The organism is Providencia sp. CIM-Carb-044, assembly GCF_033901115.1.
Taxonomy (GTDB): Bacteria; Pseudomonadota; Gammaproteobacteria; order Enterobacterales; family Enterobacteriaceae; genus Providencia; species Providencia hangzhouensis.
Genome location: NZ_JAXADV010000003.1, coordinates 565,153 through 676,993 on the forward strand (window position 1 = coordinate 565,153; position 111,841 = coordinate 676,993).

Consider the following 111,841-nt stretch of genomic DNA (forward strand, 5'->3'; position numbering starts at 1 on the left):
GCCAACACAGTCACAACTTGAAATATGACGAGAAGAGCCTTACACCACAATTCCCTAACTAATTAACATTCAAATAAGCAATTCACCAACTAATTAATTCTCTAAATAGTTCGAGTTGTGGCAAGGCGGCAAATGAGGAAATCCCTAGGAGCATACACAAGTATGTGACTAGGGTTGACGAATGAAGCCAACACAGTCACAACTTGAAATATGACGAGAAGAGCCTTACACCACAATTCCCTAACTAATTAACATTCAAATAAGCAATTCACCAACTAATTAATTCTCTAAATAGTTCGAGTTGTGGCAAGGCGGCAAATGAGGAAATCCCTAGGAGCATACACAAGTATGTGACTAGGGTTGACGAATGAAGCCAACACAGTCACAACTTGAAATATGACGAGAATTTAGGGATTATTGCCAAACATATCCTTAACCCAATCCGGCGCATCATCTTGTTGCTCGCCATTATTACCATTTAAGTCCCAGACCGGGGCTTGCTCTTCTGACGCTTGGCATAACCCTTCTGGGTTATCTGTCCAAATCGGCAACATTCTACCGCCGCCGAAGTTTGAGCAACTTAATTGGCCGTCAGCAGTGACTTGCATATCAACAATGCCCTCTGGTGCACGGTTGATAAGTGCTAATGGCGCTTGGTTATCTAAGTAGCGTTGGTACACTTTCAGTGCGCCTGTCGCCCCTGTTAATTGTGTTGGACCGTTATTATCACGGCCAACCCACACAATCGCCACTTCTTTGCCATCAATACCTGCATACCAGCTATCGCGTAGATCGTTAGTTGTCCCTGTTTTACCGGCTAAATTATACTTGGCGTATTTGGTCAATAAGACTCTGCCCGTACCTTGTTTAACCACTTGCTGCATACCATACAATGTGAGGTATGCCGCTTGGGAAGGTACTGCTCGCTCTGCTGATGGGTAGCTTTGGTAAATTTCATTGCCATCTCCATCAATAACAGAACGCAATGCAGATAATTTCGCACGATTACCGTCACCACCAATGGTTTGATAAACTTGAGCAACTTCCGCTGGTGTTAGGTTAACTGCACCTAATAACATCGCAGGAACTTTTTCCATGGCAGCCGCAGGAGCTCCTAAGCGTACAAAAGTATTAAACACTTGGTCTAAACCAACCTCTAGCCCTAAGTTTACCGTTGGGATATTTTGTGATTTTGCCAAAGCGTCAACTAACATCATACGGCCGTTGAAATTACGGCTGTAGTTTCTTGGGCTCCAGTTTTGATTCCCGACTTTTACTGTTAGTGGCTCATCTTTTAACCATGTATTTAAACGAAAACGGTCCGGTTCACTTAGTGCAGCGAGGTATACCGGAGGTTTTGCCAGAGAACCAATGCTGCGCCGTGCATTTAACGCACGGTTAAACCCTGAATATTGGGGCTGAGAACCACCAACCATAGCGCGTACTTCGCCATTAATGCGGTCAACTACCACCATTGCACCTTCTATGTCATCTAATTTACGAGATTTACGTAAATCAGCGACACCATTCTCAACTGCATTCTCAGCCGCAGTTTGAGCCACAGGGTCTAGAGTGGTAAAAATTTTCGCACCAGAGAGTTCTTTAACTTTATCGCCCAATTTTTCATTGAGTTCTAAACGGACCATTTGCATAAAGGCAGGTTGAGAAGCCACTAGCCCTTCTTTGTTTTTCACACCGAGAGGCCTTGCGCTCAGTACCTGATACATTTCTTGGTCAATCACACCGCGTGTTTCCAAGATTTTCAGTACGATATTACGGCGTTTAATCGCATTTTGTGGCTTAGTCCAAGGGTTATACGTTGATGCCCCTTGCACCATACCGACTAATAACGCCTGTTGATCAAAACTTAGTTCGTTGATTGGACGACCAAAGTAATACAAGCTCGCTAATGGGAAACCACGAATTTCATCATTACCATTTTGGCCTAAAAAGACTTCGTTTAAATACAGCTCTAAAATGCGCTCTTTGCTGTAGTTGTAGTCCAGTAAAACCGCCATGTACGCTTCATTGGCTTTACGTTTTAATGTCCGTTCATTGGTCAAAAAGAGATTTTTGACCAACTGCTGAGTTAAGGTACTTCCCCCTTGAACAGAGCGTCCTGCACTTAAGTTAGCAACAACAGCACGGCCAATAGAGTACAAACTGACCCCATCGTGCTCATAAAAGTTTCGATCTTCGGTTTCTAGTAAGATTTTAACTAAGGACTCAGGAAAATCAGATATCGGTAAAACTAACCGTTGCTCATTATTCGCCGACTGCATCATTGTGATCAGTTTCGGGTCCAAGCGGAAAAAGCCAAATGAGCGGCCATTTTCCATATTTTCAATTTTGCTCAACGCGTTATTATCAAACACCATACGCGCGAGTATTTGCCCTTCTTTTTGATCAGGGAAATTGAACGGTCGGCGTAAGATTTCGATACTATTACCGCGTACTACAAATTCGCCCGATGTCGTTATTTTACTCACCTTACGGTATTGCATACCTTCAAGCAGGCGAACCATTTCAGCCTGGCTGTAGTCCATGCCCGGTTCAAGATTAACCATCCGGCCGTATACTGCGGCGGGTAAGTCCCAAACCTTACCATCGAGACGTTCTTTAATTTGTTGGTTTAAATAAAAACCATATGCCGCGAGTAAAACAGCAAACACGATCATCAGTTTGACTAGCAGCCAAAACCAACGCCATTTACTTTTTACCTTCCGAGGCTTGTTCTTTTTTGAGCCTTTTTTAGCCATTTGCTCTTCTTCATCTTCATCATCGAGATATTGTTCATCAATATCATCATCTTCAAATAAGTCTTCATCGTCATAGTCATCGCGGTCTCTACGGCGGCGAGATGAAGACTGTTTTTTCCCAGCAGTTTTTTTATTACGTCTGCCGATCGGTTCAAAATCTTTACCTGACATGGTCACTCCATATCACATGACAAAATAACTTAATAACTCACTAGTTACGCCAATTTAGTGGTTAATTTTGGCTCATAACCTCAGAGATTTCACCAAAGAAAGCTCTTAATTACATTTCCTTACTCAGGTTAACGCATCGATAACCTGAATGAGGAAACCCGCTATTAGAGCACAAAAATAGGTTATTTCGCACCCATCATCGCTTTTTTTGTTTGTCTCGTTGGCGCAGTATTTGCAGGGTCATCCGGCCATAAATGCTTTGGATAACGCCCTTTCATCTCTTTTTGTATCTCTTTATAGCTGCCCTGCCAAAATACGCCAAGGTCTTGTGTAATCTGCAATGGCCGCATCGCAGGAGAAAGCAAAGAGAGCGTAATAGGAATTTTCCCTTGTGCTACTGTCGGGTTCGCTTTTTCCCCGTACATCTCTTGCATACGAATAGCTATCACTGGTGGCTTATCTAACGAATAGTGAATACTTACATCATGTAAAGATGGCGCTCGATAGGTCTTCGGAAACATACTTTCTAACCACTGTTGCTGCTGCCAATCTAATCGATTGATTAATAAAGAGGCTAAATCAATCTGCTGTAGTTTTTGCTTATTTGTTATGCCATCAAGATAAGGTTCAAGCCATTCACCTAACGAATCTAATAGCGCTATATCATCAAAATCAGGAAAAGCAATATCAGGAAAATGCCGCTTAGCTAGCATGCAGCGAATACACAATTGCAAAGCATCTTCTTGCCAATTTAACTGCTGCAAGCCATTTTGCTTCAACCAATAAACCAGCGCTTGGCAAATCTCAGCCTTATCAGGGTTGCTCAAACGTTCTGATTTCACTACTAATTGGCCACATTGCAAGCGTTTCCAAGCTAATAAGGTCCCTTTTTGTTCATCCCATTCGACCGTTTCTTGAGTGTTAAATAAAGATGGGCAATCTGCTTGTAATCTGTCAATTTCAATAGGGTAAGCCAAGGAAATACGCGCATCCGCCATATTTTCGGGTTGCCATAAAGACACCACCATTAACCACGACTCTCCCATTAGCCTATCCGATTCACCCAATATTGCCCCCAAACCACTCGCTAATTGATAGCGATGTTGGTTATCTCGAGATTTCGCAATGCGATCGGGATAACCCACAGCTAACAACGTTGGTAACCACTCACTAATTAGCGCATCTTGCTGGCCAATGGTACTCAACACTTTTTGTTCGCAAAGTACTGATGCTCTCTTGCACCACCCCTCAGTTGGCCTTTCTATATAATAACGAAGATCCGCATCTTGTTGACGAGGAGGTTCCTCGATAATCGCCACCAGCAACGCAGCTAATTGAATAACATGCTGATTTTGGGTTTGTTGTGCCTTACATAGCATTGCCGCTGTTCGCACTGAACTGCCTAACACCGCCATCTGCTGCCCAAAAGGCGTTAACTTACCAGCCACATCAATGGCACCTAATTGACTGAGTAAATTTTTTGCCGCAGATATCGCAGGTTTCGGGGGTAAAGTCAGCCAATTCAGCTGTGCCACGTCGTGACAGCCCCACTGTAATAAAGATAACCATAAGTTGCTTAGGTCACTTTGTGCAATTTCAGCCTCGCTAAATTGAGTTGCACGTTCAGCTTGCTCTTCACTAAATAAGTGCCAACAAACACCTGCTTCTAAACGGCCTGCTCGACCGGCTCGCTGCGCCATCGATGCTTGGCTGATTCGCTGTTTAATGAGCTTTGTCAGTCCTGTTCGTGGGTTGAACTGACCCACACGTTCAAGACCACTATCCATCACAAGGCGGATCCCTTCAATCGTTAAACTGGTTTCCGCAATATTGGTGGCTAATACGACCTTTCGCATTCCTTCTGGTGCCAGCTGTATCGCCTGTTGCTGAGCCTGTAGAGATAGTGCTCCGTATAAAGGACATAAAAGTATGTCCTCACTTACCATCGAAGCGAGTTCTACTCTTACTTTCTCGATTTCCCCCATACCTGGAAGAAATAATAATAAAGACCCGTGCTCTTGTTGCAATAACTGCCAAGCCGCTAGCGCCACTTCTTTATGGAAGAGTTTATTTGGGTTAATCGGATGATATTCACGTATTACGGGGAACGTACGCCCTTGTGAGGTGATAACTGGAGCATCAGGAAACAACTGATTCAGCCCTTGATTATCCAATGTCGCTGACATCAATAGAATACGTAAATCTTCACGTAAGGCTTGCTGTGAATCAATTAACAAAGCGAGACCTAAGTCTGCCTGTAAATTTCGTTCATGAAACTCATCTAAAATGACTAAGCCAACCCCTTCAAGCATTGGGTCATTTTGCAGTAAGCGGGTCAGTACGCCTTCTGTCACGACTTCAAGACGCGTGTGGCGACTAACTCTAGTTTCAGATCGCATGCGTAAACCAATGGTATGACCGATATCTTCACCAAGTTGCTGTGCGAGGCGAGCCGCTACTGAACGTGCCGCTAAGCGACGGGGTTCCAACATAATAACCCGCCCATCAATAACCCCACTTTTTAATATTTCTAACGGTAAAACCGTTGATTTACCTGCACCTGTAGGTGCATGAAGCAAAACTTGAGGTGAAGCGACTAACGCGGTAAGTATGTCCTCACAAACTTCGAATATCGGTAACACTGAGGTTATCACTCCATGTATTTAACTTTTACTGTCAGACATTGTAGCATTAGCCTCTTTTGCCAGTAAGCATATTACCGACAACGATAGCGGAGATCCCATGGAATTTGAACCCGCCTTACAACCAGCTACTTTAATTAAACGTTACAAGCGCTTTTTGGCTGATGTTACTTTACCGAGCGGCGAAGAAATTACAATTCACTGTGCGAATACAGGCGCTATGACAGGTTGTGCTACCCCTGGTGATACCATCTGGTATTCGACGTCCAATAATACAAAACGCAAATATCCGTATAGTTGGGAGTTAACCCAAACCACAAATGGCCACTTTATTTGCATTAATACCCTTCGTGCGAACCAATTAGTTGCACAAGCCTTAGCCGAAAAACACATTCCAGAATTATCCGAATACAGCGTAATAAAGCCTGAAGTTAAATATGGCACAGAAAATAGCCGAATCGATTTCTATCTCACGCAAAATGGATTACCAGATTGCTTTATCGAAGTAAAATCAGTAACTTTACTAGAAAATAATCAGGGGTTCTTTCCTGATGCAGTGACACTTAGAGGCCAAAAACATTTAAGAGAGCTCATGCATATTGCGAAAGAAGGAAAAAGAGCCATACTATTGTTTGTTGCTTTACACACAGGTATTCACGTAGCATCTGCAGCGGCACATATTGATAAACAATATGCGCTCTTATTGGAGGAAGCGAGACAAAGTGGTGTTGAAGTGCTTTGTTATCAAGCTGATATAACTGTTCAACAAATGGTGTTAAGTAAGCAGATTCACTTTAACTCTATTAAATAAAGTTTTTTTAACCGTTTTTTATACGAGGCCGCAGAGTTCTGGGCGCTAAAAAGGGAATAAACACGCTCGCCCTCACAGCATTACAAAACTCATTGCAGGAACGATTGCCAAGAGCGCAGTCTTCTGCTATTTATAGCGACCTTAATTTTTCCCCCTTGGGGTTTTTGTAAAATTTGCGTGTGTAGGAGAAGCATTATGCAAGAAGGGCAAAAACGTAAGACATCGTCCTTAAGCATTCTCGCCATTGCTGGGGTTGAACCCTATCATGAAAAAGCTGGCGAAGAGTACATGAACGAGGCCCAGTTGGCGCATTTTAAGCTCATTCTCGAAGCATGGCGCAATCAACTCAGAGATGAAGTGGACCGGACTGTTACTCATATGCAAGATGAGGCAGCTAACTTTCCAGACCCCGTTGATAGAGCCGCTCAGGAAGAAGAATTCAGCCTTGAATTACGTAACCGGGACCGTGAACGTAAACTGATTAAGAAAATCGAAAAAACGCTGAAAAAAGTTGAAGATGACGACTTTGGCTATTGTGAATCATGTGGTGTAGAAATTGGTATCCGCCGTTTGGAAGCCCGTCCTACCGCTGATTTATGTATCGACTGTAAAACATTAGCTGAAATTCGCGAAAAGCAAATGGCTGGCTAGTGTCTATATGGAGTCCTGAACGGCGCATATTACTGCGCCGTTACAAGGAAACGTTACATTCTGTTATGTTCCACTCAGAGCTTATTCCTTGCGTTAGCTATCACATAAAATCTATCCTTCCCGCATCTTTTTGCCAATTGGTTGGCGATAACGTCCTACCGTGCTCTTTTAAGTAAGATAAACATTTACTTTCACGTAATTTTTTACGGAGATAGATTAGGCTGTTATTTAACCCCATAGTTTGAAGTTGAATAATCCTCTAACAACAAAAAAGCGCTTAAAATAAGGCTTCTAAACCTATACTTCTATAGTGAGATCGCTTTTTGAGCTATTATTTTGCGTAAATTTTATTGGTAACGTTTATAATTAGAGATGACTTTTATTCGTTTAACCATTCTCAAAGAAACTTCTGTGAGCTATGATTAGCCGCTTATTTTTGTTTAATGAATATTGGTAATGACATCGAGGTGTACTATTTTTAACCGAGTAGCAAATTTCTGCCGTAATATTTTATCTCGCAATACAGACGCATCCCCTGAAGATGTAGAACAACATCGTGATACTTCGCGAGATATACAGGCAGCCGGTAAAAGGCCAGTCACTCATTCTGCTCATGCGCAAACCGCATCTAAAGAGCAGAACACCGCTCAACCCCATAAAACAGCCCCTATTAAAAAAACGGTTCGTCAATCTCAACGTGCCGATTCAACACCTGAGAAGCGCCCTACAATGACAACCGTAAACGACGAAAACATTACTGTTATCCCGCGTTCCGAACATCCTATTTCGCGTAGTGATATTAGTGACAATGCATTAAAAGTACTGTATCGCTTAAATAAAAGTGGCTTTGAAGCCTACTTAGTGGGGGGTGGTGTGCGTGATTTGCTTTTAGGCCAAAAGCCTAAAGACTTCGATATAACTACGAACGCAACACCTGAGCAGATCCGCAAATTATTTCGTAATTGCCGTCTAGTTGGTCGTCGTTTCCGTCTAGCCCATATTATGTTTGGCCCCGAAATTATTGAAGTTGCAACTTTCCGTGGCCACCATGACCAAAATGTGTCAGATGACAAAAACTTATCTGCACAAGCGCAAAACGGTATGTTGTTACGCGATAACATCTTTGGTTCTATTGAGGAAGATGCGATTCGTCGGGACTTCACCGTTAATAGCCTATATTACAATATTGAAGACTTCACATTACGTGACTACGTTAATGGTTTGAAAGACCTCAAAGCTGGCGTTATTCGTTTAATTGGTGACCCTGAAACGCGCTATCGTGAAGACCCAGTCAGAATGCTAAGAGCGGTACGTTTTGCCTGCAAATTAAATATGAGCATCGAGCCGAAAACCGCAGAACCAATTTACCAACTCGCTCATTTATTGAGAGAAATTCCATCTGCTCGGTTATTTGAAGAATCACTCAAATTACTCCAAGCAGGCCAAGGTTACGCGACTAATAAAATGCTCAAAAAATATGGTTTGTTTGAGCAACTTTTCCCTGTTGTCGCAAGCCGATTTACTGATAACAGTGATTCGCCAATGGAAAAAATCATTGAGCAAGTCCTCAAAAATACTGATTTCAGACTAAAAAATGATAAGCGTGTTAACCCTGCTTTTTTATTTGCTGTTATGTTATGGTATCCAGTTACTGAGCATGCTGAGAAGCTATCTCAAGAAGGCGGGTTGGCCTATTACGACGCCTTTGCGCTGGCAATGAATGATATATTAGATGAACAGTGCCGCTCGATTGCGATCCCAAAACGCATTACAACCACTATGCGTGATATTTGGTTATTGCAATTACGCTTACCTCGCCGCCAAGGTCGTCGCGCAAATAAACTCATGGAGCACCCAAAATTCCGTGCAGCGTTTGATTTATTAGAATTAAGAGCCAATGTTGAGCACCGCAACGAGTTACAAGAGTTAGCGTTATGGTGGACTGATTTTCAACAAGCGAATAATATCAAACAGCGTGAAATGATTTCGGAATTAGGTAGTGCCCCTACTCGCCGCCGCCATCGCCCACGTTCATCACAAGGTGGAACCGGCGCGCGCCGGCCGAATAAGTCATAATAGATAGAGAGAATACAATGGAACAAGTCTATATTGCTGTAGGAAGTAACCTTGGTGAGCCGCTGCTACAGGCACAGCAAGCTATTGCAGCATTAGATGCTATTCCTAATAGCCGCGTTGTTTCTACCTCTTCTGTTTATCGAACCAAACCATTAGGCCCACAGGACCAGCCAGATTTTTTGAATCTGGCTGTGCTACTAGAAACAAGCCTTGAGCCTGAAGTTCTTCTTAACCATACACAAAAAATCGAACTTGAGCTTGGCCGTGTACGCAAAGAGGAACGTTGGGGGCCACGAACGCTTGACCTCGATATCATGCTTTTTGGTAACCGTATCATCAATACTGAACGGTTAATCGTTCCACATTATGGGCTAAAAGAGCGTGAGTTTATGTTGTATCCGCTTAGCGAAATCGCCCCTTCCCTTGTTTTTCCTGATGGCGAAAAGCTTTCAGAAAGACTCACACAAGTCCCTCGAAATGGCCTAACGTTTTGGGATATTCCAGCCTAAAATGTTCAACCTCTTATGAGGTATGGTCGCAGGGAGATCATTTCCGGAGGTTATTATAATGAAACCAATTTCTCTGGCTGATTTATGTCAGTTTAAAAAAGACAAACACAAATTTGCAACCATGACAGCCTATGACTCAAGCTTTGCTCAATTATTTTATGAGCAAGGTATTCAGGTGATGCTCGTTGGAGACTCACTGGGAATGACGATCCAAGGTGAATCATCTACTTTACCTGTGACCGTCGAGCAAATTGCTTACCACACCCGATGCGTTCGCAAAGGTGCACCAAACGCCTTCATTATTGCAGATATGCCATTCATGAGTTACGCCACACCAGAACAAGCTTGTTCTAATGCAGCAATTTTGATGCAAGCGGGTGCAAACATGGTGAAAATTGAGGGTGGCAGCTGGTTATGTGATACCGTAAAAATGCTAGGAGAACGCTCTGTTCCTGTGTGTGGTCATCTAGGTTTAACACCTCAAGCAGTAAACGTTCTTGGCGGTTATAAAGTCCAAGGACGCGATGAGGTCACGGCAAATCAATTACTCAAAGATGCAATTGCATTAGAAAATGCAGGTATCCAATTATTGGTTCTCGAATGTGTTCCAACTGCCTTAGCAAGTCATGTTTCTGAAGAACTGCTATTACCGGTGATTGGTATTGGCGCAGGAAATGGAACTGATGGACAAATCCTTGTTATGCATGATGCACTGGGTATTACCGCACGAGCGCCTAAATTTGCTAAAAACTTTTTAGCTCAAGCAGGCAACCTTCATGATGCTATTCGTATGTATATCCAAGAAGTGGAAGATGGCATTTACCCAAGTGAAGCACATTCTTTTTCTTAATTGATGCCAGTAATTATAAGGAACACACGTATGCTTATCGTTGAAACGGCACTTATCTTACGCCGTGAAATTCGTCGTTGGAAACAAGAAGGTAAACGTATTGCACTTGTCCCAACGATGGGTAATTTACACGATGGTCACTTAACACTCATTGACCAAGCGAAAAAACAGGCTGATATTGTGATTGCCAGTGTATTCGTGAACCCAATGCAATTTGATAGGCAATCTGATTTAGCCAATTACCCACGAACTTTGCAAGAAGATTGCGAAAAATTAAAGCGTCGTGATATCAATTTAGTTTTTGCACCTTCCCCGCAAGAATTCTACCCAGAAGGGATGGAAAAACAGACTTTTGTTGAAGTTCCTGAGTTATCGACCATGTTAGAAGGCGCAAGCCGTCCCGGTCATTTTAGAGGTGTCGCAACGGTTATCACTAAGTTGTTCAACTTAGTTCAGCCAGATATTGCCTTGTTTGGTGAAAAAGATTACCAACAGTTGCAATTAATTCGCAAATTAGTTTCTGACTTATCATTTGATACTCAAATTGTTAGTGTCCCAACGGTTAGAGCTAAAAATGGCCTAGCACTGAGTTCACGTAACAATAATTTGTCAGCAGAAGAGCTAAAAATAGCGCCTAAGCTGTATCAAATTATGCAACAAGCGGGTGAAAAATTAGTGGCTGAACCTAGCGCATCTGAGGTTATTATTGAAGAGATGAATAATAGCTTACGTGAAGCCAGTTTTACTCCTGATGAGCTATTTATTCGCGATGCAGAGACGTTGTTACCACTTGGTGATTCCAGTAAACGTGCGGTTATTTTAATGGCGGCATGGTTAGGTCAAACGCGTCTTATTGACAATTTACAAGTTGACCTGCAACGCGATATTGCATAAAACAATAAGACTTATAACACTATCACAGCAACCATCTTGCTGCGTTGCTAAGCCTGTTGCGACTTATATACACGTAGTCAACAACGCTGCAGTTTTGAAGGCACTATGATTTTATTCAAAGTCATTCAGATTGCAGCTAGGCGGCAAGTAAGTGAGTCCCTAGGAGCATACATAAGTATGTGACTAGGGCGAACGTACGTAGTCAACAACGCTGCAATTTGAAGGACGAAGAAGAAATGTTAAGAAGAATGTTACAAGGTAAACTCCATCGCGTCACAGTCACACAGGCAGACCTACACTACGAAGGGTCATGTGCGATTGATCAGAACTTCATGGATGCTGCTGGGATCCTTGAATATGAAGCCATTGATATCTATAACGTCGATAATGGTGAGCGTTTTTCAACCTACGCGATTTCTGGTGAGCGCGGTTCAAAAATTATCTCAGTTAATGGTGCTGCTGCACGCCGTGCCGCGGTAGGCGATAAACTCATTATTTGTTCATATGTACAAATTGACGATGAAGATGCACGCACGCATAAACCGAAGGTTGCTTATTTTGATGAAAACAATGTCATGAGCAGGGTGGCTAAAGCAGTGCCTGTACAAGTCGCTTAATATAAGAAAGCACCATTCTATAGCGCTTGAGATTGTTGATAAAGCGGGATAAATACCTATTTTTCCCGCTTTGTTTTATCTGCCCAACGTTAATAAGTTGTTTTTTAGGGTTTTACTTTCAAAGCTTGCTCTAATTGCTGATGACATAATAGGTTTACCAGCAATCAGAGGGCAATTTAGCAATCCTTTTTACTTAAATTATTTTTTTGCGTTAATGTCGCAATTGCTTCACGGTAACAAAGTTCAAGTTTTTCTCTGCTATCCGCCGTAATATGAAGGTCTTGCAATCGGCCATTGTTAATACCGTAGACCCAGCCGTGGATCATGACTTTTTGACCGCGTTTCCACGCTGATTGCATAATGGTAGAGTGGCCTAAATTATAAACTTGTTCCACAACATTTAGTTCACATAAACGGTTAAGTCGCTCGCAAGGTTTTAATTCACCTAACATAGAGCTATGTCTGTACCAAATATCACGTATGTGTAATAACCAATTATTGATTAAGCCGAGTTCGGTATTATCAACAGCCGCTTCAATACCACCACAACCATAGTGACCACAAATAATGATGTGCTCAACTTGTAAGACATCAACGGCATATTGAATAACAGATAAACAATTAAGATCCGTGTGGATAACTAAATTAGCAACATTACGGTGAACAAAAAGGTCGCCAGGTGCTGCGTTAATTAGCTTTTCTGCAGGTACTCGACTGTCTGAGCAGCCTATCCATAAGAATCTTGGCTTTTGCGCTTTTGATAATTCTTTGAAGAATTCAGGATCTTGCTCTTTTACTGATGCTGACCATGCTTCATTGTTAGCAAACAGTTCTTCTATTTTTCTCATCATGACTTATAGCCTAATTGTGTTACTTTGCGATAAAATCTTATACAGCATTTATTGATTAATTAATAATTAGTTATACTAATTTTAATGCCCTTATGATGAACCTCTCCTTTAGACAAAACAACCCTAAATTAGTAACATATTGAATTATCTTAGATAAATTAATTATCTCTTTTCTGCATAACATAGGACAGAAAAAAGTGGCATCATTAGGATATATTGCCGCCAAACTATCTTAAGAATAAAGGTTTTTTTTACATATGACATATGCACTTGAATTATCGCAGTTAACCAAAACCTACCCCGGTGGTGTAAGAGCCTTGCGAGGAATCGACTTAAGCGTTGAAGATGGCGATTTTTATGCTTTGCTAGGACCAAATGGTGCAGGTAAATCAACTACAATCGGGATTATCAGCTCATTAGTGAATAAAACGAGTGGGAGTGTAAAAGTTTTTGGTTATGATTTAGAAAAGCAAGTTGTACAAGCAAAACAACAACTTGGTTTAGTGCCTCAAGAATTCAATTTCAACCCTTTTGAGACAGTACTACAAATCGTCCTTAACCAAGCGGGTTACTATGGAGTCACTCGTTCAGTTGCTGTAGAACGTGCCGAACAGTATCTGACTCAACTTGATTTATGGGAAAAACGCAATGAGCGTGCCCGCAATCTATCAGGTGGAATGAAACGCCGTTTAATGATTGCTCGTGCTTTAATGCACCAACCAAAATTATTAATACTCGATGAGCCAACAGCAGGAGTGGATATCGAGTTACGTCGTTCTATGTGGACATTTTTGAAGAATCTAAACGCTCAAGGGACGACAATCATTTTAACAACTCACTATTTAGAAGAAGCTGAAATGCTGTGTCGTAATATTGGTATTATTCAACATGGTGAGCTAGTTGAAAATACAAGTATGAAACAACTACTTAGCCAACTAGAATCAGAAACTTTTATTTTTGATCTAATGCCCAAAAGTCCTGTTCCTCAATTATTAGGGTATGAATCTCGTTTGATAGACACATCAACACTTGAAGTGGATGTAAAAAGAGAGCAAGGCCTAAATAGTGTTTTTAGCCAATTCAGCGAGCAAGGTGTACAAATTTTAAGTATGCGTAATAAAGCGAACCGTTTGGAAGAGTTATTTGTTAATTTAGTCAAAAAAGAAAGCCATGCGGCCGAGAAGGAGATTGTAAAATGATCTCATTGTACTGGGTAGCATTAAAAACTATTTGGATAAAAGAAGTCACTCGATTTGGTCGTATCTGGGTACAAACCTTATTACCACCAGTCATTACAATGTCACTATACTTTGTCATTTTTGGTAATTTAATTGGCTCAAGAATTGGTGATATGGGTGGTGTGGACTATATGCAATTTATAGTTCCGGGGTTAATCATGATGGCAGTTATCACTAACTCTTACTCTAATGTCTGCTCTTCATTTTTTGGTTCTAAATTTCAAAAGAATATTGAAGAGTTACTGGTTGCACCTGTTCCAACACACATAATTATTGCTGGTTTTGTTGGTGGAGGTGTTGCTCGTGGGATCCTAGTTGGTTTTTTAGTCACGTTAGTGTCACTATTTTTTATTCCACTACAAGTCCATTCATGGGTTATGGTTGTAGTAACCTTGTTGCTAACCGCTATTGTATTTTCACTTGCTGGGCTATTAAATGCAATTTTTGCTAAGACGTTTGATGATATCAGTATCGTTCCTACTTTTGTCCTAACACCGTTAACTTATTTAGGTGGTGTCTTTTATTCGCTATCCTTATTACCGCCAGTTTGGCAGGCTATATCTAAATTAAACCCTATCGTGTATATGATTAGTGGATTTAGATATGGATTCCTAGGTATTGCAGATGTATCAATCGCAATTACTCTTGGTGTACTGATGATTTTCTTGATAGTTTTTTATTTACTAACTTGGTATTTGATTGAACAAGGTAGAGGGTTACGCAGTTAATTTAGCCTAGATTATAAATAATAAAAAGGTCATATCTATCGTTGTCATTCAGCTAATTAGATATGGCCTTTTTATTTTTAAGTAAAATCACTTAATCAAGCAAAGAATATTCTCGATAAAAAATCAAAACTAAAGTAAATTTAATAAAAAATTATATATTAAAGAGAGTTTACTACCCCTTTAATTTAAACCATAAATAGTTTCTTGTTGAAAACATTAAAATTCATGGTCTTATCATTCATTTTATTTACCTGGAAAAGGTAAAAATAAAAAGGTGATTTTATAGCACTGCCAGATCATATCTTATGAGTTTTCACATTTCCCCTACAGCAAATAAGCTTTAAATACCTTAAATGCCAACTTTGGAAATTTTTAATACCACGCATCTCGTATAATAAGAATATTGGCCTGCATATATCCGTTAAATTATATTTCAAACGAAATACAATATTACAGTTACTTAAATAATATTTAAATTTAATTTTAATATGATTGTTATCGTTAACAGTTAAGAAAATGTCAGTTTATTGGATTATTCATCTATATTATTAACTTAAAAGTGTTATTTCAAAGTTAAACATCGCAATTTAAGTAAAATACTTAAAATTACTCGTTTAATGGATTTACTTTAAAAACACTAATATAATTTTGATGTGTGAAATATATGGGATAATAGTTATTAAAAAATAACTTAGTCATCTAACCTGAATATAATTAATAATTCTTTACTAGATAGATAAGAGGTTCCTATGATTTTTAAAAAGTCAGTATTAATGGCATCAATTATTATGGTTTCATTATCAAGTGTGGCACATGCTGCAATTGATAGCGGTAATGCTAAAGGCACCATAAATTTCAAAGGTCAATTTATTGATACGACTTGTACTATTGAAGTTAATAATACAAACAAAAATGAAGGTGTAGTGCAACTTGGCACTTGGATGACTAACACCTTCGATAAAGTCGGGGAATTAACTGATGCAGTTCCTTTAACAATAGGCTTGAGTGGCTGCCCTGCAACATTAGCACGTGCTCGCGTCACCTTCGGAGGAACCGCACACCCAGATAACAACCAATTATATGCTGTCAATGAGGCTGAAGGTGTTGGTATTGGTATTTCTGGTGATGTTAACGGAACAAATTTCTATACTCCAGACACAGAAGCTGATGGTATTGATTTAAAAGGTAATAGTGGCGAAAAAACATATTATGCGCGTTACGTTACAACCGCAAATGAAGTTACTGCTGGTAAAGCAAACGCTGACGTTACTGTCACTATTCAATATAACCAATAGTTCACTGAATTAAGGGAACATTCGTTCCCTCTTTTTATAGGGGAAAATTTTGAAAAAGCATCTCATTTCATTAGCGCTTTTATTTATGACGACTCTTAATGCAAACGCCAGTGTTATTTTAGGTGGCACTCGTGTTATTTATGAAGGCAATAAGAAAGAAGCTTCAATTTCAGTGAGAAATGATGACAAAACACCTTATCTTGTACAATCTTGGGTAAATAATTTTAATAATAATGATAAGCAAAAAGTACCGTTTACTGTAACTCCTCCACTTTTTCGCATTGAACCTGAATCAGCCAATGCTATTCGAATTGTTTTAACAGATTCTCAGTTACCCTCTGATAAAGAATCAGTTTATTGGCTAAATGTTAAATCAATTCCACCATCTGACCCAAATGCAACAAATAATTTAACGATTTCAATTAATAACAAGATTAAATTATTTTATCGCCCTGCAGATTTACCAACAGCAGAAGCATTAATTGCGTATGAAAAATTAACCTTTAAAAAACAAGGAAGCTATTTAAAAGCAAATAATCCAACGCCTTATTATGTTTCATTCGGGGAGTTGAAGGTTGGTAATAAAGAAATTGCAGAACCAGGCATGGTCCCTCCTCTGGGCGAAGCGTCATGGAATATTTCGGGAACTCAAGCAAACCAAGTTACTTGGAGTGCAATTAATGACCATGGAACGATAACGAAAGCGAAAACTCAGACATTAAAATAATCAGTTGGAAGAACATTCATTATGCGCTGCATTTCAAGAAAGCAACATCCATTAAATCGTCATTATGACGCGATAACCGATTTGCATAATGGGGTAACTTATTTTCGATTAAAAAAAATATGTCAGGTAGTAACTGCAATAATTTTGGCTGGAATAAGCATTAGTCATGTATCTGCGGAAGATTATTTTAGTCCTAGCTCACTCAGCGTCATTGATGGCCAAAATATTGCAGATCTACCTAATTTAGACCAGTTTGCTAACCCTGGAGGCCAGTTAGCGGGAGAATATCATGTCGATATTATCGTAAATGGTATTTTAATGGATTCTAAGGTTATCGAATTTGTTAAGGATGATAAATCAAGCCAATTAATTCCACGCATAACAAAAGAAGAATTAGCACTTTGGGGAGTTAAAGTTAATTCTATTCCAGCATTGGCTGCACTTTCTGCTGGGCAAAATATAGGCCCAATAGGCGAATATATACCCGAGGCAAAATCTACGCTTGAATTGAATCAACAGAAGCTGAATATCTCAATACCTCAAATTGCTATGAATAAACAAGCATTAGGTACTGTTCCCGCTAGTCAATGGGAAAATGGTGTTCCTGCTTTAATCTTAAATTATTATTATAGTGGTTCAAACAATTGGAGTCGTAATAACGCCAAAGATACAAACTCTCATTATTTCAACCTTCGTAGCACTGGAAATCTAGGCCCATGGCGTTTAAAAAACTATTCGACTTATACGGATAATAGTGGAGAACGCGAATGGAAAAACATTGAGACTAGCTTAGAAAGAGGGATTAATTTCTTAAAATCTCAATTAGTGATTGGTGACACAGCGACACCAAGTGAGATTTTTGATGGTTTTCAATTCCGTGGTATTCAATTACAAAGTGATGAATCCATGCTACCTAGTTCAATGAGAGGTTTTGCTCCCATTATTAGGGGAATAGCTCAAAGTAACGCAGAAGTTACGATTAAACAAAATAACTATGTTATTTATCAATCCTATGTCTCTCCAGGTGCATTTGAAATTGATGATTTATACCCAACAGGGACTAGCGGTGACTTAACCGTTATAATTAAGGAAGCGGATGGTACTGAACGCTCATTTACTGTTCCGTTCTCATCAATTGCTATTATGCAGCGAGAAGGGCAACTCAAGTATTCATTAACGGGGGGAAAATATAAATCTAATGCCTCCGGTGAAGTAGAACCTGATTTCCTGCAAAGTACTTTTATTTATGGGTTACCAAAAGGTATTACTGGGTATGTTGGAACTTTACTATCAAAAAATTACCAATCTTATGCGATAGGAATGGGAATTAATTTAGGTAGTTTGGGAGCACTATCGGCTGATGTTACACAAGCAAATAGCCAAAATTTATTAGGGAAAGAAGATACCGACAGTGGGCAGTCATATCGTTTTCAATACTCCAAAAACGTGACCTCGACTGGTACATCTGTAACTTTAGCTAACTATCGTTACTCAACGGAAGGTTTTTATTCATTCAGTGAAGCTAACAGTAATCAACCTAAAATATATCGCGATAATAAAAAAAATCGCTTTCAAATCTCACTAAATCAGTCACTAAATGAATTCGGTAATATTTATTTTTCTAGTTATCAGCAAGATTATTGGAACCGTTCGGGTAAAGAACGCTCATTAAATGCAGGTTATAACAAAAGCTTTGATGGGATCACTTATAACTTTAATTACAGTTATTCTGATAGTGCTTATCAACGTAAAGCTGATAATTACTTCTCTTTTTCAGTTTCTATTCCACTTAATAATACATCCGGCAATTACACATCGATAAATAGTAGTATTACAGCGGATAACAGCGGCAATGCAGACGCAATGATGGGAGTAAGTGGTACTCTTGGCGAAAAAAATAATATTAATTACGCTGTTCAGCAGTCATATGGAAATAAAGAAACTCGTGGTAGTGGAAATGCCTCGGCATCTTATCGAGGAAGTTACGGTGTTGCTAATGCGGCCTATGGCTATGATAGATATTCACAGCGAGCAAACTACGGTTTAACAGGGGCGGTTGTTGCTCATCCATATGGCATCACTTTAGCTCAGCCTATCTATGATTCTTTCGCGATTATTCAAGCTCCGGGTGCGGAAAATGTGCAAGTTTTAAATCGAGCTAATATTTCAACCGATTCTCGAGGTTACGCAATTGTGCCTTATCTCAATCCTTATACTAAAAATGAAATATCCCTCAACATTGACTCTTTACCTGAAAATGTTGAATTAAAAATCAATACAGTTAATGCGGTACCAACAAAAGGCGCCGCAATTTTGGCAAGCTACCAAACTCATGTCGGTTACCGATTATTATTTAATGTTACTCATAATGGAAAACCAGTGCCTTTCGGTGCAATGGCCCAATTCGCTCAAAGTGATGACCAAAATATGAGCTCAGGTATTGTCGGTGATAATGGTGATGTGTATCTCAGTGGGATGCCAGAGCAAGGGCGGCTACAAATTAAATGGGGTAAAAACCAAGAAGATCAGTGTGTTGCCGAATATAAATTAACCGCTGAACACTTGAAGCATCATTTACCCATATTGCCCGTCAACTGCCAATAAAATAGGTTTTGAATATGAATATAAAACAAATTATTGCTTTGGTTGGTATTACCTTGTTTTCATTTAACGCGCTCAGTGTCGGGCAGTTTCGTATCAATTTAGGAGATTTAGAAATTGATACGGCAGCTCATAAACTTCCCCGTGAAGCGATATTGGGTAATGGCTGGAAGCAATTTGAATCTACAGGGAATCAAGAATTATGTGTTGCTGAAGGGCCGGGAAACTTTAATTTTACTCCTCAAGTAAATAGCCAACCCGTAGGAATGGTGATTAATGATGGATCAGGGAGTTACCCCGTTTTTAGCACTGGCATTAATGGCGTGGGTTATGTCATGGCATTAAGGCAAAAAGGAACGAGCCAATGGTATCCATTAACAGGAAATAATAGCGAAATTAGTGCCATTGATGGCTCATCATCGCTACAACTTGAAACACGAATGATGTATGTCAAAACCGTTCAAGGAGATATTGAAGGAACGGATAAAGCTGTTACACATTTTAATCCAGTCAAAGTGCAATGCAGTGGTGATATGAATTGGGTCTCATCAGTAGGGGAAATATTGCCTGCATCAACATTGATTTCATGGGCACAACGCACTTGTGCAGTTTCATCAGTTCGACAATCGGTCGACCTCGGCGTCCATGACATCGCTAAAGTTCGCTCGTTAAATATAGGAGATACCTTTGGCCATGCTCAACAGTCGATTACGATTAACTGCCCTGCCATCATGTCTGTAGCCTACACCGTAGCTGATAACTTGCATCCAAGTAATATAAATACAGATATTATTTATTTAGAAAATGAAAGCGAAAACCCTGGGTTTGCGGTGCGAGTATACGAAGCGGGTCAATCTTCCCCATTGAAATTAGGAGGAGACCGTACCTTATCCAACAATTATGTCTATTCCTTGCTGGATAAAGCAAGTCTGAGCCCCATTGTCACAAAAACATTTGAATTCAGATATGTCAAAACATCAAATGAAGTGAAGGCAACTCATGGTAATGCACAGGTTACGGTTACCCTTGTGTATAAATAATCAAGGGTCATTATTTATGAAACATAATTTAAATCTATTTGTACTGTTTTTTATATCTCTAATGCCAATGAATGTGATGGCTGTGGATGCCTATATCAAGGTGAATTTCACAGGTTCGATTAAAGGTGAAACGTGTAGCATATCTTCTGCTGCGCAAGGTGTTGATTTAGGAATGTGGTTTTTAGAAGGTGATGGAAGCAACTTCCCTCGTAACTCAGTGACGGATTGGGTGGAATTTGATTTGGTTTTTAATTGTTCAACAGTAAATCGACAAGTGAGTGGCGCCTTAGAAGGAACTCCTGCTGCACTAGATAGAAAGCTATTTGAGTTGGATCAGACTGAAGGTTCAGCGAGTGGAATGGCAATTCAAGTTGAAGCTTATTCACCCGAGCGCAAACGTTGGGAAGCAAAAAATGCAAATGAAGTCAGCTCCTTAATTAGTGCGGCAGGGACAACTTCAGGAACTAATACAGTTCAATTGCGCGCACGCTATAAGCAATTAGCAAATAGCGCAACACCAGGTACGGCAAATGCCTCTATTACATTCGTTGTACGAAATAATTAAGGGGAAGCAATGAATAAAAAAATTCAATATACAATTCATTGCCTTGTAACAATGATTTTATTTTTTTCTGTTAAATCATTTGGTTACGATGCCATTTTTAATATTACAGGGCGAGTGTCTTCTAATACCTGCTCCGTCCAATCATCAAGAATACAAAATGTTCATCTTGGTGATTATACTATTGGTCAGTCCGGCTTTGGCAGTGGTGTCAACACGCAAAGCAAAGATGTGAGATGGCAGATTGATTTTGATTGCGATAAAGACACTAAAATTAATATTGCTCTTCAAGGACGTCAATATTCAGGTTCTAACACAGTTCTAGATATAGATAACTCTTCTGATAGAGCCAGAGGTGTTGGAATAAGAATAGAATACAGTAATGACCGAACGTTGTGGTATAGGATGGGAATAGGTGGCCGAGGCACTTTGGTTTCCCCGTCAAATGTTGACGGAAAACTATCGATATACTTTAACTCGTATTATATACAAATGGAAAAAACGATTCTTCCAGGTAAAGCCAATGCGACTATGGACGTAGAAGTGACTTACGAATAATAGAAAAACGCCCTACTGTGGCGCTCAGCACACTGCTAAACCTATTATGTGTGGTGACAACAAGAAGGACCGCTAAACGCGGCTCTTCTTTATAAGGTCACCAAATATTATTCTTCAAGTAACGTTACATGACCAATATAAGGCAGATGACGATATTGTTGAGCGTAGTCGATACCGTAACCCACCACAAATTTGTCTTCAATAGAATAACCAATCCACTCAACAGGAACCTGTACTTCGCGACGTGAAGGTTTATCCAGTAATGTACAAATAGCGACAGATTTAGGGCCACGTAATTCGAAAATTTCACGAACTTTATTTAACGTATTACCAGAGTCGATAATATCTTCAACGATTAATACGTGTTTATCACGGATATCTTCGTCCAAATCTTTGACAATTTTAACATCACGGCTCGATGTCATCGCATTGCCATAACTTGAAACAGTCATAAAATCGACTTCATGAGGAACATCAATCTTACGGCATAAATCAGCCATAAAAATAAATGAGCCTTTCAGCAAGCCAACAAGGACTAATTCACCATCAAGCTTTTGATAATGAGCACTAATTTTATCGGCTAATTCACTAATTCGTTGAGCAATCTCTTCTTCAGAGATCATCACTTCAAGGGTATGTTTCATCTTCTATTACGCATCTATGGGAATGGAAAGCACGTAATTTTAACATAGGCAGCACGCATATACTAATAAAGGAAAATACAGTGCTAAAATTTCACACTGCATTTTCTCTGAAAATAAATATTGCTGTTAACTGACAGTGAAGCCCAACATCATTCCTGTATCTTCATGCTCCAAAAGATGGCAATGGGCCATATAAGGGTGCTGTTGAGTTGCAGGGTGTTTAAACTCGACTAAAATTTCACTCACCTGCCCTTCCACTTTAACAATATCTTTCCACCCTTGGCGATGAGGCGCTACGGCTTGGCCGTTTTCTTTTAGGATACGAAAACGTGTGCCATGGACGTGGAATGGGTGCAACATCATATCGCCACGCCCTGAAACGACCCAAATTTCTTGCTGATTCATAGGGGCATTGAATGCGGGATGCGTCATTGAGAAAACTTGCCCATTAATAGTATTCGCATTATGAATATCCAAACCATCAGAACCTGTACCACAGTGGCCGCCACTTCCCATTTTGCCATTCATATTTCCATGATTCATATTTCCATGGTTCATATTACCTGCATTCATGTTACCGTGGTTCATATTCCCCATCATTGCACCATGACCGCCCATGTTACCCATGGCTTGGTCGCCATATTTTTCACGTAACATCATCATGCCTTGCATGTCCAAACGCATATCCATCATTAAGTGGAAACGACGGCGATTTAAGCCAGCAAGAGAAGGAATAGCAGACATTGCTGCAAGTGTTGATGGTAAGTCACCTTCTCCCTTCGTCAACGTTGTTTCAATACGCAGTACTGGCAAAGGCTGGTCAAATGGTGCGATCATCATACCCATTTGCCCGACAGGTAGAGTTACTAAATCGAATGCACGACCATCGGAGGCATCAATTAATACTTCAAAACGCTCTCCCATCAAGATAGGTAATTCTGTTACCGCAATCGGCTCGGCTAATAAACCACCATCACTCGCAACGACATACATTTTACGTCCATCACTGGTGGAAATATTTAAACTTCTAGCATTACAGCCATTCAATAGCCTTAAGCGCAGCCAACCTTTCGGGGCAACATGTTTAGGATAAACAGCACCATTCGTTAGCATGATGTCACCGAACCACCCCACAGCCGCACTCATCACATCAAGCTGGTAATCAATTTGCCCATCATCTTTTAAGCGTTTGTCTTGCAAAATGACAGGAATATCATCAACACCCCAATCGCTTGGTAAGCCGTGTTTTGTGCTGGCATCATCTTTAATTAATACAAGACCAGCTAACCCCATCGCCACTTGGTAGCCGGTTTTTCCATGAGTATGAGGATGGAACCAACATGTCGCTTCGCTTTGATTTACCGTAAAATTCACTTTACGGCTTGTATCTGGTTGGATTATCGCTTGAGGGCCGCCATCTTGCTCACCTGAAATCTCTAAACCGTGCCAATGAACCGTGGTATCTTCTGCCAGTTTGTTAATAATATTGATATTAACATTTTGTCCATTTTTCAAACTAATTGCAGGGCCTAATAAATTACCGTTATAACCCCATGTCGTCGTTTGCTTTCCTGGAACAAATTGCGAAACACCCTGCTGAATAACGACCTGAATGTTGCCTTGCGCATCAGGCTCCAATAAGGGTGGAATCGCTAATGTTGGATAATTTCCTGCTGCGACCGCGATGCGGCTCCAAATAGGCAGCGCACTTGCAGCATATGTGATAGCACTTAACTTAAGAAAATCGCGACGTAGCATTGATAACCTTCCTTTTATTTATCAAATCGATAATCATCAGTGGTGTAATTTATGACAAATTACACTTTCGAAGCAAAACATGGTTTAATGGAGGTATGATAAAGCTTCCCCTTACAGGAAGGTCAATAAAGCCACTCTAAAAATGTGGGTTTATTACATGGATTTAAGAAAAATATAGTTGACTAACAATTCTATTCTTATGCTAACGTAACTTGACATAGAAAACAGATAGAATAACGAATGCGCAAATTTATATTGATGTCATGCTTAATGACTCTGTTAGGGATAACCAATTCTGCCAGAGCCCTTTCCAACAACGAAGCTGAAGATCTTGCTGATCTCACGGCCGTTTTTATTTATCTAAAATATGATTGCGGGTATTCACAAATCCCAGATAGAGAAATTGAACGTGCCATTGTTTACTTTGCTAAAAGTAACAAATGGGACCTTAGCAACTATAATGCGGAAAAAATGACCGCTCTTAACAAAGAAAGTTATAGTGACCTAAAAGGGATACCACTCACCACTGAGTTTAAATGCCAGTCCCTTGCACGGGATTCTCTTGGCCTCTTTGCTTACGTCAAGTAAGCTGATAAGAAAGCCCATCAAGAAAACATGCCAAAATATCGCCTGCATGTTTTCTTTCTTTACTCTAAATTATTCTTTCTTTTCTGCCTTCTTTCTTGCCAAAACAAAGCTATCGATGGAATACTTTGAATAATTACCATCCTGATAATATGGTTTGACATAACAAAGCCTGCATCTAAATTCATGGTAATTGCTGCGAATGTCATCGCTTCCATACTTCCCGGGGCCCAAGCTAACAGTAACACCGAAATATCATAGCCTGTAATCCAAGATGCAAATACCGTGATAAGAAAAGTCAGCACGATATTAACCACCACGACTTGAGCTGAAGAGTATATATTTTTAATCAACGAGGAAAGTGGGAACACAATGAAATGGTTACCAATGTTCATCCCAATCAATACCATACTAAGTTCAGTCAACATCAGTGGAAAATTCAATGGGATATCAGCCCAACCTTGAATGAGTGTTGCCGCCGCTAATGACGTCAACATAAAAGGCGCAGGAACTTTTAAACGCTGTAAAATGGCCCCTGAAATCACCCCAACAGCAATAATAAGCAGTAGCCATCCCGTTGAAATTAATGTCAATTCTGGCAATTCTATTATCGGTTGTGGGTCACCATCACTGCCAACAACAATTCCTGCTAATAAGATAAGAATAATTAAGCGAATTGTATGGGAAATAACAATTTTCTGAGGCGGTGTATGGGTGTGGTCTGTTAATGCGAGGATTGCCGCCATAGCACCGGGTACAGAGCCAAGCATTGCCTCTTGTTTTGTCCAACCGACTTTCCGGTAAAACCAAAAAAAACTAAACGAAAATTGCACAGCCAAACAAACAACTAACATCAATAATAAAAGAAATAAATTGTCCGCTTCATTAAGAGATACTTGATTGAACATCAAGCCCACAGAGGTTCCCAACGTGACTTGAACAAAACTAATGGTGTGTTTAGGAATTGCGAAGGAAATACCAAAACGATGAAAAATGATAATGGCAATGATCGGGCCAAACATCAATGCAAGGGGAACTCCTAGGTAAGTAAGCCCGCCACCGATTAAAGCACAGATGGAAATCCCACCTATCATTTTTAATAATTTCTTCATATGGTATTAACCATTAAGTCTTTTTATATCCCTAATTTATATCATATTATTTAAGCCATATAGCTTTAGTTTTTATTTATTTATCACTCTAGTGATATCCACCAACATTTATCTATTTATTAGGTTTTGATCTTATTATTTTAACTTGGTCTGAAAAAATCTTTTTAACTTAGACTGACACGGTACAGTGATAAATTTATTTTTTTCTCTTTATGTTATCAGCATGAGCTTGGTTCATAACCGCTTTGGACATCCATTGTGCTAATTGTGTTACTTGAGCATCATCCATTTTCCAAATATCTTTTAGTACTAAAAATATTTCAGAACCATAAATAACAGAAAAGGCACGAATCACTTTATCAATAATTTCTTGCGGATATTCTGATTTCATTGGCGATGTGACCATTGCAAGAATTTCTTTACGATTACCCCGTTCTAGACGCTTATCTTTAATGCTTTGTGGAGCTGCTCGCCCCTGTGCCCACTGCTGTAATGATACTTGCAGCGCGGCTCGCAAAACACCTTCATGTTCAAACATACGTGGAAAAGCATAGGTTAATAGCTCGTCAATACGCTCTTCGGTTTGCTCACTTTGCGGGCGCCAAGTTAAAATAGGACCTAAACTTTCATTAACCGTTGCGGTAATTAAATCGGCTTGTGTCGGAAAATAACGATAAGCTGTCGCACGAGAAACTCCCGCCTCAAGTGCCAACTCCGAAACAGAAGGCATCGCCCCTTTTTCAAATAAATCTAAAGCCGTCTTAATCAACAATACATAGGTTCGTTTTCGTGTCCCTTTGTATTCTGAATGTGAATTAGTTTTAGACATTAATTTATCCTTAAAATACTGTCACTTACTATAAAATGAGTTAGAGCTCATGAAAACATATAAGTGTGAATAGGTAAATGCACTTGGTTGATGATTTAAAGAAATTATTCATAAAGGTGATTTAAAAGTAATAGCAAAAATCATAACAATCACAATTATATCTTTTAAATATCCAAATATACTCAAAATAGCTCAGGTCTATAAATAATAATTTATACTATTTTATCAATAGGATAAAAACATTATCAGTCAATAACGTCATAATAAACCAAAAATGAGACTGCAATCTCATTTTACAATCAACCGCAATGATACTATAGTCTCATTATGATGAAAAATTCAACGCTCGTTTTACTCTGAAAGGGTTTGTATATGAAAAAACATCCGGGTTTTATTTATATTGTAACGACGCTTGACACTAAAAGTGCTGAACTATTTTATGTTAGTGAATTAATCAAAAACGCCGGATTGGCGGTACGTACTGTTGACCTGACAACACAACCAACGCAATTAGAAAAAAACGCAGATATCAGCGCACACACTGTCGCAAGTTTTCATCCACTTGGTACTGAGGCCGTTTTCTGTGGTGACCGCGGTAAAGCCATTGAAGCTATGGCACACGCTTTCAGCCTTTATCTTGCTGCACAAACAGATGTTGCCGCTATTCTTGGTTTAGGTGGTTCGGGTGGAACCGCACTCATTACACCCGCCATGCAAGTATTGCCCGTAGGTATTCCAAAATTAATGGTTTCCACAATGGCATCAGGGGATATTTCTGGTTATATCGGCGCGAGTGATATTTCGATGATGTACTCCGTCACTGATGTATCAGGTTTGAATATCATTTCCCGCAAAGTATTAAAAAATGCTGCTAATCAAATAGCAGGAGCTGTTTGGTTTGACGACGAAGAACAACCGCATGACTTAAAACCAGCAATTGCACTAACCATGTTCGGAGTAACGACCCCATGCGTACAGCAGCTCACAACAGAGTTAGAGGCGCAATATGACTGTCTAGTCTTCCATGCGACTGGCAGTGGTGGCAAAGCCATGGAAAAACTGATTGATAGCCAGTTATTACATTCTGTTTTAGATATTACAACCACCGAAGTATGTGATTATTTATTTGGTGGGGTATTAGCGTGTGATGAAGACCGTTTTGGTGCCATTGAACGCACTCAAACCCCTTGCGTGATGTCTTGTGGAGCTCTCGATATGGTGAATTTCGGCCGCCCTTCGACTGTGCCCGAACACTACCAAAATCGCTTATTTTATCATCACAACGCTCAAGTCACTTTAATGAGAACGACCAAAGAAGAAAATCAGCAAATGGGTCGTTGGATTGCAGAAAAATTAAATCGTTGTAATGGTGAAGTGCGCTTTATCATCCCAACAGCAGGCTTTTCAGCATTAGATGTTGATGGTGCTCCATTTTGGGATCCTATCGCAGATCAAGCCTTCATTGATGCTTTAACAGCAAATTTAATAATAACAGAGAAAAGACAACTTATTTTGAGTCCTTATCATATTAACTCCACAGAGTTTTGTGACCAGGTTATTCAGCTTCACCAGGAAATTTTGAACAAATAATAGAGGTTAACTATGAAACATAACCGCGCAGATTTATTAAAAAAATTTAGAGACATGATTGCTCGGGGAGAACCAATCATCGGTGGTGGTGCAGGAACAGGGCTATCGGCTAAATGTGAAGAAGCAGGCGGTATCGATTTAATCGTTATCTATAACTCAGGCCGTTACCGCATGGCAGGTAGAGGTTCACTTGCAGGCTTATTAGCCTATGGCAATGCGAATGAAATCGTTATGGATATGGCAAAAGAGGTTTTACCCGTAGTAAAACATACTCCTGTCCTTGCGGGTGTGAATGGAACAGACCCATTCTGCCAATTCGATAAATTCCTCGATGACATCAAAGCAACAGGCTTCGCAGGAGTACAAAATTTCCCTACCGTCGGCTTAATTGATGGCAATTTCCGCGCCAATTTAGAAGAAACAGGAATGGGCTATGGGTTAGAAGTTGAGATGATCCGTCTCGCTCATGAGAAAGATTTGCTCACTACGCCTTACGTTTTTAGCGCTGAAGATGCCATTGCGATGACTCAAGCTGGTGCCGACATTATTGTGCCACATATGGGGCTAACGACTGGGGGTAATATTGGAGCAGAAACCGCCCTGACGCTCAAAGATTGCGTTCCACTAATCAATGAATGGGCAAAAGCGGCAAAATCAGTACGCGAAGATGTGATTGTTCTGTGCCACGGTGGCCCAATAGCCACCCCTGAAGATGCTGAATATATTTTAGCCAACTGCCCTGATTGCCATGGTTTCTATGGTGCCAGCTCAATGGAACGTTTACCAACAGAAGTGGCATTAACCGCCACCACACAAAAATTTAAATCAATTACACGTTAGTTTTTTTACTTTATATTTTGCCAACACCAGGCGCCTACTTCGGTAGGCGTTTTTTTATCTTTCTAGCCACGAAAGTTACTTCCCTTTTTCCTGGTAAATAGAATGCCCTTTGCATAAGAAATGTGTTAGACAAGCCATAAATATAGGCATACCAAAGTAGAGCACGCCAAAGGCAAAAGCCACATGGGGTTTCTCCGGGAATTCACCACCGCTAGAAATACTCGAATAATAGTCAATCGACCTTAAATATTCAGGCGTTAATCCGCCATAAGGCACGAGGAAAGATAAAATTAACACCGAGAAAATACAGAACATAAAATTGAGTGCCATTAATGCTGAATAGCCCATATTTTCTGAACGTTCTTGCTCTGTTCGGCTGGTTAAACCAAAAAGCATTCGATTGGCAACAGTGGCACTGTATAAATATAAAATTAATGGGGAATCACCTAATACTGACATATTGATGGCCAGTGCAAAAAGACCATAGAAAAGAGCAAATAACGTTAATACTCGCCAATCACGAAATACCGCCATAAAGACGCCCGAGTGAACTAAAATAAATTCAAAAATCAGGATCAACGTCAGGTTATAAATAATTTCTACCGTATAGTATTCAGGAAAAAACCATACAGATAGAATAAAACCAACATAAAACAATGAAAAACCGTAGTTTATTATTTTAGAAAAAGCACGAATAATACTGAAAGAATGCGGGTTCTCCTTCACACTTTTTACTGAAGATTGTTCTGGGAAAAAACCTTGGTTTTTATCTTTCCCATTCCTTGGTGGTTTTACCATTAGCTCACTCCATCTCACCAATATCACTTTATTAATAAGCTACTTGATCACACAAAAAATAAACAGTGGCTAAAGTCTGAATGGCAGGTTCAAAGCGAGGTAAAGTGTAAGAAATATCGACAAGATGGCATGAACGAATAAATGTCATGCCACAGATAGATTAAATTTAATTAAACCAGTTTGGCGATCAGCGTATCTAAATCACCTTGTAAGAAATTCACTGGTGGAATTTCAATCACTGTATATGCGCCTGCTGCTTGTTTCATCGTCGCTCGTGCGGCAGAAACCATAAATTGAGAAGTCAGTGCAGGGTTATTAATGCGCATTGAATATTCGAACAACTGGTTATGTGTTGCCCCTGAAACCCCTTTATGAGTCATGTGCACACCGTGCCCAACATCTTTTAATGCATCAATGCTATCCACCTGACGAATATGTGTTTCATCAGAAGAAAAGTAGCTGTCTGCTTTAATCGCTTGAGCCACCTCATCGAACTTAGCGCCTCCGTCTAATTCAACATAAACCATACGACGATGAACCCCTGTTCCTAATGGAATTGTGACAGAAAGGGCATCTTTTACGCCATTGATAGCTTTAGCGGCCACACTGTGTCCCATACTCATCCCTGGACCAAAATTCGTATAAGTTACCCCTTTTGGTGCCATTGCTAGCATCAATGTACGCATAATCGAATCCGAGCCAGGATCCCATCCGGCAGAAACAACCGCCACGCTATTATGCTGTTTCGCAACGTCATCTAAGCTGTGTTTTAGCGCCACAATATCTGAATGCACGTCAAAACTATCAACCGTATTAATACCGAGGCTCAAAACTTTAGCTGCTAATGGGCCGATAGCACGCGTTGGTGAACACAAGAGTGCAACATCCACTTTCCCAAGTTTTTCAATATCATCAACCACTTTATATCCAGAAAGCTCAGCAGGAATATCTTGCGTATTGCGACGAACTACCCCGACTAACTCAAAATCCTCAGCGGCCAGAACAGCTTCTAGTGCATAGCGACCAATGTTACCGTAGCCCACTATTGCTGCTTTAATTTTTGTCATTTTTGCTCCTATACAGTTCTGATGTTGCTCATTAAATTATTTATAGCGAAATTGAATTTAACAGAATAATTAAAAGTAAACAAAACATTAGCCTAATTAAATCAGACGCATTTTAACCCTATTTTCATTGTTGAAATCCATGTAGAATTAGCCCATCAGAAAGCTTTCCCTATCATTCATGAATATATAAAGGTTCTCAATGCATCAATCCGATGTGACTGAGCGGTCACTCTTTTCGCTCAGCTGGCCAATTTTTATCGATATTTTTCTTCATTTGGCCACATTATTAATTAATACCTACATGGTTAGTCACGTGTCTACAGCCTACCTTGCTGCTATGGGGGTGGGAAACCAAGTGTTTGACCTATTTATCACTATTTTTAACTTTATCAGTGTGGGGTGTAGCGTTGTTATAGCCCAATACCTAGGGGCAGGCCGCCGAGAAAAAGCCAGCCAAGCGATTCATATTTCAATCGCGTTTAACTTTATTCTTGGTTTTTCCAGCGCATTAGTTGCGTTATTTTTTGGCTATAGCATTCTAACTATTATGAATATGCCATCGCATTTAATGGCTGATGGTTATACTTATTTACGTATTCTAGGGATTTGTTTAATCCCTGAAGCGATTTCAATTATTTTAGCGGCATGCTTGCGGGTTTATGGTAAAGCGCAACCCGCAATGTGGGTCACATTAATCGCTAATGTGATTACAGTATTTGGTAATATCATTGTGCTTTATGGTTTCTTCGGCTTACCACAATACGGCCTTGAAGGCGTTGCTTGGTCAACAGTCGTTGGGCGTATTGTTGCCGTTATTTTACTTTTCTGCCTACTGTTTTATGGGCTGAGAATTAAATTTGTCCCAATGATGTTAATACACTGGTCACGGAAAATGTTGGGTAAGATTTTACATATTGGATTACCCTCTGCGGGGGAAAATCTTGTGTGGATCCTCCATTTTATGACCGCATCTGCGTTTATCGGCCTTATGGGGGAAACGTCTCTTGCGGCACAAACGCTCTATTTCCAATTGTCATTGTTTATCATGCTGTTCGGGATCTCTATCAGTATTGGTAATGAAATTATGGTTGGCCACCTTGTTGGAGCAAAACGCTTTGAAGATGCCTTTAGGCGCGGTGTAAAAAGCCTTAAAATGGGTTTTTACGTAACAATTGGTGTCGTTATTGCCTTTTGGTTATTCCGTGATCCTATCTTAAATAATATTACTGATGACCAAGGTATTATTAAGGTACTGCTGCCATTATTTTTACTTTCGGTGTTCTTAGAGCCCGGCAGAACAATTAATATCGTGATGGTAAATGCCTTGCGTGCCTCTGGCGATGCTCGCTTTCCTCTGTGTACCGCTATTATTTTTATGTGGGGCGTCGCTATCCCATTAGGCTACTTCTTAGGCATAAAAATGGAGATGGGCCTCTTAGGTATTTGGTTAGGTTTCTTTGCTGATGAATGGTTGCGCGGCTTAACCAATGCATGGCGCTGGCGTTCACGTAAGTGGCAAAGTAAGCGTCTTGATGTAGAAAGCTAATCTGTGCAGTTATCACTCAGTCCTGCCGAATATTATAGGCAGGACTTTTGTGACTAAGCTCAAAGTTAGAAATTTTTCATTTTTATAATTCAAATTAGAGATAATATTTCTCTCCACTCTCTTTAAATCCCCTAACTTAGTGAAGTTTTTCTCCAGACTGTTGTTTAAAATAATAAAATCAAAAAAGATTTTATTAAGGGGACTTGCCATGCATGCTCAATCACAACCACTACTTTGGCAATATTTTATCAACGCAGTAAAGCAAGAAGTAAAGCCTGCCTTAGGTTGTACTGAGCCAATTTCATTGGCATATGCTGCCGCCAAAGCGGCTTCATTTCTTGATGGCAAAGTGACCCGAGTCTGTGCTTTCGTTTCCCCTAACCTCATGAAAAATGGTATGGGCGTAACCGTACCCGGAACAGGAATGGTTGGTCTACCCATTGCTGCAGCCCTTGGTGCAGTTGGCGGTGATGCTGAAGCAGGTTTAGAAGTATTAAAATCAGCATCTGCGGATGCCATTGCATTAAGTAAAACCATGTTAGCACAAGGGGCTATTACCGTTGATATTAAGCACCCTTGCGACGATGTTATCTACTCCGAAGCCACGGTATATACCCAAACGGAATCCGCAACCGTCATCATTGCAGGGTCACATACGAATATTGTTAAAATTATTCATAACAATCACACCGTATTTGATGCCACAACGGCTCAACCTCACCATGAATCTCCAATTGACTGCGCAGCTGACGTCCCACTACCGCCAGTCACTGCTAAGTCTGTGTATCAATTTGCCACCGAAGCGCCTTTAGAGGATATTCGTTTTATTCTTGAAGCCGCGCATTTAAACGAAGCCTTATCTCAAGAAGGTTTACGCAATGTTTATGGCTTACATATCGGCAAAACATTACAAACCCAGCGAGACCGTGGTTTGCTTTCAAAAGACTTAATGTCAGAAATTATGATCCGTACCTCCGCGGCTTCTGATGCACGCATGGGAGGGGCTGTGTTGCCCGCAATGAGTAATTCAGGGTCAGGTAACCAAGGTATTGCAGCAACCATGCCCGTGGTTGTCACGGCTGATTATTTGCAATCTTCTGAAGAGCAACTGGCTCGAGCCTTAATGTTGTCACACTTAATGGCGATTTATATTCACAATCAGCTTCCTGCATTATCGGCACTATGTGCTGCGACAACAGCAGCTATGGGGGCTGCTGCAGGCATCGCTTGGTTACTAGAATCCCGCTATGAAGTCGTCGCAATGGCAATTTCCAGTATGATTGGTGATGTTAGTGGTATGATTTGTGATGGTGCATCAAACAGTTGTGCAATGAAAGTGTCAACCAGTGCGAGTGCCGCTTATAAAGCCGTGCTAATGGCATTAGATAATAGCTGTGTCAGAGGGTCGGATGGTATTGTTTCTGATGATGTCGACCAGTCCATTGCCAATTTATGTTCTTTAGCTGCGGGTTCTATGAGACATACTGACGTGCAGATTATTGAAATTATGGCCGCTAAAGCGCGTCCTTAACGCCGTAGCGTTGTTAGCTACATTCGCCAACCCTAGGCCACATACTTGTGTATGCTCCTAGGGGTTGGCTTTTTTTTTTGAATTGCTCTATTTTGAATTAACTTCTAGGGCTGCGAATTTTTCACGAATTATATCTTCTGGTAGATCAATACCAATAAACACTAATACACTGCGGCGTTGTTCATCAACTTCCCAGTCTCTATCCCAATCCGCACTATAAAGACGCTGAACACCTTGGAATAATAAGCGCTTTGGCTCATTCACAATGGAAAGGATCCCTTTATAGCGCAGTAAATTATCTGCAAAACCAAGTAATAATTCTTCCATTACCTGAGAAACCGCCATCAGTTCAACCGGGTAATTAAATTCGAGAACAATCGAGCCCACTTCATTTTGTTGTTTAGGGGCGAAACGGAATGTCGGTTGTTTAACATTCAATTGTGAATCCAATAAAAAACCGTCGATATCTAATAACATACTCAGGTCAATATCACCGTGAATGACGGGGTAAATCGGTGCCCTTGCATTAATTCGTTGTAAACGTTCAATTAAAGCTTCATTATTTGGCTCAATATCAGTTTTGGTCAATAAAATACGGTCTGCGTAGCCAATTTGCGCTTGAGCAATGGCGAAATCATTTAATTGTTTATCAGCGTGAACTGCATCCACTAATGTAATAATACCATCTAATACATAACGTTCGCATAGGACTTCATGGGAAAAAAAGGTTTGCGTGATCGGCCCGGGATCTGCCATGCCAGTGCATTCAATAACCAGACGGTCAAAGTCTAATTTTCCACTATCAAGGCCATCTAATAGGTCTAATAAGGCATTTTCTAATTCATTCGAACGGCTACAACAAATACACCCATTACTTAATGTAGTAATTTGTGTCGCACGATCACCAATTATTGCGTTATCAATGGGGACTTCACCGAACTCATTTTCAATCACTGCGATTTTATGACCATGCTCAGCATGAAGAATATGGCTAAGGAGAGTCGTTTTACCTGCGCCGAGAAAACCGGTTAAAATTGTTACGCTAATAGGTTTCATTATTGCCCTCACACTTCATTGATTAACAGCAGCGAAATCCGCCTTTACCACTACCACCATACCGTGCATCTTGTCTTTCGCGAAAAAATTCTTTATATGTCATCACAGGTTTATCTGGGTGATTATCACTCATATGCTGCACATATGTATCATAATCAGGAATACCAATTAACATACGTGCGGCTTGCCCGAGGTATTTTCCTGTTTTGCCGAGATTTCCAAACATCAGCCTCTCCAATACAAATGCCCTACATCATGAGCACATAATGTAGGGCGACCTTTCATTTATTGAACACCTTTCGATGTTCAAATCCGTTGAAGGGTGACTTAATGTGAAGATGAAACTTTCACGCCCTCTTCAGGTACAGGAACATAAGGTGTTTCTTTGTCTGTACGCTCTGGGTTTTTGTGTGCTTTCATCCCAACACGGATACCGTAGAAAATGATACCGTAAACAACCACTAAGAATAGAATACTCAGCCCAGCGTTGGTGTAGTTATTAATAATAATGTGATTCATATTAGTAATTTCCTGTGCAGTTAACTCTGCACCACCTGCCGCAATCTTATCTTTATAAGATTTAGCTAAATATAGGAACCCTTCCAGTTGTGGATTATCACTGAATAATTTCAGTCCTAATGCCCAAGTTGTACAGATTAATAGCCATACCGCAGGTAAGACAGTCACCATAATGTATTTACTGCGTTTCATCTTAATCAATACAACTGTACTTAAGACTAAAGCAACCGCAGCTAACATTTGGTTCGAGATACCGAACAGAGGCCATAGGCTCTTAACACCGCCCAGTGGGTCAACAACACCTTGATACAATAAGTAACCCCATAACCCAACACAGCCCGCTGTACCGATGATACCCGCAACCAGTGAATCGGTTTTCTTCAAGAACGGAACAAAGTTACCTAATAAATCTTGCAGCATAAAGCGGCCAGAACGGGTTCCTGCATCCAATGCGGTTAAGATAAACAGAGCTTCAAACAGAATACCAAAGTGATACCAGAAACCCATATTTGCCGCAGGCATGATTTCATGGAAAACATACGCAATACCTACCGCTAATGTCGGCGCACCACCTGCACGGTTTAACACCGAAGGCTCACCAATATCTTTCGCTGTTTGCATGATTTGCTCAGGTGAAATCACAAAGCCCCATGAACTCACTGTAGCGGCTGCATGAACAGACACATCTTTGAGCTGAGCCATGATAGCTGCGCCATCTGGACCACCCAGTTCATGTAAGTTAGGCATAGTAATACCCAACGCCGCAGGTGGTGTATTCATTGCAAAATACAAGCCTGGTTCGATAATAGAAGCCGCTACCAGTGCCATAATCGCAACAAATGATTCCATTAACATTGCACCATAACCGATGTAACGCGCATCTTTTTCGTTTGCTAATAACTTAGGTGTTGTCCCTGAAGAAATAAGCGCATGGAAACCGGATACCGCACCACAAGCAATGGTAATAAATAAGAATGGGAATAGAGTACCTTTCCAAACAGGACCGGAGCCATCAACAAATTGCGTAACGGCTGGCATTTTTAATTCAGGGTTTAGAATAACGATACCAATCGCTAAACCAACAATAACCCCAATTTTCAGGAAGGTCGCTAAATAGTCACGAGGCGCTAAAATTAACCATACAGGTAATAATGCTGAAACAAACGCATAACCGACTAACGCATAAGTAATCGTCGTGTCTTTGAATGTCAGTGCTGGGCCCCAGTATGGGTCATGAGCAATCACACCACCAAACCAAATGGAAGCAACTAACAGAACAATACCGATAACAGAAACTTCACCTACGCGTCCCGGCCGGATATATCGCATATATATCCCCATAAACAATGCGATAGGCACTGTCGAAACAACGGTAAAGACACCCCATGGGCTTTCTGCCAAGGCTTTCACCACAATCAATGCTAATACAGCAAGGATAATGATCATGATTAGGAAGCACCCAAAGAGCGCTAGCGTTCCCGGAATTGGGCCAAGCTCCTCTTTAACAATTTCCCCTAATGATGCACCATTACGGCGTGATGAAATAAATAACACCATGAAATCTTGCACCGCACCGGCTAACACAACCCCAGCTAGTAACCATAAGGTACCGGGTAAATAGCCTACTTGCGCCGCAAGAACGGGTCCGACTAATGGCCCAGCCCCTGCAATCGCGGCAAAGTGGTGACCAAATAGAACATTTTTATTTGTCGGAACATAGTTTAAACCATCATTATTAATGACGGCTGGGGTCGCACGTGTTTCGTCCAGCTTCATCACTTTCTTAGCAATATATAAGCTGTAATAACGATATGCGATGAGATACACCGCCACAGAAGCGACGACAATCCACAGCGCACTAATGTGCTCACCGCGTCTGAGTGCAACAACCCCTAAACAGACTGCACCGATTATCCCGAGGATCATCCACGGAATGTGCTTTAAAATACCATTTTTGTTCATAGAACACCCTTCTGAGGTAAAACGAACATGCCATTGATTTTGTATTAACCATCTTAAAAAACGATATCGCTGTGTTTTCGTTGCTTATCATTTATCGTTGATGGTTTTTTAATTGGCAGTGGTTGAACTGTATTGAATTAAAAAATTGAGCTCTGCCATGGTGTATATGGTATGAAATTACACTCAGCAAATGACTAAAGTTATGCTAAGTGGTGCCATATAGAATTAAGCGGTTTGTTTTTTACTTTAAATGGTTTTAAGGAAGGGAATATGAGGTCAAAAATGTGATCCACATAACGATTCTGATTTGTTTTCAATAAGTTAAAAAATGTAACTCATATGAATAAAATGAAGTTTATTGTAAACAAATTTCACTAATAACGTGAAATCTCAAAGTTAGGTTATCTAAAGCTTTATAATATCTATGTGCTATTGGCGTGTAATTGTTGTCCATTTACCACCAACCCACCAACTGTGTTCACCATCTGTTTGCGTTTCACATCCGATACCGACTTTCGCTTTCCCTGCTTCAAAGGGATACGCGCAATCATAAATTGCATCAACCACGATTTCCCCAGTAATTGCGTCTGCAAAACCAATTTTATTTTCTTTGCGAATTCGATATACCCCGTCTTGCGCTTCATCAGGCCAATTATCAAAATAGTAAAGTTGATAAATCTCTTGTCCTTTTTGGTCAAAAACAGCTAAGCCTTTATTCGATGATTTACCTAAGCAATACTTAAATGAAGATTGTTGCTCAAAACACTCGATTTTATCTTTTTCGTTCTCTACCCATAAACTGAATTGTTGTTCAAGATTTTGCGCTGTTGATAAAAAAGATATTAATCCTAATGACATTAAACCAACTACATAATGAATCATCATAACTTTCCTTATTCTACTTTTATGCCTACTAAGTGATAAGACGCTAAGCTCATCAACTTTGCTCTATTAAATACTCGCTTAATTAAAGATAGCGGATATCTATTTCAGTGAAACTAGGAATAAAGGTAAATAAAGTCTTATATGAAGATAATCTCAAAGTTAAAATTAAAGTATACAAGCGCTCACTCACTTAGAGTCATTGAGCGCAAAATTCATCAAGATCAACCAGAAACACACACTGTATTCGCGGTTTTCTTAGCCATATCTAATGCATTTTCAATAGAATCCGCAATCGCCAAAGCCACACCTAACCGACGAGTTCCTGCAATTTCAGGTTTACCAAATAACCGTAATTGGGTGTCAGACCCCAAAGCAGCACCAATATTTGAAAAAACCACATTTTGGCTTTGTAAATTAGGTAAAATAACCGCTGAAGCACTCGGCCCATATTGACGGATCACGCCAATTGGGAAACCAAGAAATGCACGAACATGTAATGCAAATTCAGATAAACTCTGCGAAATAAGCGTCACCATCCCCGTATCATGGGGACGAGGCGAAACCTCATTAAAAATGATATCGTCACCACATACGAATAATTCAACACCAAATATTCCATAACCTCCTAGAGAGGTTACAATTTTCTTGGCAATGTCTTGCGCTTTTTTCAACGCAGCCTCACTCATGTACTGCGGCTGCCAAGACTCACGGTAATCCCCTTTTTCTTGTCGGTGACCTATAGGCGCACAAAAGTGAATACCATCCACTGCACTGACTGTTAACAATGTAATTTCAAAATCAAAATTAACCATTTTTTCAACAATTACACGCCCCTGCCCTGCTCGCCCACCTTGCTGGGAATAATCCCAAGCCTGATCTAATTCTGCTCGAGAGCGGATCACACTTTGTCCCTTTCCTGATGAACTCATCACAGGCTTAACAATACAGGGAAACCCAATTTTTTCTGCCGCTGCAATAAAATCGGGTTTACTGTCTACAAATTGGTACTCTGATGTTGGCAATTTCAACTCTTCTGCCGCTAAACGACGGATCCCTTCTCTATCCATAGTAAGTACAATGGCTTTCGCAGATGGAACCACTTTTTGTCCTTGCTGTTCAAGCTCCATCAATACCTGTGTCGCAATCGCTTCAATTTCAGGCACGATAATATCGGGTTTTTCCAGAGAGACTATTTGCTTCAGCGCTTCGCCATCAAGCATGTTTATCGTATAACTGCGGTGTGCAATATGCATCGCTGGCGCATTATCATAGCGATCAACCGCAATAACTTCGATGCCCAATCGTTGACATTCAATCGCAACTTCTTTGCCTAACTCTCCAGCACCTAACAGCATGACTTTTGTTGCAGATTTACACAGCGCAGTACCTAATTGATTCATGATTGATGACCTTACCGACAAAAAGTTGATACCAATTATATACGCAATCGTTTGCTTTTACTATCAAGGAAAAAACACTATAAAAAAAATTTCATAATCGATTGATAATAATAATTATTATTTAATCTAATGGTGTTTTATCGCGCCCAGTAATAAAGGGGTCTTTGTGAGAAAATTTAATATACTGTTTGCGTAAAATAGCTAATACACAAAACATTAAACCAATCCAAATAAGTGAAAAACTAATACCTTTGACCCAATCAAAGAGCTCATTAAATAAAAATACGGCCAATAAAAATTGAATTGTTGGTTCTATATATTGCGCTAAACCAATCACCGTTAATGATGTCCGTTTAATCGCTGCGGTAAAAAAGAGCAAAGGAATTATCGTGACAGGCGCCGCTAACATATAAAGAACTTTAATTTGCCAATCTCCTTGCGTCACGGCACTTAGACCATGAGATGCTAACCACCAAGTGATCGCTATTGCAATAGGAAGCAACCAAAGTGCTTCTAGAAATAAAGACGTAATCACATCAAATCGAATAAATTTACGGATTAACCCATAGACTGCAAAAGCACTCCCCATTACTAACGCTAAAATAGGTAATTCACCATACTGCCAAATTTGGTAACCGACCCCCGCACAAATAAAAATAACAGCCATTTTTTCTGCAAAAACAAGCCGTTCGCGAAGGAACAAAACACCAAGTAAAATAGAAAATAATGGGTTAATAAAATAGCCAAGACTAGCAGCTAACACCTGCCCGTGGGTTAATGCATAAGTAAATGTTGTCCAAGATATCGCCATAACCGACGAACTAAATAAACACAGGATTATCGACTGTTTGTCAGACCATACCTCACGCCATAAAGATTTATTTTTGATAATTAAGCGAACAAGAAAAAGTATAGGTACAGACCAGATAAGACGTTCTGCAAGTAGCTCTAAAGGTTCCGCACCGGGAAGTAAACGATAAAATAATGGTGTTATTCCCCATAAGATATAGGAAAAAATAGCAAGAGCTACTCCCGAGCGAAGCAACATGATTTATCCACAATAAAATCTGATTAAATAATATTAGCTACTTATCATACGCCAAAATGCAAAAAATAAAACTTGCCACCACCATAATATAATTTGAATTATATCAAGTATTCTTAAACTAAAAGGTAACTATATCGCTACCTTTTAGTTGCTCAATACACATATATTCTTATCAAAAAACATCGCGTTGATGTAATGGCGGTTGCTGCTGCATAAATACAAATAATTCCTGTTGTGTCGGAGCCGCAGCGATAGCGCCTTTTTTAGTTGTCGCTAATGCACCACAAGCCGTAGCTTGCGAGATGACCTTCATCAATCCCTCTTTTTCGTTGACTAGCCCATATTGTGAGATGGCCGCCAATAACCCTGCCATAAATGCGTCACCTGCACCAGTAGTATCAATACTTTCAACTAAATAAGCACTTACGGCTATTTGAACTGAGGGGGTGAACACCTGACAACCTTTAGCACCTTGAGTCACAATTTTTAATTGAGCAGGGTAATTTTGCAATTTAGCTATGGCATTCTCAAAACGACTTTCTTGCGTTAACCACAGCAATTCATCATCCGAAAGTTTTAAAATATCTGCTTGTTTTGCAAAATTATCAACAATTTGGTGCATTTCGTCGGGATCTGACCACATTTGCGGACGAATGTTAATATCAAAGCTCAGTAACCCGTCAGCGAGCTTGAGTTGTTCGATAGCTGTCGATAGTGATGCTCTGCATTGATGGTGCACCAGAGCTAATGAGCAAAAATGCAAAATATCATTACCAAATTGCGGTAAATTATTTATCGTTAAAAATTGGTCGGCCGAAGGAGAAACTAAAAAAGAAAATTCACGTTCTCCATTTTCGTGTAACGAGACGAGAACAGTACTTGTTTTATACTTTTCATCAAACTCCATCGCACTAGTATCAACCCCTATATCAAATAGGGTTTTCTGCATAAAATGCCCAAAAGCTTCTTCGCCGACTCGCCCAATAAAACCACTGTTTTGCCCTAAGCGTGCAACACCCGCGGCAACATTCACAGGTGCTCCACCAGCACAAGCTTCATATTGCATGTTTTGAAGGGGGATTAAATCAATGACAGCATCCCCTAATGCCCAAACTTTCATTATGTCTCCTTTGCGAGTTTTATATTTTTAACCTTCATTCTTATTCATAGCTAGCACATTACCAACTCATAAAAATAAAACTAGTAAACGCAAACTGTTAACGTTAACATTGAGTATAAAGAAACCAGCAAATAAACGCACCTATTATTGAATTTCATGTGCTTATTTTGTTATTGCGATCGAAAAACATTCAGGAAGCCATAATGAAAAAACAACTTGAACTAGCCAACGAAGCCATCAAAACAGCAAGGAAAAATATGGACTTGCAGTTTTACCCACAATACCACCTTGCCCCTTATGCAGGCTGGATGAATGACCCTAATGGTTTGATCTATCATCAAGGCCAATACCATGCATTTTATCAACATCATCCATTTAGTGCGATTTGGGGCCCCATGCATTGGGGGCATGCAACAAGTACAGATATGGTACATTGGGAACATCAGGCAATTGCGTTAGCACCTAGTGAAGACTATGACCGAGATGGTTGTTTCTCAGGATCTGCAATTAGTTACGATAATAAATTATATCTGTTCTACACGGGCCACATCTGGTTAGCAAATCCAGGTGATGATAGTCAAATCATCCAATCACAATGTGTTGCAATCAGTGAAGATGGTATTCATTTCGAAAAGAAAGGTGTTGTGCTTTCTGCACCCGATGGTTATATGCACTTTCGAGATCCTAAAGTTTGGCGACAAGATGGAAAATGGTGGATGGTCGTCGGCGCAAGAGACTCCCAAGATCAAGGACAAATACTTTTATTTAAGAGTACAGACTTATTAAATTGGGATCAAAACTACCAAGTTCTGGCAAAAACTGACGACGATAATGTTTATATGTGGGAATGTCCTGATTTCTTTCCATTAGGCGAACAATTTGTTGCCCTCTTTTCACCTCAAGGAAAAAAGGCAAAAAATTATCAGTATCGAAATCTATTTCAAAATGGTTATTTGGTTGGTAATTGGTCTCCTAATTCATCTTATAAAATTTCACATGCATTTACAGAACTTGATTTCGGCCAAGACTTTTACGCACCTCAAACCTTTTTAGCTAAAGATGGCCGCCGTATCGCTATCGCTTGGATGGATATGTGGGAAAGCCATATGCCCACACAAAAACATGGGTGGTCAGGATGTTTTACTTTACCTAGAGAGCTAACACTGAATGAACAAGGTAAAATTGTCGCTAAACCTATAGAGGAATTGAAAACATTACGTCAGTCCGCAAGCCATTTTCCCGCAACAACACTAGCTAAAAACAGCACAATCATACTGAATGAGAATGCGACAAGTTGTGAAATAGAACTTATCTGGGACTTACAGCAAAGCCCTGCTGAAAAATTCGGCTTTTGGGTAGGATACGGCGTACAGTTTTACATTGATAACCAAAGTCAGCAATTAACCTTAATGCGTCATTACCCTGAATATACAATTAGTGATAGTCGTTGTGCGCCAATACCTGAAGGTCATCAACTTAAAATAAATGCTTTTATCGATCACTCTAGCTTGGAAGTATTTATTAATGATGGTGAACTCAACTTTAGTTGTCGAATCTACCCCCATCAAAGTGAGCGGGACTTAAGATTATTTGCAATAAATCAGCAAGCAAAGCTCGAAAAAGCGATTTATTGGGAGATCAAAAAATCCATTGAATAGCAAGCTACTAGATTTGCTTTTCTCTGCAAGGTTAAAAAGAATTACGTTCTAACAAGTCGCAAGCAACATATTCAACACTATTTTGCTGCCGTTCTTCTATGATGTGTAAAGCGGCTTGTTGGCCTAATTGATAGTGCGGTAACACAACCGTACTTAATGGAGGATAAAATAGTTCCCCGACACCTATCATATTATCATAGCCAAGTACTGCGATATCTTGTGGAATACGTAAGCCACGGCTAAGTAGTACTTGGTAAGCTAAAAATGCTATACGGTCATTTCCACAAATAATGACATCAAAATTCGGTTTTTTATTCTTAAAATGACTATTAATTAAAGCTATAACATCTAAATAATGCTCATCGCCTAACTCTAAATGGTGTTGCTGAAGTGATGCTAGCGGTAAGTCAGCACTTGCCCACGCAGACTCCACTGCTTCACGGCGCATTTTTCCAGCAAGTGTCTCTTGCGGAATATAAAGACAAAGAGGATTTCGATACCCTTTCTCTATTAAGCGTTTTACTGCATTAAATTGACCATTAAAATCATCTGGCACATAAGCAGGGAACTGCCCATTTTTATCTATGCAATTAGCAAGAACCAAACGATTATTATGTAATGTTTCTGGAATCGCTACTTCTCGAAGCCCCATCGTAGTATAAATAATACCATCAGGCCGCTGAGATAATAATTGTCGGACAGCTCTTTCACTATCTTCGCTAGATGTAATATTAACTACAAAGCTACTCCAGCCGAATTGTCTCGCGGTTTGTTCTATTGAAAGAATGATTTCTACAGAAAAAGGGGTAGTTGCTGTATCGAGGGCCAAAACACCAACTGTCGAAACCCTAGAGCTTTTCCCTCTGATCTTTCGCGCTGAAAAATCAGGGACATAATTGAGTGACTCAATAGCTTGTTGGACTTGTTTCAAGGTTTCAGGCTTTAGTAATTCAGGGCTATTAATTGCCCTTGATACAGTCATCAATGAAACATTTGCAAGTCGAGCTACGTCTTTTAAAGAAGCCATTAAGTATATTCACTCATCAAAACTAGGTAAGTATTAATTTTAACATGTTAGATATAAAAAGTACTTAATCTTCGTCAATTCACAAGTTAAGAGCTATCACCTCAAAAAACAACATAAGTGTACATCTAAGACTTTTTATGACTAATGATTTAAGATATTATTGATTAGCTTTAGCAATATTTCTGTCTATCACTTTATGATAAAAACACATTTAATAAGTAAAATCACCTAAAATGTTACACGTCATTAATCGAATATTACCCAATGACACAAACTTTAACTATTGTTTCTATTTTTATATTAAATTTAACTAGATGATGTTTTTAATATAAATTAAGGTCAGTATTACATTAATAAAAAAAACAACGATCAGTAGAAAATATTATTGTGGAATTTAAATTTCACTTTATTTATCTACGTATTTTATCAGATTAGTATGAATATCAAATCAGTTCAACAGGAGTATGGTGATGAATAACACCATTCACGTAATCGTAGAAAGTGATAATGTCTTTAAGAATAAACTGAAATTAATGATGGAATCTTTTGGTTTTATCTTTAGATTTTATAATAACGAAGAAGTGTTTATGAGTAATTATACTTATCCTAATGAGGGTAATGTAAAGGAATGTATTTTATTATTCTTAAACAATGATGAAAATCGTATTAATCGATTAAACAATATAAATAATTCATTTGGTATTGTTCCATTCATTGTACTTGCCGAAGAGCCTTCTATCAGTCTATGTCGAGAAAGCTTTAAAGCTGGAGCATTTGATTTTTTTTCCTTTTCCTTTCAAGGACATCGAAATATCAAATTCCATTAGTAACGCGATGGAATTATTTTTAAGTATGCATGAAAAGCATAAAAAATATACTCATCTCTCTGATAAATTTAATCGTCTTTCGGTTAGAGAAAGAGAAATTATGGATATGATATTAGAAGGTAATACCAGTAAAGAAACCGCAGAAAAACTGTCATTATCACCAAGAACTGTAGAGGTACATCGCTCTAATATTTATACAAAATTAGGAATAAAATCACTACCACAACTTATTCAAGAATACGAATATATTAATACCTATCCTAGATATATTTAATCTATATGCTATGTTTACCTTCTTATAGCGTTATTATTTCTGATGGCTTGATTCTAAGCCATCAGAAATTAACTATATGAAAAATACCTAAAGGTACTATAATTTAGATAAATATAGATTAATATTCTGTTAATTTTGAAATAATAACTTATTTTTATAAGTGATAAAAACAACACCACTCTGTTATGGATTAAAAACCTAAGTAAATTAATAATTCAGATGGTAATAATAACCACTAATAATCACAAAATAAAATTACATTTTTTTTAGTTATTAAAGTATTATTTACCCTCCCCATATCTCACTACTTTTTTAGTAAAACAATAACCTTTATCAACAAACTTTCTCTCTCATAAAACTAAAAAAATAAGGCTACAAACGACATACCTCCTTACCGTATCCAAGCATAATAAGCATCGTTTTCATTTTCTTTTCTCGATACATCAAGTAACGATACAAGTAGATAGATTACGCTTTATTTATCTATCGGCTGTCGTTCAAAATGTTGGTAAATATTTCGCGCTTCGCTGTTTTTATGCTTTGTAGCTGTTCAAAAAACACGCGAAAGCGCTATTTTTTACCATTCAGAGCATCATTCAGAGCATATAGAAGAGCTATTTGTAGTCCTTAATGTTAATTTCGTACTGCTTTAGCTTGCGCCATAATGTTGTCCGTCCCATATCAAGGACTTTATGCATTTTTTGAATTTTACCTTTGCAAGCTTGTGCAACTTCAATAATCAAAGCTTTCTCAACTGAATGAATATCTAAGTTAGCGAACCGTTGTTCGTCCTTATCTACCTTAAAAACACCTTGTTCGTAATAGCGAAATTTCAATTTTTCACTCACTTCCCTTGCTAAAGATTGCGTAAGTGCAAACAAAATATTGCAACTATTCTTAGTTGAAGATAAAACAACAACGAGTACAGGCTCACCAGTATGTGAATACACTGGTGCTAAGTAATAAAAAATTCCATGTAATTCAATTGGCTCTGCATACAACCTAAGCTGAGCCCCATAAGTTAAATTATCAGATAGTAAATTTGCTATCTCAAAGTTACCATCAAGCTCATGACTGAGCCAAAGCGTTTTCCCATCAGTGCTCAGTAGAGAACTGCGAATATTATTATCATGTAACGAGGCTAATCCGCTCTCAATGGTTGTATGAGCAAGCTCTACGATATATTCATAATTATCTGAATTATAAATACTTTCTTTTACAGGTGTTGTAGTTGGAAATATTAAATGAGTTGACATAGTTATCCTTATTCTTCGATAAGAGTTATCTGATTATGTCAATTTGCCATTTAATTATTATATTCTAGATCAAGTTATTAATTGATAGGTTTACAACCATTGATCCACATCAATTTTTCATAATTAAAAGTAGTAAATCAATGTGGTAAAAAAGAAAATGGCTAACTGAATCTATCTAAGTTAGCCATATACACTTCTAGAACGCTTTTATTAAATTAAGCAGTAACAATATTTCCCCACAGATCATATTCATCTGCATGCTCAACTAATACTTTCACTATATCCCCAACGCTAACCTCAAATTCACCATTGAGATAAACCATACCATCAATTTCTGGTGCATCAGCCATACTACGGCCAATAGCACCTTCATCATCAACTTCATCAATAATGACTAAAATTTCTTTACCAATTTTATCTTGTAATCGCTGTGTAGAAATTTGCTGTTGTACTTGCATAAAACGATGATAACGATCTTCTTTTATTTCCTCAGGAACTTGATCAGCTAGTTCATTCGCTTTCGCTCCCTCGACAGGGCTATATTTAAAGCAGCCGACTCGGTCCAACTTAGCTTCCAATAAGAAATCTAATAGCATTTGGAAATCTTCTTCTGTCTCACCGGGAAATCCAACAATAAATGTTGAACGTAAGGTGAGTTCAGGGCAAATTTCACGCCAACGTTTAATCCGCTCAAGTGTTCTTTCAACGGCACCGGGGCGTTTCATTAATTTTAAAATTTTCGGACTTGCATGCTGTAATGGAATATCTAAGTAAGGTAAAATTTTACCTTCTGCCATCAACGGGATAACATCATCAACATGTGGATAAGGGTAAACATAATGTAAACGCACCCATACGCCCATTGAAGCAAGTTGTTCGCATAACCCCACCATGCTAGTTTTTACAGGCTGACCATCCCAAAAACCCGTTTTATTTTTAACATCAACACCATATGCAGAAGTATCTTGGGAAATAACCAGTAACTCTTTGACTCCTGAAGCGACCAGACGCTTAGCTTCATTTAACACATCCCCGATTGGACGGCTATCTAAGTCCCCTCGCATTGAAGGAATAATGCAGAAAGTACAACGATGATTACACCCTTCGGAAATTTTTAAATACGCATAATGCTTTGGTGTCAATTTTACCCCTTGTTCAGGGACTAAACTCAAGAAAGGGTCATGTTCAGGCTTCGGAACATAGTGGTGAACATGATTAAGTACCTGCTCATAGCTATGTGGGCCAGTGATTTCTAAAACTTTTGGATGTACTTCACGAATTTGGTTTTCTTTCGCACCAAGGCATCCTGTCACAATCACTTTACCATTTTCATTCAGTGCTTCCCCAATCGCTTCTAATGATTCCTGCACTGCACTGTCGATAAATCCACAAGTATTCACAATGACTAAGTCAGCATTATCATAGCTTGGAACCACTTGATAACCATCAGTGCGTAATTCAGTTAAAATGCGTTCTGAATCAACTAGGTTTTTCGGGCAGCCGAGAGAAACGAAACCAATTTTTGGTACCGGATTAGTATTTTGCGACATAACTCACTTCTTTTATTGTGTTATAAATATTGTTTTAGAAAAATGGGCGAAATTTTACCTGAAGAATTGAGGGAATTGTATAAATTTTTATCGAAAATAATATGAATTTAAATCTAGAATAGATAGAAACAAATCTTGCTTTTAGTCGGTGATTTTCACAAATCATTTTGTAAAAACCACCTAAAAATGCCAATCAGCGATTAATTGAACGAGCAATACGTGAGTAAGTGTGCCTAACCCCTCGGATCACAATACTATAATTTAAAATATTCTCAGGTAATGCAATTCCGTTATACCCTGAATCACCAATATGATGTAAATCTGTCCCGGCCATTTTACACATTAATGCTATTTGCCGAATAGTTTGTAAATCTGCGCCTTCTTGAGAAGTCCCAATCGCTGTCATTGTCATCACACCTTGGGAATGGCAATAACCCACCATTTTTTGCACAAACTCTAACGAGATCCCGGGGACCGTTCCTGGAGCCGGAAGCAAAATGATATCTGCACCACTGTTAATAAAGGTACGAATATCATCTTCTGTTATGAGTTGCTCAGCCGAGGCATTCAAAACCCCTGCTGCGTGCATTTTCCCTGTAATAAGCACAATATCTTCGCCAACAACAGCTTTAAGCTCTTTAAGACTCTGGTTAATTTCCTGATTAGTGACTCCGTTTCCAGGGTTTCCCGTTAAAACAATAATGTCAGCACCCATTTCTTTTAACTTAAGGGCATTTTTTACTGTTGCTAGCCGCCCTTCTGACATTTTCCACTGCGCATCCTGTGTTGGATTATTAAATCCCTCAGGTACGGGCTCTAAATTAACGCCTATTGCTCTCCCCGTTAAACGCTTAAGTGTTCGAATGATTTCTTCGGGTTCAGTCCCTTCGGGCAGACCTTGCATAATCGGTTGATTGACATCAAAAACATTCAGCAACAGGATATCGGCACCTTGGCTTGCAGCTAATTCAGCATTCGTTACGGTCATTAATACAGGCTGAATTGTACCAATGGTTTCAGAAACCAATATTCGCCCTTCACTGGCTTTAATTGATTCTAATAGATTCTTTTTATTGAATTTTGCGATTTCTGAAGCTGAACAATCAAGATAACGTCGTTGCATGGCTATACCTTTAGTTTCAACAAAATTGATGAAAAACTCATTTGTCATGAATATCTACATTCAAAATATATCACGTAGATAATAATAAACTGCCTAATAGAGCACACTATTAGCAAGTTATTTTTTGAAGAATAATAACTTTTTCTAACACATAGATTTTTATATAAAAATAATCATTCTCAGCAACGCGTTGTCAACTTATCAGAAATTATCACTTGTTTTTTATTAATAGTAATGATTATCATTACTACTCTATATCACTTATGGTAAGGACAAAAATAATGAAACTCGCCTATAAAGCTGCTGTTTCAGGTCTCGCGTTGTTTTCAATCTCAGCATTAGCTCAAGAGTACCCTCTCGGTCACCCTGTGATCAAAAACGGAATGGAAATCCAAGGTGTTTATTTACAGCCCATTACAATGGATACCGAAGAAGGCCATCATGCGATGTCTCACTTAGCTGCAGATAAAGCAGATGTCCACTTAGAAGCAGATATTCACGCTGTTGAAGATAACCCAAATGGCTTTGCAGAAGGCGATTGGATCCCTTACCTGACCATTGAGTATTCAGTGACTAAACTCGGTGATAAACCACAAACTCAAACAGGCACATTTATGCCTATGGTGGCGAGTGATGGCCCTCATTATGGGGAAAACATTAAATTAGATGGCAATGGTAAATACCGCGTCACCTATAAAATTTACCCGCCATCACACAATAAAGAAGTTGCCTTTGGGCGCCATATTGATAAAGAAACAGGTGTAGCCCCTTGGTTCCAACCTTTCGAAGTCTCTTGGGACTTTGACTACGCAGGTGTTGGCCGTAAAGGTAGTTACTAATTTTTTTATTAAAATTAGATAAGGGCTTAACCAAGGGAGTTATCTTGCGTAAGCCCTTTTTTGTTTGTTGTTATTAAAGGATAAACCAAGCCAAAATGAAAACATTACTGAGTTTTTTACTGGTTATCACTTGTACAATAGTTCCCTTATCTTCATTTGCTGCAGAAAAATATACTGTCGAATTAGAAATGAAAAATGGTGATCTCATCCCGCGAGTTCTTGAAGTTCCTGCAAAAACGATTATCCGCATTAAAATTACCAACACAGGTACTGAACCCGCAGAGTTTGAAAGCATTCAATTAAGAAAAGAAAAAGTTTTAGCGCCGGGTGCAAGCTCAGTAGTGGTAATCGCACCACTGAAACCTGGTACGTACACTTTTTTTGATGACTTCCACCTTTCTCACCCCAAAGGCGAGATCATTGCGAAATAAAAGGATTTAGCATGGGACAAGTTCTGTTTGTTGTTTGGCGTGAAAGCTTTGAAGCGCTACTTGTCATTGGCATTATTTATGCGTGGATTAAACGTCACCCTGACGCACATAATGGTATGAAATACCTTTGGGCTGGTGTCGCTATCGGGGTTATAACCTCAATCTTATTGGCGCTTCTCATTTATGGTGTATTCAATGTCCTCGATGACACTGGGCAATCACTATTTATGATTTTTATGGAGTTACTCGCCTGTGTCCTGATTGTCCAAATGGTGTATTGGATGAACAAACATGGAAGTTCAATGAAATCCGAAATTGAATCAGGAATAAGACGTAATGCCGCCCACCATAACTGGTGGGGAGCCGCATTGATTATTGCTATTGCCATTGCCCGCGAAGGGAGTGAAATCGTCGTCTTCCTATCTAGCTTTATTATGTCGCTAACCACATCTAATGCCTCGACTTTCTTTATCGAGGTCGGTGGTGGAATTGCGATTGCAGGTCTTACACTTTATGTTTTCCTACTAACAAATCGCTTAATTTCGTGGTCTATCTTCTTTAAAGTTACAGGGATTATTTTATTATTCCTCGCATTATCTCTCTTACTTAAAGGTGTAGAAGAAAGTGCTAACTTATTGATTGAATATGATTTCGCTATCCCTGAGTTTTTAATTTACCCCGCTTGGGATACAACTGCATTTCTCGATGATTCTGGTATTGCTGGCAATTTTATCTCTTCTTTCTTTGCCTACCGTTCACAACCGATTTGGCTCAGCGTCATTACCTTTGTCCTTTATTGGGCTATTGTGATCCCATTGTTTGCTCGGAGCAAAAAAAATGTCTAGCTCACTGAGGCGGAATATCAAATGGATGTCTTTTAGCTTAATACTCAGTGTTGCCATTCCTACTTTGGTTCAAAGTAAAGCACTAAGATCCCCTGTGCAAACAGGGGACAACATCATTATTGCTAAAGGTGATATACCCACTCCAGAAAAATATCAACATGCAATCCAAACCTATTTAACCTTTGCCACTAATCAATTGGCAGAAATGGTCACACAATTGGAATTGTTGCAACAGAATTTACAGCAAGGGAAGCTGCAACAAGCTCAAACAGCATATATTCAAGCTCACCAGTACTATGAAACAGTGCGCCCGATTATTATTTTATTTGGTAATACGGATAGGACAATTAACCCAAGAGCCGATTATTTCCTCGATAAAGAAACAGATTACCGCTTTACGGGGTTTCATCTTGTTGAGTACCAGCTATTTATGCAAAAGGATGCCAAACTTGCGTTAGCGGCAAACCAAGAGCTATTACTCAAAGGGCGTGATTTGCATAAACGAGTAGCAACTGAAACCATCGAAATACCCAAGCTCGTGCAAGCCTCGGCTGATTTTATTGAAATGATCTTAGAAACGAAATTGGGGGGTAAAGAAAATATCTACAGTTTGTCTGATTTAACTGATATTGCCGCTAATTTAAAGGGATCACAAAAAATAATTGGGGTTCTTAAACCTTTTATCAAGCCAGAAACACTGGATAAAATACAGCAAAATGAACAGCTGATTAACCAAATAATGCAGACATATCAACTGTCAAATACCACATATCAACCCTATAGCCAATTACAATTAAAAGACAAAATGGCACTTTATTCATTACTCACTCAGCAAGCTGAAACCTTAGCCAAATTACGTGCTGAGCTTGATGTCGATGTTTACTATAAATATTAAGGCATATATTTATGCAAGCTAAACTTAGTAGTATATTGCAAACCAACGGAATGTCTCGGCGTAATGCCCTAAAAATGCTCGCAGTTAGTAGCGCAGTTTTAGCGGCTCCAACATTAAAAGCGCAAGGGAAAATTGCTAATTGCCAGCTCACCTATAACAAAGCAATCAATTATCTTGGGCTACACCAAGCCGGTGTTTTAACGCCTGAACCCAAAAATGCCACTTTTATTGCATTTAATACTACAGCGAATTCTGTCGAACAATTACAAACTGTTTTTACTTTACTGACTCAGCGTATTGCTCACTTAACTCAACCCCAAATAGAGCCGTCAATCAATAACGATAAGATGCCTCCGGCAGAATCAGGTATTCTTGGGACACAACAACAACCCGACTCACTAACTATCACCGTTGCTTTAGGAAATTCTCTTTTTGATAATCGGTTCGGCTTAAATAAAATTAAGCCTAAACATCTTAGTGAAATGACCAGTTTTCCTAACGATCGACTAGAACAAAAATGGTGTGGTGGTGATCTTCTTCTGCAAATATGTGCGAATAGCCAAGAAAGCGTTATCTATGCATTACGTGACATCCTACGTCATATTTCGCCATACAGTTTTCCTCTCTGGAAAATAGATGGTTTCTTACCTGCAAGAGATATTGATAACCACTCAACTCCTATCAACCTTTTTGGTTTTAAGGATGGAACAGGAAATGCGCCTGCCGATGACAATTCGTTAATGAACGAATTAATATGGATAACAAAAGGCAGCCAAGAACCGTCTTGGTGCGACGGAGGGACATACCAAGCAGTACGTCTCATTCGTTTTAATTTAGAGTTTTGGGATAGAACCCCCTTAGAAGATCAAGAAAATGATTTTGGCCGACATAAAGACTCGGGAGCACCAATCGGCATGAAAAATGAGCATGATGATCCTGAGTTTGAAAAAGATCCTCATGGTGACCGTATTTTATTTGATTCCCATATGCGCCGTGCAGAGCCTCGTAACCCTGAACGTTATACCGCAAAACTAAGGCGAAGAAGTTATAGCTATTCACTGGGGTTAACAGAAACAGGAACTCTCGATATGGGCTTAGTTTTTGTCTCTTTTCAACAAAATTTAAAGACAGGCTTTATTGACACTCAAAAACGGCTCAATGGTGAACCACTTGAACGTTATATCAAGCCTTTTGGTGGAGGGTACTATTTTGTATTACCTGGAGTCCAATCGGCACAAGACACACTTGCTGAAAAAATGTTTACAGCCTTAAAACAAACTAGCTAATTATATTTATAAAATGAAAGCCCTTATTACATTTGCCGTAAGGGCTTTATTCGAAGCGATATCATCTCTTTTTAATTGAACACATTATTATTTTTTACGTTCCTTCACATCCGCTTCGACTTCCTGTTTCCAGTCCTCTGATATTGGCGCAGACATTTGTTTAGCTTCCACCGCTTTATTTACAGCACGATAAGCTTTATCGTAACCTGTCCCATCTTGCACATAACCAGTGGCATTTGAACTTTTAATCCCAATATTTTCCGCTTCAGAAATGGCATCAATATTGGCTCCTAAGAAAATAAAATCCCATTTATCTTCTGTTTCAGCTGACTTAATCATAGCTTTAATTTTCGCCTGGGAATATTTACGGCTACTATTTTCTTGCCCATCTGTAATTATTACAAAAAGGACATTATTATTTTTAGTAACCTTTCTATTCTCTTGCATTTTTTCAATGCCTTCTCCTATTGCGTCTAACAATGCGGTATAGCCACCAACAGGATAATCATCAAGTGTTAGATTAGAAACTTTTGCAATGGGTTCTCTATTATGAAGTAAACTTGTTTTGTCATTAAATAAAATAGTTGTAATGTAGGTTTTTGCTTTTTTTCCTTTATTTTCAGTTAATACACTATTATATCCACCAATTGTATCAGTCTCGAAACCTGACATAGAGCCACTTTTATCAAGAATGAATACTAAATCTAAAACATCGGGTTCTTTTTTGGTATCAATAATAGTTGTACTGCTAGCGACAGAAGAAAATAAAAACAAAAATACAGCTGATATGACGGTGAAAACAGATTGTATGGATAAATTCATCGCCGAGTTCCTTGGTGAGGTTAATAAAAATATAACTACCCCAATCTCGCTTTTTCGCCAATTATTTCAAATAAGATTACTCTGTATAATTAATAAGCATTTTCTTAATTAATTTCAAAAAAATTATTACTCGAAATAGTTTTTTGAGTAAATATGTAAAGAGTAAATCTACTTAAATGATTACTATTTTAACCAAATACCATTTTCTCTTACTACATTAATTTCTTGAATGAAATGATTATATTTAATATTTTCCGCAACAGAATTTGATGAAGCACTTCGAGCCTGCTCCTGGACTAATTCTGTGATAGCCTGATGAAATTCTTGGTTTAATTCTTCATGGATATTCACATCATCGGTACTTTTTAACCGCGTAACTAACTGAATTAATTTTTCGGCCTTTGCCTGTACATCCTCATTATCAAAAGTAACAGTTGGGACTCCATACATAAATACCACATTGATAGAATCCGCAGCTTCATGATTAGCAGGATCCGGTAATAAATTTTGTCCGTATTCATTATCTAAATAGGCAATTAATTCATGTTTATCAAAGCACTTGGATTTAATATTTCCATCTAACTTATCATCATAAAGTGTGATTGAATCTGGAAAATTTTCACCAACCGGGTAGCTACACCTAAATATATTTCCATCAATAAGCGTTGCATTAGAACTGCGAACTGGCAGTTCAAGCTCGTGCCCATTAATCGTAATGGGGTAACTCGCAGGTTTAAACCTCTCTTCTTTGCCATCAACGGCATAAACTTCAGACAATGTGTAATAAACAAAATGATTTGGGTTAATAATACCGCCAGAGTTATTTTCAAAGACAAAAAAATCCGTCACGTTACCCTCATCGCTTTCTAACTGGTGTAACCCGCTAGAAAGTAAAACAACACCTTTATCTTCTGGTAAAACATCATAATCTTTACCATCTAGCTTAAACCTAATCGTGTTTGCGCTTGGGTTACTATAATAAAATTTACCTTTACCACTTAAAAGCTCCATATCATCACAAGCGGAAAGTAATATAACCGCGGCGATAAAACAGCTATATTTTAGTATAGTATTCATAAAGTTATTCCAAAGCTTTTTAAAATCAATTTATTAAATAAAAAGTGAGCGCTATCTGTAACGCTCTTTAAGATATTATTATCGATATTGAAACCATTATTCAGTTATTCAAATAAAATAACTTTACGATAAATGCGGTAGTAATCTGTCTTAGTTGATAAATCTCATACGTTGTTATCACGCAATACTTTTAACAATACCTGAAAAACCTCGTCCATTAGTGGCGTCGCTTGCTCGCTATTACGAATTAAAGCGACTGTGCGCGTTAACTCCGGTTGTTGTAATTGCAAAACTTTCAATTCCGGGTCTCGTAAATGTACAGTATAAAGCAGTGGTAAAATAGCAATCGCTAATTTTGAACGAACTAAGCCATATAAGGTTTCAATATAATCTACTTGATAACGAATATTTAATTTTAGTCGGTGACTTTCCACCGTAGCAGCAACTAAACGTTGAATATTACCTTTCGAAAATACGGCAATATCACGATTATTTAGCAATTTCCACGGCAAGTGAAATTCATTGGTAGACACGGTATCATCATGATGAATAACAGCAACAAAAGGGTCATCCTGCAAGGGAAAGATATTTAAATTTTGAGGCACTGAGCTATCTAACACACCAATGCCAAAATCAATTTCATGATTGATAAGTTTATCAATCAAAGCGTCATTCGTTTGGTCATAAAACTCAATATTAAGCCTCGGAAAATATTGAGTTAATAATTCAGGTACAGCAGGAAATAACAAAGAACTTACGGAAGGAACTAGCCCAATACGTAATGTTCCATCCCCACCTTCCACGATTATTTTTTGAATTTCACTAAATGCACGGTGAGAAACACTCAGTATTTGCTGTGCATGTGGCAAAATTGCTGCGCCTAGCTCCGTTAATGTTACGGATGAAGCGGTACGATTAATTAGTTTTCCTCCAATAACCGTTTCTATTTGCCGCAAAGCACTACTCAAAGCAGGTTGGCTCACCGCTAGACGATTTGCTGTCTCGGTAAAATGGCGCAGTTTTGCTAATGTCACAAAATACTGTAGTTGTTTGAGCGTAAGTGCTGGCAGTCTCTGCCAAGGTTCTATCATAATAATGTACTTTTATTTTTATTGGGTTAGCCAATATATCTGTTCATTATAACCATTTCTTATCGCATGATAAATTTTATCATCTTGGCAAACGTTTGCGTTGCTCATAAAGTAACAGTCATTAAATTGAAGGAATGGTATTTTTATGAGCATAACAGAACAAAACAGGCGTCATGTCATTCAATCCGCTAAAGGTGAAAAGCCTTTTGACCTTTTACTCGCTAATGCCAATATTGTCGATATGGTCACAGGTGAAGTTCGCCTTGCAGATATCGGGATCACCGGCAACCTAATTGCTAGCGTTCACCCTACTGGAACCCGTACTGATGCAAATGAAACCCATGATTTATCAGGCTATTTCATTTCACCCGGCTTAATAGACACTCACGTTCATTTAGAAAGCTCACACTTACCTCCTGTTCGCTATGCCGAGATAGTTCTAGCTCAAGGAACAACAGCTGTATTTTGGGACCCCCATGAACTCGCCAATGTGCTAGGCCTAGAAGGTGTACGTTATGCCATTGATTCTAGCCGAAATTTGCCGCTAGATATTATGGTTGCAGCCCCTTCATCTGTACCATCAACACCTGGCCTAGAAATGTCTGGTGCAGACTTTGCTGGGGATGAAATGTCAACCATGCTGAGTTGGCCGGAAGTTCGTGGTGTGGCTGAAGTTATGGATATGTTTGGCGTGCTCCATGGCAGTGATAGAATGGAAGAAATTCTAAATGCAGGAATTACATCAGGTAAACTTATAGAAGGCCATGCAAGAGGCTTAAATGGGGCTGATCTCCAAGCTTATCTGGCTGCCGGAGTCACATCTGATCACGAATTAACCTCGGCTGAAGATGCCCTTGAAAAACTGCGTGCGGGCCTTACATTACAAATTCGTGGCTCTCATCCTTATCTTCTTCCCGATATTGTTGCCGCATTAAAATCCTTACCACATTTATCATCGCAAATTACAGTATGTACGGATGATGTTCCGCCCGATATGTTAATTGAAAAAGGTGGCATTATTGCGTTACTTAACCTTTTAATTGAGCATGGAATGCCGGCAACGGACGTACTACGCTTTGCTACATTTAATGCTGCAATACGCTTGCAACGCCATGACCTTGGCCTGATTGCCGCAGGTAGAAAAGCAAATTTAGTTATCTTCGATTCATTGGAAGTTTTGAAAGCGAAAGCTGTGTATGTGTCTGGACGAAAAATTGCTGAAAATAATCAGCTTATCAATGCATTAAATGTGCCTAATGACATTTTACCTCCACGCGATACCATGCGACTTTCACCTATTACCCCAAATGATTGCACATTAAAAATTGATGAAATAAATAATGGTAGTGCGCGTTTACGTCATATTCGTGGGGCGCGCTTTACCCAATGGGGAGAAGTTGACGTACAAATCAAAAATAGCGTGGTACAACTGCCGAATAATTTCAGTCTTATTCGAGTTCAACACCGTCACGGCCGTCACGATGCTTTACCTCAAATAGCCTTACTTGAGGGCTGGGGTGAATTACGCGGAGCCATTGCGACAAGCTATTCACACGATTCACATAACCTCGTTGTTCTTGGACGTGACCCCGATGATATGGCTATCGCTGCTAATTTATTAATCGAGAGTGGTGGAGGTATGGCGTTAGTGCAAAATGGCCAAATTTTAGCCCATGTTGCGATGCCAATAGCGGGGATGTTATCTGATTTACCTGCGCCTGAATTAGCCGCTCAGTTTCGTCAATTACGTGAATTAAGCAGTGAAATTGCAGATTGGGAACCACCTTACCGCGTATTTAAAGCCATTGAGGGAACTTGTCTTGCCTGCAATGCAGGGCCACATTTAACCGATTTAGGATTAACTGACGGAACAACACGTCAAATCGTTGACGCTGTTATCCATACGGTTAAGCACGCTTAGAAAATTAAAAATATCAAAAATAATGATAGGAGAGCCTATTAATGGCTGACAGTTCAATAAATACGCCAACATCAGGGAGTTGGCTGGAAAAACGCTTTGCTTTACGTGAACGTGGGAGTTCAGTGAAAACAGAGTGTTTAGCCGGAGTTACTGGTTTTTTAGCCGCAGCTTACCTGCTAGTCGTGATCCCCGGTTTACTTGCCGCAGGAGGAATGGATAAAGGCGCAGCAACCACTGGAACAATTATTGTCTTCGTCATTGCCAGTTTATTAATGGCATTCTATGCGAATTTACCATTTATTGTTGGCCCCGGTATCGGAGGCTCTGTTCTTGTCGGCATTACTCTCGCAGGTAGTGAAGGCATTGACTGGCAAATAGGGCTCGGCATTGCTTGTTGGTCTGGAATTTTATTTTTCCTATTAACTAAATTTGGCTTGCGTGAGGTTGTTACACGCTCTGTTCCCCAATCAATTAAACTCGGATTAACTGCATCAATTGGTCTGTTCGTGGCCGTTTTAGGTTTTCGAAATGCAGGGTTAGTACTTGCTAACCCAAAAACAAATGCACTAATGCTTGGGGATTTCCTTTCTCCTGGTGCATTAGTTGCACTCGCAGGCTTTTTCGTTGCGATTGCACTACAAGCTCGCAAAATACCAGGCGGAATTTTATGGGCAATTTTATTTGCAACCCTCTTAGGCATTCCTTTTGGCGTCACAAAATTGCCTGAAAGCTTTATTGGTATTCCACATTCTGTGGCACCTGTACTAGGGCATGTAGACTTAATTGGCGCATTAAATATCGCTTTCCTACCTTTCTTATTTGTCTTTTTTGCTGCTGAGTTTTTCTCAACCATGGGAACAACTTTAGCCGTTGGCGGAGAGGCTGGCTTATTAGATAAAGAAGGTAATATGCCAAATATTAACCGCCCCTTTATCGTTGACTCAATTGCTGCTGCATTAGGCCCGTGGGTAGGTATTCCAGCGGCAACCGCACTCATTGAGTCCTCCGCTGCCGCAGAAGCTGGGGGTAAAACAGGTATGACCGCCCTTGCTGCTGCCTTTATGTTTTTACTAATGCTGTTATTTACGCCTATCGCATTAATGATCCCAGCCCAAGCCACAGCTCCAGCTCTAATTTTAATTGGACTAAATATGTTTAGTGGCTTACGAAAAGTGGACTTAGGCAATTTTACTGATGGCTTACCAGTATTAATGATGGTGATGATTACGTTAATCGCTAATAGTTTTGGTACTGGTATTGCAGGTGGGCTGTTATTTTATATTTTAATCAAAGCGGTTGCAGGCAAATGGAGAGAAATTCCAATAAGCTTGTGGATCCTTGCAGTGCCTCTTATTTATTATTTCTCAACATTAGTAAAACACTAATACCACGAGTGCCAGAAAAGCCGATACTTCCACTGTCGGCTTTTCTATTCTAATAAATTTAGTTCAAAACTGCATGAGCTTCTATTTCTATTAACCATTCTGGCAAGGAAAGCCCTGAAACAATAACCCAAGAAGATGCAGGTGGCATATTTGGAAATTTTTCTTTTAATGCTCGCGCAATATCAGCTTGTTCCTTATGGCTGTTAAAGCCCTCTTTGATATAAATACGTAGCATAGCCACATGAGATAAATCGCCACCGGCCTCATGCAATACATGTTCAATATTAATTAATGATTGCACGGTTTGTTCGTAAATTCCCCCAGCAACAGTTTCTTCCGCGGCATTCACACCAACCTGACCCGATAAAAATAATTGTCGGGTTCCCGTTGTTTCTACGGCTTGGCTAAAGCCATACTGCAAAGAATTAAAGACAGACTCTGGATTTATCGATTTTTTAGTCATTTTTGTTCCATCGTTAATAAAACAGTAAAGCAGTATAAGACTTTCACTTTTCAATTCATTAAATATCAGGCAAACGTTATTTGATTGGTATAATAAATCAGAAAAATGTTTTCACAGAATAACTAATGCTTGTTCTGCTTGGGGTGGGGTCATCATCAATATGATGCTCTATCATATTTAACTATGCTAATACTATTATAAATAGTAATTCAAATAATTAAATTTACATATAAATCAATAAGTTATAACATTAATAAAATCACACTATTATTTTAATTAATAATATTCGTATTCATTCTACTGAGATTAAAAGCAACTAATCATGTAGCATTCCCCCTCTTCTCCTACATTTGCTAAGCATCTTACATGCGGTACATCACACTTCTCATCATTCATATTGAATACGGCTTTATAACCGCGAGATAAAACCAGTGCAAATATTAATCACCACATAAATGATATCCAAATACATATCAAACAGAAAAAACCATAATTAACAAATAGTTAAATTGAAAATAAATAATTTACTACGGGATTTGATGACTCGACAAATGAAAAAATAAGAATGTCGCAGTTAACTAAAAGTTATAGATACCCAAACAAAACTCATTGTTAAACAAAAGTTACGCAAAGTAATTTAATTTATCGCTAATGTTAAATAACAACGGTGAAAGTTCTGGTAAACTATACTTGAGGTAAAATAATGATCCTAGATGCCAGCTACACTTTATTAGTCGCTTGTTTGGCGCTATTGATTGGTATGTTTGTTGTAAAATACACTCCTTTTCTACAAAAAAACCATATTCCTGAAGCCGTTGTTGGCGGTTTTATTGTTGCTATCATTCTATTAATTGTCGATAAAACAGCTGGATATTCATTTACTTTTGATGCTTCACTACAAAGCATTTTAATGATTACGTTCTTTTCATCAATTGGATTGAGCTCAGATTTTTCGCGTTTAATAAAAGGTGGTAAGCCGCTTATTTTACTAACTATCACAGTGACTATCTTAATTGCTATTCAAAATACCGTTGGTATGGGAATGGCTGTCATGCTTAATGAAAGTCCATTTATTGGCTTAATTGCAGGCTCAATCACACTTACGGGTGGCCACGGCAACGCAGGAGCTTGGGGACCAATACTGGCTGATAAGTATGGCGTGACTGGTGCTGTTGAATTAGCTATGGCATGTGCAACCCTAGGTTTAGTATTAGGTGGGTTAATTGGCGGCCCTGTTGCTCGTCATTTATTGAAAAAAGTTTCAATCCCTAAAAGCACTGAACTCGAAAAAGAAACGATCGTTGAAGCCTTCGAACAACCGAGTGTTAAACGAAAAATTAATGCTAATAATGTTATTGAAACCATCTCAATGCTGATTATCTGTATTGTTGTCGGTGGCTATATTAGTGAGTTTTTTAAAGATACTGTCATGCAATTACCAACCTTTGTTTGGTGCTTATTTGTCGGTATTATTATTCGTAACGTCTTAACCCATGTATTTAAGCATGAAGTTTTTGAACCAACTGTTGATGTTTTAGGTAGCGTTGCCTTGTCATTATTCTTAGCAATGGCGCTAATGTCCTTAAAATTCGGTCAACTCGCCAGTATGGCAGGCCCTGTTCTGATAATTATTGCTGTCCAAACGGTAGTTATGGTTCTATTTGCAACATTTGTTACCTTTAAAATGATGGGTAAAGACTATGACGCAGTTGTTATTAGTGCTGGGCACTGCGGGTTTGGAATGGGTGCGACACCAACCGCTATCGCTAACATGCAGACCGTCACTAAAGCATTCAGTCCTTCTCATAAAGCATTTTTAGTGGTGCCAATGGTAGGGGCATTTATTGTCGATATTTCAAATAGTATCTTAATTAAAATCTTTATCGAAATCGGCACGTATTTTACCTAGTACACAATCATAAAGGCCAGACTATAACCTATGTATATCATCTGGCCTTCTCTTTTTTATCACCATTGAATTTAAACCGCCTAATTACCTTTCATCATTTTCAGTACCAAATAAATAGTTGTTCAGATTAATTTGTATTAATTCGGTAGAATATGCGAATTAATACCAATAGTCGGTTTCGGTGAGTCAAAGCAAATAGTAGGTTTCTGAAAATGAAATTAAGGCATCTCGATATTTTTTATGCGGTCATGACATGTGGCTCTTTAACTCGTGCAGCGGAGGTTTTACATATCTCACAACCCGCGGCAAGTAAGGCCTTAAAACATGCAGAACAACAACTTGGCTTAGTCTTGTTCCAGCGAATAAGAGGAAAGTTAATTCCCACGGCTGAGGCAAACCTGCTATTTGAAGAAGCCAAAGAAGTTTATCAAAATCTAGATAAACTAAGAATTTTAGCGCAAAATTTATCACGTGATCCGCAAGGTAAACTAGCCATTGGTTGTCTACCTAGCTTAGGGCTAAACTTAGTACCTGAAGTGACCGCGCAATTTATTAAAAAACACCCCAATATCAAACTCACGATCGGTACACATCATACAACGGATATTCTGCAGTTATTAACCCAACAAGATCTCGACATTGGTATTGGCTTTAATCTTGAAATTGAAGGAGGCATTGCTGTTCTTCCCATTGCTGATATCCCATTAGTCTATGTGGATAGCAAATTACCATTGCACTCCCCTGTATCACTCACCGATATAGACCAAGAGCGTTGGATCCATCCTGGGTCTGACTCCTTATCTCAGCTATTACAAAAGCGCCATGAGTTTGCAGAATCAAATATTAGTGTTCATACCTACCATATGGCAGCAGAATTTGTTCAAGCGGGTTTAGGCTGTAGTATTACAGATATTTTTTCAGCCGAACATACGCTACCTGAGTCAATGATTTACCCACTAAAAGAAGGTTTACATCTTGCCGTATCTGTTTTTCATCGCGCAGACAAACCATTAACCAAAGCTGCACAAAATTATGTTAATACTTTGGCATCCACACTTGAAAAAAGAAATAAAGTAGTTAACCAAAAGTTATACTCTAGTAATGAAAACTCAATTGTTTAGTTAGCTTATTCACCGTTAAATAATAACATCTTGGTTATTATGGGTTACGGATTATTATGACTAAACATGTGGTGGTTATTGGAGCTGGTGTAATTGGTTTAAGCACCGCCTATGCATTAATTAAAGCAGGCCAAACCGTAACATTAGTTGAATCAGATACCGATGTTGGCATGCAGACCAGTTTTGCTAACGGTGGGCAACTCAGCTATCGCTATGTATCTCCTCTTGCAGACGCCGGTGTTCCTTTGCAAGGCCTACGTTGGATGGGGAAAAATAATTCTCCTTTAAATCTAAAAATAACGCCTTCAATACAACAATGGTCTTGGCTTGCACAATTTACATTAGCTTGTAACCGTAAAACGAATAAAATTAATGGTGCCCATCTTTTACGTTTATCACTTTTTAGCCAAGAAATAATGAATAAATGGCGTAACAATGGTGATATTTCTGATTTTGCTTGGGAAAAATCAGGGAAATTAATTATCCACCGTGATAATAAAAGTTTTCAAAAAGCCAGTGAAACGGTTGATAAACAATTTCAAAAAATATTAACACCCACTGAAATTGTTGAGCTAGAGCCTTCTTTAAAAGACATACAGTCTCAGCTGGTAGGTGCAATATATGCCCCTGATGATGAGAGTGCAGATTGCTATTTATTCTGTAAGAACCTACTGCAATATTTACTCACGCACCCTCAATTTAATCTTTGCTTACAACATAATGTTCAATCTTTCATTAAACAAGATGACTGCATTACAGGAGTAGCCACTCACCAGGGAACTATCCAAGCTGATGATTTTATTGTTTGTGCCGGCAATGGTAGCCGCGAATTGTTAAAACCACTAAATATTAATGTCCCAATTTTAGGGTTAAAAGGCTATAGCTTAAGCGTAGAATACCCGCAGGTAGAACATATTGTTCCGAAAATTAACGTGACTGATTACGGCAATAAAATTGTCTATGCCAAACTTAATGATCAATTACGCATTGCTGCGATGGTTGATATTGGTTATGACAAGCAAGGCTTGCGTGAAAATAGAATACAAGCACTCAAGAATATTATTAAAAATACCTTCCCTGAATTACCTAAAATTGACGATGCTGAAAGTTGGTTTGGGTTACGCCCTTCAACACCGAAAGGCCCACCGATACTAGGAAAAACTGCCTATAAAAATTTATGGCTTAATATTGGGCATGGCAGTTTAGGGTTTACACTTGCCGCAGGCAGCGCGGAAATACTGAGCCAATTAATAACTGAACAAAAACCCCCTATTTCTTTAACTGGATTAACGAGGTAATCATGTCCATAAAACGTAACAACCCAAAACCACGCTTAGCTGATAGCGTTGAATATTCAGGTTTAGTTTACTTATCAGGGCAAGTACCTAATGATCTAACAGGTGATATCACACAACAAACCAAAGACGTTTTTGCCAAGATTGATTCATTACTTGCTGCAAGCAACAGTGATAAAACACGTATTTTATCCGCCCAAGTTTGGATTAAAGATATCAAACGGGATTTTGCTGACTTTAATGCGGTATGGGAAAGTTGGATGCCTATAGAAAATAGCCCTGCCCGTGCAGCTGTTGAAGCCAATATGGCTCGGGAACAAGTACTAGTAGAAATTATGGTGATTGCCGCTCAGGCTTGACCCTATTTAACGGTATTCTAAATCTAAAAAACAGTGAGGTCTAAAAAGATCTACTGTTTTTTATTACTCTACTAATTTATATTAATTTATTAAATAATATATTTAATAACCCCCATCAATCTCATTATAAAATATAACACTTTCACTACTTCCCTTATTAGCTATCATGGAATTGATTTCAATAAGAATAAATAGCTAATATAAATAATTACAAATCAAGTAAAAAACAATTATTAACTGGAGAAGTTAAATGAAAGAAACTGTTGTTGAATATATTTTATCTAAGCTCTATCAATTAGGCATTGAAGATATATTTGGTGTTCCTGGTGATTATTCATTTCCTGTAAATGATAGTGTTTGTGCAAACTCCCATCAACGTTGGGTTGGCAATTGCAACGAATTAAACGCAGCGTATGCTGCAGACGGATATGCAAGAATTAAAGGTGTTGCTGCACTATCAACAACCTTTGGCGTTGGCGAATTAAGCGCTCTCAATGCAATAGCAGGTTCTTATGCTGAAAGAGTCCCTATATTTCACCTTGTTGGAATGCCTCCTAGCCTAACACAAAAGAAACAACGCATTTCTCATCACACATTAGGGGATGGAAACTATGACGTTTTTTATAAAATGAGCCAACATATTGTCTGTGCTCATGCCATTATTACCCCTGAAAACTGTATTGAAGAGGCTGAGCGGTTAATCGCATGCGCCTTACATGAACGCCGTCCAGTTTATTTTGGCTTACCTGCTGATTATGCTGTAAAGACTGTAATTAAACCATTTCATCATGTTGTTCCATTAATACCAAACAGTTGCTCAGAAACACTAAAAAATATTATTCCTTTAATCTTAAATAAATTAATAAATAGCCAACAACCTTGCATATTAGCAGGCTCAATGTCTTTGCGCTTAGGCGTAGCAAATACCTTACAAACAATCATTGAAAAAACCAAAATTCCTTATACCACGTTATTTATGGATAAAAGTGTATTAGATGAAACTAATACGCAATATATCGGAATGTATACAGGGCAAATATTAACTCCTCAAGTCACTTCATTTGTCGAAAGCAGTGATTGTGTTATAAATATAGGCACTATTCTGTCTGACTTTAATTCAGGTTGTTATACCTCTAATATTAAAATCGAAAATATAATCCATATTATGGAAGATAAAGTCATTATTGATGGCCAATGCTACAATAATATTTCCATGAAAGACGTGGTTTTAGCCTTGCAGAATAGATTGCTATCACTGCCAACCTCTTCTTTTAATCAACACAAAAGTCCTAAGGCCCAATCACTAGGTCAACCGATAGCCGTAGAAACAAACGAAATAACTGAATCATATCTATATCCTCGCTTAGAAAAAATGTTTAGACCTAATGATATAATATTTACAGATACTGGAACCTTTTCAATGGGCTTAGCATTTTCACTATTACCTAAAGGTGCATCTTTTCATTCCCAATCATTATGGGGATCTATTGGCTGGGCAACACCTGCTGCACTGGGCGCCGCTTTAGCATCCCCGTCACGTCGAGTCATCTTAGCGACAGGGGAAGGCGCTCATCAATTAACTATGCAAGAAATTAGTCAATTTGCACGATTTGGATTAAAACCCATCATCTTTGTATTAAATAATGATGGCTATCTTATTGAACGACTATTCTGTAAAGAACCTGAATATTATTATAATGATGTTGCGCAATGGAATTACGCACAACTTCCTTTAGCACTGGGATGTGACGATTGGTATTGCAAAAAAGTGACAACCTGTGATGAATTAAATGAGGCCTTACAGGCTATCGAAACACTCGATACTGCTGCTTATATAGAGATAGTCACTGACCGATATGATGCTTCAAAATATTTAATAAAAATGAGAGAAATTATTTCTTCTATTTATACCAACTAAACTAGTTTTAGGTCCTTTCGCCTTATAAAGGTCATTTAACTTTATAAGGCATGGGAATTTAACTTTAAACATCACAATACATTGAATTTGTAACCATTATTTTTTTCGTTTCACTAACATAACTAGATGAAACTACGCCATTTTTATGAGCTACAATATCCGCCATTATCGCTAATGCTATTTCGGGTGGTGTTTTGCTACCGATAGGAATACCAATGGGAGCATGGATGCGTTCTATTTCCGCCTCCGTCATCCCACCAGATGCTATAAGACGTTCACGACGACGAGCACTCGTTCTTACTGAGCCCATTGCACCAATATAAAACGCTGGGGTATTCACTGCTTCCATTAGTGTCAGGTCATCAATACGAGGATCATGGGTTAAAGAAACAATAGCGGTATTCGGTGTACAGCTTTGGGATTCCAAATAGCGAGCTGGAAATAATTTAATGACTTCAAATTGACTAGAAAGTTGCCCAGAAAAACGCGATAGCTCATCTTCACGGTGTTCACAAATGATAACCTCAAACCCTAATGTTGCTGCAAAACTAGCACAGTAAATACCTACATTTGAGATCCCAGCAATAATTAACCGTGGTGGCGCAGCAATATACAATTGAATATTATCCCCTTCCCGCTCTATTTGGGTTGGGATTTGTTGATTATTAACCGTGTTTACCTCCCCCCTTTGTGGCAACGTGATTTTTTTACTGATTGCAGTATATCCCAGTAACGCTTGATGTATCTCCGTAAGGTAACTAACACTTTCCTGACTATTCGGTAAATATTCAATTAAAACATCTAAACTACCATCACAAGGTAAATTCACTTTCGCTTCTAAACCACCGCGACCATAGCGAACAATTTGGCTGCTCTTAATGTATTCAGCATGCTGTATTCGTTGAATAAAATCTTCTTCAATACAACCACCTGATAAAGAACCAACATACTGGCCATCTGCCTTTGCAACAAGAAGTGAGCCCGGGCTACGAGGAGAGGAACCATATGTACTTAGCACCGTACACAACCATATGGGCTCTTTTTTTATCCAAGAAAGGGCTTGAGAGATAACAAAAACATCTTCACGCAACATATTCGTTCCTTAATCGTTATCAACACTCGGATAATCAATATCTTTTACAACATTTTCGTCATTTATGTCTAATTGATAAACAAGATTACGACTTAATATTGATTTCGCACCGTCATCACCTACTAGATTAATTAATTCTGTATAATGCTTTGCAGATATTCCCACTGGATGGCCTGGCAAACCATTATATATTGGCCTGACTAATGTATGCTGTTTTAATTCATTCACTATACGAGTAAATAAATGACTATTGATGTATGGCATATCCGCTAAATGAATTATCCAACCATCTAAATTAGACGTATTTTTAACACCAAATGCGATTGACTCACCTAATCCATTACTATTTATCAACGAGTATGGAATATTAAATTGTAAACAATTATTAATAACACCTTCATTCTCAGGCCGTGTCACCACATGCACAGGAAGCTCACTATCGATTGAATTTAATAGTGTTTTTTCAAAAACTGTATTTTTTTCAAGCATAAAATTTAATTTACTTCCTTTACCTCCAGCATTTTGAAAACGTTCACTTTTTCCTGCTGCCAATATTAAAATACCAATATTCATAGTTTTTATTTTAAATCGATATACTGATTGCGTATCTCATAAATAAAGTATATTCAGTAAGATCACAAGAACTACTTATCATTAATTTGAAAATTATTAAGAGAAGTATAATATAAATGTGATACAAGTAATTTTTTCGATATGACTATAAAAATAAAAATACCGATGTAATAATAAGTGTAAGGGTGTATTATGAGCAAAAGCAATGTCGAACTCTCCCGCAGACACTTTCTAAAATGTGCCGTTATAGCGGGAATATCTGTTTATTTAGCCCCTTTGTATAGCCGTGCTTTTGATGTGCTATTCGAAGAAAAAATTCTTCAATCTCCTGACTGGAACCCGGTCGACAAACAAATCAAATTTCGTATTGATGGGTTTGCCAAAGTCCAAGGGGAAAAAGTCTTCGCCAGAGACATTCGTGCACGTGATATCCCTCACTGGCCAAAACAGCAAGGTCATGCATTTTTACTCCGCGTGACTCAAGCCGATAAAATTTACCAAGGCTTTAACCTTGATCTGCTAAAAGATGGCCTGATGCCTGACCGCATCGTAACTGCAAGTGACTTAGAAAAAGATGGCGTTGCTTTCCCTGAATTTTATGGTGATGATTTATTGCTTCCAGAAGGGAAAACTCCCGCTTACCTTGGCCAAGCCGTCGCATTATTGATTTATCATGATTTTGCTAAATTCCGTTTTGCCAAAGAAACCTTAAAATTCCGTGACGATGTTATCCAATACGGCGCAGTAACTGGCCCATTAGAACGAGACCCATGGGGAACCTACCGTGGCGTGCGAATTGGCAATGAAAATCCTTATGAGCCAGATATTTATTCAAGCCTAAAAGATATGCCAATCTCCCCTATTGGCATGAAAAAGCACTTACCCGTTTGGCCTGAAGGTCGCGAAGGCGGAAAATTAGATCAACAAGGCATGCTATATGCTGATGAGCTCGCTAAACAACTGGAAAACCCACCGGAAGACTGGTTAGTGCTCAAGCGAAAATACTTTTCTCAATCCATTGATACTGCTGCCTTAGAGCCTGATAATGCTAACGGTTGGTACGACGCCAAAACACAGTCATTCCATCTTGTTATTCCGACACAGTCCCCTCAGGAAGTTGCGGAATCATTACCAGAGATGTTGGCAAAATCGCATTTTCCAATTAAACAAATTTTCCTACACCCTTGTTTTACCGTTGGTTATGGTTCTAAAGACCACACTCCATTCCCCTATTATGGTGCGATGGCAACATTATATGGAGACGGAGTCCCTATTCGTCTAGCTAATGACCGTTATGAACAATTTCAATCTACCATCAAACGCCATGCTTTCGATATGGATTACACCTTAGCGGTTAATAAAAAAACGCATAAAATTGAAGCCCTTTCAGCTTCTTTTATCGGTGACGGCGGTGGTCGCTGTAATTTTACGCCTTCCGTTGTCATGGTCGGGGCTACTGGGGCCCAAGCTATCTATTATATTCCCCGTAGTGATTTATCTGCGGTCGGTATTGCATCAAGAGCGGTCGATGCGGGTTCAGCTCGCGGTTATGGTACTTTACAAGCCATGGCAGCAACCGATATGTTAATGGAAGAAGCCGCAAAACTCCTAAAAGTAGACCCCATCGAGTTCCGTCTTAAAAATATCATCAAATCTGGGATGAAAAATACCCAAGGGGCAATTCCTGGCGGCGCAATTCGTGCCGATGAAGTATTAACCCGCTGTGCTGCTCACCCAATGTGGACTGACAGAGCCAAACGTAAAGCCGACTTTGAAGCGAAAAATAGCGGTAAACTATTCGGTACAGGGATTTCTTGTGTGCAAAAAGACTTTGGGACAGGTGCGGAATCCTCCTTTGCTCGCGTAGAACTTACCCCCGAGGGTAAAATAGCCATTTATCATAGTGGAGCAGAAATTGGTACAGGTATGTCTACGTCCCAATCGGTGGTTTGCGCTAAATGGTTAGGAAAGCCTGCGGAACAAGCTCATTTTTCCGTTGTTGATTGGTCAATTTTACCGATGATCTCAACAGGTAACCCATTTGCTATGTCACAAGATGAGCAAAACCACTTAGCACAAAACCCATTATGGACACCGAACTACTGCTCACCTGCGAGTGCGAGTAATTCAGCCTATTATTTCACCCACAGCACAGAAGCAGCCGCACGCCTTATATTCGAACATGGGTTATGGCCAGCTGCCATGTCAATTTGGCAAGAAGGGATTGGCGGTGGACAAGCGGCCCCTCTAGTTGTTCGCCGTGAAGATGCTCGTTGGGTTGCTGAAGGCTTAACCGCTGATGGGCTTGAGGTGCTTAGCTTACCGCGCTTAATTGAACGCACTTTTGCAATGGGCGGGGTAACTGGCGCAGTGTGCCACGTATTTAACCGCTGGCAATGGGCTGAAGCCGATTTCCCTATTCAGGGTGAAACTCGCCGTTTACCGATTGATGGGCTATCACTACGATTTGCCGATAAAGAATACCAAGTTTGCCACCGCGAAAAAGCTTATTACCCTGATACACAAAGAAATAATGCCGGAGTCACTTACTACAGTGCCGTCGCTACCGTTAGCGAGCTATCCATTGATAAAGCGACTGGGCAAGTCGAATTGCTGAATCACCATAGTGTGGTGGAATGCGGTAATCTTATCGTCCCACAACTGGTTTCAGGACAAATTCAAGGTGGATTAGCAATGGGTATCGGCCATGCACTCCATGAATATTTACCTCTCTACGAAGATGGTCCCGGTAATGGGACGTGGAACTTCAACCGTTATCATCTCCCGCTTGCCAGTGATGTTGCAGTTTGGCAACAAACCAATGAAGTCCTACCAGGACTTTCAGATACTGACCCGCCGAAAGGCGTTGCTGAGGTTGTTATGATCCCGGTAGTTTCATCCATCGTCAATGCCATTGCAGATGCAACTGGTCATCATTTCTTGCATTTGCCTGTACGCGCAAAAGACATTTTAGAGGTAATATCATGAGCCTAAATTTCCTTCCCCTCACCTTAACCATTAATGGCCAACAGTATGGACCAATGGACGTGCCTGAAGGCCTCATGATGATAGACTTTCTTCATGAATATGTTGACCTAACAGGTTCTCGCCTAGGTTGTGGCCAAGGCATTTGCCATGCTTGCGTTGTTATATTAGATAATCCATCTGGTACCAGCGAAGAAATCCGCACCTGTATTACTGGTGCACATTTTTTCAATAATAAAAGCATCCGAACTATCGAAGGGGCTGCCACCAAAGAAGAAAACGGGGAGGTAAAACTATCTCCGGTTCAACAAGCTTTTGTTGAAAATTTCAGTTTTCAGTGTGGCTACTGTACCCCAGGTTTTGTAAATGCAGCGACCGTGTTTATTGAAGAACTTCAGCGAAACCCGATTGCAGAAGCAGACTTAGAAGAGGCTATCAAACAAGCTCTAAATAACCATATATGCCGTTGTACTGGTTATGTACGCTATTATGAAGCAGTACGCGATGTGGTTCTTGCGACTCCTGGTCTTATCAAGGAGGCAGTAAAATGATCAAACGAATTATTTTATGGTTGATAGCTATCGCTATCATCGTTTGGGCGGTACTGTATTGGTATGAAAGCCGTACCTTAGATGGCCCTGTACAAAAAGTGACTGCGACGCCTCAAGAAATTGAGCGAGGCCGTTACCTCACTCTTGCCGGTGACTGCGCTGCGTGTCACACCAGTGCTGATGGTGCACCATTAGCTGGTGGTTTTCCACTCGATACCCCATTTGGTACCATCTACAGCAGTAACTTAACGCCCTCAGCCGATTTTGGTATCGGCCGCTGGACAAAAGATGATTTTTATAAAGCACTGACCCAAGGTATCTCTCCACCGAGTAAAAATCTTTATCCGGCAATGCCTTATACATCCTATAAAGGGATCACTCGGGAAGATTCTGACGCTATTTACAGTTATTTGATGAGCCAGCCAGCTATTGATGTCGCGCCACCTGAAAATTCATTGCCATTCCCACTGAACCAACGCATGGCAATGATTGGCTGGAATTTATTGTTTTTTAACGATAAACCACTCCCCGATAGCTCACAAGGTAGCTCCCCTGAATGGCTACGTGGTAAGTATTTAGTTAACGTATTAGAGCATTGTGCCGAATGCCATACGCCAAGAGGAAAGCTGGGAGAAATGGATTTAGATAACTTTATGAAAGGGGGTGCTTTAGGTCGTTTTGTTGCTCCAGATATTACCCCGCAAGCGCTTGCAGAACGAGGATGGACAAAAGAAGATTTACAGCAGTTTTTCATGACTGGGCTCACACCACAAGGTTCCGCCTACAGTGATATGCACCCTGTAATTTATCTGAGTTCACAACATTTAACTCCAGAAGATAATAGTGCCATAGCCACCTATTTAATGGGCGATAACCCGCCAGCAACTTCGCCATTAAGGGTGGGGGAAGGTAATGCACAAGGCCGCCAAATTTATTTAGAAACCTGCTCAGGTTGTCACTCCTATGACGGTAGCGGTAAACCGAATGTGGCGGTGGCAATGAAAGGAAATTCAACATTGCGTGATGTGGATAGCACTAACCTAATTAATGCGATTCTAGATGGTTTGCCTGAGCAAGCGTTCCCAAATAACCAATATATGCAAAGCATGCCAGGGTTTGCCAATAAGCTAAATGACCAACAAATTAGTGACTTAGTGAACTTCCTTCGCGTTCAGTGGGGAGGACAACCTGCTGATGTCACCCCGGAGCATGTTAAATCCTTACGTCAATAATGACAAAAAATGAACTATCGGGCTTGTTCGTATTTAACGAGCCCAATAGTTTTCTATTTAATAACCGAATACAAATATACTTTACATAATTAAATGCATATTGATTTAATCATTTATTAATAAGAATTAGTATCATTTAAATAAATTGTGTTCTAATAAAGCTCAGTTATTTTATTCAATACTGTCATATTAAGATGACTTAAACAGTATTATTCACTTTCTTGTCTAAATCCCTTTACTCGTTCTTGATATATCATTACAGATACCCATACTATTTATGTAACTTACTGAGCTATCTGATATTAGTCATCAAATTGTGAGCAAACTTAAGCGAAATAAAACGATCTTATAATGAATGACTAAAAAATATTATTTACTTCCATTGCTCATAATAAAAACCCTAAAAATATAATCAGGGAGCACAACATGTCGGGACATATTTCTAGACGCAATTTCATCAAACTAGGCACTATTGCGGGCATTGCTGTTATGGTCGGCAAACTCCCTTTTGCAATAGCAATGGAGCTCGATTCTGACGCCCCATCAACGGATTGGATTGGTCAAAACGGTAAAGCACGTTTTCGTTGGGATGGCGTTGAAAAAGTCACTGGCCGTAAAAATTTTGCTCGTGATTACCGCGCTAAAGACATCCCCGGCTGGCCAAAAAAACAAAGTTATGCCTTTATGTTAAAAGCGACAGAGGCAGATAAAACCTTTGAAGGCATTGATATTTCAATGTTAGGGCCAAATCTACAACCTGATAAAGTTGTTTTACAAGAAGACCTTATCCGTGATGGCTTAAATATTCCCCAAGATACCAGTATGGGGAAAGGCTTCTATGGCACCAATATTTTAGTTCCTTTAGGGGACACACCGCCGATTATTGGCCACCCAGTTGCTATCTTGATTTATCATGATTTCGATAAATATAGTGCAGCACAGCGGATGTTACGCTTTGCCACAAACACCGTAAAATACGGAGCGGTGACAGGGCCAAAACCGCCCGCTAACTATGGTGCAGCACGGTACGTGCGTATCGGTGGTGACACACCACTTTCGCCTTCTATTTTTTCCCCTTATCAAGATTCAGGTATTAAAGGCGGGTTCGATGGCAATACGCCTATTTGGCCACCTTATGACCCCAAGCACGCCATTTCTATTCCCCCAGTGATCCGTAAAGATCGTGGCGGTGGCTTTATTCAAGCCCTTCATCAGGCAGAAAAAAGCCCTGATAAACAAGAAAAAGCGATGGATTACGCGCGGCAAATTGAGCAAGAAATCGCAGCGGCTCGCGAGAACCCTGATAAGTTTGTGATTGAGCGCCATGGTTTTTCACAATCCATTGACCCTTGCGCGATGGAGCCAGATAACTGTAATACTTGGTATGACGCACAAACCAAAACACTGCATATCTTAACCGCGACACAGTCTCCTGCTGGTGTAGTTAATGCTGCTGCTGAGCTATCTAAACACAACAAACATTTTTCCGTCGAAAACATTGTGTTATTAACCGGTTCTACTGTTGGTTACGGCTCAAAAGACTATTCGGTTTTTCCTTTTTATTCGATGGTCGCTAGTTTCTATGCTGATGGCTTACCTGTTCGCATGGCAAATGACCGCTATGAACAATTCCAAATGGGAATGAAACGCCACTCCATTGAGATGGATGTCACCATTATTGGTGATAAAAAAACAGGTAAGTTTGATGTATTAAAAGGCACTTATAACTGTAATGGCGGCGGTCGTGAAAACCTCTCCGTTGCCGTATCTCACGTAGCAGTGCGCGGTGCTCAGTCTATTTATTACTTCCCTAAATCTGACCTCACTGCTCTCGCCATGGCCACTCCGGCTGTCGAAGCGGGGTCAATGCGTGGTTTTGGTTCCTTGCAGTCGATGGCAATCACTGAATTGATGGTGGATGAAATCGCTCATAATCTTAATATTGACCCGATTGAACTGCGCCGCCGTAATGCCATTTTAGAAGGTTATCCAAATACACAAGGTGGTGTAATAGCCGGTGACCCGCGCAACGTTGAAATGTTAAATCTTGCGGAAAAACACCCGATTTGGGTCGATCGTGAGAAAAATAAAGCCGATTATGAAGCGAAAAACCCCGGTAAGTTATACGGCGTTGGCTTTGCACAGGTGCAGCAAGTTTATGGGTCTAGCGGTGTTCCAACGATTCTTTCTCTTGAATTTGATGCCAATGGCAAGCTAACAATGCGCCATTGTATGCAAGAGATTGGCACCGGTGGCACAACCGCACAGCAAGTGATGGTATGGCAAGCACTCAGCAAAGCCCCTGATGTCGTTGAGTTTGGGGTGACTGAGTTTGAAGAACTACCGCTTAAAACCAGTTGGGCCGACCAGAAAAAACAAGATGAATTATCCAAAACTGATCCCTATTGGACACCCGCTCTAATACCTGACATGAGCTCATCAAGTGGTGTTTACTACATTGGGTTCGGTACGCGCCAAGCTGGCCATTTTTTATTGGAAAATACCCTCTGGCCTGCGGCTAAAAGCATTTGGAGTGAAGGCCCCGGCGGCGGTGCGTTCAACGGCTTAAATGTTGAATTTGCCGATATTCGCGTTGGCCCAGATGGTATTGGCGGTGGCGGAATGAAGCCCATTCCTTTTGACATTTTAGCCAGAAGAGCCCATGAGATGGGGCTCATCACTGGGGTTGCTGTTCACGGTTATTCCAGCTGGCAGTGGGCTCGCGCAGAATTCGATATCCCAACTGTGGGTTTGAAAAATCTCCCTCTCGATGCAATATCCGTTCGTTATGGCGAGGGTGCACCACAAGAATTGAAAAAACAAATGACAACTGGCGGTTACCATTTTATTAAACGTAAAATTGCCTACTACCCACCAACACAACGCGCCAAAGCGGACCCAACAACGGTCACGCCTGCGTCTTGTTTAGTCGAGCTCAACGTCAACACCATGACGGGTGAGGTCGATATCATGCGCCACCATATGATTATGGACCCCGGTACGATGATTGTCCCTGAATTGGTTTCAGGCCAAATTCAAGGGGGTACCGCGATGGGTATCGGCCACGCGTTGATGGAAGAATTACCACTCTATGAAGATGGGCCAGGAAACGGAACATGGAACTTTAATCGCTATGTCCTGCCACGCGCTAAAGATGTTGCGGTTTGGCAGCAAACCATTGATTACTTACCACCACTTTCAGAAACTTCGCCACCCAAAGGCATGGCAGAACTGGGGATGATCCCAATCTTACCTGCGACGAGCAATGCATTAACCCATGCAACAGGCAAGCGTTTCTATGAATTCCCTATTACGGTAGATAAAATTAAAAAGGCACTCTCATGAAAATCAACAATGCCGTTCCGATTATTGAGCGCAAGCCACTAACACTGACCATTAACGGCCAAAAAATTGGTCCTATTGATGTCCCTGTTGGGATGCCAATGATTGAGTTTCTACATGAATACCTAGACCTCACTGGCACCCACTTTGGTTGCGGACAAGGGATTTGCCATGCTTGTACCATTATGGAAATCCAGCCCGATGGCACAACGGTTGAAAGCCGGACTTGTATCTTTGGTGCCCATTATTTCAACAATAAAAATATTGTTACCATCGAAGGGCAAGCCAAACTGGATGAACAAGGCAAAGTTGTTGAATTAACGCCAATTCAACAAGCTTTTATCGAAAACTTTTCGTTCCAATGTGGTTATTGTGCTCCCGGTTTTGTCACAGGTGCAACGGTGTTTCTTGATAAACTGAAGAAAAATCCAGTGAAACGAGACCAACTCGAACATGCGATTGAAGAGGCTCTCAATGAGCATATTTGCCGTTGTACAGGTTATGTACGCTATTATGAAGCTGTGAGGAAAGTCGCTCTCGACACTCCTGGCTGCGTGATCGACTAGGAAGAAACATCATGGCTAAATCCAGCTCTCTACGTAAAAGCATTTATATTATTATCTTATTATTCATAATATTAATGCTTGCGATCCTGTTTGGCGCTTTTCGTACCTCCAGTATCGGCCCTGATTTAGATAAACCGCTAACCTCAGAAGAAGTCGCCAAATTATTGCCAAGAGGGCAAGAACTGGCAACCGCTGGGGATTGCTTTGGTTGCCACTCATTACCTGAAGGGCCATTGGCTGCGGGGGGGCGTGCTATCGGAACCCCTTTCGGTACCATTTACTCCACGAATATAACGCCTGATAAACAATTTGGTATTGGTAACTATACCCGCGCTGATTTCCATCGTGCTTTGAAAGACGGAATTGGCAAAGAAAGAGGTAATCTCTACCCTGCGATGCCGTTTGTATTTACCCATATGACCACATCGGAAGATATTGATGCACTATATGCTTATGTGATGTCGCTTCCACCAATGGCCGTGCCAAACAAAGAAAATACAGGGGTATTTGTCCTACCCGTTCGCCCATTTATGAACTTCTGGACTTTGCTCAATTTTCCTAAACAAAATGCCCCCCATGACCCGCAACGCTCTGCCGAATGGAACCGTGGCGCGTATATTGTCGAAGGTTTGGCACACTGCGGTGCTTGCCACTCACCGCGTAACTTAATGATGGGGGTCGAGTTTTCACGGTCGCTTCAAGGGGGTGAAGAAGCGGGCTTAGCGATCCCTGATATCACAGCAGAAGCGCTCTCCAAACATGGCTACGATACCGCCTCTTTGAGCCAATTTTTACTGACAGGCAATGCCCCACAAGGCTCTGCATTTGCAGACATGAGCACAGTGACTCATTTTTCTACTAGTCAGATGAAAAAAAGCGATGTTGATGACATGGCGATTTATTTGATGACCGATAAACAAGGAAAAATACTCGGAGCCAAAGCCCCACCAGCGCCATTACCGGAGGCAAGCTCACCAGAAGTGGGTGATGTCAGTCAAATAATGGAAACTGGTCGCTTGATGTATATGTCTACGTGTGCAGGTTGCCACGGGATCACCGGAGAAGGTGTACCAAATGGCATTCCAGCGTTAAAAGGTAATGCCATCCTAGCCATGGACAGCCCTGAAACCTTTATCAGTGTGGTATTAACCGGTATTCCAACCACCACCTTCCCGAACGGGCAGCGTATGTATGCAATGCCAAGTTTTGCCGATGATTTAACACCACAAGAAATGGCAGATTTAATTTCATGGGCGCGCGCTGAGTGGGGAGGACAAGGTAAACCCGTCACCGCCGAACAAGTTGAAAAACTGAAAAAGGCGGCTCAGTAATCATTCGTCGCTTCTCTTCAAATGACTTATTTATTGAAGGGAAGCGACATTATTATTTTCATTACAATATTTGAGTAAAATCCCCATTAATTTTATTGTTATCTAAAAGCCTATCTTGAGTTAATCCCACAAGCAGAGAAAACGACAGCCCACATTCTAATTATTTGGAATATATCAACTGGATTTCCTTTCACATTACCTCACTCAAACATTCACACAACTCATGGGTATTTTTCAATATTAACCTTTATTAATAAGCACTTACTATATACATAACGAAAATTTAGCTTAGCACATACAGTCACAATTCAAATTAATAACCTATGTTATAGTTAATATACAAATAATAACATTAAATTATCATTTATTGTGATTAGCAATGTGAAAGGAAAGTATATGCAACTAAATATCAATGGAAGATGGGTTGAACTAAGTAATATTTCTCCATCAACACCGCTTCTTTACGTATTACGTAATGATTTAAAGCTCAACGGCCCCAAATATGGCTGTGGCTTAGGCGAATGTGGTGCTTGTAGTGTACTTATCGATGGTAAAGTCGTTCGCTCTTGTTCAACACCTATATCGACAGTAGAAAATAGAAAAATTACGACATTAGAAGGTATTAGTGATGCTGATACACTCCATCCTGTGCAACAAGGATTTATTGATGAGCAAGCAGCACAATGTGGTTATTGTACGAATGGCATGATAATGACATTGGTTGCTCTGTTTAAACGTAACCCTAATGCAAGTGAAGAAGAAATAAAAAAAGAGCTCGCTTTTAATTTATGCCGTTGTGGAACCCATGTAGAAATATTAAAAGCAGCTAAAAAAGCTAAAATAATCATCGCACAAGGTGGTAAAGCATGAGTATTTTAGATATCACTCGACGCCGTATGCTGCAAGCTGGTGGGCTCATCGTTGTCAGTAACATGTTGCCTTCTATTTCATTTGCAACAGAAAAAACACCAACCAAGAATGCCGCTATCCCTTTAAATTATGTCGATAGTTTTATTGCTCTTGCTGCAGATGGTTCGGTGACTGCATTTAATGGCCATGTGGATTTAGGTACAGGAATTCGTACCTCGCTCGCACAAATTGTCGCTGATGAAATTGGTGTCTCTTTTGAATCGGTAACAATGATACTTGGGGATCCGCAAAGTACACCAGATCAAGGACCGACTATCGCCAGTGCGACCATTCAAGTCACTTCTATCCCTTTACGCCATGCCGCAGCTCAAGTTCGTATGAAGCTAACATCTCTTGCTGCAAAAGCGTTAAATGAGCCTGTGGAAGCTGTTCGAGCAGAGCATGGATATGTTTTTGTCACTGCCGAACCTGAACGCCGTTTGAGTTATGCGCAATTGGCGAAAGGACAAGATCTCCATTTTGAATTAGATGAAAACGTAACCTTAAAACCCGTTTCTGAGGCTATTTATGTCGGAAAGCCGATTCAACGCGTAGATATTCGCGCTAAAGTAACGGGTGAATTGACTTGGGTACATGATATGCGAGTACCCAATATGTTACATGGCAGAGTTATTCGCCCTCCTTATGCAGGTGCAGATAGTAGCGCGCCGCTTGGGAATAGTTTGCTTTCCATTGATGAAAGTTCGATTGCCCACCTGCAAGGCGTGGTAAAAGTTGTACGCATTAATGACTTTGTTGGTGTCGTTGCAGAACGAGAAGAACAAGCGATAGACGCTATGCGTCAGTTAAAAGTTCAATGGAAAGAATGGCAAGGATTACCCGATTTAACCCTCGATAAGCTCCATGACACCCTTGATGCATTACCCAGCCAAGATAGGGTATTACGAGATGATGGCGATGTTGACAGCGCCTTAGCAAATTTACATAAAACCGTGAATGCTGACTATGTTTGGCCATACCATTTACATGCATCAATTGGGCCATCTTGCGCTATCGCTGATGTCCGTGCCGATAAAGTAGACGTCTGGTCAGGCACACAAAACCCTCATGACCTACGAAAAGATTTAGCACTACAACTCGATAGAGACCTATATCAAATACATATTCATCGCATGGAAGCATCAGGGTGCTATGGGCGCAACTGTGCTGATGACGTGGCTGCCGATGCTGTTTTACTGTCTCAAGCGACAGGCCGACCTGTGCGAGTGCAATTAATGCGAGAACAAGAAGCGGGTTGGGAGCCAAAAGGCACAGGGCAATTGATTAAAATTCGAGGAGGAGTTGATCAAAATAATGATGTCAGCGCTTACGAACTCAGTACTCGTTATCCATCAAATAACGCCGCTACTTTATCGTTGATTTTAACTGGGAAAAAAGAAAACAAACCAGATATTCAACAGATGGGGGACCGCACTGCTATCCCTCAATATCTATACCCACATATGCGTGTTATTGCTAAAGATACCGCACCTGTTGTTAGGGCATCTTGGATGCGTGGAGTTTCAGCGCTCCCGAATGTATTTGCCCATGAATCTTGGATTGATGAAATTGCTTATTTAGCACAGCAAGACCCTATCGCATATCGCTTGAAATATTTAGATGATCCTCGAGCTATCGCTTTAATTAATGCTGTGAAAAAACAGGCAAATTGGGTTGATGGACCAATGCATCAAAAACCATCCCCTGTAACCGAAGAAATTGTGAATGGTCGAGGCTTTGCATGGGCGCGTTATTTTCACAGTAAATTCCCGGGGTTTGGTGCAGCATGGGCAGCTTGGGTTTGTGACTTAACCGTTAATCGTCGTACAGGGCAAGTGCTTATCAAAAAAGTCTATGTCGCTCATGATTGTGGACAAATAGTTAACCCAGATGGCGTTAAACACCAAGTCCAAGGAAACATTATTCAATCCTGTAGCCGAGTATTAAAAGAGTTTGCCACCTTTGATAAATCAGGCACAACCTCACTTGAATGGGGGGGATACCCTATTCTACGTTTCGATGAGTTACCCGAAATTGACATTCAATTAATGGAATATCCCAATGAACCCCCTATGGGAGCGGGTGAATCTGCATCGGTACCAAGCGCTGCCGCGGTAGCAAATGCGTTATTTGATGCATTAGGTGTGCGTATGCGGGAAGCTCCATTTACCCCTGAACGTATTCTGCGAGCAGTAAATATGGCAGCCAAAAACCAAGGAGTGGCTCATGAGTAAAGCAAAAAAACTATTTGGCTATAGTGCGCTTGCTATCATTATTATTGCGGTGGGGGGACTCGCTCTGAGTTGGCAATCTGCCATTGAGCCATTACACACTAATTCGACACAAAGTTTTACTGATGCTCAAATTGCCCACGGTGAAAAATTAGCGGCACTAGGTGATTGTGCTGTTTGCCATACACGGCCTGGCGGTGAGAAAAATACCGGGGGCTTCGCAATGGAGATCCCCTTTGGCACGATTTACACCACAAATATAACACCGGATATAGAAACAGGAATTGGCAGCTGGTCATATGAAGCGTTTGAACGGGCTATGCGTTATGGTGTTGATCGTGAAGGGAATTATTTATACCCTGCTTTCCCTTATACCGCATTTACTCATACTTCCGACGATGATTTATATGACCTCTATGCATGGTTAATGAGCCAAAAACCCGTTCGTTATCAACCCCCAAAGACATCGTTGAACTTCCCCTTTAATATTCGCCAAGGAATTTGGGCATGGAACCAGCTCTATTTAACCACTGGGCCATTAAAACCAGATAGTTCACAAACTGATGAGTGGAACCGAGGTGCATACCTTACCGAAGGACTCGGCCATTGCAGCGCTTGCCACTCTCCACGTGATATTTTATTTGGCGAAAAAGGCGGAGATAGCCACTTGATGGGCGGAGATGCTGAAGGATGGAGTGCACCAGCGCTGCGAGGTAACCAATCTTCACCTGTTGCATGGAGCCATCAGGACATGGCGGAGTTTTTGCGTAGCGGGTTCTCAGCTAACCATGGCGTTGCAGCAGGCCCGATGGCGCCTGTCATTAGAGAAGGAACCTCTCAACTAACCGAAGAAGATAGACAAGCTATTGCTACCTATTTGACTTCTGAAGTTGATCATCCGCAAGTCACATCGCAAGCCGTAGCAATCGTACAGCAAACAGAAGATAAAATTGAACCACTCTCTACTGAAGGGGCAAGGTTATATTCAGGGGCTTGTATGGCATGCCACGCCCAAACGAAAGGTGCGCAAATGTCAGGTATACGCCCCGCTTTAGCCTTAAATACAAATCTTTATGCAGATACACCAGATAATGCCATTCGCGTTGTATTAAATGGAATAGAGTATGAGGCAACAGATGGGCTCGGTAGCATGCCTGCTTTTCGTCATAATTTAAGTGATAAGCAAATAGCTGTACTCTTAAATTACCTAAGAACAACGTTTACCGACAAATCACCATGGCCTGATTTGGAACAACAAGTTAGCCAGCTACGCGCGGAAACAGCAGCTAAATAATCCGTTTTATCTTTAGCGCAAATAACGGTTATATCTATGTCCCCTTATTTGCGCTATTTATTTCTACTCAACAATATTTCAGACACTTTATCACCAAACATGCATTGTCCCTGTGATAATCACGTCATACTATAGAGAATTGCATGGCTAACACGTTTGCCTACTCTCATTTCTTGCGATTTGTGGTATTTTAGTCTCTGAAAATAATCGTCGAATACACTCACAGAATTTAGTTAACTCAATACGTTAAACAGACAACATTATGACTGATAAGCAAAGTTTCGAATCTCACACCCCTATGATGCAGCAGTATCTAAAACTAAAAGCACAACATTCAGACATACTGCTGTTTTATCGCATGGGTGACTTCTACGAACTGTTTTTTGATGATGCTAAAAAAGCGTCTCAATTGTTGGATATTTCCCTCACCAAACGAGGGCAATCTGCGGGGCAGCCGATCCCTATGGCCGGCGTTCCCCACCATGCTGCCGAGGGCTACTTAGCCAAATTAGTACAAATGGGTGAATCCGTCGCCATTTGTGAACAAATTGGCGACCCTGCGACCAGTAAAGGGCCGGTTGAGCGCCAAGTTGTACGTATTGTCACGCCAGGTACTATCACCGATGAAGCGCTATTAAATGAAAGGCAAGACAACCTATTAGCAGCGGTATGGCAAGACCAACAAGGCTTCGGGTTTGCCACATTAGATATCACTTCAGGCCGTTTTATTATCAGTGAAATCGCCGACGAAGAAGCATTACAAGCTGAACTTCAACGCTCGCGCCCTGCCGAACTTCTATACCCTGAAGACTTCGCCAGTATAGCATTAATTGAACACAATAAAGGCCTACGTCGCCGCCCATTGTGGGAATATGAGCTCGATACTGCAAAACAACAGCTCGGTTTACAGTTTGGTACGAAAGATTTAATTGGTTTTGGGGTTGAAGATGCTCATAAAGCGCTCAGAGCCGCAGGCTGCTTATTACAATATGTAAAAGACACACAACGTACTTCACTGCCCCATATTCGCAGTATTGTGATGGAAAAACAAAATGATAATGTCATTTTGGATGCAGCAACTCGTCGCAATTTAGAGATCACACAAAACCTTGCAGGTGGTACAGAAAACACACTTGCCGCCATTTTGGACATGTGTGTAACCCCAATGGGCAGCCGTATGCTAAAACGTTGGCTACATACCCCATTGCGTAATATTCAAGTATTAAATAACCGCCAACAAGCTATTAGTGCATTGCAAGAATGCGGCTTTGAATTACAACCATTTTTGCGTCAGATCGGCGATTTAGAACGGGTATTAGCACGCTTAGCACTGCGTTCCGCTCGTCCACGTGACTTAACCCGTATGCGTTACGCATTCCAGCAATACCAAGATATTCATCAAATACTGAGCCAATCAAGTTGTTCGTATTTACAAGATCTTCAAAATCGTATTGGCCAATTTGATGAGTTACAAGACTTACTTGAAAAAGCCATTATTGATGCGCCACCTGTATTGGTACGTGATGGCGGAGTTATTGCCCCGGGTTATAACAGTGAACTCGATGAATGGCGCGCCCTTGCTGATGGGGCAACCGACTACCTCGATAGACTCGAAATTCGTGAAAGAGAAAAGCTGGGGATCGATACCCTAAAAGTCGGTTATAACGCGGTTCATGGCTACTATATTCAGGTTAGCCGCGGTCAAAGCCATTTAACACCTATCCATTACGTTCGTCGCCAAACGTTAAAAAATGCAGAACGCTATATTATTCCTGAACTCAAAGAGTATGAAGATAAGGTATTGACATCAAAAGGAAAAGCATTAGCTATTGAAAAAGCGCTGTATGATGAGCTGTTTGATATGCTATTGCCTCATCTTGCTGCGCTGCAAACTAGTGCTGAAGCACTCGCTGAGTTAGATGTCCTAGCCAACCTTGCGGAGAGAGCACAAACTCTAGGCTATGCTTGCCCACAACTGACTGAAAAACCGGGTATCCAAATAACCGAGGGTCGCCACCCTGTTGTAGAACAAGTGCTTAGCGAGCCGTTTATTTCTAACCCATTATCACTATCACCACAACGTCGCCTATTAATTATTACTGGTCCAAATATGGGCGGTAAAAGTACCTATATGCGCCAAACTGCATTGATTACCTTATTAGCGTATATCGGCAGTTTTGTTCCTGCCAGCAAGGCAGTAATAGGGCCAATCGATCGTATTTTTACTCGTGTTGGAGCCTCTGACGACCTTGCTTCTGGCCGTTCCACCTTTATGGTTGAAATGACAGAAACCGCCAATATCCTTCACAATGCGACAGAACATAGCTTAGTGCTAATGGATGAAATTGGTCGCGGGACTTCAACCTATGATGGTCTTTCCCTTGCTTGGGCTTGCGCTGAAAATTTAGTTAATAAAATCAAGGCAATGACCTTATTTGCTACGCATTATTTTGAATTAACAACACTACCTGAAAAACTCGAAGGTGCGGTCAATATTCACCTCGATGCTATTGAGCACGGTGATACCATTGCCTTTATGCACAATGTTCAAGACGGCGCCGCCAGCAAAAGCTATGGTCTTGCTGTCGCTTCTCTTGCAGGCGTGCCAAAAGATGTGATTAAACGGGCGAAACAAAAGCTTAAAGAACTCGAAGTGATCTCAAACAATGCCAATGCGAGCCATGTGGATAGCGCCCAGCTTAGCTTTTTAACCACAGAAGATGTCGAGCCATCTCCAGTATTAACTGCTCTCGCTGAAATTGATCCCGATAAACTCACTCCGCGCCAAGCCCTAGATTGGATTTATCGGTTAAAGGATATGGATAACTAACATGGATGAGTATACGCAATTACTCACACCAATCAGGCAGTTTCTGCAATGTGAAACGCCTGATGCGTGGGTAAAAAAAGCGAGTTTGCCTGAAAACTTGCCCATTATCTTAAAAGACCATTTGTTATGTGAATTAAAAGCCGCGCAAAGTGCGATGTTTTTAATTCGCAAGTATGCTGTCGATAAAGACAGTGCTGCAGTGCTACTTGAATGGTTTAAACCTTATGAATCATTTGCTTATGACAGAATTGGTGACATCCATACATTAAGAAACAAAAATCAGGTTTCTAAACAGATATTGGCAAAAAAACAATCACCTTATAGCCAAGATTTAATTGATAAAATGGTCCTGCTAATCAAAGAGGAACTTCATCATTTTTACCAAGTTCTAGAGATTATGCATGAACGTAATATTCCATACGATGGCATCACTGCAGGCCGTTATGCTAAAGGGTTGTTGAGCCATGTCGACCCCCATGATCCAAAAACCTTAGTTGATAAGCTAATTATTGGAGCTTATATCGAAGCACGTTCTTGTGAGCGTTTTGCTAAATTAGCCCCATTTCTTGATGAGCAGCTGGCAAATTTTTATATTTCATTATTACGCTCAGAAGCTCGCCACTATCAAGATTATTTGCACTTAGCACAATTAATTAGCAAACAAGATATTACTGAGCGAGTTAATTATTTTGGTATTATTGAAGCTGAATTAATTTCGACACCTGATGATGATTTTAAATTTCATAGTGGTGTCCCCATTAACTAAGCTTGTTCTCTATTTTTTACATATAAAAAGTCCCTATAAACCTTAGCTTATAGGGACTTTAACTATCTAATCAACATCCTACATATTAAATAGCGACTCCAGAGTCAGCTCTTCTCCATGTAAAATATCTTTTAATCGCTTTAAACCTTCTACTTGGATCTGGCGAACACGTTCTCTTGTTAACCCTATTTCACGGCCAACTTCTTCCAGAGTTTCAGCTTCATAGCCTAAAAGCCCAAAACGTCGTGCTAAAACCTCCCTTTGTTTTGGGTTCAATTCATATAACCACTTAACAATATTCTCTTTTAAGTCATTATCTTGAATTGTATTTTCTGGACCTGAATCATTATCATCAGACAATACCTCAAGCAAAGATTTCTCTGAGTCCCCTGCAATTGGCGTATCAACAGATGTGATACGTTCATTTAAACGTAACATCCTACTGACATCTTCGACAGGTTTATCTAGCTGCTCAGCGATCTCTTCAGGGCTTGGCTCATGATCCAACTTCTGGGCTAATTCACGTGCAGTACGAAGGTAAATATTGAGTTCTTTAACGATATGAATAGGAAGACGAATGGTTCGAGTTTGGTTCATAATCGCGCGCTCGATCGTTTGACGGATCCACCACGTTGCATACGTCGAGAAGCGAAACCCTTTTTCAGGATCAAACTTTTCAACAGCACGAATCAACCCAAGATTTCCTTCTTCTATCAAATCGAGTAATGCGAGACCTCGATTATTATAACGACGTGATATTTTTACAACGAGACGAAGGTTGCTTTCTATCATGCGCTGTCGTGATGCAATATCTCCACGCAATGCACGTCTTGCATAGAAAACTTCTTCTTCTGCTGTAAGGAGTGGTGAGAACCCAATCTCACTAAGATAAATTTGAGTGGCATCCAGAACACGTTGATTTGTGTTCTGGAGTAAATCCATTTCGTCATCTAGCTCAGTAACCAGATCCTCTTCTTTAAACTGACTCTCGTCAAAAGTGTCATTTAAATTACTTTCATCGAGGTCATTATATAACTCGTTAACTTTCAGCGAACTTTGGCTCATCAGTGACTCCTACCCTAGATAATGCGGACAGAATGTCAAAGCACTCTGCCCAGTTTATCGTTGCGGCAAATAGCGCAACGGGTTTACTGATTTTCCCTTGTAACGAATTTCAAAGTGTAGTCTAACCGAACTAGTTCCAGTACTACCCATAGTGGCTATTTTTTGACCCGCAGTGACATCCTGCTGATCACGCACAAGTAACGTATCATTGTGAGCATAAGCACTTAGATAGTCATCGTTATGTTTTATAATTATTAGATTTCCGTATCCACGCAAAGCATTACCTGCGTAAACGACTTTTCCTGGCGCAGCAGCAAGCACAGCTTGACCACGAGAACCGGCTATATCTACCCCTTTGTTCCCGCCTTGAGCATCAGAGAAACCTTCAATCATTTTCCCTTCAGCTGGCCAACGCCATTTTATTGACGAATTATTCGTACTGCTGACTGCGGTAGAAGCGGTTGCTGTCGAGGTTGTTGTTGTCGTTGAAACTTGCGTTGCAGGTTTCTTATTATTAGGCAACATCTTACCTGAAGTTTGACCACCACTGTTTGCAGGATACTCATTAGTTGTTCGAAGATCAACCGCTTGCTGATGACTATTTGATGAATTTGCCGCTAATTGAGTGTTCGAGTTCACATTTGTGTTACCAATATTAATAACCTGCCCTACATTTAGGCTGTAAGGTTCTGGAATATTGTTTCTCGATGCTAACTCACGGAAATCATTACCGGTTAAGTATGCAATATAGAATAATGTGTCACCACGCTGCACCGTATAACTATTACCGCTATAACTGCCTTTTGGAATACTGCCATAGTCACGGTTGTATACAATGCGCCCTTCACCATTAGTTGTTACCGGCGCTGAACTACGGCTGACAGGCTGAGTGTTAGTATTACTTGATAAATTTGGACGAGACGACGGCATTGCCGTGCTCATACCCGTATTTGGTGACGAGGCCGGTGTCGTCCTTTGCACCGTCTGTTGGCTAGACTGGCTATCATTCACACTCGAAATAGGTGCCGCTGTATGATACGGTGTAGAACAACCTGCCAATAGCGCTCCGCTAAATGAAAAGATGACGGCCCATCGAATTCTGCTTATAGGGCTAACAATTTTCATGCTTCTTCTCCCGTGAAGAAAAATCTGACGCGACAATTCAAAACAATGTCAGCAATAGAGTTATCATAAAATATTTCACTTATTAAAGCAGAAATACAAAATAGTGAACAAGTTAAATATATTAAAAATATAACAATTTGAGAGTATGACCTAACGCTTTAAGCTATTCCCCCAAATTCAGCTGGGTAAAATATCATATTTGGAATAGTTTTACTGCTATTTGGGTTAATAGAACCTTTGCAATGATATTTTATTTAAATCGATTATAAAAATAATCAGACTTTGATTAAATACCATTACAAATAGGTTAAAGGAGGTCACCGGCAACCAATGGGACAAAACGGACTTTTTCAATAACATTAGTATGGTAATCATTACCACGTCGAGTAATTAGCTTCAATGCTTGTTCTTTATCACCGACAGGTAAAACCATTCGCCCGCCATCTTTTAATTGCCCTAATAATAGAGCCGGTATTTCTGTTGGTGCCGCAGTAACGATAATAGCATCAAAAGGCCCTTTAGATTGCCAACCTTCCCAGCCATCTCCATGACGCGTTGAAACATTATGTAAATCAAGCTGTTTCAAACGCCGTTTTGCAGCCCATTGCAAGCTCTTCACCCGCTCAACAGAAAAAACATGTTTAACTAAGTGTGCCAATACTGCTGTTTGATACCCTGAGCCTGTCCCTATCTCAAGAACGTGATCATTCGGAGCTAAAGCCAGTAGCGCCGTCATTTTAGCAACAATATACGGCTGAGAAATAGTTTGCCCATGCCCAATAGGTAATGGGATATTGTCATAGGCTTTATGGGAGAGCGCTTCATCCACAAACCGTTCCCGAGGAACGAGTGAAATGGCATCTAATAGGCGCTCATCGTGAATTCCCTGTTGGCGTAATTGAGCCAAAAGTTCTTTCATGAGCCCTGTTTTCATTTTACTGACACTCCTGATTTTTCGAGCCACTCTTCTACTAATGAATGTGCTTTATAAGCGGTTAGATCAACTTGTAATGGGGTGATGGAAACATAGCCATTTTGCACAGCTTCAAAATCCGTTCCAGGGCTGGCATCACGAATTTCACCAACAGGCCCTAACCAATACAGTGTATTCCCTTTCGGGTCTTCTAAACTATACACCTCAGAGGCGGCGTGACGGCTGCCACAACGAGTGACTTTGATTCCTTTAATCTCTTCGTACGGGATATCAGGTACATTTATATTTAAAATATTGCCTGCTCGCAATGGGTTCTTCTGTAAGAGCGCTAAAATATCGCATGTCACTTTAGCGGCACTTTCGTAATGCGTTTCGCCATCTAGCGATACCGCAATTGAAGGTAAACCTAAGTGGCGGCCTTCCGTTGCCGCTGCAACCGTGCCTGAGTAAATAACATCATCCCCTAAATTAGGGCCACAGTTGATACCAGATACAACAATATCAGGGCGTGGACGTACCACTTTATTCACCCCAATATAGACGCAATCTGTCGGTGTGCCTTCTTGTACAGCAAGGTCACCATTACTTAGCGTCTGAATTTTAAGTGGTTTATCTAATGTTAATGCGTTCGAAGCCCCACTTCGATTGCGGTCAGGCGCAATCACTTGAACATGATAATATTGGCGTAACGCAGCCGCAAGGGTTTGAATCCCCGGCGCATTTACCCCATCGTCATTACTCAATAAAATCTTTAGCATCGACATTATCCTGCCCATTTTGATTAATAATTTCTCTCACAACACTGGTTGCAAAACAACCCGAGTTTAAGAAAAAATTCAGTTTTACCGTCGAGTTATCCAACCATTCCCACTGTAAATTTTGTGGTTTAACAACTACCGCCCGTCTAGCTGAAGAAACTCGTTCGCGCTGCATTAAAGAGATAACGGGTTTATAATCCACTAAACACTGGGTTTCAAATGCCAGTGCTTCATCCTGAGTTCCCAATTCCCCATCACCTGGTAATGGCGCTGTAATACTTAATTCATTGGACTCCAAGCGAGGTTGCAATGTAGCAAATTCATCTTGTGTCGCGACAAACCAACTTCCTCTGCCGGTTAATTGCAACGCATCACCCAACATTACGTGTTGAGCGGTATTATTTGCAATACGTTCGCTTGCCACATGATTAAACATTGCACTACGTGCAGCAGAAAGATAAAAACTGCGCTTGTTGCGTTCACGTACGTTGATTTCTTGGTTTGCCCAACGCAACGCTTGCGTTAAATTTTGCCCATCGCGCCCAAAACGTTGTTCACCGAAGTAATTAGGCACCCCTGATAATGCAACTTTCTGTAAACGTTGCTCAACGTCTTTTGCATCTGAAATATCACGCAAGGTTATTTCGAACTGGTTTCCTTTCAAGGAACCAATACGTAATTTGCGTTTTTGCCGAGTGACAGCCAGTATTCGGCAGCCTTCGAGTTGCCAAGTCGAAAAAACAGGTGTTTCTTTACCTGGCATTTGCAGGCAAAACCACTGCTCCGTTACTGCATGCCTATCTTTTAAACCTGCGTAACTGACCGCTCTCGCTGAAATTTTAGCAAATTTTGCTAGTTGTTCAGCAACAAATACCGTATTGCAGCCTGTTTTTTCCACACGAACCATAACATGTTCGCCTTCGCCATCTAACTCAAAGCCTAAATCTTCTTTGACGATAAAATCTTCTGGGACACTTTTTAATGTGCCAGAAGACAATGGCTTACCATGCAGGTACTGAACATTCATTACTTTCATTACTATTATCTTTTATTAAAAGAACAACTGCAGCACAGGCAATGCCTTCTTTACGCCCCACAAAACCTAATTGCTCGGTTGTGGTCGCTTTCGCATTGACATCATCCATGTGGCACTCAAGGTCTTCGGCAATATTCACACGCATTTGCGCGATATGTGGCAACATTTTTGGTGCCTGTGCCATGATGGTAATATCAATGTTACCAATGCGATACCCTTTGGCACGCACATGGCAAAACGCGTCTCTCAATAAGACTCGGCTATCCGCCCCTTTATATGCTGGGTCAGTATCAGGGAACAATTTACCAATATCCCCTAATGCAGCAGCGCCGAGAATTGCATCAGTTAACGCATGCAATACCACATCACCGTCAGAGTGCGCGAGCAAACCTTGTTCATAAGGGATACGCACGCCACCAATGATAATAGGGCCTTCGCCACCAAATTTGTGTACGTCAAAACCGTGTCCGATTCTCATTTTTTTTCCTTAATTGTTCATTCTTGAAAGATAAAATTCCGCTAAAGTGAGGTCTTCTGGGCGCGTCACTTTTAAATTATCAGCGCGGCCAGCAACTAACACTGGTTGGTGGCCGCAATACTCTAGCGCAGAAGCTTCATCTGTGATCACAGCGTTTTCTTTCAAGGCCTTACTTAGACAGTCCCGTAATAATGTTAACGGAAAAAATTGTGGTGTGAGCGCATGCCATAACGCTTCACGTTCAACAGTGTGGTCAATTAATTGACTCGCTATTGAGCTGCGTTTCATGGTGTCGCGTACGGGGGCTGCGAGGATCCCACCACAACAATTTTTTTCCGCTGCTAATTGAATAATTTCATTTAAATCTGATTGATGGAGGCAGGGACGCGCCGCATCATGCACTAATACCCAGCAATCTGAAAAATTGGGGTTAGTGATTAAAAAATCCAGGCCTGCTAATACTGAATCAGCACGTTCTTTGCCACCAATAACCGTCGTTACTCGTGGGTCATTAGAAATTGCAAGCTGCTGAAAATAATCGTCTTCTGCACTCAAAGCAACCACAATCTCTTGCACTTTATCATTTTCGAGCAATGCGCTTATGGTATGTTCAATGATCGTTTTACCTGCAACCTGCAAATATTGTTTTGGGCACTCGGCATTCATACGGCTACCTACCCCAGCAGCAGGAATCAGTGCAACAATTTGAGGGAGATTGTTTTCTGGGGCATGATTTGGATTTGTCATTGTTGAATTCTTACATCAGAAATTATCAGGCTAATGGGTATACTATTTTGACATCATTTTATTATGTCTATTTCTGGTTATTACTTTCTTTAACCATCCGATAAAATGATTCCCCTGGTTTGATCATCCCAAGCTCAGTTCGAGCTCGTTCTTCAATCGCATCTTGGCCATCATTTAAGTCGTTGATTTCAGCGAATAGCTGTTCATTACGCATTTTTAAACGCGAATTTACAATTTCCTGAGCGGCGACATCATCTTTGACTTGTACGTAGTCGTGTATGCCATTTTTGCCTAACCATAAGGAATACTGTAACCAAGCTAATATCGCAATTAATAGTAGCGTTAATTTACCCATCTTGCCCCCTGAAATGATTTGCTAATCATCCCATAACTCAACGATTGACGCCACTGTGATACTGAAATTGTGATAAAAAGTCAGATTAAGTCGGGTTTGAATACGCAAAATACCGCCTTATTTTACCATCGAATAAAATAAAGGAGGTATTTTAGCTGTATTAATAATCTAGCTGAATGACATGATTGCGCAATAAAAGCGCAATGATTTGGGAAAGAGAATCCGAAATAGGTTGTTGACCATCCAGATGCAGCTCAGGATGTTGTGGTACTTCATAAGGGGAATCAATCCCAGTAAATTGTTTTATTTTCCCTTCTCGTGCTTGTTGATATAACCCCTTAGGGTCTCTCTGTTCACAAACATTTACGGGGGTATCCACATACAACTCAAAAAATTGCTCGGGTTCAAACAAGTCACGAACTTTCTGTCTATCCGATTGGAAAGGTGAGATAAAGGCAGTCGCAACAATTAACCCCGCATCGATCATTAACTTAGCCACCTCTCCCACTCGACGGATATTTTCTTGTCTATCAGCCTCACTAAATCCTAAATCACGGCATAAACCATGGCGAATATTATCGCCATCCAACAAGTAGGTTTTCATTCCCATGGACGTAAGTTGGTTCTCTATTGCCCCCGCTAATGTTGATTTCCCAGAACCTGATAACCCGGTGAACCACAACACAGCACCTTTATGGCCATTATTACTTTCACGTAATTGGCGAGTTACCGCGTGTTGGTGCCAAATAATATGGTTTTCTTTTGTCATCCGTATTATTTCCCACCTAAAACATCACGTGCACCCCAATGTGGGAAATGGCGGCGGACTAATTTGTTTAGCTCTATTTCAAATTCGCTAAAATCACTGTTTTTTTCAAAGACAGGGGTTTGCGTTTCGCGGACTAAACCCGCTCCGACGGTCACATTTGTTAATCTATCAATAAAAATCATTCCGCCAGTGTCTGCATTGCGTTGATAGTTTTCCAGTAACAATGGTTCATCAAAGGAAAATTCGACTAAACCAATACCATTCAATGGCAGCTCTGTCGCCACTTTCTGCGTTAAATTATTGATATCTACTTGATATTGAATATTTTCTACTTTTGCCCGACTGCGTTTTCCCGCAATTTTAATATCAAGTTGTTGGCCTTGAACTAGCGGCTGTTCAGACATCCACACGACATCGACAGAGGCATGCTGTGTGCTTTGTAAGGTTTCATCTTGTGCAACAATTAAGTCGCCACGACTGATGTCAATTTCATCCTCAAGCACTAATGTAATTGCTTCCCCCGGCACAGCGAAATCTTGTAACCCTGAAAATGTCACAATTTCTTTGATTGCTGAGATGGCGCCAGAGGGCAACACTTTAACCTTTTGCCCCACTTCCACGACACCTGATGATAATGTCCCGCTGTATCCGCGAAAGTCCAAATTTGGGCGGTTCACATATTGCACAGGGAAACGCAAAGCTTGCTCCGAGGCTTTTTGTTCCACTTGAACATTTTCCAATATCGATAATAGCGTATCACCTTGATACCATTTCAAATTATCACTTGAATTTACAATGTTATCGCCATCTAGGGCAGAGATAGGTACAAACCATACCTTTAAATCCACAGGCAATTCCATCGCAAACTTTTGGTAATCTTGTTTTATTTTTTCAAAAATGGCTTCACTGTAATCCACCAGATCCATTTTATTGACGGCAACAATAAGATGGCGAATCCCAAGCAATGTACTAATAAAACTATGTCGACGTGTTTGCTCCTGTACCCCTTTTCGAGCATCGATCAACAAAATAGAAAGTGAGCAAGTTGATGCCCCTGTCGCCATATTGCGCGTATATTGTTCGTGACCGGGGGTGTCCGCAATAATAAATTTGCGTTTTTCTGTTGAAAAATAACGATAAGCCACATCGATTGTGATCCCCTGCTCACGTTCAGCAGCAAGGCCATCCACCAGCAAAGCAAGGTCAAGCTTTTCCCCTTGAGTCCCTATCCGCTTACTGTCACTTTGCAAAGTTGACAGCTGATCTTGGTATATTTGGCGGGTATCATGCAGTAAACGGCCGATTAAGGTACTTTTACCATCATCCACATTCCCACAGGTTAAAAAACGCAATAATCCTTTTTGTTGCTGCGCCAATAAGTAAGGTTCTACCCCACCTTGCTGTTCGATTTGATGAGCGATTGATTCATTATAAACGGCTTGTGCCATGATTTTTCTCCTGACTTTGCGTATTCACCTTGCCCACTAAAAATAACCTTGGCGCTTTTTCAACTCCATAGAAGCGGATTGGTCGCTATCAATCAGCCGCCCCTGCCGCTCACTCGTTGTGGAAATCAACATTTCTTCTATAATCTCAGGCAGCGTTTGTGCTTCTGATGGCACAGCTCCGGTCAGTGGCCAACAACCTAATGTTCTAAAACGCACTTTTTGCTGACTAATGACTTCACCAGCTTGTAAGTCAATACGGTTATCATCCACCATTAACAAAGTGCCGTCCCGCTGAATAACCGGCCGCTCTTTTGCAAAATACAGGGGAACAATATCGATATTTTCCAAATAGATATATTGCCAGATATCGAGCTCAGTCCAATTTGATAACGGGAAAACACGAATACTTTCCCCTTTATTGATCTGTCCATTATAGTTATGCCACAACTCAGGCCGTTGGTTTTTAGGATCCCAACGATGAGATCGGTCACGGAAAGAGTAGATCCGTTCTTTGGCACGTGATTTCTCTTCATCACGACGAGCACCACCAAATGCAGCATCAAAACCGTACTTATCTAAAGCCTGCTTTAAGCCCTCGGTTTTCATAATATCTGTGTGCTTAGCGCTGCCGTGCACAAACGGGTTAATCCCTAATTTTTCCCCTTCAGGATTACGATAAACAAGTAGCTCAAAGCCGTATTTTTCTGCAGTTGCATCGCGAAACTCGTACATTTCACGAAATTTCCAGCCGGTATCAACATGTAAAAGAGGAAATGGTAGTTTTCCCGGATAAAATGCCTTGCGTGCTAAATGCAGCATCACGGAAGAATCTTTACCAATAGAGTACAGCATGACTGGGTTAGCAAATTCGGCGGCAACTTCACGAATGATATGAATACTTTCTGCCTCTAACTGCTGTAAATGAGTCAATTTTTTGTCGTTCACGATAGCCCCTTACTTAAGCCAGTTCCAATACGGCACTGCGCCATCTTATATCTTCAGTTTGAGAACCAAACCATGCGAGTTGTTGGTGTAATGCAGCGACTTCACCAACCACTATCAAAGCAGGAGCAGGTGCCTGCTGTGCTAATACTTCAAGTTCATCGAGTTTTCCGGTTACTACTTTTTGTTCACGCCTTGTACCACAGCCGATAACCGCTACAGGGGTATTTTCAGCACGGCCAAATTGAATCAATTGTTCGCTGATTTTCGCGGCCTTCACGGTCCCCATATAGATAGCTAAGGTTTGGTTTCCTCGAGCAAGTGCCTGCCAATCAAGTTCCATCCCATTTTCACGGCAATGACCCGTAATAAACGTAATGCTTTGTGAATGTTCGCGGTGAGTCAGCGGAACTCCTGCGTAAGCGGCTGCACCAATTGCTGCAGTCACACCCGGAACCACTTGAAATGGGATCCCCGCTTGCGCCGCCACTTGTAGCTCTTCCCCTCCTCGCCCGAAAACAAAAGGATCACCACCTTTAAGGCGCACCACTTTTTTACCTTGTTGAGCAAATTTCACGATTAAAGCATTGGTTTCTTCTTGGGAAACACTGTGATTTCCTGCGCGTTTCCCAACACAAATCTTGTCAGCGTCGCGGCGAACTAACTCGAGGATTTCCTCACTCACCAGATGGTCATACAAAACCACTTCTGCACTTTGTAAAACTCGCAACCCTTTTAACGTGAGTAGCCCCGCATCACCCGGCCCAGCACCGACTAAGATTAATTCGCCATGGTTATCAGGCTCATACAATTGACGTTCCAATTGTTGTTCCGCTTCACTGAATTGCCCTTTTTCGACTAGCGAAGCAAAACGCCCACTAAAACTTTTTTCCCAAAAACGTTTTCTTTCACGCATATTAGTAAGTGTTTCTTTGACTTTATGACGCCAGCGGCCGGCTATTTCCGCCATTTTCCCCAAAGAAGTTGGCAACATCGTTTCCAATTTTTCTCTGAGTAAACGTGCTAATACAGGCGCAGTCCCCCCTGAAGAGATCGCCACAATCACTGGCGAGCGATCGATAATAGAAGGCACAATAAATGAACATAATGGTTGGTCATCAACCACGTTAACAAATATTTTTCGTTCATTGGCGTCATAGAAAACCGTTTCATTCAGTAATGCATCATCTGTTGCTGCGATAACTAAAAAAGCATCATCTAAATGAATGGATTGGTAATTTTCAGCTAACCAAACAAATTTATTTTGTTGGTGTTCAGCTTGTAACTGTGTACATAACGTCGGTGAGATGACCACTAAGTCAGCTTGTGCTTTTATTAGCAATTCTGCTTTTCGTGCTGCGACCACACCGCCGCCAATTAACACGACCTTTCGCGTGCGGACATCGACAAATAATGGTAAATAATCCATCTTGCTCACCCATCGTTATATAAACTTATTATAAGAAATAGACAATTGACTATATGGCTTCACGTAATAGGTTTGAAATGACAAAAAGCTCTTTCTTGTAACTTAAAAGCATAAGCCTGAGCTCTTGCACAAAAACACTAAAAACCAGCCAATACCGAACAAAAATACAAGACTTAACGCAAACTTCTAATAATTATGAGAAAAACAAAAAATAATATAAAAATAAGAAATACTTATTTTTAACAAAAGGCATTCCTTTGTAATTAAACAAATATTTTATTTATTCAGTTATTATTTACTTATATTTAATACCCTAAATAATTCGAGTTGCCATTTGAAGTATAACCAATCAATACTCTAAATAATTCAAGTTGCAGCTAGGCGGCAAGTAAATGAGTCGCTAGGAGCATACATCAGTATGCGACTAGTGCGAATGCGCGTAGCCAACAACGCTGCAGATTGAAGTATGACGAGTATAAAGCTAGGAGCATACACCAGTATGTGACTAGTGCGAGTGCGCGTAGCCAACAACGCTGCAGATTGAATTATGACCTAATCAATATTCTAAATAATTCAAGTTGCAGCTAGGCGGCAAGTAAATGAGTCGCTAGGAGCATACACCAGTATGTGACTAGTGCGAGTGCACGTAGCCAACAACGCTGCGGCTTGAATTATGACGAATATTTAGTTTTCATGAAGCCCGCACTCACGCTTTAAACCAAAAAAACGCGTATCTTCTTCATTCATACCCTCTTCCCATTTGCGAGTTGTATGGGTATCGCCAACCGATAAATACCCTTGTTCCCACAACGGATGGTAGGGTAAATCATATTTTGTTAGATATTCATAAACTTGCTTATTATTCCAATCAATCACTGGTAAAACTTTAAAAATCCCTTTCCCGATACCTAGTACAGACAAATTTGCACGGCTTTCTGATTGTTCTCGCCGTAAACCAGAAAACCAGGTTTGTGCTTGTAATTCATGTAACGCGCGCTCCATCGGCTCAACTTTATTCAATTGGTTATAACGCTCAATACCATCAAGCCCTTGTGTCCAAAGTTGACCATACAGCGCTTCTTGCCAAGCTGGTGACTGTTTGGCTCGATACACCTGCAAATTTAAATTCAGCTTATCTGTTAATACTTCAATAAACTGATAGGTTTCTGGGAACAAATAACCGGTATCCGTTAAAATAACTGGGATATTAGGCACAATTTGCGTCACCATATGCAATGTCAGTGCCGCTTGAATACCAAAGCTGGAAGACAACACAAACTCAGTCGGTAAGTATTCAACCGCCCACTCAACCCGCTGCAATGCATTCATTGCTTCTAACTGGGAATTAAACTCAGCGAGATAAGCGACTTGTTGGGGCTTATCGAGTTCGATGAGTGTTGCTAGTTCAAGTCGGCTCATACTGCCTCCTTAACCTCATAAAAATCAACAGCAGAATTCAATACGGGCTTAACAACATTGGTGCGAATAACAAAATCGCCAAATCCTTCATTAGGTAGACGGTTTTTCGCCCAATCACCGATTAACTCATCCAAAATAGCTAAAATCTCTGTACTAGTGATGTTTTCGCGGTACATACGTGGAATACGAGTACCAATGCGGTTCCCGCCTAAATGTAAGTTATATCTATCCATCGCTTTACCGACCAACCCAACCTCTGCCAGCATGGCTCGCCCACAGCCATTAGGGCAACCCGTTACCCGCAAAACGATATGTTCATTGGCAACTTGATGGGCGGCCATGATACTTTCCACTTGACTAATAAATTCAGGTAAAAAACGTTCTGCTTCGGCCATCGCGAGCGGGCAAGTTGGAAATGATACACAAGCCATGGAATTTTCACGTTGTGCCGTAATGTCATCACTCATTAACCCATGAGATCTGGCAATCGCTTCAATTGCCGCTTTTTCACTTTCGGGCACACCCGCAACAATTAAATTTTGGTTTGCCGTTAAACGAAAGTCCCCTTGGTGAATACGTGCAATTTCAGCCACGCCGGTTTTTAATGGTTTATTTTCTAAATCAATTAATCGACCATTTTCAATAAACAATGTTAGGTGCCAACGGTTATCAATGCCTTTAAGCCAGCCAATCTTGTCACCGCGTTCAGTAAATTCATATGGGCGAATAGGTTCGAAAACTACGCCTGAGCGCCTTTCGACTTCAGCTTTGAAAGTATCAACTCCCACTCGCTCAAGGGTATATTTGGTTTTCGCATTTTTACGTTCAGTACGATTTCCCCAATCCCGTTGGGTAGTCACTATCGCTTCTGCAATGGCTAATGTTTTGTCTAATGGAATAAAACCAAACTCACTGGCTAAGCGAGGAAACGTCGCTGTATCACCATGTGTCATTGCAAGGCCGCCACCCACCAGCACGTTAAAACCGATCAATTCCCCATTTTGAGCTATCGCAACAAAGTTCATATCATTTGCATGCAAATCCACATCGTTTAATGGCGGGATCACGACAGAGGTTTTAAATTTTCTTGGCAAATAAGTTTGCCCTAAAATTGGCTCTTCATCCGTTGTCACTATTTTTTCTTTATCTAACCAAATTTCCGCGTAAGCACTAGTGCGCGGTAATAAATGTTCAGATATTTTCTTTGCCCATTCATAAGATTGCTGGTGCAATTCAGATTGCACGGGGTTAGAGGTACATAACACGTTACGGTTAACGTCATTCGCCGTTGCAAGGGCATCTAAACCAACGTGACTTAACATTTGATGGGCAGGCTTTACATCCCCTTTTAAAATGCCATGGAACTGAAATGTTTGCCGATTCGTAATGCGCACACTGCCATACAGCGTGTGCTCTGTGGCAAACTTATCAATATCAAGCCATTGCTTGGGTGTAATAATGCCGCCCGGCAAACGACAACGTAGCATCATTGCATGGCGAGGCTCGAGTTTTTGTTCCGCTCGCTCGGCACGAATATCACGGTCATCTTGTTGGTACATACCGTGAAAGCGAATCAACAGGAAATTATCACCCTCAAATCCCCCCGTTAACCCATTTTTTAAGTCATCCTTAATGGTTCCACGCAAGTAATTACTGTCTTGCTTCATGCGTTCACTGTCTGCGAGTTTACCTTCGACAATTAAGGGCTTTTGTTGTTGTTCATTGCTCATTAATAAACATCCCTCTGATAACGGCGCATTACGCGCAGCTCACTTAAAAATTCATCAGCTTCTTCACTGTCCATGTTCCCATATTGACTGACGATATCTAATAATGCCTGTTCAACATCTTTGGCCATGCGGTTTGCATCACCACACACATAGATGTGCGCACCTTCTTGTAACCATTGCCAAACTTCTTCACCTTGTTCGCGAAGTTTATCTTGTACGTAAATTTTTTCTTGCTGGTCGCGAGACCACGCTAATGAAATATGGGTTAGTAAACCGTCTTTGACATAACGCTGCCATTCCACTTGGTAGAGAAAGTCATCAACAAAATGTGGATTACCAAAAAATAACCAATTTTTTCCTGTCGCACCGTCATTGTCACGCTGCTGTAAGAAAGCACGAAATGGCGCTATCCCTGTACCTGGGCCAATCATGATCACAGGCGTATTTGGGTCTTGTGGCAGTCGAAAATTATCATTGTGCTCAATGAATATACGAAGTTCATCATCCTCATTTAAGCGATCGGCTAAGAAACCTGACGCACCACCAGTACGCGCCTTACCATCAATCTCATAGCGGACAACGCCAACCGTTGCATGAACTTCATTTTCTACTTCAGATTGGGAAGAAGAAATCGAGTACAAACGAGGAGTTAGCGGACGCAGTAGGTCAACAAATTCTTGGGCAGTAGGCTGAGATGCCGCTTGGCGTACCATATCGACGATTGGCGTATTTTGTGCGTAGTGCAAAATAGCGGCTTTATCGCTAATTAATGACAATAGTGCATCGTCTTTTGATAACTGAGCATATTTTTCGACAATCACTGGAGTATTTTGTGTCAGTTCTAATTGATAAATCAGCGCATCACGTAATGAGTGGCGCTGCGAACCAATAAAGACTTCTTCATCACCTTGCAGCCACAACAAAGCGACCAGCTCATCAACTAAAGCAGGGTCATTATCGAACCAAACACCTAGTGCATCACCAGGTTGATAACGTAAACCAGAGTCACCGAGATCAATTTCAATATGGCGAACATCTTTTTGTGAGTCCCGACTGGTGATCTTTTGATTGCTCAGGAGTGACGCAGTTAATGGCGCAGTTTTACTATAAGGTGATGAATGAATTTCATTCACACTTCCTGCTTGAGTCACCAATAATTGGCTATCACTTTGAGCAGGAACGCGAGCTTTTAAAATCTGAGTGAGGCTTTCAACCCACTCATCCGCAATCCCTTGGTATTCAACATCCGCATCAATTCGCTCGGTTAATGACGTCGCCCCTAATGATGCAAGCTGTGAATCGAAATCTTTACCTGCTTGACAGAATTTTTCGTAAGATGAATCCCCCAGCGCAAAAACCGCATAACTGGTTTGTGATAAATTTGGCGCTTTTTTAGAATGAAGATATTTGTATAATGCAACCGCTTCTTCAGCTGGCTCCCCTTCACCCTGCGTTGAGGCTACAACAACTAACACTTTCTCTTGGTTAATTTGTTTGAATTTATAATCCCCTGCATTCACTAAATTCACACTAATTTTTTCACCGACTAAACGCTCTCTAAGCTGCTCTGATAGGCGGCGTGCATTTCCTGTCTGTGATGCAGAGATGATTGTGACCGTATCTTGGGTAACCACAGGCGCACTGACAGATGCATCAACTTGCGTATTCTGATTTACTATTCCCCACAAATAACCAGAAAGCCATGCGAGTTGATGGGATGAAAAATCATCAACGGCCGTCTGTAAACGTGCTAATTGCTCAACAGATATTGGCAGCGCCGCTAATGGCGGCTGTTTTTTTGTCATTATCTTGTAACCCCAGTGTTATTCATCTTTGATTTTAAAAACGACGCCATGTCATTACCCCAGAAAAGACCGACAACCTAACACTTGCTCATTCCCCCAAATAATTAAGGTAATAAAGCAAAAAATACCGCAGTACCTGAAACATATAGGGTATGCAGTTAGGTTATAACAACCCTAGATAATGGGATAAGAAACGATAGCCATAATTAATAACTAAAAAGCCTAAAGCAATTAACTGATGGATCATATTGATAAAAGCGGTTAACGCTATTTTAGTAATTAAAGATATTTTCACCTAAAAATGCAGTACAATACGCTGTTTATTCATAACAAGGAGCCACATATGAGCACAACAATCTATAAAGATTTCACTTTCGAAGCTGCCCACAAATTACCTCATGTCCCAGAGGGCCATAAGTGTGGCCGCCTCCATGGGCATTCTTTCATGGTGCGTTTAGAAATTACTGGTGAAGTCGACTCCCATAGTGGTTGGATTATTGATTTTTCCGATGTAAAAGCCGCGTTTAAACCTATTTGGGAACGCTTAGACCATCATTATTTAAATGATATCGAAGGGTTAGAAAACCCAACCAGTGAGGTATTAGCCCAGTGGATTTGGCAACAAACTAAGCCTTTGCTACCCTTATTAAGTGCAGTTACCGTAAAAGAAACCTGCAATGCAGGTTGCGTCTATCGCGGGGAAGCTTAAAAGTACAAGTGCTACAAATATAATGTAATGTTATTTTACGCAGCCATTTTGATAGCTGGGCAAAATAACATTCATAAATATAGAAATATAATATAGAGACACAAGCACCTCAGGCGGCAAGCTTAATAGATTTTGAAAATAAATGAGGGGCAAAAAGCAATTAGTGGCTGGCATTCCCCCCTTGAAATTAAGGATATAAAAACTTTAATTTGACATAGTGCATTAAATTATAACCTGATCTATTATTTACCATTATTTACTCTTAATAAGGCAGGGAAAATGCATTTATTTCAACAAACACCAAAATCCAGAAGACGTTATGGGCTGGCCGCATTTATTGGTCTAATCGCTGGTATCGTCTCTTCGTTTGTCAAATGGGGGGCTGAAGTCCCATTACCACCAAGAAGCCCAACGGATATGTTCAACGCAGCTTGTTCGCCAGAAACGCTGATCCGTGCAGCGGAACAAATTGACTGCTCACGTAACTTCCTCAACCCTCCTTATATTTTCTTAAGGGATTGGTTAGGAATTGCCGACCCTAACTCTGCAGTTTACACCTTTGCTGGGCACGTTTTTAACTCTGTGGGTGTTACTCACATCATATTTTCTATCGTGTTTGCTGTCGGATATTGTATTGTTGCTGAAGTATTCCCTAAAATTAAGCTATGGCAAGGGTTGTTAGCGGGTGCACTGGCGCAATTATTTGTCCATATGATTTCTTTCCCTCTTATGGGGCTCACCCCTCCACTCTTCGACCTACCATGGTATGAGAATGTTTCAGAAATATTTGGCCATTTAATTTGGTTTTGGTCTATTGAAATTATTCGCCGTGACTTACGTAACCGTATTACTCATGAGCCAGATCCTGAAGTACCATTAAACCAACCATTTAGGTAATTTAAAGGCCCCCAATGAGTGTTTTCCAACTCTTGGGGGTTACTAAAAACCATCGCTATTTTTTATTATTGAATATCCAAATACTTATGTGTTTGAATTGATAAACGCCAGTTGCGTTGAATACAGGTTTCAATACACAATTTTGTTGCTGCCGCTTTTTGGCTGATTGGCTGTAATGCCACTACTGGAGGCGTTTCGACAGTACGTAATGCTAAAATTTTCTCAAGTGCTTCAATATCTTTCTCGCGAGCAACAGGATGTTTAATTTCATTGGCACGATTTACTGCTTGGCTGATCACCTGCAGTCCTCCTTTCATACCGACTTTTGGTGATACAGTAACCCATGTGTTATCAGTGCATTGAATAGGGTATGTGCCGCTAGTTTCAATTTGGCATTGATATCCATGTTGTTCTAATATCCCAGTCAGTGGCTGTAAATCATAAATACAGGGCTCACCGCCTGTAATAACAATATGCTGTGCGCTGAAGTGTTTTTCTTTCATTAATTGAACCAATGCCTCACCATCTGCCATAGCCCATGCATCTGAATCAATCGTTTTAAGTGCGATATCCCCTAGGGTAGATTCTTTATCTTGTTCTTTTTCCCATGTTTGTTTGGTATCACACCAGCTACATCCAACTGGGCAGCCCTGCAAACGAATAAATACGGCTGGAACACCAGTAAAAACCCCCTCTCCTTGAATGGTTTGGAAGATTTCATTAATTGGGTATTTCATATCACTCCTAAAATAGTTAGCTGAGCACGCATTATATTGCAGATATCTATCTCACGAACAAGGAAGTTTGTGATAATGTAGCCACCTTAAGGTTCAATAAAGTACGTCCGACTTAATAAACAATACCGAAAGCCTATTCGGAACAATATATCGAACGAAGAAAAAGACAGGAAAAGACATGCAAAGTAGTGAACAAAATCAACTCAGAAAGGGACTGAGTGTTCGGCACATTCGCTTTATGGCTTTAGGGTCAGCGATTGGTACCGGCTTATTTTATGGGTCTGCTTCCGCAATTCAAGCGGCAGGGCCTGCTGTGCTACTCGCTTATATGGTCGGTGGTGCCGCTGTATTTATGGTCATGCGAGCCTTAGGCGAGATGGCTGTACATCACCCAGTACCCGGTTCATTCTCTCACTACGCTAGCCATTACATGGGGCCCTTAGCTGGTTTTTTAACTGGCTGGAACTACGTATTTGAAATGTTGGTCGTTTGCTTGGCTGATATTACCGCTTTTGGGATGTACATGGGGTTTTGGTTCCCTCATGTCGACCAATGGGTGTGGGTATTAAGTATCGTGCTATTTATTAGCGCACTCAATTTATGCCACGTTAAAATTTTTGGTGAAATGGAATTTTGGCTGTCTATCGTAAAAGTCTCTGCAATCATCGCAATGATTGTTGGTGGAGCCTTCTTAATGTTCTACGGCTTCGGCCAAGAAACTGACCATGCGGTGGGTATCCAAAATCTATGGGAACACGGTGGCTTTATGCCAAACGGCATTGAAGGCGTTATCGCGTCCTTAGCTATCGTAATGTTCGCCTTTGGGGGTATCGAAGTGATCGGTATTACCGCCAGTGAAGCGCAAAACCCAGAGAAAACTATTCCTAAAGCAATCAATGCGGTACCCATTCGTATTTTATTATTCTATGGGTTAACACTTTTTATTCTGATGTGTATCTACCCGTGGAATCAAATTGGTCAAAATGGCAGTCCATTCGTCCAAATTTTTGATAGCTTAGGCATTCAATCAGCGGCAAATATCTTAAATATCGTGGTGATCACTGCGGCAATTTCAGCTATCAATAGTGATATTTTCGGTGCTGGTCGCATGATGTATGGTATGGCACAAGACAAACAAGCACCAAAAGTCTTTACCAAGTTGACGAAAAGTGGGGTGCCTTGGGTCACTGTACTGGTGATGTCTGTTGTCATGTTACTGGGCGTTTATTTAAACTACCTACTTCCAGAAAAAATCTTTGTGATTATTGCGTCAATCGCAACCTTTGCGACCGTTTGGGTCTGGTTAATGATACTACTTTCTCATGTCGCAATGCGCCGCCAAATGAGCCCTGAAGAGGTTAAAAAACTCAAATTCCCTGTACCGTTCTGGCCAATTGGCCCTGCAATTACTATCGCATTTATGGTCTTTGTTATCGCGCTACTTGGCTTCTTTAAAGATACACAAGTTGCCCTTCTCGTCGGGTTTGCATGGGTCGCTATATTGAGCGTCACCTTCTTTGTCATGCGTAAATTTCAAAAACCTTAATCGACTAAAGCATTCGTAAAGTAAATTTAGGCCCTATATTTATATGATATAGGGCCTTTTGTTACCTATTTTGGTATCAAATGAGCGCCTGCTTAATATCGGCAATCAAATCATTAGCGCTTTCTAACCCAACTGACAAACGAATAAGCCCATCACTAATCCCATACTGTTTTCGTTCCTCAGCAGTGTAAGTAGAATGGGTCATACTTGCAGGGTGCTGGGCCAATGACTCACAATCACCTAAGCTAACCGCACAAGAAAATAGCTGTAAACGGTTCAGAAACTGCTTACCCGCCTCAAGTCCCCCTCCAAGTTCAAAAGCAATCATCCCTCCAGGCAGCTTCATTTGCCTTTGAGCTAATGTGTATTGAGGAAAACTCGGTAAACCCGGATACATCACTTGAGAAACTTCAGATAGTGAGGCCAAATATTCCGCAACTTTCTGTGCATTCTCAACCACTCTTTCCATTCTGATTGGCAGTGTTTTCATTCCTCGCAATATCAGGTTTGCATCATGAGGGGATAAACATGCTCCAGTCATATCCTTCAGCCCAACCAATCTGATTTGCTTCGCTAATTCCTCAGTTGTTATAACAGCGCCAGCCATCACATCACCATGCCCATTCATATATTTCGTTAATGAATGAACAACAATATCCGCCCCAAGCTCAAGTGGTTTTTGAATGTAAGGAGTACAATAGGTATTATCTACTGTCACCAATATTTCTTGGTTATTTGCAAGGTTATATTGATGAACGATATTGCTTACAGCATTAATATCAACTAAGCGCATATTTGGGTTTGCAGGTGATTCGAAAAATATCATCTTTGTTTTTTCAGTGAGTTCCTGTGCCACATTATTTGGGTCACTCATATCAATGTGACGAACTTTGACACCAAATCGAGCTAACCCATGATGAAAGAATGCATATGTACAGCCATAAACCGTCATATCAACTAACAGCTCATCTCCTGGGCTTAGTAAGGTCCAAAGAGTCGATGTTATTGCCCCCATCCCTGAAGAAAATACAATTGCGGCATCCCCCTCTTCTAAATCAGCAAGCCGCTTTTCCAACAAACTTAATGTTGGGTTATTTATTCGTGTATAAATATACCCATCCGATTCACCGCTAAAACAAGCGGCACCTTCTTCAACACTATCAAATACGTAAGTTGACGTTTGATAAATAGGAGAAGCTAGTGATCCTAAATTTTCGGCTGCATCATAGTAATTATGTATCACACGCGTATCAAAAGAATACAGTCTATCTAATATCATACCACCTCCGAAATATTATCCCTCTTGGGGGGAAGACAATCGAGAACCCATTATTTGCAAGGTTCGTAAAACGGTACTAATTCCACGTAATGTATTTGGATCTTTTAATAAAGCATACACCGAACGAAAATTTGGATTTTTACTATTATATATTTCCTCCATTTTAGCCATATTATATGCAGTGCCGAATTCCCAGACTGGCGCTAGAATATCCTCAAATGAGTTTGCCAGTTTTTCTACCGTGCTATTATCAGTAATGTCAATAAGGTCAGAAATTAGAGAAAGTAAATCAACAATATTATCTAAACGATTCAATTGTAATAGCGGTGCTAATTTGTCTGCGAAATGATCACCCGACTCAGAATTAAGAAGTTCAATTAGTTTACTTTGATTTTCATTATTAGACATTTTGATTTCCTCCTTAAACTAAGCCACGAATAGCAGCCCAATAAATACCTCTATTAAAGCCATTTCTTAGTAATCCCCCTAATTTAGTCGGAGGCGTAGGAATAACATCGTGTTTATAATCGTATTGTAAAGGCATCCCTGCAGTTAATCCCATTTGGGCAACAGCTTGAACTCGCCCATCATAGATAGCTGCGGGATAACCATAAATTAATTCTCCGCAAATATTATCAGCTATAATTGCGGCCTGATTATGACAGCTTCCACCTGCTTTACTGATCGGTAAATCAACGGTATCACCTATAACATAAACGCCATCAACACCATAAACTTGCATAGTTTCATGATCGGTAGGTAACCAACCTTCACCATTATTATGCTCACTTAATCCGGTATTAATAACTGCCTCAACCGCGGTAATTGGCGGAGTGCTAATCAATAAGTCGAAATTTTGCTCATCACCTTCTTTCGAATAAGCTATTTTTTTATCTGGATCAACTTTATCTAAAGTAAACCCTCTCTGAGCTTTAATATTTTTAGCAGTAAATACTTCAGGAATAACTTCACAAACAGGTTGTTGCATGAATAAACAGTTACGCAATAATTGTGAAACTGTTGGATAGGTATAAACGATTTCAATACTATCCCTAACTCGACGTTTACGTAAAAATTCATCAATCATTAATGTTGTTTCCATCGGCGCTATGCCACACTGATGGGGTACATTTGGCGTTTCAGGGAATGATACCGTAATAAAAATTCGACCTTTTTCAATCTTAGCAAGTTGATCTGCTAGCTTTCTCGATGCTTCATATGCATAAAAGTGGTTACCGGTATCTTTTAAACCTTCAATTCGCTCAGGTTTAGGTACGCAACCTGTTGCAATCACAAGAAAATCATAGTTATATTTTTTTCCATACTTAGAGTTTAGCGCTTTATTTTTAAAATCAAAATGCTCTATTTTATCAATGGCTAACTCTATTTCAGGTCTTAGCAATTCTCTTTCAGGGCGACTCAGTTCATCCTTAAAAAATAAATTAAAAGCAACATACATAAATGCAGGTTTATAATAATGGATTGGATTATCAGTAATTAATGTTATTTTTATTTTCTTCGAAAAAATTTCTCTACTCAATTTTCTAGCAAGTGTATTTGCTAGCATCGTCCCACCCGTTCCACCGCCAACAATAACTATATTTTTCATAACATTAACCACCATTTATATATAATTAAATTCTATACGACATACCACCTACCTGTTATAAATATAGTTCATAGTGAATTAATGCTAATACAATAATTAGAATATAATTTTAAAAACAACAATTAAAACTAATCACTTACATATATAAAACCTCTTGAATAAGTTAATTTTTAAAATTATAATCCAGGAAATTATATTATATAAAAACCATCTCACTTAATAAGAATAATGTCCAACAATATCCCAACGAAATAAAACATCTTCAGCAACTTGGCCATATCCAATATTGTGCATAACTAAATAACTTTGTGTACTTGGTGACTTTATCGAAGTTACAACACCGATATGTGGCCGACCATTATCTAAACGCCAAGAGACAATATCGCCGGGAATATAATCACTGACATTCTTTGAGATAGGCTTTTTTTTCCCTTTTCGCGAGAAAAAAGCCTCTAAATTAGGTACGCGACGATGATCAATGTTTGTATCTGGCTTACGTAATCCCCATATACGTTGGCTGGGATATTGGCGAAAGTTTGCTTTCATGTCTTCATGTACTAATTTTTGTAAATCAATACCAATTTTTCGGTAGCTTCGTATAACTACATCAGAACAGACACCATATTGTTCGGGCACATCACCATTTGGATAAGAAATTTGTCGATAAGATGGGTCATAAATAACTAAACGAGGCAACTGTTCAGCATGTTTTGCCAACAATAAGCTAGACCCATTAGCTATTTGTGCAAAAAAGAAAAGAATGTATAAAAACGATGATTTCAATCTGATATTCCCCATACAAGTAGTTCATCGAATCTACAATTAAATACGAGGGAAAATAAGGGAGATAATCTTAATTACTTAGAAAGCGTAAATTTGGTCATAATAGGGTTATGATCAGAAGCATCTGTCGGTAGTACAGTGCTATCTTTAACGTTCAATCCACGATAAAACACGTAATCCAAAGGACGACCAAAAGCCTTAGTACGGTAATCATCACTAAATACAATTTCTTTCAAGCCTACACTGCGAATAAATCGTTTCAACGCATTCACACGCTGTCTACTCCATGCATTAAAATCACCTGCTAGGATTACTGGCCCTACATGTTTAGCAATATGAACACCTAATTTACTTAGTTGCCGAGTATAAACATCTACTCCAAAACTGAAATTAATTGCATGAACATTCGCTACCATCAAGTGTTTTCCATTTGGTAGGGGATATACCGTAATCAACGCAGATTTAGCTAACCGTAAAAGTGGTTCTTTTTCTCTTAAAGGACAGCAATATATCGGGTGTGAAGCAGCAAGTGTCATCACACCTGCGGGATGAGGAGAAAAAGGTAATGCAGGTACTTGGTCAGCAATTAATTTATGTGATGCAGCAAAAGATATTAGCTCAGGTGACATTTGAGCTTCTTGCAACAAAATAAGTTTTCTATCTTTCACCAACTCATTAAGTGTATATTTCCAATTTGGACGCTGCTGCTTATAAATGTTCCATGTAACCACATCAAGAGTTTCACCCGCAGCAAATAGCGGTAAACCTATTGGAAGTGATTCTCCTAACATATGTACAGGCATGGGCTGAATACGTTTAGCGGGCTCACCTGCAATATACCGAACAGAATAGGTTCTTTTGGCCAAATTTGAAGTCCCTATATCACAGAGAAATAATGAAAATCTTATAATTTTTGATTAATTACTGTGTGCAGTATATCAAATTTGAGGTGTTATGGCTTATCAAATTTAATGTAACTGCCATCTTAACCCTAGGGTCTTTAAGTTTTTCATTAGCGCTATCTATAAATGAGTAATGCTTCATGCCTTCTTTTACTACTCCCTTTGAAATGATAAGTATGTTAGGCACCCCACCTAAGCGGTATCATTCATCACCGTGATGGGCAAGCATCCAATCCACAATATTTATTTGATTTTATTAAAATTTCACTACCCTAAACAACCTGTGAGCTGTTACTCACTACTTTGCATCACGCACTCTCATTAATGATGGTGATAGATAGAGGGGAGCCCCAAGAGTAGCTAAAAAAGATGAAGAGATGTGTAATACATCGTC

Annotated in this window: 96 protein-coding genes; 49 read left to right on the forward strand and 47 right to left on the reverse strand. The window is 40.2% G+C overall.

Annotated features, from left to right (window positions below):
- Positions 1-407: 407 nt before the first annotated feature.
- Positions 408-2,930, reverse strand: a complete 2,523-nt coding sequence (gene mrcB / locus SJ312_RS08975; RefSeq protein ID WP_094960952.1) for a bifunctional glycosyl transferase/transpeptidase — start codon at positions 2,928-2,930, stop codon at positions 408-410.
- A 182-nt stretch (positions 2,931-3,112) separates the two neighbouring features.
- A complete protein-coding gene (hrpB, locus tag SJ312_RS08980) occupies positions 3,113-5,572 on the reverse strand; it encodes an ATP-dependent helicase HrpB (RefSeq protein ID WP_319867465.1) in 2,460 nt (819 codons plus the stop codon).
- A 100-nt stretch (positions 5,573-5,672) separates the two neighbouring features.
- On the opposite strand from hrpB, the gene sfsA reads away from it, so the two are divergent.
- The 7 genes from sfsA to panD all read left to right on the forward strand — a co-directional run bounded on the left by sfsA (position 5,673) and on the right by panD (position 11,980).
- Positions 5,673-6,383 carry a DNA/RNA nuclease SfsA gene (gene sfsA, locus SJ312_RS08985; RefSeq protein ID WP_004260493.1) on the forward strand — a complete coding sequence of 237 codons (711 nt, stop codon included), beginning with the start codon at positions 5,673-5,675 and terminating at the stop codon, positions 6,381-6,383.
- A gap of 195 nt (positions 6,384-6,578) precedes the next feature.
- Positions 6,579-7,034, forward strand: a complete 456-nt coding sequence (gene dksA / locus SJ312_RS08990; protein ID WP_004260494.1) for an RNA polymerase-binding protein DksA — start codon at positions 6,579-6,581, stop codon at positions 7,032-7,034.
- 729 nt (positions 7,035-7,763) lie between these two features.
- Positions 7,764-9,110 (forward strand): polynucleotide adenylyltransferase PcnB, encoded by a 1,347-nt coding sequence (gene pcnB, locus SJ312_RS08995; protein ID WP_319867519.1) that lies wholly within the window; start codon positions 7,764-7,766, stop codon positions 9,108-9,110.
- A gap of 17 nt (positions 9,111-9,127) precedes the next feature.
- Positions 9,128-9,619, forward strand: coding sequence for a 2-amino-4-hydroxy-6-hydroxymethyldihydropteridine diphosphokinase (gene folK, locus SJ312_RS09000; protein WP_094960949.1), 492 nt, complete (start codon positions 9,128-9,130; stop codon positions 9,617-9,619).
- A 58-nt stretch (positions 9,620-9,677) separates the two neighbouring features.
- Positions 9,678-10,469: a 3-methyl-2-oxobutanoate hydroxymethyltransferase gene (panB, locus tag SJ312_RS09005; RefSeq protein ID WP_036958292.1), complete on the forward strand. Its 792-nt coding sequence runs from the start codon at positions 9,678-9,680 to the stop codon at positions 10,467-10,469.
- Positions 10,470-10,499: 30 nt separating this feature from the next.
- The gene (gene panC / locus SJ312_RS09010; RefSeq protein ID WP_036958293.1) at positions 10,500-11,363 is read left to right on the forward strand and encodes a pantoate--beta-alanine ligase; all 864 of its coding nucleotides are present in this window, start codon (positions 10,500-10,502) and stop codon (positions 11,361-11,363) included.
- A 236-nt stretch (positions 11,364-11,599) separates the two neighbouring features.
- Positions 11,600-11,980: an aspartate 1-decarboxylase gene (gene panD, locus SJ312_RS09015; protein ID WP_036958294.1), complete on the forward strand. Its 381-nt coding sequence runs from the start codon at positions 11,600-11,602 to the stop codon at positions 11,978-11,980.
- A 176-nt stretch (positions 11,981-12,156) separates the two neighbouring features.
- On the opposite strand, the gene can is transcribed toward panD, so the two are convergent.
- On the reverse strand, positions 12,157-12,831 hold the full coding sequence (can, locus tag SJ312_RS09020; protein ID WP_004260515.1) for a carbonate dehydratase: 675 nt from the start codon (positions 12,829-12,831) through the stop codon (positions 12,157-12,159).
- Between the two features lie 257 nt (positions 12,832-13,088).
- Here can and SJ312_RS09025 point away from each other — a divergent pair, with 257 nt between their 5' ends.
- The 8 genes from SJ312_RS09025 to SJ312_RS09060 all read left to right on the forward strand — a co-directional run bounded on the left by SJ312_RS09025 (position 13,089) and on the right by SJ312_RS09060 (position 21,580).
- On the forward strand, positions 13,089-14,030 hold the full coding sequence (locus SJ312_RS09025) for an ABC transporter ATP-binding protein (protein WP_004260518.1): 942 nt from the start codon (positions 13,089-13,091) through the stop codon (positions 14,028-14,030).
- Positions 14,027-14,797 carry an ABC transporter permease gene (locus SJ312_RS09030; protein WP_004260522.1) on the forward strand — a complete coding sequence of 257 codons (771 nt, stop codon included), beginning with the start codon at positions 14,027-14,029 and terminating at the stop codon, positions 14,795-14,797. Before SJ312_RS09025 ends, SJ312_RS09030 begins: the two co-directional genes overlap by 4 nt.
- A 749-nt stretch (positions 14,798-15,546) precedes the next feature.
- Positions 15,547-16,092, forward strand: coding sequence for a fimbrial protein (locus SJ312_RS09035; RefSeq protein WP_004260526.1), 546 nt, complete (start codon positions 15,547-15,549; stop codon positions 16,090-16,092).
- 49 nt (positions 16,093-16,141) lie between these two features.
- Positions 16,142-16,819 carry a molecular chaperone gene (locus SJ312_RS09040; protein ID WP_165880068.1) on the forward strand — a complete coding sequence of 226 codons (678 nt, stop codon included), beginning with the start codon at positions 16,142-16,144 and terminating at the stop codon, positions 16,817-16,819.
- A 21-nt stretch (positions 16,820-16,840) separates the two neighbouring features.
- Entirely contained in the window at positions 16,841-19,423 is a 2,583-nt protein-coding gene (locus SJ312_RS09045; protein WP_319867469.1) for a fimbria/pilus outer membrane usher protein, read from the forward strand.
- Between the two features lie 14 nt (positions 19,424-19,437).
- Positions 19,438-20,460 carry a fimbrial protein gene (locus tag SJ312_RS09050; RefSeq protein ID WP_004260537.1) on the forward strand — a complete coding sequence of 341 codons (1,023 nt, stop codon included), beginning with the start codon at positions 19,438-19,440 and terminating at the stop codon, positions 20,458-20,460.
- A gap of 16 nt (positions 20,461-20,476) precedes the next feature.
- A complete protein-coding gene (locus tag SJ312_RS09055) occupies positions 20,477-21,025 on the forward strand; it encodes a fimbrial protein (protein WP_165880064.1) in 549 nt (182 codons plus the stop codon).
- Between the two features lie 9 nt (positions 21,026-21,034).
- A complete protein-coding gene (locus SJ312_RS09060; RefSeq protein ID WP_096863285.1) occupies positions 21,035-21,580 on the forward strand; it encodes a fimbrial protein in 546 nt (181 codons plus the stop codon).
- A gap of 107 nt (positions 21,581-21,687) precedes the next feature.
- Here SJ312_RS09060 and hpt read toward each other — a convergent pair whose 3' ends face one another.
- Both hpt and cueO read right to left on the reverse strand, forming a co-directional pair.
- Complete coding sequence (gene hpt, locus SJ312_RS09065) at positions 21,688-22,224, reverse strand: hypoxanthine phosphoribosyltransferase (protein ID WP_004260548.1); 537 nt, start codon at positions 22,222-22,224, stop codon at positions 21,688-21,690.
- A 126-nt stretch (positions 22,225-22,350) separates the two neighbouring features.
- The gene (gene cueO, locus SJ312_RS09070; protein WP_319867472.1) at positions 22,351-23,982 is read right to left on the reverse strand and encodes a multicopper oxidase CueO; all 1,632 of its coding nucleotides are present in this window, start codon (positions 23,980-23,982) and stop codon (positions 22,351-22,353) included.
- A gap of 240 nt (positions 23,983-24,222) precedes the next feature.
- On the opposite strand from cueO, the gene SJ312_RS09075 reads away from it, so the two are divergent.
- The gene (locus SJ312_RS09075) at positions 24,223-24,570 is read left to right on the forward strand and encodes a YacC family pilotin-like protein (protein WP_096863287.1); all 348 of its coding nucleotides are present in this window, start codon (positions 24,223-24,225) and stop codon (positions 24,568-24,570) included.
- A gap of 59 nt (positions 24,571-24,629) precedes the next feature.
- Here SJ312_RS09075 and SJ312_RS09080 read toward each other — a convergent pair whose 3' ends face one another.
- Both SJ312_RS09080 and SJ312_RS09085 read right to left on the reverse strand, forming a co-directional pair.
- Positions 24,630-25,679 carry an AbrB family transcriptional regulator gene (locus SJ312_RS09080; RefSeq protein WP_110592266.1) on the reverse strand — a complete coding sequence of 350 codons (1,050 nt, stop codon included), beginning with the start codon at positions 25,677-25,679 and terminating at the stop codon, positions 24,630-24,632.
- 196 nt (positions 25,680-25,875) lie between these two features.
- Entirely contained in the window at positions 25,876-26,508 is a 633-nt protein-coding gene (locus SJ312_RS09085; RefSeq protein ID WP_110592267.1) for a TetR/AcrR family transcriptional regulator, read from the reverse strand.
- A gap of 372 nt (positions 26,509-26,880) precedes the next feature.
- Between SJ312_RS09085 and SJ312_RS09090 the strand changes: the two genes are divergently transcribed.
- Entirely contained in the window at positions 26,881-28,098 is a 1,218-nt protein-coding gene (locus SJ312_RS09090) for a Tm-1-like ATP-binding domain-containing protein (RefSeq protein ID WP_004260566.1), read from the forward strand.
- Between the two features lie 12 nt (positions 28,099-28,110).
- Positions 28,111-28,938, forward strand: coding sequence for a phosphoenolpyruvate hydrolase family protein (locus SJ312_RS09095; protein ID WP_110592269.1), 828 nt, complete (start codon positions 28,111-28,113; stop codon positions 28,936-28,938).
- Between the two features lie 75 nt (positions 28,939-29,013).
- Here the strand turns inward: SJ312_RS09095 and SJ312_RS09100 are convergent, their stop codons facing one another.
- Both SJ312_RS09100 and SJ312_RS09105 read right to left on the reverse strand, forming a co-directional pair.
- Positions 29,014-29,736, reverse strand: coding sequence for a hypothetical protein (locus tag SJ312_RS09100; protein ID WP_243750220.1), 723 nt, complete (start codon positions 29,734-29,736; stop codon positions 29,014-29,016).
- Positions 29,737-29,906: 170 nt separating this feature from the next.
- Complete coding sequence (locus tag SJ312_RS09105; protein ID WP_136133972.1) at positions 29,907-30,803, reverse strand: diaminopimelate dehydrogenase; 897 nt, start codon at positions 30,801-30,803, stop codon at positions 29,907-29,909.
- Between the two features lie 199 nt (positions 30,804-31,002).
- Between SJ312_RS09105 and SJ312_RS09110 the strand changes: the two genes are divergently transcribed.
- Both SJ312_RS09110 and SJ312_RS09115 read left to right on the forward strand, forming a co-directional pair.
- Positions 31,003-32,349, forward strand: coding sequence for an MATE family efflux transporter (locus tag SJ312_RS09110; RefSeq protein ID WP_004260574.1), 1,347 nt, complete (start codon positions 31,003-31,005; stop codon positions 32,347-32,349).
- Positions 32,350-32,557: 208 nt separating this feature from the next.
- A complete protein-coding gene (locus tag SJ312_RS09115) occupies positions 32,558-33,880 on the forward strand; it encodes a serine dehydratase subunit alpha family protein (RefSeq protein WP_319867475.1) in 1,323 nt (440 codons plus the stop codon).
- An 87-nt stretch (positions 33,881-33,967) separates the two neighbouring features.
- Here the strand turns inward: SJ312_RS09115 and yjiA are convergent, their stop codons facing one another.
- From yjiA to SJ312_RS09150, 7 genes are all read right to left on the reverse strand, one after another.
- The gene (gene yjiA / locus SJ312_RS09120; RefSeq protein WP_153673140.1) at positions 33,968-34,936 is read right to left on the reverse strand and encodes a GTPase; all 969 of its coding nucleotides are present in this window, start codon (positions 34,934-34,936) and stop codon (positions 33,968-33,970) included.
- 22 nt (positions 34,937-34,958) lie between these two features.
- On the reverse strand, positions 34,959-35,162 hold the full coding sequence (locus SJ312_RS09125) for a YbdD/YjiX family protein (protein WP_004260586.1): 204 nt from the start codon (positions 35,160-35,162) through the stop codon (positions 34,959-34,961).
- A 101-nt stretch (positions 35,163-35,263) separates the two neighbouring features.
- Positions 35,264-37,417, reverse strand: a complete 2,154-nt coding sequence (locus SJ312_RS09130; RefSeq protein WP_153673139.1) for a carbon starvation CstA family protein — start codon at positions 37,415-37,417, stop codon at positions 35,264-35,266.
- Positions 37,418-37,846: 429 nt separating this feature from the next.
- Positions 37,847-38,302 carry a hypothetical protein gene (locus SJ312_RS09135; protein WP_004260591.1) on the reverse strand — a complete coding sequence of 152 codons (456 nt, stop codon included), beginning with the start codon at positions 38,300-38,302 and terminating at the stop codon, positions 37,847-37,849.
- A gap of 221 nt (positions 38,303-38,523) precedes the next feature.
- Positions 38,524-39,702 (reverse strand): formate-dependent phosphoribosylglycinamide formyltransferase, encoded by a 1,179-nt coding sequence (purT, locus tag SJ312_RS09140; RefSeq protein WP_110592272.1) that lies wholly within the window; start codon positions 39,700-39,702, stop codon positions 38,524-38,526.
- 121 nt (positions 39,703-39,823) lie between these two features.
- Positions 39,824-40,750 (reverse strand): EamA family transporter RarD, encoded by a 927-nt coding sequence (gene rarD / locus SJ312_RS09145; RefSeq protein ID WP_319867477.1) that lies wholly within the window; start codon positions 40,748-40,750, stop codon positions 39,824-39,826.
- Between the two features lie 172 nt (positions 40,751-40,922).
- Complete coding sequence (locus tag SJ312_RS09150; protein ID WP_110592274.1) at positions 40,923-41,870, reverse strand: aminoimidazole riboside kinase; 948 nt, start codon at positions 41,868-41,870, stop codon at positions 40,923-40,925.
- 203 nt (positions 41,871-42,073) lie between these two features.
- Here SJ312_RS09150 and SJ312_RS09155 point away from each other — a divergent pair, with 203 nt between their 5' ends.
- Positions 42,074-43,528 (forward strand): glycoside hydrolase family 32 protein, encoded by a 1,455-nt coding sequence (locus SJ312_RS09155; protein WP_094960940.1) that lies wholly within the window; start codon positions 42,074-42,076, stop codon positions 43,526-43,528.
- A gap of 31 nt (positions 43,529-43,559) precedes the next feature.
- Here the strand turns inward: SJ312_RS09155 and SJ312_RS09160 are convergent, their stop codons facing one another.
- A complete protein-coding gene (locus tag SJ312_RS09160; protein WP_004260608.1) occupies positions 43,560-44,555 on the reverse strand; it encodes a LacI family DNA-binding transcriptional regulator in 996 nt (331 codons plus the stop codon).
- Positions 44,556-45,025: 470 nt separating this feature from the next.
- Between SJ312_RS09160 and SJ312_RS09165 the strand changes: the two genes are divergently transcribed.
- Together SJ312_RS09165 and SJ312_RS09170 are read left to right on the forward strand one after the other, a co-directional pair.
- On the forward strand, positions 45,026-45,382 hold the full coding sequence (locus SJ312_RS09165) for a hypothetical protein (protein WP_319867479.1): 357 nt from the start codon (positions 45,026-45,028) through the stop codon (positions 45,380-45,382).
- Between the two features lie 7 nt (positions 45,383-45,389).
- Positions 45,390-45,656: a response regulator transcription factor gene (locus SJ312_RS09170; RefSeq protein ID WP_252728649.1), complete on the forward strand. Its 267-nt coding sequence runs from the start codon at positions 45,390-45,392 to the stop codon at positions 45,654-45,656.
- 614 nt (positions 45,657-46,270) lie between these two features.
- Here the strand turns inward: SJ312_RS09170 and SJ312_RS09175 are convergent.
- The 3 genes from SJ312_RS09175 to SJ312_RS09185 all read right to left on the reverse strand — a co-directional run bounded on the left by SJ312_RS09175 (position 46,271) and on the right by SJ312_RS09185 (position 49,585).
- On the reverse strand, positions 46,271-46,912 hold the full coding sequence (locus tag SJ312_RS09175) for a helix-turn-helix domain-containing protein (RefSeq protein ID WP_110592277.1): 642 nt from the start codon (positions 46,910-46,912) through the stop codon (positions 46,271-46,273).
- A 215-nt stretch (positions 46,913-47,127) separates the two neighbouring features.
- Positions 47,128-48,462, reverse strand: coding sequence for a 30S ribosomal protein S12 methylthiotransferase RimO (rimO, locus tag SJ312_RS09180; protein WP_112307185.1), 1,335 nt, complete (start codon positions 48,460-48,462; stop codon positions 47,128-47,130).
- 193 nt (positions 48,463-48,655) lie between these two features.
- Entirely contained in the window at positions 48,656-49,585 is a 930-nt protein-coding gene (locus SJ312_RS09185) for a haloacid dehalogenase-like hydrolase (protein ID WP_319867483.1), read from the reverse strand.
- A 281-nt stretch (positions 49,586-49,866) separates the two neighbouring features.
- On the opposite strand from SJ312_RS09185, the gene SJ312_RS09190 reads away from it, so the two are divergent.
- The 5 genes from SJ312_RS09190 (at position 49,867) to efeB (ending at position 53,881) form a co-directional block, all read left to right on the forward strand.
- On the forward strand, positions 49,867-50,424 hold the full coding sequence (locus SJ312_RS09190; RefSeq protein WP_094960937.1) for an iron transporter: 558 nt from the start codon (positions 49,867-49,869) through the stop codon (positions 50,422-50,424).
- A 95-nt stretch (positions 50,425-50,519) separates the two neighbouring features.
- Positions 50,520-50,855, forward strand: a complete 336-nt coding sequence (locus SJ312_RS09195; RefSeq protein ID WP_004260622.1) for a cupredoxin domain-containing protein — start codon at positions 50,520-50,522, stop codon at positions 50,853-50,855.
- An 11-nt stretch (positions 50,856-50,866) separates the two neighbouring features.
- Positions 50,867-51,700, forward strand: a complete 834-nt coding sequence (locus SJ312_RS09200; protein ID WP_319867484.1) for an FTR1 family iron permease — start codon at positions 50,867-50,869, stop codon at positions 51,698-51,700.
- Positions 51,693-52,595: an EfeM/EfeO family lipoprotein gene (locus SJ312_RS09205; RefSeq protein WP_112307187.1), complete on the forward strand. Its 903-nt coding sequence runs from the start codon at positions 51,693-51,695 to the stop codon at positions 52,593-52,595. Before SJ312_RS09200 ends, SJ312_RS09205 begins: the two co-directional genes overlap by 8 nt.
- Positions 52,596-52,606: 11 nt before the next feature.
- Complete coding sequence (gene efeB / locus SJ312_RS09210) at positions 52,607-53,881, forward strand: iron uptake transporter deferrochelatase/peroxidase subunit (protein ID WP_004260629.1); 1,275 nt, start codon at positions 52,607-52,609, stop codon at positions 53,879-53,881.
- A gap of 87 nt (positions 53,882-53,968) precedes the next feature.
- Here efeB and SJ312_RS09215 read toward each other — a convergent pair whose 3' ends face one another.
- From SJ312_RS09215 to SJ312_RS09225, 3 genes are all read right to left on the reverse strand, one after another.
- Positions 53,969-54,703 carry a vWA domain-containing protein gene (locus tag SJ312_RS09215; protein ID WP_050763767.1) on the reverse strand — a complete coding sequence of 245 codons (735 nt, stop codon included), beginning with the start codon at positions 54,701-54,703 and terminating at the stop codon, positions 53,969-53,971.
- 183 nt (positions 54,704-54,886) lie between these two features.
- A complete protein-coding gene (locus SJ312_RS09220; RefSeq protein WP_112307189.1) occupies positions 54,887-55,780 on the reverse strand; it encodes a hypothetical protein in 894 nt (297 codons plus the stop codon).
- Positions 55,781-55,944: 164 nt separating this feature from the next.
- Positions 55,945-56,871: a LysR family transcriptional regulator gene (locus SJ312_RS09225; protein WP_153673130.1), complete on the reverse strand. Its 927-nt coding sequence runs from the start codon at positions 56,869-56,871 to the stop codon at positions 55,945-55,947.
- Between the two features lie 145 nt (positions 56,872-57,016).
- Here SJ312_RS09225 and SJ312_RS09230 point away from each other — a divergent pair, with 145 nt between their 5' ends.
- A complete protein-coding gene (locus tag SJ312_RS09230) occupies positions 57,017-58,792 on the forward strand; it encodes an adenine deaminase (protein WP_094960932.1) in 1,776 nt (591 codons plus the stop codon).
- 41 nt (positions 58,793-58,833) lie between these two features.
- Positions 58,834-60,177, forward strand: coding sequence for an NCS2 family permease (locus SJ312_RS09235; protein WP_004260651.1), 1,344 nt, complete (start codon positions 58,834-58,836; stop codon positions 60,175-60,177).
- 58 nt (positions 60,178-60,235) lie between these two features.
- Here the strand turns inward: SJ312_RS09235 and SJ312_RS09240 are convergent, their stop codons facing one another.
- Positions 60,236-60,640, reverse strand: a complete 405-nt coding sequence (locus SJ312_RS09240; protein WP_153673129.1) for a RidA family protein — start codon at positions 60,638-60,640, stop codon at positions 60,236-60,238.
- A 703-nt stretch (positions 60,641-61,343) separates the two neighbouring features.
- Here SJ312_RS09240 and gltS point away from each other — a divergent pair.
- The 5 genes from gltS to SJ312_RS09265 all read left to right on the forward strand — a co-directional run bounded on the left by gltS (position 61,344) and on the right by SJ312_RS09265 (position 67,242).
- Entirely contained in the window at positions 61,344-62,549 is a 1,206-nt protein-coding gene (gltS, locus tag SJ312_RS09245; protein WP_319867491.1) for a sodium/glutamate symporter, read from the forward strand.
- A gap of 212 nt (positions 62,550-62,761) precedes the next feature.
- Positions 62,762-63,670, forward strand: a complete 909-nt coding sequence (locus tag SJ312_RS09250) for a LysR family transcriptional regulator (RefSeq protein ID WP_004260676.1) — start codon at positions 62,762-62,764, stop codon at positions 63,668-63,670.
- A gap of 56 nt (positions 63,671-63,726) precedes the next feature.
- The gene (locus tag SJ312_RS09255; RefSeq protein WP_319867494.1) at positions 63,727-64,968 is read left to right on the forward strand and encodes a D-amino acid dehydrogenase; all 1,242 of its coding nucleotides are present in this window, start codon (positions 63,727-63,729) and stop codon (positions 64,966-64,968) included.
- 2 nt (positions 64,969-64,970) lie between these two features.
- Positions 64,971-65,324 (forward strand): RidA family protein, encoded by a 354-nt coding sequence (locus SJ312_RS09260; protein ID WP_004260681.1) that lies wholly within the window; start codon positions 64,971-64,973, stop codon positions 65,322-65,324.
- 250 nt (positions 65,325-65,574) lie between these two features.
- Positions 65,575-67,242, forward strand: a complete 1,668-nt coding sequence (locus tag SJ312_RS09265) for an alpha-keto acid decarboxylase family protein (RefSeq protein WP_319867496.1) — start codon at positions 65,575-65,577, stop codon at positions 67,240-67,242.
- Between the two features lie 64 nt (positions 67,243-67,306).
- Here the strand turns inward: SJ312_RS09265 and SJ312_RS09270 are convergent, their stop codons facing one another.
- The gene (locus SJ312_RS09270) at positions 67,307-68,335 is read right to left on the reverse strand and encodes an XdhC family protein (protein WP_319867499.1); all 1,029 of its coding nucleotides are present in this window, start codon (positions 68,333-68,335) and stop codon (positions 67,307-67,309) included.
- 9 nt (positions 68,336-68,344) lie between these two features.
- Entirely contained in the window at positions 68,345-68,908 is a 564-nt protein-coding gene (locus tag SJ312_RS09275; protein ID WP_096863304.1) for an NTP transferase domain-containing protein, read from the reverse strand.
- A gap of 192 nt (positions 68,909-69,100) precedes the next feature.
- On the opposite strand from SJ312_RS09275, the gene SJ312_RS09280 reads away from it, so the two are divergent.
- From SJ312_RS09280 to miaE, 11 genes are all read left to right on the forward strand, one after another.
- On the forward strand, positions 69,101-71,896 hold the full coding sequence (locus SJ312_RS09280; RefSeq protein WP_094960925.1) for a xanthine dehydrogenase family protein molybdopterin-binding subunit: 2,796 nt from the start codon (positions 69,101-69,103) through the stop codon (positions 71,894-71,896).
- Positions 71,893-72,444, forward strand: coding sequence for a (2Fe-2S)-binding protein (locus SJ312_RS09285; RefSeq protein ID WP_004260697.1), 552 nt, complete (start codon positions 71,893-71,895; stop codon positions 72,442-72,444). The genes SJ312_RS09280 and SJ312_RS09285 overlap by 4 nt, the downstream gene beginning before the upstream one ends.
- The gene (locus SJ312_RS09290; RefSeq protein ID WP_198633579.1) at positions 72,441-73,676 is read left to right on the forward strand and encodes a c-type cytochrome; all 1,236 of its coding nucleotides are present in this window, start codon (positions 72,441-72,443) and stop codon (positions 73,674-73,676) included. The genes SJ312_RS09285 and SJ312_RS09290 overlap by 4 nt, the downstream gene beginning before the upstream one ends.
- Positions 73,677-74,102: 426 nt before the next feature.
- Complete coding sequence (locus SJ312_RS09295; RefSeq protein ID WP_319867502.1) at positions 74,103-77,021, forward strand: xanthine dehydrogenase family protein molybdopterin-binding subunit; 2,919 nt, start codon at positions 74,103-74,105, stop codon at positions 77,019-77,021.
- A complete protein-coding gene (locus SJ312_RS09300; RefSeq protein WP_004260707.1) occupies positions 77,018-77,584 on the forward strand; it encodes a (2Fe-2S)-binding protein in 567 nt (188 codons plus the stop codon). Before SJ312_RS09295 ends, SJ312_RS09300 begins: the two co-directional genes overlap by 4 nt.
- An 11-nt stretch (positions 77,585-77,595) precedes the next feature.
- Positions 77,596-78,915: a cytochrome c gene (locus SJ312_RS09305; protein ID WP_110592291.1), complete on the forward strand. Its 1,320-nt coding sequence runs from the start codon at positions 77,596-77,598 to the stop codon at positions 78,913-78,915.
- Between the two features lie 396 nt (positions 78,916-79,311).
- Positions 79,312-79,785: a (2Fe-2S)-binding protein gene (locus SJ312_RS09310; RefSeq protein ID WP_036958302.1), complete on the forward strand. Its 474-nt coding sequence runs from the start codon at positions 79,312-79,314 to the stop codon at positions 79,783-79,785.
- Positions 79,782-82,058: a xanthine dehydrogenase family protein molybdopterin-binding subunit gene (locus SJ312_RS09315; protein WP_165880042.1), complete on the forward strand. Its 2,277-nt coding sequence runs from the start codon at positions 79,782-79,784 to the stop codon at positions 82,056-82,058. Before SJ312_RS09310 ends, SJ312_RS09315 begins: the two co-directional genes overlap by 4 nt.
- Positions 82,051-83,349 (forward strand): c-type cytochrome, encoded by a 1,299-nt coding sequence (locus SJ312_RS09320; protein ID WP_165880040.1) that lies wholly within the window; start codon positions 82,051-82,053, stop codon positions 83,347-83,349. Before SJ312_RS09315 ends, SJ312_RS09320 begins: the two co-directional genes overlap by 8 nt.
- A 262-nt stretch (positions 83,350-83,611) precedes the next feature.
- On the forward strand, positions 83,612-86,179 hold the full coding sequence (gene mutS, locus SJ312_RS09325; RefSeq protein ID WP_319867505.1) for a DNA mismatch repair protein MutS: 2,568 nt from the start codon (positions 83,612-83,614) through the stop codon (positions 86,177-86,179).
- 1 nt (position 86,180) lies between these two features.
- On the forward strand, positions 86,181-86,945 hold the full coding sequence (miaE, locus tag SJ312_RS09330) for a tRNA isopentenyl-2-thiomethyl-A-37 hydroxylase MiaE (protein WP_319867506.1): 765 nt from the start codon (positions 86,181-86,183) through the stop codon (positions 86,943-86,945).
- A gap of 78 nt (positions 86,946-87,023) precedes the next feature.
- Here the strand turns inward: miaE and rpoS are convergent, their stop codons facing one another.
- From rpoS to cysJ, 15 genes are all read right to left on the reverse strand, one after another.
- Positions 87,024-88,010, reverse strand: a complete 987-nt coding sequence (gene rpoS, locus SJ312_RS09335) for an RNA polymerase sigma factor RpoS (protein ID WP_004260723.1) — start codon at positions 88,008-88,010, stop codon at positions 87,024-87,026.
- Between the two features lie 54 nt (positions 88,011-88,064).
- The gene (nlpD, locus tag SJ312_RS09340) at positions 88,065-89,135 is read right to left on the reverse strand and encodes a murein hydrolase activator NlpD (protein ID WP_094960916.1); all 1,071 of its coding nucleotides are present in this window, start codon (positions 89,133-89,135) and stop codon (positions 88,065-88,067) included.
- Between the two features lie 307 nt (positions 89,136-89,442).
- Positions 89,443-90,069 carry a protein-L-isoaspartate(D-aspartate) O-methyltransferase gene (locus SJ312_RS09345; RefSeq protein WP_004260727.1) on the reverse strand — a complete coding sequence of 209 codons (627 nt, stop codon included), beginning with the start codon at positions 90,067-90,069 and terminating at the stop codon, positions 89,443-89,445.
- Positions 90,066-90,827, reverse strand: coding sequence for a 5'/3'-nucleotidase SurE (gene surE / locus SJ312_RS09350; RefSeq protein ID WP_004260729.1), 762 nt, complete (start codon positions 90,825-90,827; stop codon positions 90,066-90,068). The genes SJ312_RS09345 and surE overlap by 4 nt, the downstream gene beginning before the upstream one ends.
- Positions 90,805-91,863, reverse strand: a complete 1,059-nt coding sequence (truD, locus tag SJ312_RS09355; protein WP_319867509.1) for a tRNA pseudouridine(13) synthase TruD — start codon at positions 91,861-91,863, stop codon at positions 90,805-90,807. The genes surE and truD overlap by 23 nt, the downstream gene beginning before the upstream one ends.
- On the reverse strand, positions 91,829-92,341 hold the full coding sequence (gene ispF / locus SJ312_RS09360; RefSeq protein WP_004260732.1) for a 2-C-methyl-D-erythritol 2,4-cyclodiphosphate synthase: 513 nt from the start codon (positions 92,339-92,341) through the stop codon (positions 91,829-91,831). The genes truD and ispF overlap by 35 nt, the downstream gene beginning before the upstream one ends.
- A 9-nt stretch (positions 92,342-92,350) precedes the next feature.
- Positions 92,351-93,088, reverse strand: coding sequence for a 2-C-methyl-D-erythritol 4-phosphate cytidylyltransferase (ispD, locus tag SJ312_RS09365; protein WP_004260733.1), 738 nt, complete (start codon positions 93,086-93,088; stop codon positions 92,351-92,353).
- A 67-nt stretch (positions 93,089-93,155) separates the two neighbouring features.
- The gene (gene ftsB / locus SJ312_RS09370) at positions 93,156-93,443 is read right to left on the reverse strand and encodes a cell division protein FtsB (protein ID WP_004260736.1); all 288 of its coding nucleotides are present in this window, start codon (positions 93,441-93,443) and stop codon (positions 93,156-93,158) included.
- A gap of 160 nt (positions 93,444-93,603) precedes the next feature.
- A complete protein-coding gene (gene cysC / locus SJ312_RS09375; protein WP_165880038.1) occupies positions 93,604-94,212 on the reverse strand; it encodes an adenylyl-sulfate kinase in 609 nt (202 codons plus the stop codon).
- A 5-nt stretch (positions 94,213-94,217) separates the two neighbouring features.
- Positions 94,218-95,660, reverse strand: coding sequence for a sulfate adenylyltransferase subunit CysN (gene cysN, locus SJ312_RS09380; protein ID WP_165880036.1), 1,443 nt, complete (start codon positions 95,658-95,660; stop codon positions 94,218-94,220).
- Between the two features lie 36 nt (positions 95,661-95,696).
- Positions 95,697-96,605 (reverse strand): sulfate adenylyltransferase subunit CysD, encoded by a 909-nt coding sequence (gene cysD / locus SJ312_RS09385; protein WP_110592298.1) that lies wholly within the window; start codon positions 96,603-96,605, stop codon positions 95,697-95,699.
- A gap of 13 nt (positions 96,606-96,618) precedes the next feature.
- Positions 96,619-98,031, reverse strand: coding sequence for a siroheme synthase CysG (gene cysG, locus SJ312_RS09390; RefSeq protein WP_110592299.1), 1,413 nt, complete (start codon positions 98,029-98,031; stop codon positions 96,619-96,621).
- Positions 98,032-98,715: 684 nt separating this feature from the next.
- On the reverse strand, positions 98,716-99,450 hold the full coding sequence (cysH, locus tag SJ312_RS09395) for a phosphoadenosine phosphosulfate reductase (protein WP_165880034.1): 735 nt from the start codon (positions 99,448-99,450) through the stop codon (positions 98,716-98,718).
- A complete protein-coding gene (gene cysI / locus SJ312_RS09400; RefSeq protein ID WP_165880032.1) occupies positions 99,447-101,180 on the reverse strand; it encodes an assimilatory sulfite reductase (NADPH) hemoprotein subunit in 1,734 nt (577 codons plus the stop codon). Before cysI ends, cysH begins: the two co-directional genes overlap by 4 nt.
- The gene (cysJ, locus tag SJ312_RS09405; protein WP_004260754.1) at positions 101,180-102,985 is read right to left on the reverse strand and encodes an NADPH-dependent assimilatory sulfite reductase flavoprotein subunit; all 1,806 of its coding nucleotides are present in this window, start codon (positions 102,983-102,985) and stop codon (positions 101,180-101,182) included. The genes cysI and cysJ overlap by 1 nt, the downstream gene beginning before the upstream one ends.
- A 343-nt stretch (positions 102,986-103,328) precedes the next feature.
- Between cysJ and queD the strand changes: the two genes are divergently transcribed.
- Positions 103,329-103,694, forward strand: coding sequence for a 6-carboxytetrahydropterin synthase QueD (queD, locus tag SJ312_RS09410; RefSeq protein ID WP_004913900.1), 366 nt, complete (start codon positions 103,329-103,331; stop codon positions 103,692-103,694).
- Positions 103,695-103,973: 279 nt separating this feature from the next.
- Positions 103,974-104,591, forward strand: a complete 618-nt coding sequence (locus SJ312_RS09415) for a YagU family protein (RefSeq protein WP_004260761.1) — start codon at positions 103,974-103,976, stop codon at positions 104,589-104,591.
- 65 nt (positions 104,592-104,656) lie between these two features.
- Here the strand turns inward: SJ312_RS09415 and queE are convergent, their stop codons facing one another.
- Positions 104,657-105,328, reverse strand: coding sequence for a 7-carboxy-7-deazaguanine synthase QueE (gene queE, locus SJ312_RS09420; RefSeq protein WP_004260765.1), 672 nt, complete (start codon positions 105,326-105,328; stop codon positions 104,657-104,659).
- Between the two features lie 178 nt (positions 105,329-105,506).
- Here queE and SJ312_RS09425 point away from each other — a divergent pair, with 178 nt between their 5' ends.
- Positions 105,507-106,874: an amino acid permease gene (locus tag SJ312_RS09425; RefSeq protein ID WP_094960907.1), complete on the forward strand. Its 1,368-nt coding sequence runs from the start codon at positions 105,507-105,509 to the stop codon at positions 106,872-106,874.
- A 76-nt stretch (positions 106,875-106,950) separates the two neighbouring features.
- Here SJ312_RS09425 and megL read toward each other — a convergent pair whose 3' ends face one another.
- The 5 genes from megL to SJ312_RS09450 form a co-directional block, all read right to left on the reverse strand.
- Positions 106,951-108,153 carry a methionine gamma-lyase gene (megL, locus tag SJ312_RS09430; RefSeq protein WP_096865138.1) on the reverse strand — a complete coding sequence of 401 codons (1,203 nt, stop codon included), beginning with the start codon at positions 108,151-108,153 and terminating at the stop codon, positions 106,951-106,953.
- A gap of 15 nt (positions 108,154-108,168) precedes the next feature.
- Positions 108,169-108,561 carry a hypothetical protein gene (locus SJ312_RS09435; RefSeq protein ID WP_110592302.1) on the reverse strand — a complete coding sequence of 131 codons (393 nt, stop codon included), beginning with the start codon at positions 108,559-108,561 and terminating at the stop codon, positions 108,169-108,171.
- Between the two features lie 13 nt (positions 108,562-108,574).
- The gene (locus SJ312_RS09440) at positions 108,575-109,762 is read right to left on the reverse strand and encodes an FAD/NAD(P)-binding oxidoreductase (RefSeq protein WP_110592619.1); all 1,188 of its coding nucleotides are present in this window, start codon (positions 109,760-109,762) and stop codon (positions 108,575-108,577) included.
- Positions 109,763-109,978: 216 nt separating this feature from the next.
- A complete protein-coding gene (locus tag SJ312_RS09445; RefSeq protein WP_110592303.1) occupies positions 109,979-110,560 on the reverse strand; it encodes a DUF1287 domain-containing protein in 582 nt (193 codons plus the stop codon).
- Between the two features lie 59 nt (positions 110,561-110,619).
- Positions 110,620-111,411, reverse strand: coding sequence for an endonuclease/exonuclease/phosphatase family protein (locus SJ312_RS09450; RefSeq protein ID WP_036958303.1), 792 nt, complete (start codon positions 111,409-111,411; stop codon positions 110,620-110,622).
- Positions 111,412-111,841: the final 430 nt, after the last annotated feature.

Bases quoted from the DNA above. Each gene is read 5' to 3' on its own strand.
- folK (WP_094960949.1), top strand. From the start codon at position 9,128: ATGGAACAAGTCTATATTGCTGTAGGAAGTAACCTTGGTGAGCCGCTG.
- SJ312_RS09055 (WP_165880064.1), top strand. From the start codon at position 20,477: ATGAAACATAATTTAAATCTATTTGTACTGTTTTTTATATCTCTAATG.
- dksA (WP_004260494.1), top strand. From the start codon at position 6,579: ATGCAAGAAGGGCAAAAACGTAAGACATCGTCCTTAAGCATTCTCGCC.
- SJ312_RS09075 (WP_096863287.1), top strand. From the start codon at position 24,223: ATGCGCAAATTTATATTGATGTCATGCTTAATGACTCTGTTAGGGATA.
- SJ312_RS09290 (WP_198633579.1), top strand. From the start codon at position 72,441: ATGATCAAACGAATTATTTTATGGTTGATAGCTATCGCTATCATCGTT.
- SJ312_RS09115 (WP_319867475.1), top strand. From the start codon at position 32,558: ATGCATGCTCAATCACAACCACTACTTTGGCAATATTTTATCAACGCA.
- SJ312_RS09280 (WP_094960925.1), top strand. From the start codon at position 69,101: ATGAGCAAAAGCAATGTCGAACTCTCCCGCAGACACTTTCTAAAATGT.
- SJ312_RS09440 (WP_110592619.1), bottom strand. From the start codon at position 109,762: ATGAAAAATATAGTTATTGTTGGCGGTGGAACGGGTGGGACGATGCTA.
- SJ312_RS09095 (WP_110592269.1), top strand. From the start codon at position 28,111: ATGAAACATAACCGCGCAGATTTATTAAAAAAATTTAGAGACATGATT.
- cueO (WP_319867472.1), bottom strand. From the start codon at position 23,982: ATGCTACGTCGCGATTTTCTTAAGTTAAGTGCTATCACATATGCTGCA.
- panC (WP_036958293.1), top strand. From the start codon at position 10,500: ATGCTTATCGTTGAAACGGCACTTATCTTACGCCGTGAAATTCGTCGT.
- can (WP_004260515.1), bottom strand. From the start codon at position 12,831: ATGATGAGAAAAATAGAAGAACTGTTTGCTAACAATGAAGCATGGTCA.
- efeB (WP_004260629.1), top strand. From the start codon at position 52,607: ATGCAAGCTAAACTTAGTAGTATATTGCAAACCAACGGAATGTCTCGG.
- SJ312_RS09345 (WP_004260727.1), bottom strand. From the start codon at position 90,069: ATGAAAACAGGGCTCATGAAAGAACTTTTGGCTCAATTACGCCAACAG.
- SJ312_RS09050 (WP_004260537.1), top strand. From the start codon at position 19,438: ATGAATATAAAACAAATTATTGCTTTGGTTGGTATTACCTTGTTTTCA.
- SJ312_RS09160 (WP_004260608.1), bottom strand. From the start codon at position 44,555: ATGGCTTCTTTAAAAGACGTAGCTCGACTTGCAAATGTTTCATTGATG.
- SJ312_RS09315 (WP_165880042.1), top strand. From the start codon at position 79,782: ATGAGTATTTTAGATATCACTCGACGCCGTATGCTGCAAGCTGGTGGG.
- SJ312_RS09170 (WP_252728649.1), top strand. From the start codon at position 45,390: ATGGAATTATTTTTAAGTATGCATGAAAAGCATAAAAAATATACTCAT.
- truD (WP_319867509.1), bottom strand. From the start codon at position 91,863: ATGAAAGTAATGAATGTTCAGTACCTGCATGGTAAGCCATTGTCTTCT.
- SJ312_RS09230 (WP_094960932.1), top strand. From the start codon at position 57,017: ATGAGCATAACAGAACAAAACAGGCGTCATGTCATTCAATCCGCTAAA.
- SJ312_RS09215 (WP_050763767.1), bottom strand. From the start codon at position 54,703: ATGAATTTATCCATACAATCTGTTTTCACCGTCATATCAGCTGTATTT.
- SJ312_RS09270 (WP_319867499.1), bottom strand. From the start codon at position 68,335: ATGTTGCGTGAAGATGTTTTTGTTATCTCTCAAGCCCTTTCTTGGATA.
- SJ312_RS09320 (WP_165880040.1), top strand. From the start codon at position 82,051: ATGAGTAAAGCAAAAAAACTATTTGGCTATAGTGCGCTTGCTATCATT.
- SJ312_RS09135 (WP_004260591.1), bottom strand. From the start codon at position 38,302: ATGATGATTCATTATGTAGTTGGTTTAATGTCATTAGGATTAATATCT.
- SJ312_RS09285 (WP_004260697.1), top strand. From the start codon at position 71,893: ATGAGCCTAAATTTCCTTCCCCTCACCTTAACCATTAATGGCCAACAG.
- SJ312_RS09300 (WP_004260707.1), top strand. From the start codon at position 77,018: ATGAAAATCAACAATGCCGTTCCGATTATTGAGCGCAAGCCACTAACA.
- purT (WP_110592272.1), bottom strand. From the start codon at position 39,702: ATGAATCAATTAGGTACTGCGCTGTGTAAATCTGCAACAAAAGTCATG.
- ftsB (WP_004260736.1), bottom strand. From the start codon at position 93,443: ATGGGTAAATTAACGCTACTATTAATTGCGATATTAGCTTGGTTACAG.
- hpt (WP_004260548.1), bottom strand. From the start codon at position 22,224: ATGAAACATACCCTTGAAGTGATGATCTCTGAAGAAGAGATTGCTCAA.
- surE (WP_004260729.1), bottom strand. From the start codon at position 90,827: ATGCTAAAGATTTTATTGAGTAATGACGATGGGGTAAATGCGCCGGGG.
- mutS (WP_319867505.1), top strand. From the start codon at position 83,612: ATGACTGATAAGCAAAGTTTCGAATCTCACACCCCTATGATGCAGCAG.
- SJ312_RS09305 (WP_110592291.1), top strand. From the start codon at position 77,596: ATGGCTAAATCCAGCTCTCTACGTAAAAGCATTTATATTATTATCTTA.
- SJ312_RS09105 (WP_136133972.1), bottom strand. From the start codon at position 30,803: ATGACAAAAATTAAAGCAGCAATAGTGGGCTACGGTAACATTGGTCGC.
- SJ312_RS09415 (WP_004260761.1), top strand. From the start codon at position 103,974: ATGCATTTATTTCAACAAACACCAAAATCCAGAAGACGTTATGGGCTG.
- SJ312_RS09035 (WP_004260526.1), top strand. From the start codon at position 15,547: ATGATTTTTAAAAAGTCAGTATTAATGGCATCAATTATTATGGTTTCA.
- SJ312_RS09090 (WP_004260566.1), top strand. From the start codon at position 26,881: ATGAAAAAACATCCGGGTTTTATTTATATTGTAACGACGCTTGACACT.
- gltS (WP_319867491.1), top strand. From the start codon at position 61,344: ATGATCCTAGATGCCAGCTACACTTTATTAGTCGCTTGTTTGGCGCTA.
- cysJ (WP_004260754.1), bottom strand. From the start codon at position 102,985: ATGACAAAAAAACAGCCGCCATTAGCGGCGCTGCCAATATCTGTTGAG.
- rimO (WP_112307185.1), bottom strand. From the start codon at position 48,462: ATGTCGCAAAATACTAATCCGGTACCAAAAATTGGTTTCGTTTCTCTC.
- rarD (WP_319867477.1), bottom strand. From the start codon at position 40,750: ATGTTGCTTCGCTCGGGAGTAGCTCTTGCTATTTTTTCCTATATCTTA.
- ispD (WP_004260733.1), bottom strand. From the start codon at position 93,088: ATGACAAATCCAAATCATGCCCCAGAAAACAATCTCCCTCAAATTGTT.
- SJ312_RS09295 (WP_319867502.1), top strand. From the start codon at position 74,103: ATGTCGGGACATATTTCTAGACGCAATTTCATCAAACTAGGCACTATT.
- SJ312_RS09425 (WP_094960907.1), top strand. From the start codon at position 105,507: ATGCAAAGTAGTGAACAAAATCAACTCAGAAAGGGACTGAGTGTTCGG.
- SJ312_RS09045 (WP_319867469.1), top strand. From the start codon at position 16,841: ATGCGCTGCATTTCAAGAAAGCAACATCCATTAAATCGTCATTATGAC.
- SJ312_RS09240 (WP_153673129.1), bottom strand. From the start codon at position 60,640: ATGACTAAAAAATCGATAAATCCAGAGTCTGTCTTTAATTCTTTGCAG.
- SJ312_RS09175 (WP_110592277.1), bottom strand. From the start codon at position 46,912: ATGTCAACTCATTTAATATTTCCAACTACAACACCTGTAAAAGAAAGT.
- megL (WP_096865138.1), bottom strand. From the start codon at position 108,153: ATGATATTAGATAGACTGTATTCTTTTGATACGCGTGTGATACATAAT.
- SJ312_RS09275 (WP_096863304.1), bottom strand. From the start codon at position 68,908: ATGAATATTGGTATTTTAATATTGGCAGCAGGAAAAAGTGAACGTTTT.
- SJ312_RS09310 (WP_036958302.1), top strand. From the start codon at position 79,312: ATGCAACTAAATATCAATGGAAGATGGGTTGAACTAAGTAATATTTCT.
- SJ312_RS09150 (WP_110592274.1), bottom strand. From the start codon at position 41,870: ATGAAAGTTTGGGCATTAGGGGATGCTGTCATTGATTTAATCCCCCTT.
- nlpD (WP_094960916.1), bottom strand. From the start codon at position 89,135: ATGAAAATTGTTAGCCCTATAAGCAGAATTCGATGGGCCGTCATCTTT.
- cysC (WP_165880038.1), bottom strand. From the start codon at position 94,212: ATGACAAAAGAAAACCATATTATTTGGCACCAACACGCGGTAACTCGC.
- cysI (WP_165880032.1), bottom strand. From the start codon at position 101,180: ATGAGCAATGAACAACAACAAAAGCCCTTAATTGTCGAAGGTAAACTC.
- SJ312_RS09445 (WP_110592303.1), bottom strand. From the start codon at position 110,560: ATGGGGAATATCAGATTGAAATCATCGTTTTTATACATTCTTTTCTTT.
- yjiA (WP_153673140.1), bottom strand. From the start codon at position 34,936: ATGAAACCTATTAGCGTAACAATTTTAACCGGTTTTCTCGGCGCAGGT.
- SJ312_RS09025 (WP_004260518.1), top strand. From the start codon at position 13,089: ATGACATATGCACTTGAATTATCGCAGTTAACCAAAACCTACCCCGGT.
- miaE (WP_319867506.1), top strand. From the start codon at position 86,181: ATGGATGAGTATACGCAATTACTCACACCAATCAGGCAGTTTCTGCAA.
- mrcB (WP_094960952.1), bottom strand. From the start codon at position 2,930: ATGTCAGGTAAAGATTTTGAACCGATCGGCAGACGTAATAAAAAAACT.
- SJ312_RS09255 (WP_319867494.1), top strand. From the start codon at position 63,727: ATGACTAAACATGTGGTGGTTATTGGAGCTGGTGTAATTGGTTTAAGC.
- ispF (WP_004260732.1), bottom strand. From the start codon at position 92,341: ATGAGAATCGGACACGGTTTTGACGTACACAAATTTGGTGGCGAAGGC.
- SJ312_RS09435 (WP_110592302.1), bottom strand. From the start codon at position 108,561: ATGTCTAATAATGAAAATCAAAGTAAACTAATTGAACTTCTTAATTCT.
- SJ312_RS09220 (WP_112307189.1), bottom strand. From the start codon at position 55,780: ATGAATACTATACTAAAATATAGCTGTTTTATCGCCGCGGTTATATTA.
- pcnB (WP_319867519.1), top strand. From the start codon at position 7,764: ATGACAACCGTAAACGACGAAAACATTACTGTTATCCCGCGTTCCGAA.
- sfsA (WP_004260493.1), top strand. From the start codon at position 5,673: ATGGAATTTGAACCCGCCTTACAACCAGCTACTTTAATTAAACGTTAC.
- SJ312_RS09205 (WP_112307187.1), top strand. From the start codon at position 51,693: ATGTCTAGCTCACTGAGGCGGAATATCAAATGGATGTCTTTTAGCTTA.
- SJ312_RS09235 (WP_004260651.1), top strand. From the start codon at position 58,834: ATGGCTGACAGTTCAATAAATACGCCAACATCAGGGAGTTGGCTGGAA.
- SJ312_RS09085 (WP_110592267.1), bottom strand. From the start codon at position 26,508: ATGTCTAAAACTAATTCACATTCAGAATACAAAGGGACACGAAAACGA.
- SJ312_RS09250 (WP_004260676.1), top strand. From the start codon at position 62,762: ATGAAATTAAGGCATCTCGATATTTTTTATGCGGTCATGACATGTGGC.
- panD (WP_036958294.1), top strand. From the start codon at position 11,600: ATGTTAAGAAGAATGTTACAAGGTAAACTCCATCGCGTCACAGTCACA.
- SJ312_RS09260 (WP_004260681.1), top strand. From the start codon at position 64,971: ATGTCCATAAAACGTAACAACCCAAAACCACGCTTAGCTGATAGCGTT.
- SJ312_RS09080 (WP_110592266.1), bottom strand. From the start codon at position 25,679: ATGAAGAAATTATTAAAAATGATAGGTGGGATTTCCATCTGTGCTTTA.
- SJ312_RS09225 (WP_153673130.1), bottom strand. From the start codon at position 56,871: ATGATAGAACCTTGGCAGAGACTGCCAGCACTTACGCTCAAACAACTA.
- rpoS (WP_004260723.1), bottom strand. From the start codon at position 88,010: ATGAGCCAAAGTTCGCTGAAAGTTAACGAGTTATATAATGACCTCGAT.
- cysN (WP_165880036.1), bottom strand. From the start codon at position 95,660: ATGGCACAAGCCGTTTATAATGAATCAATCGCTCATCAAATCGAACAG.
- queE (WP_004260765.1), bottom strand. From the start codon at position 105,328: ATGAAATACCCAATTAATGAAATCTTCCAAACCATTCAAGGAGAGGGG.
- SJ312_RS09165 (WP_319867479.1), top strand. From the start codon at position 45,026: ATGAATAACACCATTCACGTAATCGTAGAAAGTGATAATGTCTTTAAG.
- SJ312_RS09100 (WP_243750220.1), bottom strand. From the start codon at position 29,736: ATGGTAAAACCACCAAGGAATGGGAAAGATAAAAACCAAGGTTTTTTC.
- SJ312_RS09190 (WP_094960937.1), top strand. From the start codon at position 49,867: ATGAAACTCGCCTATAAAGCTGCTGTTTCAGGTCTCGCGTTGTTTTCA.
- panB (WP_036958292.1), top strand. From the start codon at position 9,678: ATGAAACCAATTTCTCTGGCTGATTTATGTCAGTTTAAAAAAGACAAA.
- cysG (WP_110592299.1), bottom strand. From the start codon at position 98,031: ATGGATTATTTACCATTATTTGTCGATGTCCGCACGCGAAAGGTCGTG.
- SJ312_RS09265 (WP_319867496.1), top strand. From the start codon at position 65,575: ATGAAAGAAACTGTTGTTGAATATATTTTATCTAAGCTCTATCAATTA.
- SJ312_RS09200 (WP_319867484.1), top strand. From the start codon at position 50,867: ATGGGACAAGTTCTGTTTGTTGTTTGGCGTGAAAGCTTTGAAGCGCTA.
- SJ312_RS09060 (WP_096863285.1), top strand. From the start codon at position 21,035: ATGAATAAAAAAATTCAATATACAATTCATTGCCTTGTAACAATGATT.
- queD (WP_004913900.1), top strand. From the start codon at position 103,329: ATGAGCACAACAATCTATAAAGATTTCACTTTCGAAGCTGCCCACAAA.
- SJ312_RS09125 (WP_004260586.1), bottom strand. From the start codon at position 35,162: ATGTTTGGAAATCTCGGCAAAACAGGAAAATACCTCGGGCAAGCCGCA.
- cysH (WP_165880034.1), bottom strand. From the start codon at position 99,450: ATGAGCCGACTTGAACTAGCAACACTCATCGAACTCGATAAGCCCCAA.
- SJ312_RS09110 (WP_004260574.1), top strand. From the start codon at position 31,003: ATGCATCAATCCGATGTGACTGAGCGGTCACTCTTTTCGCTCAGCTGG.
- SJ312_RS09195 (WP_004260622.1), top strand. From the start codon at position 50,520: ATGAAAACATTACTGAGTTTTTTACTGGTTATCACTTGTACAATAGTT.
- SJ312_RS09030 (WP_004260522.1), top strand. From the start codon at position 14,027: ATGATCTCATTGTACTGGGTAGCATTAAAAACTATTTGGATAAAAGAA.
- SJ312_RS09185 (WP_319867483.1), bottom strand. From the start codon at position 49,585: ATGCAACGACGTTATCTTGATTGTTCAGCTTCAGAAATCGCAAAATTC.
- SJ312_RS09130 (WP_153673139.1), bottom strand. From the start codon at position 37,417: ATGAACAAAAATGGTATTTTAAAGCACATTCCGTGGATGATCCTCGGG.
- SJ312_RS09155 (WP_094960940.1), top strand. From the start codon at position 42,074: ATGAAAAAACAACTTGAACTAGCCAACGAAGCCATCAAAACAGCAAGG.